Source organism: Rhizobium sullae, from assembly GCF_900169785.1.
In the GTDB taxonomy this organism is placed as follows: domain Bacteria; phylum Pseudomonadota; class Alphaproteobacteria; order Rhizobiales; family Rhizobiaceae; genus Rhizobium; species Rhizobium sullae.
In genome coordinates this window covers 1-111,742 of the sequence record NZ_FWER01000016.1, presented here as the reverse complement: position 1 = coordinate 111,742, position 111,742 = coordinate 1, and the positions used below count along the sequence as shown (strand labels likewise).

The following is a 111,742-nucleotide window of genomic DNA, read 5'->3' as shown; positions in this document are numbered from 1 at the left end:
CGAGGTGCTGAATGTCGACAAGCTGACCTATGCCGGCAATCTGGCGTCACTGACATCCGTCGAATCGGCGCCGAACTATCAGTTTCTGCGGGCCGACATCTGCGACCGCGCAAAAATGCAGGAGGCATTCGCCGCCTTCCGCCCGGATATCGTCATGCATCTTGCCGCCGAAAGCCATGTCGACCGTTCGATCTCCGGTGCTGCCGATTTCATCCAGACCAACATCGTCGGTACATTCAGCCTGCTGGACGTTGCGCGGCATTATTGGGACGGCCTCGACGTTGCCGGAAAGAACGCCTTTCGCTTCCTGCATGTCTCGACGGACGAGGTGTACGGTTCGCTTGGCGACAAGGGCCTCTTCGAGGAGGCGACACCCTACGATCCGTCCTCGCCCTACTCCGCCTCCAAGGCCGCCAGCGACCATCTGGCGATCGCCTGGCACCGCACCTACGGCCTGCCCGTCGTCGTCTCCAATTGCTCCAATAATTACGGGCCCTTCCATTTCCCGGAAAAGCTCATCCCGTTGATAATCCTGAATGCGCTGGAGGGCAAACCTCTGCCGGTTTACGGCAATGGTGCCAATGTCCGCGATTGGCTCTATGTCGAAGACCATGCCCGCGCGCTCTTCACCATCGCCTCCCGCGGCCGCCCCGGCGAAAAATACAATGTCGGCGGCCGCAACGAACGCCGGAACATCGATGTCGTGCACCGCATCTGCGTCATTCTCGACGGGGTCTACAACGACAACGGCCCGCATGCGCGCCTGATCACCAACGTCACCGACCGGCCTGGACATGACGCACGCTACGCGATCGATGCCTCGAAACTCGAAGGCGAGCTCGGCTGGAAGGCTGGGGAAACTTTCGAAACCGGCATCGAGAAGACCGTGCACTGGTATCTCGAAAACGAATGGTGGTGGCGGCCGCTGCGCGAGAATGTCTATTCCGGCGAACGCCTCGGCGTTTTCAAAGGGCAGTGACGATGCGCATCGCCGTCACCGGCAAACAGGGCCAGATCGTCCAGTCGCTGCTCAGGCGCGGCGCCGAAAGGGGTGTCGAAATCATCGCGATCGGGCGCCCGGAGATGGATCTTGCGGACCCTGCAAGCATCGCGGCCGTATTCTCAGCCCTGCACCCGGACCTCATCGTCTCGGCCGCAGCCTATACGGCTGTCGACAAGGCCGAGAGCGAACCCGAACTCGCCTTCGCCGTCAATGCGGCAGGTGCTGCGGCGGTTGCCGAAGCTGCCGCGCGGCTCGGCATCCCGGTCGTCCACCTTTCAACCGACTACGTCTTCAGCGGCGACAAGCCGTCGGCCTATGCCGAAGACGATGACACTGGGCCGGTCTCCGTCTACGGGCGTTCGAAGCTTGCGGGCGAAAAGGCGGTGGCGGCGGCGAACCCCAACCACGTCATCCTGCGCACCGCCTGGGTCTATTCGCCTTTCGGCGCCAATTTCCTGAAAACGATGCTTCGGCTTGCCGAGACCCGCGATCATCTCAGAGTCGTCGCCGATCAGACGGGATGCCCGACGTCTGCGCTCGATATTGCTGACGCGATCCTTGCGATCGCAGCCCGTCTCGTTACAGACCCGGCACCATCGCAGCGCGGGATCTTTCACCTCACCGGCAGTGGCGAGGCAAGCTGGGCGGATTTCGCCGGAGAAATATTCGCAGAGCTTCACCGGTCCGGCGGCAAGAACGTCCGAATTGAACGCATCACGACGGCGGACTATCCGACGCCGGCGAAACGCCCCGCCAATTCACGGCTCGTTGGCGACAGGCTCGCCGAAACATATGGCATCCGCCTGCCGGAGTGGAAGCAATCCATGAAGATCGTCATGCAAGAGCTTTTGAACAAAGGCCTTTAGGGGAGAAGGACATGAAGGGGATTATTCTCGCTGGGGGAACGGGCACGCGATTGCACCCGATCACGCAGGCCGTCTCGAAACAGCTGATGCCGGTCTATGACAAGCCGATGATCTACTATCCGCTGACGACGCTCATGCTCGCCGGTATTCGGGACCTCATGATCATCACAACGCCGCACGACGTCGAAGCCTTCAAGCGCCTCCTCGGCGACGGCTCGCAATGGGGCATTTCGCTAACCTATGCCGTACAGCCGAGCCCGGACGGCCTCGCCCAGGCCTTCACCATCGGCGCCGACTTCATCCATGGCGACAGCTCTGCGCTCGTCCTCGGCGACAACATCTTCTACGGCCACGGCCTGCCGGAAATCATGAAATCCGGCACGAGCCGCCGGGAAGGCGCGACGGTCTTCGCCTACCACGTCACCGATCCGGAGCGCTACGGCGTCGTCGGCTTCGATGCGAAGATGAATGCGCTGTCGATCGAGGAGAAACCCCAAGAGCCGAAATCCAACTGGGCGGTGACGGGCCTCTATTTCTACGACCAACAGGTGGTCGACATCGCCGCCAACCTGAAGCCGTCACCGCGCGGTGAACTGGAAATCACCGACGTCAACCGCATCTATCTGGAGCGCGGTCAGCTCTTCGTGGAACTGATGGGCCGGGGCTATGCCTGGCTCGACACCGGCACGCCCGACAGCCTGCTCGATGCCGCCGGTTTCGTCAGCACGCTGGAAAAGCGCCAGGGCTTCAAGATCGCCTGCCCCGAGGAAGTCGCCTGGCGCATGGGCTACATCTCGCAGGACGAACTTGCCGAACTTGCCAAAAGACTCGGCAAGAGCGCCTACGGGCAGTACCTGACGAAGCTCTCATCCGACTGGTGACTTACCGCGCCGGCGCCGCGTCGCAGACACGCAGCTGAATGCGCCGCGCGCCCTGATAGTGATCGGCGCCGAGCATACCCGCGACATGCAGGTTCGCGCCGCGGGAATTGAGCAGAAGATTTCCGAGCGAGGTGTCTGCGGCCCGGAAGGCGATGCCGTCGAGGCGGGAGCCGTCCATCGCCTCCAACGTCACTTTCACATGTTTCTCGCCGACCATCCGCGCGTCGCGCAGCCTGTGGGCCGGCACGGCGAAGATCGGCTGCGAATGCCCCGACCCATAGGGTCCGGCCGTTTCCAGACGGTCGATCAGTTCGATTGTGGCGCCGCTGGCGCCGATCGCCCCGTCGATCTTCAATGTCTCGCCTGCGACCAGCGCCGCCACGGTTTTCTCGGCCCGTTCGGTGAAGAAGCTGCGCAGCGCTCCAAGCTTTTCGCGCTCGACTGTCAGCCCCGCGGCCATTGCATGCCCGCCGCCCTTGAGAAGCAGCCCCTCGTCGACCGCCGCACGCACCATCCTGCCCATGTCGAAGCCGTTGATCGAGCGGCCGGACCCCGTTCCGCGGCCCGACGGGTCGAAGGCGATGGCGAATGCCGGACGCTTGAATTTCTCCTTCAGCCGCGCCGCCAGCAGCCCGACGATGCCCGGATGCCACTTTTCCCGCGCGGTGACGATCACCGAAGCGCCCTCACCGTCGCCATATTCGGCAAGCGCCTCCGCCTCGGCCTCCTGCAGCATGGCCGCTTCCATCGCCTGGCGTTCACGGTTGAGTTCGTCCAGCCGCAGCGCGATCATCTCCGCCTCGCCGGCATCGTCCAGCGTCAGCAGCCGGCTCCCGAGTGCCGCATCGCCGATGCGGCCGCCGGCGTTGATGCGCGGGCCGATGAGGAAGCCGAAATGATAGGGCGTCACTGGCCCGGAAAGGCCCGCCTTGCGAAAGAGCGCCGCAAGCCCGGCATTGCTCTGGTGGCGCGCGGCAACCAGACCCTTGACGACATAAGCCCGGTTCAGCCCCTTGAGCGGTACGACATCGCACACCGTCGCCAGCGCCACGATGTCCAGCCACTGCAGCAGGTCGATCGCCAGGATCCGCTTGTCGCCCGCCTCGCGCAGCAACCTCAGCGTCGCGACCAGTACGAGGAAGACGACGCCCGCGGCGCAGAGATGCCCCTGCCCCGAAAGGTCGTCCTCGCGGTTCGGGTTCACCAGCGCGTGGCAGTGCGGCAGATCGTGTGTCACCTGGTGGTGATCGATGACGACGACGTCGATGTTCCGCTTTTCGGCAGCCCCCAGGGCCTCATGGCTCGTGGAGCCGCAATCGACGGTCACGATCAGTTGCGCGCCGTTATCGATCAGCTGGTTGATCGCCGCCGGGTTGGGTCCGTAGCCTTCGAAGATGCGATCGGGAATGTAGATATTGGCCCTCACGCCGAAATGCTTGAGGAAGCGGTACACAAGCGCCGAGGAGGCCGCGCCATCGACGTCGTAATCGCCAAAGATCGCAACGTTCTCGCCACGCCGGATCGCCTCGACCAGACGTTTGGCCGCCTTCTCGCAGTCCGTCAGCATATAAGGATCGGGCATCAGGCTGCGGATCGTCGGATCGAGGAATTCGACGGCCTCGTCGACCCCGACACCCCGCCCGGCAAGCACGCGCGCAATAAGATCCGGCAGGCCGTGCGCCTGAGACATGGCGAGCGCGCGGTTCTGGCCGGCCTGGTCCAGGCGCGATACCCAGCGGTTATCGAGGACGGATTTCTCCACGCCCAGGAACGCCCGCTGTACCGGATCGGCGGCTATATCCACAATGCCCCTCTGATCGCCCATCGCTTGTCACCACCCCGAGACCGGAGCGCATCGGCAGATTTATTTGGCTTTGGCGGAGCACACAACGATTTTGGGCGCAAAGGCTCATGTTAGCTGTGGACACGCACGAATGCCCGCCCGTTCGGTCACAGTCCTCTACGGATGGCGAGATGTCTCAATCTTCCTTGGGACGCTCGATGCGGATCACCTGCGGTTCGCCGACGAGATAGCCCTCTCTCTTGATGGCGGCGACGGCCTTGCGCACGGAATCCTCCATCGTCGCGTGGGTGACGAGGATGATCGTCTGGTGGTGCGAGGGCGCCAGATGCTGCTGCGACCGCTGCACGATCGATTCCAGCGAGATGTGGTTTTCCGCCATGCGCGTCGCGACGCTTGCGAAGACGCCGGTGCGGTCGAGCACCGTCAGGCGGATGAAGTAGCCGCCCTCATGGCTCTGCATCCGGGCCTTGCGGTAGGGCTCAAGCGCCTTTGCCGGATGGCCGAGAACCGGCACGCGCTGAGCGCCCGGCTGGCTCTTTGCGATGTCGGCGATATCGCCGAGCACCGAGGATGCCGTCGCATTGCCGCCGGCGCCGGGCCCGACCATCAAAAGCTCGCCGAGGATATCCGACTCGATCGCCACGGCGTTGGTGACGCCGTCCACCTGGGCGATAACGGAATCGACGGGCACCATGGTTGGGTGCACGCGCTGTTCGATGCCGCTATCGGTGCGCTGCGCGACACCCAGCAGCTTGATGCGATAGCCGAGTTCGGCCGCCGCATGGATATCCTCGATAGAGATGTTCGTGATCCCCTCGAGATAGATGTCGTCAGCCGCGATCCGGTTGCCGAAGGCCAGCGTCGTCAGGATCGAGAGCTTGTGCGCCGTATCGTTGCCCTCGATGTCGAAGGCCGGATCGGCTTCGGCGTAGCCCAGGCGCTGGGCTTCCTTCAGGCAGTCGGCAAAGGAAAGGCCCTCCTTCTCCATCTTGGTGAGGATGTAGTTGCAGGTGCCGTTCATGATGCCGTAGATGCGCGAAATCGTGTTGCCAGTCAGCGATTCACGAAGCGCCTTGATGACCGGAATCCCGCCGGCAACGGCCGCTTCGAAGTTCAGCAGGGCGCCCTTTTCCTCCGCGATCGTCGCCAGTTCCACACCATGGTAGGCAAGCAACGCCTTGTTGGCTGTCACCACATGGAGACCACGTTCGAGGGCCACGCGCACCGAGCTGTTGGCCGGGCCGTTGACGCCGCCGATGAGCTCGACGAAAACGTCGATATCGCCCTTTTCAGCCAAATCTTCCGGCCGGTCGAACCACTCGACGCCGGCGAGATGAAGGCCGCGGTCCTTGGTCTTGTCGCGAGCCGAAACGCCCGTAATCAGAATCGGCCGCCCGCACGTGGCAGCAAGCTCATTGCTGCGGCTCTGTATGATACGGACGAGCGAAGCACCAACGGTGCCAAGGCCCGCAATGCCGATTTTGAGGGCGTCTGTCATGGAACGATCCTGCGTGTTTATGAGAGGCAGCCGCCCGAAAGCGGCTGCCGTTGGACTGTGATGATATCAGCGATGCGCGTTGAGCGAGATGACGTTATGCATCGTCTCGTCGGCCGTCGACAGGAATTTCTTGATGTTGCGGGCTGCTTGGCGGATGCGATGCTCGTTCTCCACGAGCGCCAGACGCACGTAGTCATCGCCCTGCTCGCCGAATCCAACGCCCGGTGCTACCGCAACATCCGCCTTCTCGACAAGCAGCTTGGAGAATTCCAGCGAGCCGAGATGACGGAACTTCTCCGGGATCTTCGCCCAGGCGAACATCGTCGCTGCCGGCGGCGGCACGTCGAAACCGGCCTTGCCGAAGCTCTCCACCATCACGTCGCGGCGGCGCTTGTAGACGTTGCGCACTTCCGCGATGTCCGAGCCGTCGCCGTTCAGCGCATGCGTCGCCGCCACCTGGATGGGCGTGAAGGCGCCATAGTCGAGGTAGGACTTGACGCGCGTCAGGGCTGCGATCAGCCGCTCGTTGCCGACCGCAAAGCCCATGCGCCAACCGGGCATCGAGAAGGTCTTCGACATCGAGGTGAACTCGACGGTGACGTCCATCGCACCCGGAACCTGAAGCACCGACGGAGGCGGCTCGCCATTGAAATAGATTTCCGAATAGGCGAGGTCCGAGAGCACGATGATGTCATGCTTCTTCGCGAAAGCGACGACATCCTTGTAGAAGTCGAGCGTTGCGACGAAGGCCGTCGGATTGGACGGATAGTTGAGAACCAGCGCCAAGGGCTTCGGGATCGAATGGCGCACGGCCCGCTCCAGCGGCTGGAAGAAGTTCTCGTCCGGCTCGACCGGGATCGAACGGATCACGCCGCCCGCCATCAGGAAGCCGAAGGCATGGATCGGATAGGTCGGATTCGGGCAGAGAATGACGTCGCCCGGCGCGGTGATCGCCTGCGCCATGTTGGCAAAGCCTTCCTTCGAACCAAGGGTCGCAACGACCTGCGTATCCGGATTGAGCTTTACGCCGAAGCGGCGGGCGTAATAGGCGGCCTGCGCGCGGCGAAGGCCCGGAATGCCCTTGGAGGAGGAGTAACGGTGCGTGCGCGGATCCTGGACGACCTCGCACAGCTTGTCGACGATCGCCTTTGGAGTGGGGAGATCAGGGTTTCCCATGCCGAGATCGATGATGTCGGCGCCGCCCGCTCGCGCGCTCGCTTTCAAACGGTTGACCTGTTCGAAAACGTAAGGCGGCAAACGCCGGACTTTGTGAAACTCTTCCATCTCTTTCCCCATGGAAATGCGGCCACTGTGACCGCGCTCGAAGTTCGTTTGTTCACGGCTGCCTGCGACACGAACTTCAGAATCGCGAGCGCCGTATTCATCAGACTTTCGTCCCGCGGCGAATCTTTGACGAAAGGCCGCGACAGACGCATATTATCGGGAAAATTGCGTCTCCCGCCAGCTGCGGAAGGCTTTGCGTCCAAATCGCCTGAAAGGCAAGGCTTAATTGCCGATTGCAGAGAGCGCGTCTGTGCCGTGCTCGGCGGCAAGCTTGCGGTATTCAGCGACCCGCCGCTGATACTCGGCTTCCGAAATCGCGCCGGCGTCGCGCTGGACGCGGAGTGCCGAAAGCTTCTGCCCCAGGCTTGCGGCTTCCTCGTTACTCATCTGGACGTTTGCCGCCGTCAGCGGCGCGCCGAAGCTCGGATAGCCGTCCGGATAATGAGCAAGGCCGCTTTGTGCCGGCTCCTCGCCCTTGGTCGGGGTCATGACGACTGCCGTCGGAGGCGCGCGCCGCGCCGCGGCGGCCGCCTTCTGCTCCGGCGTCAATGTGCATCCGGCAAGCGTCATCGCTGCGGCCGCGGCAACGAGGGCCATGCGGGTTGCGAGTACGATGCCAAAGATGCCGTTCGTCGTCATGCCAGACCTTCCAAAACGCTGAAGCCTCACCGACTGTTAAATTTGTCGCACCGACAAAGCAATAGCACGAGTGCCGTTGCGTTGAACTTGTTTTATCGATCCGGCACGATGTACAACTGAATTTGCACGAGGATTGCTGCCGCCGGAGGAGATACGTGACCGACAGCAAGCAGAAAGATACCGGAAAGACGAAAACCCCGGGCTTCGAACCGAATCTTGATCCCTACCTGTTGAAGGATCCGGAGGCGATGGCGGTGAACATTGCCCGCGCGCTGGAAAACCTCGGCAAGGCGGCCTCCGCCTGGCTTGCGCCGCGTGAGAGCGGGGAAATCAACGACCGGCTCGCCGCGCCAATGACCGACATGGTCAAGACGCTCTCCAAGGTCACCGAATACTGGATGTCCGACCCGCGCCGGACGTTCGAGGCGCAAACCCAGCTGATGAGCAGCTATTTCGGCGTCTGGATGCGCTCGATGCAACGCTTGCAGGGCGAGGACCCGGAACCCGAGCCGGAGCGCAAGGACAAGCGCTTTTCCGATGCCGACTGGCAGAAGAACCCCTTCTTCGATTTCCTGCGCCAGGTCTATTTCACCACCGCCGACTGGGCAGAGAAAATCGTCGCCCAGACCGAAGGGCTCGACGAGCACACGAAACACAAGGCGAGCTTCTACGTGAAGCAGATCACCGCCGCCCTTTCACCGGCTAACTTCGTCGTAACCAACCCGCAGCTCTACCGCGAAACAATTGCGACGAGCGGCGAAAACCTGGTGCGCGGCATGAAGATGCTGGCCGAGGACATCGCGGCGGGCGGCGGAGACCTGAAAATGCGTCAGACCGACATGACCAAATTCGCGGTCGGCCGGGACATGGCGCTGACCCCCGGCAAGGTGATCGCCCAGAACGACATCTGCCAGATCATCCAGTACGAAGCGTCCACGGATACGGTGCTGAAGCGCCCCCTCCTCATCTGCCCGCCGTGGATCAACAAATTCTACATTCTCGATCTCAACCCGCAGAAATCCTTCATCAAATGGTGCGTCGACCAGGGCCATACGGTCTTCGTCATCTCCTGGGTGAACCCCGATGCCCGCCATGCCGGGAAGGACTGGACGGCCTATGCCCGCGAGGGCATCGATTTCGCGCTGGAAACGATCGAGAAGGCGACGGACGAAAAGGACGTGAATAGCGTCGGCTACTGCGTCGGCGGCACGCTGCTTGCGGCAACATTGGCGCTGCACGCCAAGGAGAAAAACAAGCGCATCAAGACCGCGACGCTATTCACCACACAGGTCGATTTCGCCCATGCGGGAGACCTCAAGGTCTTCGTCGACGAGGAACAGCTGGAAGCGCTCGAGGCGCATATGCAGGCAACCGGCTATCTCGACGGCTCGAAGATGGCGACGGCTTTCAACATGCTGCGCGCCTCCGAACTGATCTGGCCCTATTTCGTCAACAACTATCTGAAGGGCGAAATGCCGATGCCCTTCGACCTGCTTTTCTGGAATGCCGATTCCACCCGCATGGCGGCCGCCAACCACGCCTTCTACCTGCGTAACTGCTATCTCAGGAACGCGCTCACCGCTGGCGAGATGATGCTCGACGGCAAGACCGTGTCGCTGAAGGACGTGAAGATCCCGGTCTACAATCTCGCGACCCGCGAAGACCATATCGCTCCTGCGAATTCCGTCTTCCTCGGCAGCCGGTTCTTCGGCGGAAAAGTCGATTTCGTGCTGGCTGGCTCCGGCCACATCGCCGGCGTCGTCAACCCGCCCGACAAGAAGAAGTACCAGTTCTGGACCGGCGGCCCGACCAGGGGCGATTACGACACCTGGCTTGCCAAGGCCGAGGAAAATCCGGGCTCTTGGTGGCCGCACTGGCAGGCCTGGATCGAAGCCAAGGATGCCAAACGCGTGCCCGCGCGCAAACCCGGCGGCACGGCGCTCAACGCCATCGAGGAAGCACCGGGCAGCTATGTCATGGCGCGGGCCTGAACCCGATATCGCGCGCGGCCCGGTAAAATATCACTTAAAGAACATCAGGCTTGCCGGCGTCGGCGGCAGCGGCTTGCTCGCGGCGGTGCTGAAACCGGCAAGCCTTGCCATATCGGCAAGCTCCCGCTCCGTATAGGCGTCGCCCGTTGGCGTCGTGGCCAGCATCACCCAGGCAAAAGCGGCGGGGAATTCGGGAGACACCCGGTCCTCGTTCGGGACGAACTCGACGACAGCAACCCGGCCCTCCGGCACCAGGCTCGCCCGTGCCTTCTTCAAAAGCGTGACGCAGCCGTCCTTGTCGAAGTGATGAAGAAAGTTCGGCAGCAGCACCAGGTCGTAACCCGTGCCCCAGTCCACATCGAAAGCGCTGCCCGGCAAGAAACTGAAACGGTCAGCCACATCTGCATTCCTTGCATTCTCCTCGGTCACGGCAAGGACCGGTTTCCAATCCAGAGCGACGATCCTGGCCGATGACGCCACCTTCGCGATCTCGATCCCGAAGCGCCCAGGGCCTGCGGCAACGTCCAGCACCTTGGCCGGCGGCTTCGGCCATCCGGCGACTTCCGATGCCAATCCTTGAGCGCTGGCGCCGGTGAACATACCCATGGCCCGCGCAAATCTCACCCAAACGGGATTGTCCGGCGCCACGTTCGCCAGACCGACCGCACCTCCGTTGCGCACGCAAGCAGCCGGGTCGTCCAGGAACAGAGTCAGCATCTCCGGCGAGGCCAGAAACTCGATCGCAGTGCCCATGAAAGCCGGCGAACGCCGATCAAGGAACACTTGGCTTGAGGGTGTCAGTGCATAGCTTTCGCCGCTCTTCATCAGGAAACCGGCAATAACCAGAAAGTCGCAGAGAATGCGCAATCCGCGTTCGGCACTCCCTGCTTCAGCGGCGAGCGATCCGGCGGTGCGGGCTTCGCTGCCGATCATCGTGAACAGATCGAGTTCTATTGCCGCTTTGATCGCAGCCGTCTTTTGGAATGCGAACATGGCATCAACCAGCAGCGCCGGAGAGACTTCGCTCTTGGCCATATCATCTAATGAAGACATTGGTTCCCCCCAAATTGAGCCATCAGTCACGGCCGAACCATAGCAGAAGATGGAACGAATTACACGTATTGCTAATATTCTAAATCGAAGGCACCTAGCCGACAGCGAGTGATCGCCCGTGCCATTTCGGCGAGCGCCGATCATCCCGTAAAGGAATTAGTTACCATAGTGCGTCATGCTTCCGGACAGTCGGCAAGTCGCAGCGAGCCTCAATTTGGCCCTCTTGCTTCATTACCGGCTCCGGCAAGGGGCGTTCCGCGTAAGCCGCCGGTAATGTGACGCGTTGGGAAACCGAGTAGTATGGCGTTTGCTGTTGAGGCGCGTGAAAGCGTCAACCCTTTCGGCTGGGCTTTTTTTCGCTCGGCCAGACCCTACCGGCTCATCTCCGGAGCCGCCGCAATTGGTATCGCAGTCGCTGCGTCGGCCTGGATCATCGCGTCGATCGCGGCAATGCACACCTCCGCCACGCCGCAGCCACCGGCCGCCGCCATGATCGCCGATGTCGCAATCGCTCAAAAGCCAGTTTCGCCTGCAGCCACTCGCTCGCATCCCCTGATCCGTGTCAGCAAGTTCTCGCGCCTGCCCGGCCAGACGACGGTTTCGGACCGCATGGTCGCCGAGGCTACGCCGAAATCCCCCAAGGCTATGGTCACTCTCATGCAGCGCCGCGGCCTGTCGCTGCTCGCAAAGCGCAACAACGGCGCCGAGATGGCTTCCGCCCTGAAACAGCAGGCGCTGGTGCTTGCAAGCGCCGCACCCGTTCCGGCGGTCACAGCACCTGCTGCCCTTCCGGCACCCGACTATTCGATCCAGACCGCCTCCGCCAAGCCCGTTGAACCGGCGTCAAGCCTCGCGCTTGCGACAACGCTCCCTTCCGCCCAGCCGATACCCGCCGCCGCTCCCTTCGAAACCGCTTCCGCCAAAACGGCAACGCCTGACGAACCTTTCGGCCTCGTTCTGGCACCTGGCACGGACATTCCGCTGCCGATGGCACGCCCCGGCAAGCCGAAGATCGACGCGCGCGACGCCGAACCGGCCCTTGCCTATGCGAAAACGGAGGATGACGACGAGGAGATGCCGGCATTCGCCAAGCCGGCGTTGATGCCGAGCGCCCGCAATGGCGTGGCGATCTACGATATCGAGGCCAGCGTCGTCTATCTGCCGAACGGCGAAAAGCTCGAAGCCCATTCCGGCCTCGGCGCCATGCGCGACAAGCCGCGCTATGCCGACAAGAAAATGCGCGGGCCAACACCACCGCACACCTATGACCTTGCCATGCGCGAAGCCCTGTTCCACGGCGTCGAGGCGATCCGCCTCCATCCCGTCGGCGGCCCGCAGAAGATCCACGGACGCGTCGGCCTGCTCGCCCACACCTATCTGCTCGGCAAGCGCGGCGATTCCAACGGCTGCATCTCGTTCAAGGACTACCGCCGCTTCCTCGCCGCCTTCAAGCGCGGCGAAGTCAAGCGCCTCGTCGTCGTACCGCGCCTGAAAAATCCGCCCTCTCCGCGCCCAAGCCTCGCGTCGCTGTTTTCGAAACAAAGCTGAGCCATATCGCTTCCTGAATTTGGAGCAATCATATGCCGGTCGGCTTCGCGGAAGGCCTCTGCTTTGATGAGAACAGGACGAATTGGGCCGGTACCGGCCCCCGGCCACTTTCCTGGGTGGCTTGGTATCCTGCAGATGATGCCGCAATCGAGTTGCCCGTATCTGACCCATCCTGGTTTCAGATGGAGCCCGTTGCGCCTGATGCGGCTCTTAAGCCGGCAACGACGCCTCGTCCCCTCGTGCTCCTCTCTCATGGTAGCGGGGGAGTTGCCGCCGGTCTTGAATGGCTGGCCCATCGCCTAGCACAGCGGGGCTTCGTTGCCCTTGCGGTCAATCACCACGGCCACACCGGTGCCGAACCCTATAGGCCGGAAGGCTTCCTCTGCCTTTGGGAACGGGCAAGCGACCTACGTGCAATGCTCGACGATCACGGCTGGCGAAGGCAACTGGGCGGAACGGTCAGCGCTCGTGCATTCGTTGCCGGTTTTTCCGCCGGTGCCTACACGGCGATGTTGTTGATGGGCGCACGCGTGGCTTACTCCCAGTTTGAATCTGCAAACCCGATCAAAGGCCCGCGTCGCGGACCGAGGGAGTTTCCCGATCTGGCGGACCACATAGCTCCCTTGCTGGAGCGCAGCGAGGTCTTTCGCGCGTCGTGGGATCGTAGATCGAAGGACTACAGCGACCCTCGATTTGATGCTGCCCTTGTCCTTGCGCCGGGCCGCTCGGTGTTGGGCTTTTTGGCCGAGAGCCTGAAGCGGGTCACAAAGCCGGTTCGAATTATCGGCGGCGATGCGGACACCATTGCACCTGCGGAGGAGTGCTGCGGCTGGCTGCACAGCCATCTACCGGGCGCTTGGCTGGATATTCTGAAAGGCGGAATCGACCATTACGTCTTTGTGCCGGAACCGACGCCGCAAGGGAGGAAACTCGCACCGGACATTTTTACGGATGCCGACGGCGTCGACCGGCGGTCCATTCACGACGAAGTCGCCAGCATCGCGGCCCGGTTCTTTGGGTCCGTTGACTGACATCGTCGCCGCCGCCTCTCCCGCACACTAGCTCGCAGTGAACCCGCTGCCTGACACGTCCTCGAGCCATGCCACGGCATGGTAGGTCATGGCCGGCGTGTGCCGGCAATCCTCCGGAAGCTCCGCCAGTTCCGACAACCGGTGAAAGCCGGTGAGGATTTCGATGCGGCGCAGGTCGAGCGTCAGGCCCGATGTTCTCTCATAAGCAGCCACGATCCGCTCTGTGAGATCCGGCGATATGAGGTTCGAATAGATGAACTCCTGGTGGACCGGACCGAAGCCGGAATCGGCGAAATCGTAGATGCCGTTGAGGCGGCTGCGCGCATGGTCGAATGCCATGTTCCATCCATGGCCGTCGAAAAAGCCGTAGGTCTGTCCGTGCGGATCGGGCGGAAGTCGCTCGAAACCCGCGATGATATCCTCCGCCACGGAACGAAGCTCGGAGGGAAGCGCCGGCACGGCTTTCTCGCGAACTGTTGCGGGGCTTTGCCATGCGCCGACTGGCGCGGCGCCGGCGTCCGCCATCCGCTCGCTGTCGAGCCGGTGAAGCTCGGCGTAAAACTGGCCCAGATCATCGCCAAGGCGCTGCCGCGCATCCTTCGGCAGCTTGTCATATTCGGCCGTGAGCAAATGTTCGCCCTTCAGCTTCTCGTGCAGGGAAAACAGCGACCCACTTTTCTCGAAAATGCGCAGGTCGGGGACGGCCATTGAGACCCTGGGCCGGACAACGGCAAGCAGCGCGGCTTCCCTCACAAGCGCCTTTTGCGCGACCTCATGGCGGGGAAACTTGAAGATCAGCCGGTCATCCACATCGACGGCAATCGAATCCCAGCCTACCGGCGCGAGTTCGAACGTCGATGCAGCCAAGTCCGGATACTCGCTGAGAATGATGTTCCGGAGCTGATCTAGTTTTTCTGTCATCATGCCTTTTCGTCGATCAACTGAATACCGCGCAAGATACGCAATTCGGGAACACGGCAACGCTCCGCAGGCACGGCCAATACACTCTTGGGTCAGCTGCGCATCACCCATCGAATGGCGGCAGCGGCGGCCAGCCCCAGAAGCGGCCATATCGCCCAGAATATCCCGTGCCACGACAGAAGGTTGATAGCAATCATGCCAAGCCCGGCGACGCCGAGGGCGGCAATGCCCCGGTCGACATGGTTCTGGCGCCGCACCCATATCATGGCCGAGAGAACAGCAAAGGCGAGAAGCGGCCATGCCGCCCAGAAGACGCCCCGCCAGGAGAGAAGATTGATGACGACCAGAACAGCGCTCAACAAGGCGAGCAGACCGAACATCCTGCGAGCCTTCGTGCCGAGCGGCCGATCGGTCGCTGCCGGGGCCTCTGGACGGTTCGCTGCAGCCGCCGGCTGCGGCGTGCTCTCCATGCCTTCGCCGATGCGCACGGCATAGCTTGGCACGGGTTCCGTGACATTCTTCACCACCAAAGGCCCGAGAAAATCGAACCCGACGGCCACCTTGTTGCGGACCTGGTCGTAGACGGTGTTCGAGATCACGATCCCGCCGGCAGGGGCAGACGCCTGGAGCCGCGCGGCGATATTGACGCCGTCGCCATAGAGATCGTCGCCTTCGACGATCACGTCGCCGAGATTGATGCCGATCCGGAATAGCATGCGCCCGTCCGCCGGCCGCGCAGCGTTCAGGCCGGCGAGCTCGTTCTGAACGTCGACGGCCGCGCGCACGGCCTCGACGACGCTCGGGAATTCGGCGATCAATCCGTCGCCCCAGGTATTGATCACCCGCCCGCCATGCGAGCCGATGAGCCGCGACATCGCATCGCGATGCCGCTTCAGCATCGCCAGCGTGCCCTCCTCGTCCGCCCCCATCAGGCGCGTATAGTCCTGCACGTCGGCGCAGAAGATGGTCGTCAGCTTGCGTCGCGTTTCGCTCATGACGGCTTGTCCGCCAGCGCCGCGACTGCAACAATCTCAACAAGGACGTCGGGTTGCGCAAGCGCCGCAACGCCGATCACCTCCGAGGGTGGCGGGTTGTTATAGCTGCAGTGCTTTGGGCAGTGCCCGGCGAAAAAGTCGTCCATCACGTCCAGGCGAAAATTCGGAGAGCTCAGAACGCCGCCATCGGGAAATGGCCCCTTAACGAAGAAGGTCAGCCGAATGAGATATTCGAGCGCGCTGCCGAGTTCCTCCAAGTCCGCTTTGATGTTCGTGAGGATTGCGCGCCACTGCGCCGCTGCATCGCCAACGAAGCCCCCTCCCTTCCTGCCGGCCGGATCATAATCCTCGGCGGTCGCCGTGTTTCCGGAAAGGTAGACGAATCCCCTGGCTCCGCTCACGACCGTCCCCTTTCCCCACGGCATCAACAAGCCGCTTTTGAATTTCCTGTGGGTCACGAGTTCCATTCTCTTCTCCCATTTCTCAATGGTATCTGCTTGCCACCGATGAAAATAGTCCCTCGGGATAGCCGATCCAGTTCGGTCCGCAGCCGGGCGCCACGCCACCACACCTGCCCTCGCCCTTCGAGGCTACGCCCCACGAAATCGCAACCTCAGGGTGAAGCTGATCGTCAACTCCCAGGGTTTGCGCCCCAAGGTGCCGGTATCCGAGCAGAGGCGCCTAAGATGGGGATAAAAACCGTCGAACGGGGCGCTGGGAAGCGCCATATAGTTTCATCTCAACGCGGCAATTTCCCGCGCCTCGTCCGAGTTGAAATACAAAGGCAAAACACGGGTCGATTCCACAGCGTGAACGGAAAGGCGTGCCGGTGCACCGTATCAAAGTGAGACAAATCTCGTGGCCGCAGTTGAACACGATGGACGAACGCGGCATAGCTGCATTATGAACGATGAAGACAATTTCTGCTAAGGCCCTCCAATGGTGAATTATATCGAAGCTTCCTCCGCGCCGTCGAAGAATACCGGTGCCATAAGGCTCTACGGCCCCGAGGCGTTCGAGGGCATGCGCAAGGCATGCCAGCTGACCGCCCGCTGCCTCGATGAGCTTGCCGCGATCGTCAGGCCGGGGCTGCCCACCGATGCGATCGACCGGTTCGTCTTCGAATTCGGGATGGACAACGGCGCCTATCCGGCGACGCTCAATTATCGCGGCTATACCAAATCGACCTGCACTTCGATCAACCATGTCGTCTGCCACGGCATTCCGGATGCAAAGCCGCTGCGCGAAGGCGATATCGTCAATATCGACGTCACCTTCGTGCTCGACGGCTGGCACGGCGATTCCAGCCGCATGTATCCGGTCGGGCAGATCAAGCGTGCCGCCGAACGACTTCTCGAAGTCACGCATGAAGCGCTGATGCGCGGCATTGCCGCCGTCCGCGCCGGCGCACGCACTGGCGCGATCGGCGAAGCGATCCAGACCCATGCGGAAAGCGAGCGCTGCTCGGTCGTCCGCGATTTCTGTGGCCATGGCGTCGGCCGCCTGTTCCACGATTCGCCGAATATCCTGCATTACGGCCGCGCAAACGAGGGTCCGGAACTGCGCGAAGGCATGATCTTTACGATCGAGCCGATGATCAATCTCGGCCGTCCGCATGTGAAGGTGTTGGCCGACGGCTGGACGGCGGTGACCCGCGACCGGTCGCTATCGGCGCAATACGAACACACCGTCGGTGTTACGGCCAGCGGCTGCGAGATCTTCACGCTTTCGCCCGGCGGCCTCGACCGGCCAGGCCTGCCGCTCAACGGGTGAACGCAATGGCAAAGGTCCTCTCTTCCTCCCGAACGGTGAACTGCCTTTCGACGTAGACCACCATTCGCCCGCTGACGAGCGCCGATTCGCAAAACCCGCACTCGGCAAACAGACCGTCCTGCCCCCCGGCTCTTCGAAGGAAGAGCACTATCACGGTCACCGCGGTGATCGAGTATTGCCACGCCGCCATGGCGCATGAGGCGCGAACATCCTGTTCCTCGATAAACGGAATGCGCTGATCGCCGAGGAGGACCAGAGCCGCGGAACGGTAGACTATACGCCGGTCTATCCGCGCGAGCTCGTCAAACGCGCTCATGAACTCTCGGCGACGGCCATCATTCTCGTCCACAACCATCCATCCGGCGATCCGACGCCGTCGCGCGCCGATATCGATATGACGAAGACGATCATCGAAACGGCGAAGCCGCTCGGCGTCACCGTCCACGACCACATCATCATCGGCAAGGACAGCCATGCGAGCTCAAGGGCATCCGGCTGATCTGACATTTGCGATTTTCCAAAGATGGAGGCATGAAAAAGCCATCATAGCATTCTCTAGCAGGCTTTCACGCCAACTGGACCCCAACTATGGCCCTACTGACCGATCGTTTCCATGTTCCCCTGACATACAAATCGATCGCGCGGCTCGCCCTGATAACACCGGCCGTCATCGGACTCTATCTCGGCTACCTGCAGCTTTCCAACAATGTTCACGCGGTCGTGGCGGGCGAAGTCTATCGCGCTTCCCAGCCATCTCCGGACGAACTCAAGGAATTGGCGAAGGACTATGGCATCAAGACGGTGCTGAACCTGCGCGGTAACGAGAACGGCAAGGCCTGGTATGACGATGAAGTGGCGACAGCGAAGAGCCTCAACCTCAACCACATCGATTTCCGCATGTCGGCCTCCAAGGAGTTGACGATCGAGGAAGGAAGCCGGCTCATGGCGATCATGGCGTCCGCCCCGAAGCCGCTGCTCATCCATTGTCGGGCCGGCGCCGACCGTACTGGGCTTGCCTCGGCCATCTATGTAGCCGGCGTCGCAAAGCTCGGCGAGATCGCGGCCGAATCGCAGATCTCGCTGACCTACGGGCACCTTTCCTTGTTCTTCATCGGCGCCTATGCGATGGACCGGACTTTCGAAAAGCTGGAGCCGATGTTTGGCTTTTTGAACTCGTGACGTCGCCGGAATAGAAACTGTAACATTGACCAGCTACCGGTGAATGAGCGACATTTTGCGCTGCAAAATATGATTCCAATTTCCTATTTCCGGGGCCAAGCCATGTTTCAGTACGATCTTGTTGTTGTGGGCAGCGGTCCGGCAGGGCGGCGCGGCGCCATCCAGGCTGCGAAGCTCGGCAAGAAGGTCCTGGTCATCGAACAGGGCAAGCGCGTCGGCGGCGTCTCGGTGCATACCGGCACCATCCCATCCAAGACAATCCGCGAGACGGCACTCAACCTCTCCGGCTGGCGCGAGCGCGGCTTCTATGGTCGCGCCTATCGGGTCAAGGAAGAGATCAGTGCCGAGGATCTGCGCCGCCGCCTGCTGATCACGCTCGACCATGAAGTCGAGGTGCTCGAGCACCAGTTCGCGCGCAACCGCGTCCAGCATATCCGCGGCAGGGCGAGCTTCATCGATCCCTCAACGCTGCAGGTGATCAAGGACGACGGCGAGACCATGCAGGTCAGCTGCGCCAGCATCCTGCTTGCCGTCGGCACCAAGCCCTTCCGCCCGGAATACATGCCCTTCGACGGCAAGACGGTGATCGACAGCGACGAACTGCTCGATATCGAGGAATTGCCGCGTTCGATGGTCGTTATCGGCGCAGGCGTCATCGGCATCGAATATGCGACGATCTTCAGCGCCCTCGATACGGCTGTGACCGTCCTCGATCCCAAGTCGACCATGCTCGATTTCATCGACAAGGAGATCATCGAGGATTTCACCTACCAGCTCCGTGACCGCAACATGAAATTGCTGCTCGGCCAGAAGGCGGACAAGGTGGAGACGCTCGACAACGGCAGAGTCGCGCTGACGCTCGACAATGGCCGCCACCTGACGACGGACATGGTGCTCTTCGCCGCCGGGCGCATGGGGGCGACGGACGCGCTCAACCTTGCCGCCGCCGGCCTCGAGGCCGACAGCCGCGGCCGCCTGAAGGTCAATCCGGAAACCTTCCAGACCTCGGTGCCGAACATCTATGCCGCCGGCGACGTGGTCGGCTTTCCGAGCCTCGCCTCGACGTCGATGGAGCAGGGCCGCATCGCCGCCCGCGTCGCCGTCGGCGCGATCGCCAAGGAGCCTCCGAAATACTTCCCTTACGGCATCTACGCCGTACCGGAAATTTCGACCTGCGGCCTTTCGGAAGAAGAGGTCAATGAACGCGGCATTCCCTATGAATGCGGCATCGCCCGCTTCCGCGAGACTTCGCGCGGCCACATCATGGGCCTCGACACCGGTCTCCTGAAGATGATCTTCTCGCTGAAGACCCGCCGTCTGCTGGGCGTCCACATCGTCGGCGAAGGGGCCACCGAACTGGTGCATATCGGCCAGGCAGTACTCAATCTCAAAGGCACCGTCGAATACTTCGTCGAGAATACCTTCAACTATCCGACGCTTGCCGAAGCCTACAAGATCGCCGGCCTCGACGCCTGGAACCGCATGGGCGACATCAAGTCGGAACTCTAGACTAATCCGCCTCATTTTGGCGAGTGCCGCAGCATAGCACCCGCATTGCGCCAAAGAAAAAGGCCCCGCCGAACCGGCAGGGCCTTGAAGTATTGAACCGGAAAAGCCGATTACTCGGCGTCGCCTTCGGAGGCCTTCTTCTTCGGAGCGGCCTTCTTCTTCGGAGCATCTGCCTCCTCGCCTTCAGAAGCTTCGGCCTTGGCGGCTGCCTTCTTCTTCGGCGCGGCCTTCTTGGTCTTCTCGGAGCCTTCGCCCTCTTCGTCGGCGAGCAGCTCTTCCTTGGTGACCTTCTTGTCCGTGACGTCGATCTCGGTCAGCAGATGGTCGATGACCTTTTCTTCGAAGATCGGTGCACGGATCGAAGCGGCGGCACCCGGCTGGCTGCGGAAGAACTCGAGGATCTGCTTTTCCTGGCCCGGATACTGGCGCAGCTGCTCGTAGATTGCGCGCTGCATTTCGTCTTCGCTCACTTCGACGCCGGCCTTTTCGCCGATTTCCGAGAGGACGAGGCCGAGGCGGACGCGGCGCTCTGCGAGCGTCTTGTATTCTTCCTTGGCCTTCTCTTCCGTCGTGTCTTCGTCCTCGAAAGTCTTGCCGGACTGAGCGAGGTCGTTGTTCACCTGGCTCCAGATACCGTTGTATTCGGCTTCAACAAGCGACTTCGGGGTCTCGAACTTGTACATCTCATCGAGCTGGTCGAGGATCTGGCGCTTAACCTTCTGGCGGGTCAGCGAGCCGTACTGCGATTCGATCTGGCCGCGGACGATTTCCTTCAGGCGATCGGCGGATTCGAGGCCGAGTTTCTTTGCCAGTTCGTCGTTGATTTCCACGTCGGCCGGAGCAGCAACCTCCTTGACGGTGACGTCGAAAGTGGCTTCCTTGCCGGCGAGGTTCTTGGCCGGATAGTCGGCCGGGAAGGTCACGGTGATGGTCTTCTCGTCGCCAGCCTTGACGCCGGCGAGCTGATCTTCAAAGCCCGGAATGAAGCGGCCGGAGCCGAGGACGAGTTCAGCGCCCTGATCGGTGCCGCCTTCGAAGGCTTCGCCGTCGACCTTGCCGACGTAATCCATCGTGACGCGGTCGCCATCAGCGGCCTTGCCCTTCTTGGTTTCGTAGGAACGGGCGCTTTCAGCGACTTTAAGAACCTGCTCGTTGACCTCTTCGTCAGAAATATCAACGACTTCGCGGGTGATCTTGATTCCCTTGACGGACTTCAGCTCGATCGGCGGCAGAACTTCATAGGAGAGCGTGAATTCGAAATCCTGCTCAGCGGCGAGGATCTTGTCAGCCTCGTCCTTGTCTTCCGTCATCGCGACTTCCGGCTGCGTGGCGGACTTTTCGCCACGGCCGGAAAGGATCTGGGTCGGCTGTTCGCGAACGATCTCATTGACGAGATCGGCCATGATCGACTTGCCGTAGACCTTCTTGAGGTGGGCGACCGGAACCTTGCCGGGACGGAAACCATTGATGCGCACCTTGTCCTTTACGTCGGCAAGGCGCTCGTTCATCTTGCTTTCCATGTCCTTGGCCGGGATAACGACCTTGATTTCGCGCTTCAGCCCTTCAGCGAGCGTTTCGATAACCTGCATGTCTTCCTACCTTCATTTCGTGGCGGCCGTGCCCAGACGCCGTTTCGTTTCGATGAGCACGACGCCGGAAAAATTTGCCGCGCGTGGCTTTTCTCAGATTCCATTGCATCCCGCCCGAAGGGGGACGGCGCCATCCTGCCGGGTAATTGGGGGCGACCTATCCGGTCTCCCCGCCTGCAAGCCAGCTTTGGTGCGGGTAGAGAGACTTGAACTCCCACGCCTTGCGGCACCAGAACCTAAATCTGGCGTGTCTACCAATTTCACCATACCCGCGTTCGCAAAACCGCATGCATATGCCTGGACATGAGGCCTTCCGGAGCGCGCGTCTCTATAACACCCGATTTGGTGGAGGCAAAGGAAAAATGAAGGCCAAATGACAGGGATTTTATGGCCTCCAAGACCCTCTCCCGTCATTTCGCCAAAGTCAGTAAAGCGGCTCCTCGTATGCGGGCTTGCCGTCCACGAGCAGGTTGCGGATCTGCGCCGACCCATCGTTCGATACGCGGGCTGCGATCGAAACGCTGCCGTCCTGGCGGGCCTCCTCCAGCGGTTTGCCCTGGCCTTCCGGCACATAGTAGCGCTCGATGCCGTATTCGGCGCGGATCGTATCAGTCGCGCGCACACCGTAGCTGTAAAAAGGACGGCTCTTGAGCACGACGCTTTCAGGCTGCTCGGGAAGCGGCATGAACGACGATTCGGCGATTGCCCAGAACCCGTCCGGCTGCTTTTTCAAGCGGACCCAGAGCGCCTGCTCGCCCGGTACGGTGGGGAGTTCGCCGATCACCGTTTGTGCCGGCACCGACGAAATCTCGTAATTCAGCACGACGTAGTCGCCACGCAGAAAATCACGCGGATCAACAGGTGTCGTCTTCAGCAGGACTGCGGCGCCACTGCGCAGGATCGCCGCGCGGCTTTCGATGATATAGCCCAGAATGATGGTCTGAAGGGCGGCGGCAATGACGGCCGCGATCAGGTAACCCCTCACCGATCGACGCTTCGAAGACAGCGCGTTCATTCCGTCACCTCCGTTCTTGCACCGAAACGTCTCTCGAGGCGGATCACCACCCAGGCGACGATCGCCACCAGCAGACCGGACAGAAGAAAGAGGCTTGAGGTTCCGAGGATGGACCCGACTGTGACGGAAGCAAGATAGAAAACCTCGGCGGCAAAGGTGGCGTAGGCAAGATAGCGCACGGCGCCGTTGTCTCGACCCTGCAATGCGATCGCAAGCACGGCCATTGCGAGCGTCGCGATACCAACCAGAACGAGCGGCCAGCCTTCATCGAGCTCTATGTTGAGCAACAGCAATCCGACCGCCGCCACCAGGAATGCATAAAATGCCGGCGCAGCACCCGCACTCCTTATAAACGCAGAGCCACGCAGCGGCGGCAGGCTGACGGCTACGAACGCCGCCATGCCGCAGAGCACGAAGGCAATCGCCACCCGGATATCTTCGTGCAACGCATAGAGCCATGTGAGCCAGCCCACGACGAGCAGATAGGCAAGATGCCGTGCGCGATGAGCGCCCGTGAAGCGCACCAATGCCACAACGATCAATGCCATGATCGGCGGCGCCCAGGGATCGAAGCCGACCCACCGCGAGTCGTAATTCGAAAGATAGACCGCGAATGAAGCCCAGGACAGGAAGCCTGATATAGCGGTCGCGGCGCCTGAGCGGAAAAGGGCTGCAGACACAGCCGCAACCGCGAACCAGAGATACATGACCGTCTGCTCGTCGCCCGACAGATGATACATCTGGCCGACGAGGGAAATCGCACCGCCGAAGCTCAGGGCGCCGATGACGAGCAGGCCGCTGGCAGCCGCCGAAGCCCCGCGGGCAAACAGCAGCGCCGCGCCGATATAAACAGCCCAGATCAGGGCGAGGATCGCGCCGACGCGGACCAGCCGCGGGATCGCCTCCCAGTTGGAGGCGACGAGCAACAGAACTGCAGCCGCGAGCAGGATCGCGGCGAGCACCATCAGCACGTTGCCGAGGCTGAAGCTCGCCGGCCGGCTGTCATATTCGACAAGCAGCGATTCCGCCGTCGCCTCGGGCAGCAGACCCTTTTCCACCCAGAGCGACAGATCCCGCTCCAACCGTCCCCGATACATTGCTGCCTCCGTGCCGTCTCCAGCGGCTTTCCCGATCAATCTTATAGATGGCGCAGCGTCTTTCGCAATCTCCCGGACCCTAAGCCGTTCAAGATACTTCACTGTGCGAACTTGGCACGGACTTAACCGGCTATTAACAGCAATAGGCTAATATTGATTCTTTCAGATAAGCCATGCGTGAAGCGCATGGCCACCATGATAATATTGCACTGCAAAATAATCATTAGTCATACTATATTGATTATCAAGAAGCGCGGGCGTGGCAGCCCGTCCCGGTTTACCGGAACGCCTGTGGATATGATGTCCGCAACGGAATTCGGAGCAGCGCACTCCTCCTCCCAGCGCCCTCCGATAGACTGACAACACTCCTCCTCCCAGTTGTCAGTCACCAACATGACGCCCACCGGATCCTCCCCCGGTGGGCGTTTTGGTATTCGCGACATAAAACGATTAGCCTGCTGGTTTTCAGGGACTTCGCCAACGGCTCGACCAAGCTGCAGGAGCGCCTGGATCCGGCCATTTGGGAAGCCGCCAGCTCTTTGCCGGAACCAAGCTGTCTCGAAGGGCGAGATCGGCGCCGATTTCATTTTGAAAGCGACCACATCGGCAGCTAGGCCCGGACGCCGGCAATTTGAGCAGCCAACCCAAAGCCCATGCCCGCGAAAAGTCATTCTGCCTATTCATTGACCAAAGAACGGCGAAATCACATGTTTTTCAGCTAGAGACTTGCATCGAATGCATAGGTGGAATGAAATCTTGTCTCTGTTAGTTCTTCGCGGCGCAACATATATTCTGGTCATCAAACGGAAGCCAGCGCTGATGGGCAGCAGCTGGCAGATGGCGAACCCTAGGAAAGGGGATTAAAATGAACTTCTCACGCTCTTTCAACAACTGGCGCAAGTACCGTCAGACGGTTACCGAACTCGGCCGCATGACCAACCGCGAATTGCACGACCTCGGCATCGACCGCTCGGACATCCATCGCGTCGCTCGCGAGGCTTCTGCCCGCTAATTCAGGCGATCAGCGTCCTCCCAAGCTGATCTCCTTTCAAAAACGCCCGGTGCTTCGGCAACGGGCGTTTTCTTTTGTTCAAATTTACACTTTCGTAGTAGTTGCGATGAAAATCGCCCTCCCTTTTGCCGCTTAAAAAATAACTCCTGCGCATTTATCGTGCATCACAGTGCACAAACGCATAGCAGATGCCGTTTCTTTGCACTGCACAATACGACCGGGAACCACTATATCAATGTCATCCGCAAAGACGGCGATGGCGCCGCCCGCGAAGCAACCTTCCGAGGAAGACGACAATGAACCCGATCCGCATTGCCAAGAGCTGGATTAGCTACCGCCGCACGCTCAACGAGCTGGGCAGCCTTTCGAACCAGACGCTCTCCGACATCGGCATCAGCCGCTACGAGATCCGCAACATCGCATCCCGCTCGTTCCGCTAATCGCGGCAAGCGTGATCCATCAAAAACGGCGCCGCTTTGGCGCCGTTTTCGTTTTTTGGCCCTTCTGCCCTAGGCGCTGTGCTCCAGCGAAACGGGCAACCTCACTCTCTCACCCTTGGTGGAACCTTCGTAGGCCTGGTGGGGATTTCCCGATCGGCTAACTCTCCCACCATCTAAGCACTCGCATCGCCCGGAGGGTCACCCATCGCGAGGGCTGGCCCTGCCCGTCATCGACCTCGAACCATACCCGCCCCGTCAGGCTCCAGTCGAGGGGCCAGGTGCCGTTCTCCAGGCGTCTGGAACGAACGTGGCCGATAGCCTCGCCAAGTCGCGGATCGGGATCAGCGCCGGTCAACATCGCAGAGAAGCGGAAATAGTCGAGCGCACGCAAGACGTCGTAGCGCCAACGGTTCGGATGCAGGAAGCGCAGAAACCGCTCGTCTGCCGGCTCACCCGTGCCGAGACGACGGAAGAGGTTGCGCTCTAGGAGATACTCCTCGCCCGACCTACGCGCCTTTTGAGATTCAGGCGTACCGGCGACTTTCTCGTACTCCAGGAGCCCTTCCAGCACGTTGATCGTGCTGGCAAACGACGAGCGGACTGAGCCCTTGAGCCTCTCGCAGTTCCAGCCGCCGTCAGCGAGACGCTCGCCTACCAGCCTGTCGACAATGGACGAGACGTCAGCCCCAAAATAGGCGCCATCGGCAACGGTCCGGCCGTTGATGCACTCCTCGACCTCGCCCTCCCAGTAGGGCTGGCCGCCCTCATCCCAACGCGAATTGGCGCCGATCAATTCGACAGTTCGTTTGGCCCGGTCCGAGGCGGGATCGAGACCAAACTCCCGGAGTTGCGACAACGAAAATGTCGTGGCTGTCCACGGCTGACCACGCTCCTGCCACTCGCAAGGATCAAAATCGGCTGGGACGAAGGAGCCGCCCGCCCATTGCCCATCCTCGTCCTGGTAAGAGAGAAGCCTGGCTCCCCAGCCCTCGGTCTCCACCTTGGCCCGCTCCGCCGCCCACTCCGGCTCCGGGGCGTCAATCAGGTCGCGCATCACCTGCCATCGGATCGATGGGTCGGAGTCGAGAAGCCAGTCGATCACCGAGCCAGAGTCAGTCATGTCGCGTGGGCCTATCAGGAGATCGGGGTCGAGAGCTCGCTTATAATCCACTACTCCTGGCCTTTGCTAGCCCGATGCAATCGTGAGAAATCCGGGCTAGCCATCCACTGCTCGTGCTCGACGACGCTTAATTCGTCTCGTCGCCCTTGATGACCCTCCAGTTCGGACGGCCGAGATTGAAAGGCCAGGCATGGACGTCGCGGTCGTTGAAATAGACGACTTCTTCCAATTTTGGAAAATCGCTGTGCTTCAAGGTCACGGTGTCGATCCACGGCCGCATGTAGGCGTCCTTCCCTTCATAGCCGAGTTCGGCCACCCAGATGGGCTTCCCGTATCCCAAGACGCGCCGGTAGCCGTCCGTCAGTGCCTGACGGAAATCACGGGGACCACCATAGGCGAGCGCGTCGTAGGGTTCCAGGCCGAAGACGGAGAGGCCAACGAGGTCGACATAGTCGTCACCAGGATAGTAGGGATCGAGCCCGTCGAGCCCCTTTGGGGACCACATCATTTCCGCCGCCGGTGCCTCGGCGCGCACGATATCCATCATCCGCCGGTATGCGGTGACATAATCGCGCGGGTTCCAGCCCGCCCAGGAAAACCGGCTGTCCCTGTCCTCCATTTCCTGTCCCCAGCGGACGATGACCGGGCTCTTGAGCTCGGTAATCATCCGAGCGATGGCACGCATGTTGGCGTCGTAATCGCCGCGCAGGACCTTCTGCCGCAGTTCAGCGGAGGTCAAACGCCAGTCGACATCCCATGACCAGGGTTCGATCGTGATCAGCAGATTGCGTCGCCTCGCCTGCGCATAGGCGTCCGCAACTTTCAGCGTTTCAAGATCGACGTCTTCCCACGGCAGGAACAGGTGTTCGGTCGCAACACCTTGCTGCGACGTGAAATCGCCGTGCGGGTCATAGGCACCGAACTTGATGCCAGTGGCATGCAGGACGGGGCGCTTGTCGACGATCGTCTGGCCGGGCGATGCGGGAACGCCCGCCACCTCCTGCGCCAGGCTCGGCCTTGCCGGATCGGCGGCGATAGACAGCAGCAACGCGATCGCGGTGGCCGAGACTATTCGTTCTCTCAGCTTCTTCATGGCTTGTCCTCTTACCTCCGAGCCATCAGCTTCTGCCTGTAGGCATCCGCACTGGCGCTGACGGTGTCCGCCCGCACGAGCTTCAGATATTCATCGCCCGCGCGCGCCGAGGCGTGGCGGAAGATGTACCAATTGCCGTCCGGCTGACGCTTCTGATAAATCACCTTGCCGATCTTGCGATGACCGAAACAGGTGCTGGCGCGGGCCGGGCCTTCTTCGTTCGTCCAGGTAGCGCGCATGCACATCTGCCCGAGATCGTCGACGGCCCACCGGCCCTCGGCCACCCATTGCTTGCCGCCGTCATTCGTCCAGGCGACGAAGCGACGGCCCTCGTCCATGAAGCGGCCGCCACCGGCGCCCCAGGTCCAGGTCTTGTTGCGATAGAGCTGGTAAAGTTCGTAGGCGCTGAGCGGCACAGGCCCCGTCTTCGCTTCGGCCCCCGCTGCCGCGCCCGGCAAACAAAGGGCCAGGCTGAGGACGGCAGCCGCCGCGCCATTTGTTCTTGTTCCTATTCTCATTGCACCCTCCTTCAACCGAATCGCACCCGCCGACATGGCTTTGACTCTACGCGCTCGGCTTCACTCTCTCTGATCCTGCGACAGCAGCCTGCTGCCGGAACCCATTCCACTTGAACCGGAATTTGACGATCCTCGTCTTGCCGCCACCGAGACCGGCGCCTGCGACTGCGAACTTAGCTTCCGTGAAACTGACGATGCCCTGGCCATGCGATAGCGCTTCGAGACCACTCAGGCCGTGCAGGCGGATTTCGCCGCTGCCCGCGACAAGAAGCGCCAGCGCGCTGGCCGCCACGATCCTCAGACCGCGCGAGCGCGTCAGAAGCGGCAAGCCGTTCTCGCCTGCGTGACGTGCGACGATCAGGATAGTCAGCGCGGCATAGATGACGGCGTTGATACCGGCGAAGATATAGAAGCCGCGGGCAGTGCTTTCGGAAGGCGCGAGAACCATCGCTGCAAGGGAAATACCCGCCAGCAGCACGTAGGGAAGCAGAACAACCGGCGGCAGCGTCCTCTGCGCTTGCGCTCCCTTCGGCGTGATGCGGAAATCGACAAAGGAGCCGGAGATGTGATCGCGCAGCGCAGCAAGGCTTCCTGCAAGCGACCACGGCCAGCGCAGGAGAACGAAGGCGATGCCTTCCCAGCCGAAAAGCTTCGCGTCGCTTGGCCGGAAGGTTCCGCTGCGCCTCCAGAAGAGGGCAAGCCCGATCAGCACCAGCGACAGCGGCGCAAAATGCAGCAGAAATTCCGGATAGGTGACGCCGACGAAAACATGGCCTGTCAGCAACGCCACGACCGGCAGGGCGAACATCAGCGCCATGAAGGCCGAAAACAGCGGATACCAGGCCTGCGAGAACAGGAACTGGAACTTCAGCTTCAGCGGCAGCTTCGGCACATAGGTGCGCGAATATTGAAGCAGGATCGTCACCAGGCTCCGCGACCACTGGAATTCCTGGACGACGAGATCGGCAAACGTCGCCGGGCCATCGCCATGGGCGATCGCATCGAGCGCATGCACACCGCGCCAACCGCCGGCATTCATCATCAGCGTCGTCGAGTGATCTTCCGCAAGTTCCGGCCCGAGACCGCCGATCTGACGCAGAGCTGCGGTGCGCACGGCATAATGCGAGCCGATGCACAGCGGCGCCCAGCCGCCGTTATAGCCCGCCTGAAGCGAACCGTGCAGGCTTGCCTCGGCATAGAGCCGGCCTCTTGCGGCCCAGCTGCCGGCGCCATTCGCATCGCAGATGCTGGGAGCCGAGACATAGCCGACACGCGGATCGGCAAAGGGCTTCATGACCTCCTGCAGATAGGTCGGCTCAGGCACGTGGTCGGCATCGAACTGCGCCACGAAATCATAGCGATCATAGCCGTAGCGATCGTAAAAATAGGCAAGGTTGCCTTCCTTGCAGCGCGTCCGGCGCGGCCATACTGTCCGGTGATAGGCGGCGACGCCCTTGCGTGTCGAAATGAAGATGCCATGCCGGGCGCACCAGAGCTTCGTCTCTTCCGCCGGATCCTCATCGGCAAGCCAGATGTCGAACTCGACGCCTTTCTGATTGAGCATCGCGAGCAATGTCTTCCGCACCACGTCGAAAGGCTCGGACGGTGCCTTGGTGACCACCATCGCGATGCGACCCGCGGGAACGGCTGCCGAAGGTTTCATCCGCTTTGCGTTGACGAAGATGAAGATGAAATAGGCCGGGATCAGCGTGACCCAGCCAACGGTCGCCGTGATACCGATGAATGCGGACTTTGAGATCACGTGGGCGGGCTGCAGCCACCACGTCCAGAAATAGGCGAGCGCGGCGAGCCAGCAGGCAACGCCGAACCAGTAGACGGCACGGCTCCAGCCTGCAAAGACGGGCTCGAGCGCATCCGGCCTGGCAGCACGAACCGCCACCGTCGCCCTTGGCTGTCTGGTCACGAATGGCGCCACGTTCATGCCCGTACCTCCAGACCGAAGCTCGGGCTCGCCGTACGAATGATCGTATCGATGTCGGAGAACTGCGGCGTAAAGCCAAGAACCGCCCGCGCCCGTGCCGTATCGGCAAACAGCACCGGTGGGTCGCCTGCACGACGGCAGTCGTAGCGAACAGGAACCTCCTGCCCGGTGATGCGCTGGATTGCGCTCAAGATCTCGCCGACGGAGGTGCCATGGCCGGAGCCGAGGTTGACGCGCAAGGTCTCGCCGCCGCTTGCGAGGTAATCGACAGCGGCAAGATGGGCCTGCGCAAGATCGCTGACATGGATGTAATCGCGAACACAGGTGCCGTCCTCGGTCTCATAGTCCGAGCCAAAAACCTCCAGGCACGGAAGACGGTGCGCAGCCGCAAGCAAGGCCCGCGGAATGAGATGGGTTTCCGGTTCGTGACGCTCGGCGAGATCGCCCTGCGGATCGGCTCCGGCGGCGTTGAAATAGCGCAGCGACACGAAACGAAGGCCATAGGCGGCGGCATAATCCTCCAGGGCCATTTCGAAGATCAGTTTTGTTCGCCCGTAGGGATTGACCGGCAGCTGAACCATCTCCTCGCGGATCGGCAATGCCGCCGGAATGCCATAGGTCGCGCAGCTGCTCGAGAAGACAATGCGATCGAGGTTCTGGTCCAAGCATGCTTCCAAGAGCGCAAGGCTGCCGGAAACATTGTTGCGATAGTATTTGCGTGGATCTGCGACGGACTCGCCGACATAGGCATTTGCCGCGCAATGGATGAGGCACGTGGGCTCGAAGCGGGCGAGCGCCTTTTTCAGGGAACCGGCATCGGCGATATCGGCATCGATCAGCGGTCCCCAGCGAACCGCGTCCTGATGGCCGGTCGAGAGGTTGTCATATGCGACCGGCGTGATTCCCGCGCCGGCGAGCGCCTTGCAGATATGGCTGCCGATGAAGCCGGCGCCACCCGTGACGATGATGTAGGGAGACATCTCATACAGCCTCCACTACCCTTGCCTCGGAAAGACGCGCCTCGAAATAATCGATCGTCCTTCCAAGACCCATTTCCAGCGGAATACGCGGCTGCCAGCCAAGTTTCGCCTGCGCCTTCGTAATGTCCGGCCGCCGCTGCTTGGGGTCGTCGGTGACACGCGGTAAATGAACGATGCGCGAGCGCGAATTCGTCATCTCGCGGATCATTTCGGCGAGCTGACGCACCGGGATCTCGGCGGGATTGCCGAGATTGATCGGTCCGGTGCATTTTTTCCCGGCCGCCGCGAAACGAAGAAAACCTTCGATCAGATCGTCGACGTAGCAGAAGGAACGGGTCTGCGAGCCATCGCCGTAAATAGTGATGTTCTTGTTCTGCAGGGCCTGGACGATGAAGTTCGACACCACGCGGCCATCATCCGGTCGCATGCGCGGCCCATAGGTGTTGAATATCCGGCCGACCCGGATATCGACGCCGTAGGTTCGATGATAGTCGAAGAACAGCGTCTCGGCGCTGCGCTTTCCCTCATCATAGCAGGCACGCGGACCTACCGGATTGACGTTGCCGCAGTAGCTCTCGCGCTGCGGGCTATGCTCCGGATCGCCATAGACCTCGGAAGTTGAGGACTGCACGATCGTCGCTCCGTTGCGCCGTGCCAGGTCAAGCGCATTGACGGCGCCAAGCACGTTGGTGAGCAGGGTTCCGACCGGATCGCGTTGATAATCCGGCGGAGAAGCCGGGGACGCGAAATTGAAAATCAGCGCCGCGTCCACGTCAAACGGACTGCGAACATCGTGCTCGATGATGCGGAACCGCGAAAATGGCCGGAGATGGTGGACGTTGGATCGGCGGCCGGTGGAGAAATTATCCAGACAGATAACCTCGTGGCCGCCCTTGAGAAGCCGCTCGCACAGGTGGGAACCGAGGAACCCCGCACCTCCATTGACGAGCACTTTCTTGGGTGTCCGGCCAGATAGACGATCATAACCGGAACAGATTTCGTTGGGAACGAAACTACGCATTACAAACTCCTTCCCAGTAGGATCACAAACGCTGATCCCTATATTCTAGTAACTCTCCTTCAGTCTCCAGAATTACTCCGAAGCGGAATAGATAAATACTTGCCTTACCAAAGTCGATTTACTCTTCACTTGCCAATTCAAGTCTATCTGTGGTTGATGATATGGCGGTTTGCTGTCCCGTCAACATGAAAAGCATTGACTATTTCGAATTGATTACTCTTATAATACAGTTGAGATAAGCGTGTTTAATCCTGCTTAACTATATTGGATTTGATTATAAAATCGCAACGCAAGCTTCGCTCAACCGATACGGGCTAGACATTGGAGCTGAAGGCAGGCAAAAGGACTGCCGTGTTCGGGGATTGCGCAATGCGGAACTTTGATGTCACCGGAATACGGACTTCGGATGCTGCCCGCAGGACTGCGCTGGCTTTCGGGCTGATGCTGATGGCGGCAGGGCCGATTTCCTGCGCGGCCGTCGATGACCTGGCTCTCGCATCCAACGCGAAGCCGGCAAAGACGGTGGTTGCCAAGGTGCCGCACACCAGCAAGGTCTATAGCTATTCGGCGGCGAACGGCAAAGCGCCGGTGAGCGCGGGTGCCAAGGTTTATCACGGATCCGCACCGTGGATCTGTACGCCAAGCGGCTTCGGCCAGAAGTCGCGTTGTTTCGCGCGACCGGCTATCTAACGGCCAGACAGAATTAGTTGCGCCATCTACCGGATGCGTTGGCAGCTTCATTATTGAAGAAGCGCGATGCGGCCTCGGTGCGGTTGCGGACGTTCATCTTCTTATAGATGTTCCGTACATGAACCTTCACCGTGTTTTCAGAAAGATGCAGCTCATCGGCGATGATCTTGTTCTGCGTGCCCTTGCAGATCAGATCAAGGATCTGAACTTCGCGGGTGGTGAGCGCGGAAAGGTCGCCTTGGCGAAGCCTTAGAGCACCGGCACCAGCTGCCGAGACCGACTTCGTCTCGTAAAGCGATTTCTCCGGCTGCGCGGCTGTGAGCCGGTTAAGCAACGCCGAAGGGAAATGCTCGCCGCCTTTCATCAAAAGATCGACGGCCGCCATGAACACGTCCAGGCGAAGATTGAGCGGCAGCACGCCGTCGATGACCCGTGCTTCGACCAGCCGGTTTATGTAGGGTTCCAGCATGTCGATCGCCTCGACGACGAGACCGATCGACGTCGAGGGGTGATTTTCCCGCACGACCTGAAGCGCCTCGTTCAATTCGACGCCTGCTATATGATAGAAGAGCACGAGCTTGGCATCGTTTGCGTCGTTCTCCAGCATGGCCTTTGAATAGCCTTTGCTGACCACTTCGCAGCCGGCAAATTTCTTCGCCAAAGCCTCTGCCAGGCATTCGGAGAACAAATCCGCATTTGCAATGACCAGTATTGTGTCGCCGGCCGGGCCGAACTTTCGGCTTTGGTCGGCATCCCCCGTCTTTGACGCCGTCATGAACATTTACGCCTCCCCATAGCGCTACACGTTACAGATGCTTTGGGCGATACTGTGAAAACACCCAAAGAGGTGTACCTAAAAATTCTCTGCCTTAGTTATTAGCCATTTCTTAATTATGGTAATATGAACAGATACGAAAATAAATGGCCCAAATGGGTTAGTTTTTGCCAATTTAAAGTGATATTTTCTATTGTTACGGTTGCATAGACGTAAGATAGCTAACTTCTGGGCTATATGTTCCAATATTTTTGGCTCAAAATGGTATTCATGTGCCAATAATAAAAGACAGACTATTTTCGGTATTTTACCATTGGGGCAATGAACTAAAAAGTTACTTATGAAAACCTTCCTGCCCTAAATCCGGCAAGCTGAACCTTCAGAACGCCGGGTCGGCGCCCCCGCGGCATCAGTTTGCGAGGGCGCGGCTGGATATCCGGGTGCCCCACCGATCTGTTCTTCCATGATTACCTTTGGCCATTACTAGTAACTCCTGATTCGCTAGCCCGAATTGGTATCTATCAACAAACTATTTTCTCGGACACAGTCGCATCGTTGCCAAATGGCGACATGGGAGGCGTCGAATATCACCTAGTGCCTGCGGTATCGCGGCGTCTCAGCTGGGGTAATTCAAGGAAATAAGTGCATGAAATCTGCAATATTACTATTGCGGAGCCGGATGCCTGCGCCTTTGTACTGAGTAACGCGCAGTTAAACAAGGGTTTGGTCTACAAACCAAAACGTCAAATGCAGATGAAAAGGTAGTGCTTACATCTGCCGATCTGTAACAGTATCGGAGCAAGCGCGAGCAAAATCCCGTTGAGATGAAAGGGATTTCGAAGGCTGCTCCGAATTTTTTTTGGAGATTAAGCGAAATGACTAACTACAACTATCCGAGTGGCGGCGATGAGACCGAGACGAATGTCGGCGCACTTGCCGATGGTTTCGCCAATACCGCCATCAATGATACTGACGTCGATGACGGCTCCACCGGCTATGTCGGCGGCATCGCCAATGGTGACAATCGCAACAACACAGACAACAGCCTCGATGTCGACGTGGACTCCAAGATCGATGTCGATGCCAATAACGGCGACAACCGCGACAATGAATATGACTGGAGCTACGACAACAAGGAGGTGACCGTCACTGATATCGATACGGATATCAAGACGACCACTATCACCGATACCGACGTCAAAACCGACTATGACTGGAGCTACGACAGCAAGTCGTACAGTGACAACGACGTCATCACCAGTACAAAGACGGAAACGGATATCAAGACGATTACCGACACCGATATCAAGACGATAACCGATACGAACAGCCACAATACGACGACAACCGACAGCTTCAACAAGACGGATACAGACTTCGCCGTTCTGGAAGACGTCAAGGATTTCGACAACCTCGGGATCGCCGGCGGCAACCTCAACATCGGTGACAACTTCTCGTTCACGCTTGATGTCGACAACATCCTCAACAGCTCGCTCGGTGCCGGCGGCAACGGCTTCAGCGCCGTCCAGGCAAACCATCTTGCCGACCAGGACAGCGCCTGGAACATCAGGATGGATAACTCAGGGGCCCAAAACCATCTCAACGCAGACGGCGGCAAGGCCTTCGGCTCGGAAGGAATCGATATCAACGATTGCGGCTGGGAAGGCGGCGCGGGCGATGACGTCACAGGCGCCAGCACGACAGACGCGTCTGCGATCATTGCCAACTCCGGCTTCCATCTGGAAGTCGTCCAGGGCGCCAACCTGCTCAGCAATGCCTTCGAAAGCAACGTGGGCAGCAACGTGGCCGGCGACGACACCGACGCTGGAACCTGACCTCCAACCAGTCCAGAAACAAGCTGCACCGGCATTCCGCCGGTGCAGCTTGGCGGCTTGAGGCGCGGCTGGGAAGGACTCGTCATCGATGAGTTTGCCGCCTTTCGGGCCGGACACCGTGCTGAACGGGAGGGGTCGTCATGCATGCAGAGAAGATTTCCGAAATCGTTGCCCATTTCATCGGCTTATTCGGCGCTGCCACCGATGAAGCGCGGATGCGAAGCAATTACCTGGACGGCGCCCGTCCGCGCGAAGCAGATCCTTCGCTGTCAGAGGACGAGCCTTTCAGCCCGGCCTTCGCTTCGCACCTTCAACTGAAAGATTACGATCCGGGCGTCGATTACCGCTCCGTCAGCTATGATGTGAACTACGAGCATCCCCGCCAACTCGGCGGCATATTCGAAGAGACCTTGAAGAAGCTTGCCGAGATTGCATCGCGCGATCTCAGCGCTCCGCACTTCGGCGCCAATGTCTATCTTCCGGGCGAGGAAGAAGAACTTGAGGTCTTCCAGGGACCAGGGTCGGTCATCAGTCATGTCGCCCAGGCGAATATGCTGATCGACGACGACAATCTGAATATGACCGGCGAGCAGCCGGAACTGCGCGACACGAGCTTCGTCACGCACCGCCTCATGGAATTCAGCGAGAAGGCGGAAGTCTTTACGCCCTTCTCTTCTTATGATCGCGTCGATACGCAGGAGGGCCTGCGGGCGATCGCGGACGATATTCACGAGTACATCCAGGCGGCACGCGCGAGCGGCCCTCCGGTCATGGAAGGTGGCCCACCGCAGATTTTCGTGCTCGCCGACGACCAAATCGACGGCCCTTATGTGAACGGTCAACTTGTTGCAGAAGCGCCTTCAATCGATGACTTCATGCCCGACCGCGGCATCGCAACGCCGCCGACGGAACCGGAAAAGAGCGACGTACCGCTGGAACCGGACGGCAACAGCCTCGATGTGGCGGCAGGCGCGAATGTGCTTGCAAACGTAGTGGAGGTCACCGCGACGGCGATCATGTCGCCGGTTACCGCCGTCATGGGGGACTACCATCAGATTGACGCAATCTCGCAGGTTTACGTCTACAGCGATCGCGACGAGATCGCTTCCGTCTTCAACCAGGACGACAGCGCGGCGACCGTTGCGAAGAACATCGCGATTTTCGAGCGCAGCACTTACGACAATGGAGAGCCCGAAGCCGCAGCATCGTCGGAGGAGCCGATCTTCCCGACGGCCTGGCGCGTCAGCGTGGTCGAGGGCGATGTCTCGTTTGTGAACTGGATCGAGCAGTACCACTTCATCAGCGACAACGACACGATGACCGTGACGACCAGCGGTTCGGAGGCAACGGTGCTGACCGGCGGTAATTCCACCGTCAACCTTGCCTCCTTCCTCGGGATCGGCATTCAATATGACCTGATCATCGTCGGCGGCGACATTCTCGACATGAATGTCATTTCACAGATCGCCATACTCTACGACAATGACTGGGTACGCGCCGAAGACGGTGCTCCGGGAGCAACCGTTCAAGCCGGCAACAATCTGATTTGGAACCTCGCTTCCATCCACAACGTCGGCGGGAACGACCGTTTCGAGGCGATGCCGGACTATGTGGTACAGGCGCAGAAGGCAATTGAAGACCGCGAAGCGGCGATGCCGGCCGGACTGGCGCATGACGTCAATTTCGAAGGCTATGCCGGACTCAACGTTCTCTACATCACCGGCAATCTCTACGATGTAAACATCGTCAAGCAGGTGAGCATCCTTGGTGATTCCGACGACGTGACGCTGGCGGTCTCGGACATTCTCGAGCACAACGCGGGCGTCCACATCCAGATCGATACCGGCAGCAATGCGGTCGTCAACATCGCGCAGATCACCGACTACGACAGCTTCGGCCAGACGACCTACTTGGCCGGCCAACTCTATTCTGATGCCATCCTGATCCAGGGCGGTCTGGTGGAGCACGGCGCATCACAGCCCAACAGCGATCATCTCGCCAATGAAGTTATCGCATTCCTCGGGGAGGACGAGCCGCTAAGCGGATCCGAGGACGGCGTCATCAACCCAGATCATGACCTTTCATGGACGCTGGCGCAACCGGCCGACGTAATGCAAACCGTCGTCGCATAACCGGAGCCAGTGGGAGACGTTACATGAATCATATCTCAAAACATACACTTGCCGCCAACCGCTCGCTCCGACTGGGCCCCACAGACCGTATTGACGACACGCTGACAGGCGCCTGCATATCGGCGATCGACGACGCGGTGGCGAGCCTGCGAAAGCTCACGGAGAACCGCACGGCGCCGGCACAGTCCGTTTCGCCCACCAAGCCGGAGGCCGCAAAAGCTCCGAAACCGAGTGAGAATCCAGCGGAAGAACCGCTCCCGCTGGTTCCCCTGCGCTCCCGAGCCGCCGTTCACCCCGCGCCATCGCCACGGCAGGCGGATGCAGAGGAATTCGTTGCCCGGCAGACACCCGACACGCCGGTCCTGCCGCTCAAGCCACCGGCCGATCAGAGCGAAGCAAAGGCTAACCCCGCAGTTCCCTTCGGCAAAACCATCGATGGCAACCGCGGCCCGATCAAGGAAAACGAGCGCCGCCAGCGCAGCGATGGTGGCAGCAACGGCAAGACTCCGGATTTCGGCGGTGGCAGCGGTGGCGGTGGCGGCGGCGCCAGCTTCCACAAGCGAAGCGAACCGGTGAATTTTGCCGTCAGCCTTGCCAGGGGCATCGCTGCCGTCCGGCGCAACATGGTCATCGTGATGGCCTTCACGATCGCGATCAACGTGCTGCTGCTGGCGATCCCTCTCTACCTCTTCCAGATATCGGACCGCGTGCTGACAAGCCGCTCTGTGGATACGCTGGTCATGCTCACGGTTGCCGTTCTCGGCGCCGTCATCCTGCAGGCCTTCATGGATTCGATCCGGCGCTTCATTCTGATGCGCACGGCGGTCGAACTCGAGGTGCAGCTTGGCGCGCCAATCCTGAGTGCCGCCGCCCGCGCCTCGCTGCACGGCAACGGGAAGGACTACCAGACGCTGCAGGATCTGCAGCAACTACGCTCCTTCCTGACCTCGGGGACACTCATCGCTTTTCTCGATGCGCCGCTGATGCCGTTCTTCGTCGTCGTGGTCTATCTCGTGCATCCGCATCTCGGCTTGATCATCATGATCTGCTGCGCGGTGCTCTTCGTCATCGCCTATCTGAACCAGAAGTTCACAGCCCGCCAGTTTGCAGAGGCGAACGGCTATCTCAGCCGCGCGAACTTCCACCTCGATTCCATGTCGCGCAACTCACAGATCATCAACGCGCTCGCCATGATCCCCGAAGCGGTGAAGATGTGGGGTCGCGAGACGGCCGGCTCGCTGAAATCCCACGTCTCGGCGCAGGACCGGAATATTGTCTTCTCCGGCGTCTCGAAGGCCTGCCGTATGATCACGCAGGTCGCATTGCTCGGCTGGGGCGCCCATCTGTCGCTTTCGGGCGAAATGACGGGTGGCATGGTGATTGCGGCGTCGATCGTTTCTGGACGCGCGCTGGCGCCGATCGAAGGTGCAATCGAAGGCTGGCAGCAATTCAACAAGTCGGCGTCTGCCTTCGGCAGGATCAAGCAGTTGCTTGTCACCTCGCCACTGAACTTCCCGCGGCTGCGCCTTCCCAATCCGGAAGGCCGGCTGGATGTCGAGCGCATCCTCTTCGTTCCGCCGCCACAGAAGAAGGTTATCCTGAACGGCATCTCCTTTTCCCTGAAGAAAGGCGAGTCGCTGGCGATCATTGGCAATTCCGGCTCCGGCAAGACGACGCTCGGCAAGATGCTCGTCGGCTCGATCCTGCCGACCTCCGGCAACGTGCGCCTGGACCTTATGGATCTGCGCAACTGGGACCAGCGGCAGTTCGGCGAAAGCATCGGCTATCTGCCGCAGGACGTTCAGCTCTTCCCCGGCACGATCAAGGCCAACATATCGCGCATGCGCGATGACGTCGAAGATCAGCAGATCTTCGAGGCGGCCGTGCTTGCCGACGTGCATGAGCTGATCGCGAGCTTTCCGCAGGGCTACGAGACAATGGTTGCCGCCGACGGTGCTCCGCTTTCCGGTGGCCAAAAGCAGCGCATCGCGCTTGCCCGCGCGTTTTTCGGCGATCCGAAGTTCGTCGTTTTGGACGAGCCGAACTCAAATCTCGATTCGCAGGGCGAGGCAGCACTTGCGCGTGCCCTCATCCACGCGAAGAAAAAGGGCATCACGACGGTAACGATCACGCAGCGCCCCGCCCTGCTTCAGTGCGTCGACAAGATCCTGCTTCTGAAGGAGGGCTCCGTCGCCATGTTCGGCGAGCGCATCGAAGTCCTGGAGGCGCTTTCCAAGAATAACGGCCGGCCGCAACCGCGTATTGAAGGTAACGACAATGGTGAGTAAGAAACTGCAACCGGCCGGCAACGCGATCGAATGGTACAGCGAAGTGCCGCGCTCCATCCGCTATCACAGCATAATCGGGCTCGGCGTCCTTTTCGCCTCTTTCGGCGGCTTCGGCTTCTGGGCGGCAACCGCACCGCTTGCCTCCGCAATCATTGCGCAGGGCAGCTTCGTTGCGACCGGCAACAACAAGATAGTGCAGCATCTCGAAGGCGGCATCATCAAGGACATGAGCGTCAACGAGGGCGATGTCGTCAAGGAAGGTGATGTCCTCGTGACGCTCGACCCGACGGCGGCGGTCTCCAACGAGCGGATGCTGAAACTGCGGCGCTTGCGCCTGGAAGCGGTGGTGGCGCGGTTGCGCGCCGAAGCCCAAGGCGTCCAGCAATTCAAGATACCCGAAATCGTCATGGCCGAAGTGAGCGATCCGGATGTCAACGCGATCATCCAGAGCCAGAACGTCATCTTCCACAGCAAGCAGATCAAGCTGGAAGAACAACTCAATCTCATCGAGAAGAACATCAAATCTTTGGAATACCGTTTCAAAGGCTACAACGGCCAGAGGGAGTCCTTCGAGCGCCAGCTGGCGCTTCTGACCGAAGAGCGCGATTCCAAGGCCCGCCTCGTCAAGGTAGGCTACATGCGCAAGACCGATCTCCTGGCAATCGAACGCGCCATGGCCGATGTGTTAGGCGATATTTCGCGATTGACCGGCGAACTCAATGAAAGCGAGGCGGAAATCGCCAAGTTCCGCCAAGAAGCGGTCATCGCCGTAAACTCCAACAAGCAGGCCGCACTCGACGCGCTGGAAACCGCCGAATCCGAACTCGACAGCGTGCGCGAGCAGGTTCGCGAAGCAGCAGGCATTCTCGAGCGCACGATCATCCGATCGCCGGTCAACGGCACCGTGGTGCGCACCTATTATCATACGGCCGGCGGTGTCATCACCACCGGCAAGCCGATCATGGAAATTCTGCCTGCACATGTGCCGCTTATCATTGAAGCGCAGGTGCTGCGCACGTCGATCGATCAATTGCATGAGGGACAGACGGCCTCCATCCGCCTTTCCGCGCTCAACCGGCGCACGACGCCGGTGTTGGACGGCAGGGTCTTCTACGTCTCCGCGGACTCGATCGAGGAGAATGCCGGACAGCAAGTGAAGGATGTCTATATCGTGCGTGTTCAGATACCCGACGACGAGATCCGCCGCGTTCATGGCTTCCGTCCGGTACCCGGCATGCCGGCCGATGTGCTGATCCAAACATCCGAACGCACGTTCTTCGAATATCTGACGAAACCGATCACCGACAGCATGTCGCGTGCATTCAAGGAACACTGATGGCAGCAGGCAGGAAAAGAAAACAAAAGCCACCCGCTGCGATCTGAAGTATCGTTTCAGTAAAGGATCGACGGAGGGAGGCTTTCATGGCGGCGATGTCTGACGTGCTGCTGCGGGTCGGCCGCCTGAACTATGTCTGGACCAATACGGAAAGCCTGCTGATTTACATCATTGCCCATCTTCTCAAAATCGACAAGGACGCGGCGATCGTCGTGTTCCTGACGCTCAACACGACGCGGGCGAGGATCGACCTGGTCGAGCGCCTCGCCAAGCTGCATTCAACGCCCGCGGCGGACCGCAAGGCCGTTCTTCACGCGATGGCGCGCATGAAGAAGGAATCCAAGATGCGCAACAAGTATAACCACTGCATCTATTCCTTCGACGACAAGGGCCAGATCTCCAGTACACAGATGATGCGCTTCGTCGAGGATGACAAGGAAATTAGCTACGGCAAGGTCGAGCAGCTCGACGAAAAAGAGATTGCGGCACTGGAGAAATCGATCGCCGAGATCGTCTCGATTAGCCAATCGCTCTGGAACTTCATCAACGCAAGCCCGCATGTTTCCGGCGAGCTTTAGCCCCTGGCCCTACCCCCGGCGGCTAATCATATTTAGTGCAAACGTTTCATCCGAACGGCATATTTGAAGCCCCGCATTTGCCCTTAAAATGAAGCCTCCCGAATATGTATTGGGTATTGGGAGGGGACCATGCGCATTGACGTGATCGACACCGAAGCCGGCTTCGAGGCTGTCCGCGAAGAGTGGGATCGGGTCTATATGGCCGATCCTCATGCGCAACACTTCCTGTCCTGGACATGGCTGAAGTCCTATCTTTTTCATCGCAAACGTTGGTTTATTCTAGCGCTGCGCGAACGCGAAGAGCACTCGCCTTACGTCGCGTTCTTTCCGCTGCGTATCACGACCCAGCATGATCAGAAGAACGGCGTCTTTTTCGACGAGATCATCATGGCCGGCAATTTCTCGGCCGACTATACCGGCTTCCTCGCGCAGCCGGACTATGAGCGGCACGCGATCGCCGGATTTGCCGCCTATCTGAAGCGACAGAACTGGACGCATCTGAAGCTGGAATACTTCGGCGGCCCTCCGGAGCGGCGTGAAGGACTGGTCCGCGCGCTGCAGGGTCCGGAGGTGATGTTCCGCGACAGTTCTGTGCGCAATCCCGAGAACATAGACAACTGCGTCTGCCCGGTCGTCACCCTGCCATCGAGCTTCGACGACTATCTGGAACAGAAGATGAGCAGCCAGACGCGTCAGAAACTGCGGCGCTTCCTGCGCAAGGTCGAGGGCGACGATGACTATCGCATCACCATGGCGACGCCGGAAACCATCGACCGCGACCTCGATATTCTCTTCGACCTGTGGCGGACGAAATGGGTCGGACGCAAGGGCAAGGAACGCACCGAACGGCTGATCGGGGCGACGCGCCAATTGCTGATGGACAGCTTCAAGGACGGCAACCTCGATGTTCCGGTGGTGTGGTACGGCGACCGGCCGCTCGGCGCACTGGCCAACATCATCGACCGGCAGAAGAAGTCGATCCTCTTTTACATCACCGGCCGCGACGAGACCTGGAAGACGCCCTCGCCCGGCCTCATCCTGCATGGCTACTGCATTCGCCGAGCGATAGCAGACGGCTTCAAGACATATGACTTCCTGCGCGGCAACGAGCCCTACAAGTACGTGTTCGGCGCCGAAGAGCGCCGAGTCAGCTGCACATTGTTTCGCACGCGCAGCGGCCGCAATCTCGGCGACGTGATCCATCCCCGCAGCATCCGCTTCGTCTACGAGCAAGCACTGCAGATGTACCGCGACGGCGCCAAGGCCTATGCCGAAGCGGCGTTCCGGCAGCTTCTCGAAACCGTCCCCGGCCATATGGGTGCCGAATTCGGGTTGGCGAGCCTGCTGTTCGAGAAGGGCAAGCTGCACGAGGCCGAAGCCGGCTTCACGGCGCTTATCGGCCGTGTGGACGATCCGAATCCGGTCTATCTGCGTCTTGGAGACACACACCTCGCGCTTGGCAGCTACGAGGAAGCTGCAAGGACATTCAGCCGCATCATCGAGCGCTCGCCCTACGACGCGCAGGCGCACTACAAGCAAGGCGTGGCACTAGCGGCGGCCGGCCGTCAGCCGGAAGCTGCACGCGTCTTCGCCATGGTCGAGCGCTATAACTACGACAATCCAGTGCAGCGGAAATTCGCCGAGAAGGCGCGCGAGGCTCTGCGGCGGATCGTCAGCGAAACCGAACAAGCCGCAGCGGCGCCGGTTGCGGCCGCCAAACGGCAGAAGGCATCGCGACGGAACCAGACGGGCAGGGTTTCGGCAAAATTCGAGCGCGGAGCGACGGAACTGGTGCCGGCATGAGGCCTGCGCTTTTTCATGCCGGGAGTTCCCTGTTCGTGTCAGGCGTGATATCAGCCGCGCATGAACAAGACCTCCTCCTATTCCCCTATCCACGTCGTTGGCGGCGGGCTCGCCGGCTCTGAGGCCGCATGGCAGATTGCCAGCGCCGGCGTGCCGGTCATCCTGCACGAAATGCGCGGCCTGCGCGGCACGGATGCGCACAAGACCGACGGCCTTGCGGAGCTCGTCTGCTCCAATTCCTTCCGCTCCGACGATGCGACGAGCAATGCCGTCGGCGTGATCCATGCGGAAATGCGCATGGCAGGCTCGCTGATCATGGCGTGCGCGGACAAGCATCAGGTTCCGGCGGGCGGCGCGCTCGCCGTCGATCGCGACGGCTTTTCCGACGCGGTGACGAAGGCAATCCACGAGCATCCCCTCGTTACCGTCGTTCGTGAGGAAGTGACCGGGCTGCCGCCGAAGGAGTGGGATCTGGCGATCGTGGCCACCGGACCACTGACGGCGCCGTCGCTGGCTGCCGCAATCCAGGAGGAAACAGGTGCGGACGCGCTTGCCTTCTTCGATGCGATTGCGCCAATCGTCTATCGCGACAGCATCGACATGGATATCTGCTGGTATCAATCGCGCTACGATAAGGTCGGCCCGGGCGGCACCGGCAAGGACTATATCAACTGCCCGATGGACGAAGACCAGTACAGCGCCTTCGTCGACGCGCTGATTGCCGGCGATACGGTCGGTTTCAAGGAATGGGAAGGCACGCCCTATTTCGACGGCTGCCTACCGATCGAGGTAATGGCCGAACGCGGCCGCGAGACGCTGCGCCACGGCCCGATGAAGCCGATGGGACTGACCAATGCGCATAATCCATCGGTGAAGGCCTATGCTGTTGTTCAGCTGCGTCAGGACAATGCGCTCGGCACGCTCTACAACATGGTCGGTTTCCAGACGAAGCTGAAATACGGCACACAGTCGGAAATCTTCCGGATGATCCCCGGTTTGCAGAACGCCGAATTCGCCCGCCTCGGCGGCCTGCACCGCAACACCTATATCAACTCGCCAACGCTGCTCGATCCGTCGCTGACGCTGAAATCGCGACCAGGACTGCGCTTTGCCGGCCAGATCACCGGTTGCGAGGGTTATGTCGAAAGCGCCAGCGTCGGGCTGTTAGCGGGGCGTTTCGCCGCTGCCGAGCGCAAAGACGAAACGGTCTCGCTGCCACCTGCAACGACCGCCCTCGGTTCGTTGCTTGGCCATATCACCGGCGGGCATCTCGTCACCGACGAGGAACCGGGAAAGCGCTCCTTCCAGCCGATGAACATCAATTTCGGCCTGTTTCCGGAGCTGCAGCCGGGTTCGATCGTCAAGCCAGAAGGCGTTAAGCGCTTCCGCGGCAAGGACAAGACCATCCTGAAACGCCAGTTGATCGCCAAGCGCGCGCTTGGCGATTGCGCCGCATGGCTCGGCCAGAGCGCGCCTCTTGCAGAAAGCGCCTGATTTTTATTGCTTGTTGGCTGCCGGCTTTTCAGCCGGCGGCAGCGCAAGGTCTGCGTCGGCGACGTAATTGCCGAGCAGCCAGAGCGAGACTTCGGCCGCCTCCTTGGCGGAGGCGAATTCGAAGACACCGTTATGGTGCGGGTGATCGAGGAAATCGATGACCAGACCCTTGCCCGTTTCCGAACTGACGACGCGCACCCTGCCCGGCTCCAGCACATGGCAGGAGAAGTGGCGGTGCATGTTGCGCATGAAGCCCGCCTTGTTGTCATGCAGACGCACGAACACCACCTGGCCGTCGGCCGTCGCCTGAAGCTGGCGGATCGCCTCGTGCGGGAAGGCGCGGTTGAACTCTAGGATCGCGAGACCGGTGTCGTGAAAGCCTTCCTCGTCTTTGTTCCTGGCGGCCATGCGGGTCGCGACGAAGGCTAGGAGGACCACGAGGGCAAAGATGACGGACCAGACGATAAAGCTCAACGCCGTTTCTCCGATTCAGGCATAACTGTTATCCACTTATAGTGCCCGAGCCTTGCGCGAATTTGAACAGATTCAGATTTTCTTGCGCATCAGCGCCAACATCATGCCGAGCTGGCGGCGCCATTGCGGCGGTTGCAGCGATTGGTCGAAAAGCGCGGCACCGGCCTTCTGCGCCTTCACGAGCACCGGCTCAGCAAGCGTCACAGGCAGGAAGGCCGGGAAAACGGTCGGCGGGAGCGGCGCGGCACGGGCCTTTGCCAGGTGATCGCGGCCGAGGCCGGCGAAGGCCTCGATAGCGGCAGAAATGCGCGCCTTGTCCTTGCCCGCCAGAAAGCTTTCGCGGTCGAGGCCGGTGGCGCTCAGAATTTCAAGTGGAATATAGAGCTGGCCCCGGTGGCGGTGCAGCGGCATCAGAAGCAACGCGCCGGCGACGGCCTGCGCGACGCCGGCATGGCCTGCGGCTTCGGTAGATTTCGCCGCCTCCTCCGCCGACAGGACGAGGCTTGCCAGCTGGATCAGAGCGGACGCCGTTTCACCGGCATAGCCTTCGAGCGAGGTGCGGGTTTCCATCGGATCGTCGTAGAGATCGAAGATGCGCGCATCGATCATGTTGACGAGTGTCTGACGCGGCAGGCGGTGGGCTTCGATCGCGCTCAGCAAGGATGCGGCAACAGGATTAGCCTCGGTCGAGCCGTGGGCGCTGCCCTCCAACAGATCGCGCCAGTATTGCATGCGGACCTCGCCGGGCAGCGGCTCGTGCACGAGATCGCGGATGCGGGCGAGTTCGGCATTGAAGGTGTAAAGGGCGGCGAGCGCGCCGCGCTTGTCCTCCGAGGACAGTAGGCAGGCGAGATAGCGGTCGCGATCACTGTCGCGCAGCATCGCCAGGCAAATCTCCTGGTTGCTCATCGGCTGTTCCGTCATCGTCAGACCGCAATCAGGGCGGCCGCAACGGCGCGGGATTCCGCGAGCATGATGTTGAAGGTGCGGACGGCAGCACCCGTGCTCATCGGGTCAGAGGAGATGCCGCGGACCTTCAGTGCATGCTTCAGCTCCGACGGCAGGCGGCGAAGTTCGGTGCCGGTCCCGACCAGCAGAACCTCGATATCGCCCGCCTCGTCCAGCACCCTCTGAAAATTATCGACGGAGAGCGGCTTCGACGTATCCATCTCCCAGCCGTAGATACCGGATGGAAGGCAGAGGATGGAGCCGCGATGCGACATATCGGCAAAGCGGAAGCCGCCATTGCCGTACGTGTCGACCGGAGCGCGGCCGGGGAAATGGGCCTCGCGGATTTCAATTCCTTTCGCCATGGCTTACACTGTGGCCTTTCCGGATTTTTCATCGGTGGCGCCATCCTCGTTGTCGTCGAAGGCCTTCGGGCGAAGGCGGAAGAGGATCAGTACCGGTGCAGCTATATAGATGGAGGAGAAGGTGCCGACGGCAACGCCGAAAAGCATGACGAGCGCGAAGGAGCGGATGACCTCGCCCCCGAAAAGATAGAGAGCGAGCAGCGCAAGAAGTGTCGTGGCCGCGGTCAGGATCGTGCGCGACAGCGTCTGGTTGATCGAGGCGTCGATCAGGATTGGCAGCGGCATGCGCGCATAGCGCCTCAGGTTTTCGCGCATGCGGTCGTAAACGACCACCGTATCGTTCAGCGAATAGCCGACGATCACGAGCAATGCGGCGACGCTCGTCAAATTGAACTCGATGCCGGTGACAACGAAGAAACCGAGCGTCAGAATGACGTCGTGCAACGTCGCGATGATGGCGCCGATGGCGAACTGCCATTCGAAGCGGAACCAGATGTAGATGAGGATCGCGGCGAGCGAGGCAAGGATGCCGAGCGTCGCCGTCTTCGTCAGCTCGCCAGAAACCGCGGGGCCGACAGTTTCGACGCGTCGGAAATCATACTGGTCCGCAAGCTCGCTCCGCACAAGCGTGATTGCCGACTGTTCGGCATTTTCGCCGCCGCCTTGGGCTTCAATGCGGATGATGGCGTTTGAGGCATCGCGGAGGCGCCTGGTCTGGACGTCGCCGATATTGAGTTCGCCCAGCCGCACGCGGATGTCATCGAGATCGGCCGGCCCCTGCTTCGACCTCACTTCGATGACGGAGCCGCCGGTGAAATCGATGCCGAGTTTCATGCCGATCGCCGTTACCGCCAGCATAGAGACGAGCGAAAGGGCCGCAAGCGCGGTGAAGCTGTAGCGGCGGATGCCCATGAAGCGGATGTTCGTGCCGTCGAAGAGATCGGTATGGACGCTCTTCGGCAGATGCTTGAGGCGACGGTGGCGCACCCAGGCAACGACCAGCGGGCGCGTGAAGACGAAAGCAGTGAAAGCCGTCGTTAGAATGCCGATCGCAAGCGTGACCGCAAAACCGCGGATGGCATCGCTTCCGAGATAGAAGAGGATCGCGGCGGCAATCAAGGTCGTGATATTGGCATCGACGACGGTCATAAAGGCTCTCGAATAGCCCACACCGATCGCCTGATCGAGATGCATGCCGCCTTTTACCTCTTCGCGCATGCGCTCGTAGATCAGAACGGTGGCATCGACCGCAATGCCGATCGTCAGCACGATGCCGGCAACACCCGGCAAGGTCAGCGGCGCTCCGAACAGGCTGAGAACGGCAAGGATCATCATGATGTTGACGACAAGCGCGGCGCCGGCAATCACACCGAGCACGCCGTAGAGCGCCACCATCAGGCCGATCACCAGAACGGCGCCGACGCCCCCTGCGACGAGACCGGAGCGGATCGAGCCGGCGCCGAGGCCGGGATCGATCGTCCGTTCCTCGACGATCGTCAGCGTGACGGGAAGCGCGCCGGAGCGCAGTATCGCGGCAAGATCTTCAGTCTCCTCCGGAGAATAGTTAAGCGCTATCTGTCCTCTATCGCCCGTGACCGGTTCGCGGATATCAGACGTGGCAATGACCTGATCGTCCAACAGGACTGCGAACGACCGCCCCACATTCTTTCGCGTCAGCTCGCCAAACCGCCTGGCACTCTCGGGATTGAAGCGAAAGGTCAGGATGGAGCTGTCTTCGTCGTTGCCAGGCTTGACCTGGAAATCGCCGAGATCAGCCGACGACAGCACTTCAGCGCGCTCGACAAGGTAGACGTCCGGCGGATCGTCCGGCGAATAGACGATCCGCGAGCGCGACGGTACCGTGCCGCGCATCGCATCCTGCGGCGACACACTGCTATCAATCAAGTGGAAGGAGAGCCGGCCATCCTGGCTCAAGAGATCCTTGAACCGCTGCGAGTCGGCGAGACCCGGCACCTGGACGGATAATCGATCAGCGCCGCGGGTTTCGATGACGGGATCGATCCCGCCCGCTTCGACGGCGCGGCGGCCGACGATCTCGACGGATTGCGTGAGGGTCGCCGACAGGCTGCGGTCGATCGCTTTGCCGGTGATCTGCAGCGTCAGCTGGCCGTCATTGCCTTTCGAGAGCGTGACTTCGGGATCCGGGGCGCCGGCGGCCGGTGCCGTCACCGGGGTCAGAATGGTGACGGCGCGATCGACCTCACTCGGATCGGTGATGCGGACCTGAATGGTCTGCCCGGTGCCGGCCAGCCCGGTATAGCGAATTCCGGCTTCGCGCAGCCTGCCGCGCACGCTCGCAACCGTGCTTTCGAGCCGCTCCCTAACGATATCGGAGCGCTCCGCCTTCAGCACGATATGCGAGCCGCCCTGAAGATCGAGGCCGAGGGCCACCCGCTTGTGCGGCAGCCAGCTTGGCAGCGAGGCGTCCGTGAAAAGATTTGGGGCGGCGCAGAGCGCCGCCACAAAGACAATGAGCCAGATCAGAACTGTTTTCCAACTCGAAAAATGGAGCATTTCAGTCTCGACACCTCTGATCCGGCTGCTCTGCCTGCCGGAATTACGCGGCGTCTGCTTTTACGGGCTCGCCCTTCACGCGAACGTCTGCGATACCGCTACGGACCACGCGGACGCGCACGCCTTCAGCGATTTCGACTTCCAATTCCTTGTCGTCGACGACCTTGGTCACCTTGCCGACGAGGCCGCCGGCCGTGACCACCTGGTCACCGCGGCGGATCGCGCTCAGCGCTTCTGCACGCTTCTTGGCCTGGGCGCGCTGCGGACGGATCAGCAGGAAGTACCAGACGACCATCAGTGGCACGAACAGGATGATCATTTCGAAGCCGGAGCCGAATGGCGACGCAGCGGCATCCGGTGCGGCCTGGGCAAATGCCGGGGTGATGAACATTGATAGGCTCCTCAACTACGGGCGGCGTATATCCGCCTCTCTTTTTCGGGTGGCCGGACTATAGTTGCGGCAAGGATGAATGCAACAAAAACAGCCTGCGGGCGTACCGATTCCCCTGTCTCATAACCTTTCCGCTTTGGAAAGGCCATGCTACTCCGCATCGAAAATTTTGGCGCGGACGCCGCGGCAGGAAATTCAGGAGGACATGCGATGGCCGAAGAATTGAACAGCGTCATTTTGCAGGAGCTGCGGCGGCTTGCCGACGCGGTCGAGCGGTTGGCGGGTCCGGCACCCGGCCCCAACGACTGGAATGCCGCCGACTGTTTCGTTTGGTCGCCCGCCCGCACGCACCTGCAGCCCGTCGCACGGCCGAACCGTGTGGCCTTGAAACTCATCCGTGGCGTCGACCATGTGCGCGACATCCTGCACGAGAATACAGTGCGTTTTGCCGACGGGTTTGCTGCCAACAACGTGCTGCTCTGGGGTGCGCGCGGCATGGGCAAGTCGTCGTTGGTCAAGGCGGTCCATGAAGACGTTCGCCAGGAAAGCGGCGTTTCGCTGAAGCTCGTGGAGGTGCATCGCGAAGACATTGCGAGCCTGCCGACGCTGCTCGATATCCTGAAGGAGGCGCCGCATCGCGTCATCGTTTTCTGCGACGACCTTTCCTTCGACCATGACGATACCGCCTACAAGTCACTGAAGGCAGCGCTCGACGGCGGCATCGAAGGCCGGCCGGACAACGTGCTTTTCTACGCCACCTCCAACCGCCGCCACTTGCTGCCGCGCCACATGATGGAGAACGAGCAGTCGACCGCCATCAATCCATCCGAGGCCGTCGAAGAGAAGGTATCGCTTTCCGACCGTTTCGGTCTCTGGCTCGGCTTCCACAAATGTAGCCAGGAAGACTACCTCACAATGATCGACGGCTATGCCGAGCATTTCAAGCTGACACTCGACCGCGAGAAGATGCATGCTGAAGCGCTGGAATGGGCGACCACGCGCGGTGCGCGCTCCGGCCGCGTCGCATGGCAGTATATCCAGGATCTTGCAGGGCGCATGCGGATCGCTCTCGCCCGCAGCTAAACAGGCTATAGCCAGTGCAAAACGACAAAAGCCCGGCGGTCGGCCGGGCTTTTGCACTTCCCCGAGACGCTTTACCTATTCGAGGAAGGTGATCGGATTGACCGGCGAGGCGTCCTTGCGGACTTCGAAGTGGACCTGCGGCTGCTTGACGCTGCCGCTCATGCCGGAGACGGCGACGGTTTGTCCGCGCTGGATCTTCTGGCCGCGGGCGACGCTCAGCGTGTCGGCATTGCCGTAGACGGTCACGGTGCCGTCGTCGTGGCGGATGAGAACGGTGTTGCCGAGTTCCTTCAGGCCGTTGCCCGCATAGATGACCACACCGTTTTCGGCGGCCTTGATCGGCGTGCCCTGCGGCACCGAGATGTCGATACCATCGTTGCGGCTGCCGTTGACGTTTGCGCCATAGGCCGCGATGACGGCCCCGCGGACCGGCCAACGATATTTGCCGATGCCGGTCGATTCCGGGGCGGCTGAGGCGACGTCGGACTTCTTCTGGACTTCATCGACGGTCTGCGTTGCAACCGGCGGCTGGTAGGAGGCCGGCTGAGCGGAGGCCGTTTCAACTGCGGCAGGGGACGCAGGCTTCGGTTCGGCCTTGGCCGGAATGGACGCAGTCTTCGTCTGATCGGCGGAAGCGGAGCCGTTCGGGATCGTCAGCGTCTGGCCGATGCGGATGGAGGTTGCCGAGAGATTATTCGCAGCCTTGATGTCGTCGATTTTCGTGCCAGTCGCCCTGGCAATCTTGGCGAGAGAATCGCCCGGCTTGACCGTGTAAGTGCCGCCGCCTGCTTTCGGATCCTTTCCGGCACCGGCCGCAATCTTGCCCGCGGCAGCATCTGTGCTTGCCTGCGACTTGTCGCGAGCAGCGTTCGCAGCCGGCAGTACCGCGAGGTTCTGGTCCGGCGTCTTCGACGGCTGCGGAAGCTTGCCACTCTTGGAAATGTCGGCGGCCTGCGCCGAAGCCTTGGCCGCATTCCTGCCGCCGTTGAAGGTCGGGATGAGGATCGTTTCGCCCGGCTTGATGGCAGCGGCCGACTTCATGTTGTTGACGCGAAGGATTTCCTTTTCGGGAACGCCGTAGCGGTTGGCGAGGGTCGTCAGATTTTCGCCCGGACGAACCAGGACGGAAGGCGCATTAGCGGCGGACCAGCCAGAAACCTTCGGCGTCGTGCCTGTCGTCATCTGATCGGGTGCAGCCAGCTTCGGAGCGGCCTGCATCTGGCGCGGAGCCTGCGATCCCGAGGACGACGCAGGGAACGCCTGCGCCATCGCGACCTGCTTTTCACGCGACGGCATCGAGGATGCGCCCGCCGGCGCCGCAAGTTCGGTGCGCTGGACGGAAACCGGAGCGGAGGCAAGGCGCGCGCTGGAGCGGGTCGTTGCGGTTGTCGCCGGATAAGGCTGATTCAATGCATTATTGCTGGCATTGTATGAGGGTTGCGCCATTCCGGACTGAAGATCGGCGCTCGGGACAGGATCGCCCTGTGAGCCACTCATGTTCCGCCTCGGCACAGAACCGGTCGTCATCTGATCTTGACCCGACCCGGCAAAGAGGCCGCCGAAGCGGGTCACATCCGAACTGCAGCCCGTAGCGGCGCTTGCCAACAAGGCAACAAACAAGATATTGCCGGCCGGCTTTCCGAACTTTGGCGAAACGCTAAAACGCATGACTCGACCCACTCATAACTCAACCATTCGTGGGCATATTAAAGCGCGTTAGTGTTACCACCCGGTTAAAGCGCTGGAATCAGTGCGATTTTTTTGAGGAATTGATAACCATAGTTTTGCGGGTGAGAAATCGCAGACGCCCGACACCCGGAAAATGCCGAGGGAATGCCCGTCAGAGCTGGGAAGCCAGTCTCGGCACGATCGACAGATAGGGCACGTCGAAAAGCTCTTCGCGCTCGAAACGGCTGCCGGTCTTCGTCAGCCGCACCATGCGGCACTGGTCCTCGGACATCATCAGCGGTGCGATCATCGAACCGCCGGAGACGAGCTGGTCCGCATAAAAGCGCGGCATGGAATTGAAAGCGGCTGTAACAAGGATGCGGTCGAAAGTCCCCTCGCCCTGCAGGCCATTGCTGCCGTCGGCCTGGCGGACGATGACGCTGCGAAGGCCGAGCTGATCCATGCGGCGCTGCGCATTGGCCGTCAGCGTCTTGTAGCGGTCGATCGTCAAAACGCGCTCGGCAATGCGGCCGATGACAGCTGCGGTGAAACCACTGCCGGTACCCACTTCCAGCACACGCTGGCCGGGCTTCACCTTCAAAAGATAAAGGATACGGACAGCGAGATCGACGCCCTCCAGGAACGAGCCGCACTCGATCGGGATCGTCCGGGTGGAATAGGCATCGTCGGCAAATTGCGGCGGCACGAAGAGCGTGCGCGGCGTCTGCTCGACGGCGGTCAGGAGGTCGATGTCCGATATCCCCTCCGCCCGCAGCCTCAGGACAAGTGCTGCAAAACCTTCCTTCTCGACCAGCCGTGCCGTCAAAATGTCCTACTCCGTACCAGAAAGCGCCCGCACCACGCGGTCCTTCACGGAATAATCGGTCAGATCCAGTTTCAAAGGTGTTACCGAAATCTTATTATGCTTCAGCGCGTGAATATCGGTGCCCTCGGTAAAGGCGCCGGCACGCTCGCCGAACTTCAGCCAGTAATAGGGCAAGCCGCGGCCGTCGGAGCGCGCGTCGACCTGCAGGTTGAAGGCAAGCTTGCCCTGGGCGGTGACTTCGGCGCCCTGCACCTCATCCGGACGGCAGTTCGGGAAATTGAGGTTGAGGAAGGTGCCTTCAGGCAAGTCAACCTTCATCAGCCTGTCAAGCAGCGCCGGCGCGTGAACCTCGGCGACTTCCCACGGCACGATGCGCGCGCCGTCTGAATAAGTGTAGGCCTGGCTCAGCGCGAAGGAACGCACGCCCTGCATCGTGCCTTCGATGGCGCCGGCGATGGTGCCGGAATAGGTGACGTCGTCGGCGACGTTCGAGCCGGAATTGACGCCAGAAAGCACGAGGTCAGGCTTGATGTCCATCACCTGCTTGATGCCCATGATGACGCAATCGGTCGGCGTACCGCGCAGCGCAAAATGCTTGTCGGCCACCTGACGCAGGCGAAGCGGCTCGGAAAGGCTCAGCGAATGCGCCAGGCCGCTCTGATCCGTTTCCGGCGCGACGATCCAGACGTCGTCGGAAAGGGTACGCGCAATCCGCTCAAGTGCCGCGAGACCTTCGGCGTGGATGCCGTCGTCATTGGTGAGCAGAATGCGCATCGCCTCAGGCCGCCCGTTCGATCTTCGTCAATCCGCCCATATAGGGCAGCAGCGCGTCGGGGATAGTGACCGACCCATCCTCATTCAGGTAGTTTTCGAGAACTGCGATCAGGCAGCGGCCGACAGCAGTGCCGGAGCCGTTCAGCGTGTGAACGAACTTCGTGCTCCTATCGTCCTTGCCGCGATAGCGCGCATTCATGCGCCGCGCCTGGAAATCGCCGCAGACCGAACAGGACGAGATTTCGCGGTAGGCGTTCTGTCCCGGCAGCCAAACTTCGATATCGTAGGTCTTGCGCGAACCGAAGCCCATGTCGCCGGTGCAGAGCGTCATCGTGCGGAAATGCAGGCCGAGGCGCTTGAGAACTTCCTCGGCGCAGGCTGTCATGCGTTCGTGCTCGGCGAGCGAGCTCTCGGCATCGGTGATCGACACGAGTTCGCATTTCCAGAACTGGTGCTGGCGCAGCATGCCGCGCGTATCGCGCCCAGCCGAACCGGCTTCCGAGCGGAAGGACGGGGTCAGCGCGGTGAAACGGAGCGGTAGCTTTTCCTGCTCGAGAATCTCACCCGAGACAAGATTGGTTAGCGTTACTTCAGCCGTCGGGATCAGCCAGCGGCCGTCCGTCGTCCTGAAGAGGTCTTCCGCGAATTTCGGCAGTTGTGCCGTGCCGAACACCGCCTCGTCACGCACCATCAGCGGCGAACTGACTTCGGTATAGCCGTGCTCGCTCGTATGGAGGTCGATCATGAACTGGCCGAGCGCCCGTTCGAGGCGGGCCAGCGCGCCGGTCAGCACCGTGAAGCGTGAACCGGAAAGCTTGGCGGCGCGCTCGAAATCCATGTAGCCAAGCGCCTCGCCGATTTCGAAGTGTTCCTTCGGCGTGTGGTTCCAGCGCGGCTTTTCGCCGATCGTGCGAGCGATGACGTTGTCGTGCTCGTCCTCGCCGACTGGGACGTCGTCGAGCGGAATGTTGGGAATACGCGCCAGGGCGTCGTTGAGCTCGGCCGTCAGCTGGCGGTCGTCCTCTTCGGCGGCCGGCAGCGAAACCTTCATTTCGGCGACTTCGGCCTTCAGCTTTTCGGAAAGCTCGCCGTTCTTCTGCGCCATCGCCGCGCCGATCTCCTTGGAGGCGGCGTTGCGGCGGGATTGCAGGTCCTGCACCTTCTGCACGGCGGAGCGGCGCTTCTCGTCGAGAGCTATGAGGCTTTGGGCCAGGGGCTCCGCACCGCGCTTGGCAAGTGCTTCATCGAGCGCCTCGGGATTCTCACGGATCCATTTGATATCGAGCATTGTCGTTCCGGGTCGTTACGAAGGACATGACCCGGCCAAAGCCTGACCGGGCCTCGACCGGATATTCTGCATGCGTTCAGGAGAGAATTTCGGAGAACCGTTCAGACGCTGTCCGTCTTGGCAACGTCCGCAGACCCGTCCGCCTCTTCGACCGCCTGCCGGGAACGCTGGCGCTCCACGAGTCGCGCAGCGTAGATGGCAATCTCGTAGAGAAGGATCGTCGGCAGTGCAAGGCCGATCTGGGACAACGGATCGGGCGGCGTCAGCACGGCGGCCACGACGAAAGCGAGCACGATCGCAAACTTGCGCTTCTCGGCGAGCCACTGCGACGTGAGCAGGCCGACGCGGGCAAGCAGCGTCGTGACGACCGGAAGCTGGAAGACGAGGCCGAAGGAGAAGACGAGCGTCATGATGAGGCTCAGATATTCCGAGACCTTCGGCAGCAGCGAGATTGCGACATCGCCCTCTCCCGGCGCCTGCTGCATAGTCAGGAAGAACCACATGACCATCGGCGTGAAGAAGAAATAAACAAGCGATGCACCCAGCAGAAACAGGACCGGCGAAGCGATCAGGAACGGCAGGAAGGCCGCACGCTCGTTCTTGTAGAGGCCGGGGGCGACGAACTTGTAGACCTGCGCGGCAATGATCGGGAAGGCGATCACAAGGCCGCCGAACATCGCGACCTTTACCTGAGTGAAGAAGAATTCCTGCGGCGCGGTATAGATGAGCTGCGCCTTCGTCACATCGAGACCGGCCCAGATGACTGCCCATTTGTAAGGGTAGACCAAGGCGTTGAAGAGATGTTTGGCGAAGATGAAGCAGGCGATGAAGGCGACAAAGAACGCGCCGATTGCCCAGATCAGCCGCGTGCGCAGCTCCATCAGGTGCTCGATCAACGGCTGCGGCTTGTCTTCAATGTCACCGCTCATGCCTCGTCCTTCTTCTTGGTCGCCGTCTTCTTCGAAGCGGCCGCAGTCTTCTCTGCCGGAGCAGGTTTGGCCGGCCCAGCCTTTGTTGCTGCGGCCGCGACGGTCTTTGCAGCAGCCGCGCGCTTCGGCTTTGCAGCGGGAGCGGCGGCAATTGCAGCCGCAGGCGGCGCCTTCCCGGCGGCAGCGCGCGGCTTGCGCGCGGCCTTCGGCTTTTCGACAACAGTGGGTTCCGGCGCCGGCGCGACGACAGGCGGCGTTTCCGGCAGGCTCATCGACGGCTCCGGCACGCTGACCGGCGGCGCTTCGGTCTTGTTTTCGACTGCCGTTGCCTTCTGCAGGTCAGCCTTGATGTCGTTGCCCATCTGGCGAAGCGGGTTCATCGCCTCGCGCAGGCTGTTTGCCGGATTAAGGCGCTGCGCATCGCTGATCGTCTGGCGTACATCGTCAAGGTCCGCTTCGCGCAGCGCCTCGTCGAACTGGGCGCGGAATTCGCCCGCGACCTTCCGGGCACGCTGCGTCATCTTGCCGAAAGCGCGCAGCATCGGCGGCAGATCCTTCGGACCGACAACGACGATCAACACGACCGCGATGACAAGCAGCTCGGTCCAGCCAATATCGAACATTCAAGGCTCCTGGGGGAAGCGGGGCAAAAGCCGCCCGTTCCCGGGCGTGTTACTTCGTTTCGTCGGCCTTGTGATCGACGGTCTTTGCTGTGTCCGGCGTTTCGTCTTCGTTGATGCCTTTCTTGAAGCTCTTGATGCCCTTGGCAACGTCGCTCATAAGCTCCGGAATCTTACCGCGGCCGAACAGCAACAGCACGATGACCAGAACGATCAACCAGTGCCACATACTAAAAGAACCCATTTACGCATACTCCCTGTTGCGATCTTCCTTCGATGTAAGAGCTTCCGACATCGTTTCCAACATCAAAACTCCCCTCGGATTGACGCTTAATGTCACGGGTTCGCCCATAATGACAAGCCGTCCGGGTATCGAATTATAGTGATCTCTATTGTTTTCGCCGTCGGTGTCAAAACAAAGACCGGATCACACTAATCTTCGGAGGCGCCGCGCGGGGCGAGAAGGCCCAATTCCTCAAGGTCCATCTGCGTGATCGGATCCTCGTCCTCGGTCAGTTCGTCGCTCATCAAGGGCGATGGGATATTGAAATTTGCAGGGATGCGGCCGGAAAGAAGGCCGGCACCCTTCAGCTCCTCGATTCCGGGCAGGTCGCGAAGTTCCTCGAGGCCGAAATGATCGAGGAAATCGCGGGTCGTGCCGAGCGTCACGGGCCGGCCGGGCGTGCGGCGGCGGCCGCGGAAACGCACCCAGCCTGCTTCCATCAGCACGTCCAGCGTGCCGCGTGAGGTCTGCACGCCGCGGATATCTTCGATTTCGGCACGGGTCACCGGCTGGTGATAGGCGATGATCGCCAGCACCTCGAGGGCCGCGCGCGATAGCTTCTTGACCTCGTTCTCGTCGCGGCGGATGACGAAGGAGAGATCGGCTGCGGTGCGGAATGCCCAGGCGTCATCGACCTGGACGAGGTTGACGCCGCGCGGCGCATATTGCTCCTTGATCCGGAGCATGACGGCGCGGACGTTGAAATTCCCCGGCAGACGATCGGCGATGAAAGCTTCGGAAACCGGTTGCGCGGAGGCGAAGACCAGAGCCTCCGCGATGCGCTCGGCCTCCATTTCCGCCTGGAAATTTTGCCGGGAAGCGCCCTCGCCTTCGTCGCGGCCAATATAGTCTCTGGAATCCATCAAGCGGACCCCTCCTGCTCGACGACCTGCAGGGTCGCATGTTTCGGTCCCCGGCGCAGATAGAGCGGCTCGAAGGCAGCGTCCTGGCGGATCTCCAGCTTGCCCTCGCGCACGAGTTCAAGCGAGGCGGCAAAGGCACTGGCGATTGCCGTGACGCGCTCGTCCGGCGATGCCATATACCGTAGCAGATAATGTTCCAGCGCCGTCCAGCCGCTGACCTCCCCAATCATGCGCGTCAGCAGGTCGCGGGCATCGGTCAGGGACCAGACGGTGCGGCGCGCAATCGTGACCTGGGTCACGGCCTGGCGCTGGCGCAGCGACGCGTAGGCGGTCAAAAGGTCGTAAAGGCTTGCCTCGTAAGCGGATTTTTGTCTGTCTGGAATATGCTCCGGCGCGCCGCGGGCAAAGATATCGCGGCCGAGACGATTGCGGTTGACGAGCCCGCTTGCAGCCTCGCGCATCGCTTCGAGGCGCTTCAGGCGGAAGGCAAGCGTTGCGGCCATCTCCTCGCCGGTGGGACCATCGTCCTTAACCTGCTGCGGGATCAGCAGCCGGGACTTGAGATAGGCGAGCCACGCCGCCATCACGAGATAGTCAGCGGCAAGCTCGATGCGGATTCGGCGGGCAGTTTCGATGAACTGGAGATACTGCTCGGCAAGCGCCAGCACAGAGATGCGCGAAAGATCGACCTTCTGATTGCGGGCGAGGTAAAGGAGGAGGTCGAGCGGACCTTCGAAGCCGGCGACGTCGATCACCAGCGCCGGCTCATGGCTGGCGCGTTCGGCGCCGTTGTCCTGCCAAAGCTTCTCCATCGGCGTTGCCGCCTGTGTCCGCTCTGTGCCCTTGACCGTGTTCACCGCTGCCTCTCTTCCATCGCTCAGACGGCTGCGAACATGCCGTCGAATTCGGCGCGGATCGCCGCCTCGTCTGCCTGATCAGCGTCGGGGAAGCCCGCCAGCACGGCATTCGCGCGCTCCAGCGAGGCGCCCGCCAATACCGGCGTATTTGCCACGACCTGCTGCATCTCGTCCATATGCCCGTTGCAATGCAGCACGATATCGCATCCGCCTGCAATGATATTCGCAGCACGCTCACCGATTGTCCCGGCCAATGCGTTCATCGACGTATCGTCGGAAAGCAACAGCCCCCCGAAGCCGATGCGCTCGCGGATCACGCCGTCGATCACGTTGCGCGAGGTCGTCGCCGGATTGTCCGGATCGATCGCAGTAAAGACGACATGACAGGTCATGGCCGCAAGCTCGTCCTTCATGGCGATGAAGGGTGGGAAGTCGTGCGCTTCCAGTTCATCGCGCGAGGCGGTGACGACCGGCAGTTCGTGGTGGGAATCGGCGCGGCCGCGGCCGTGGCCCGGCATATGCTTCATCACCGGCAGCACCCCGCCCGCCTTCAGCCCCTCGGCCGCCGCGCGTCCCATATCGGCAACCGTTTTCGGATCGCCGCCATAGGCGCGGTTGCCGATGACGCTGCTGCTGCCCTCCACCGGGACGTCGAGAACAGGCAGGCAGTCGACATTGATTCCGAACTTCAAAAGATCGAACGCGTGCAGCCGCGACATCAGCCAGGTGGCGCGCAGCCCCTGCTCCCGGTCTCGCCGGTAGATATCCCCGAGCGTCTGCCCGGAGGGATAATGCGGCAGGATCGGCGGGCGGATGCGCTGCACACGGCCGCCTTCCTGATCGATCAGAACCGGCGCGTGCCAGCCGACGCTTTCACGCATTTCGGCAACCAGGTCGGCAATCTGCTGCCGCTCGGAGATATTACGCCCGAAGAGGATGAAGCCCCAAGGTCGTTCAGCCTTGTAGAAGGCCGTTTCTTCCGAGGTGAGTGACAGGCCGCTACAGCCCAGGATCATCGCTTTTGATTCGGTCATATCCGAATCATAGAGGCCTGCCGGGGAATTGCGAGTAAGGTCAAGCGCCATTCACAGGAAAGCAGCGCATAAAAAACGGCGGGACGTGCCCGCCGCTCTGGATCGAACGGTCAACCGCTTACTTCGAAATCAGGCAGCTTCCGCCGGCTGAGCGATATTGCTCGCAAAGGGCTGCGGCCTCGTCCTTGGAGCCCGCCGGGATACGGACGCGGTAGAACGTGCCCTTGCCGGCGATCTCGGCCTTGCGGATTTCAAAGCTGCGGCCGCCGAGAACGCTTGCAAACTTCTTCGACAGGTTCGCATAGGATTTGTTCGCCTCCGCTTCGGATGGCAGCGACGCGATCTGCATGCCGTACCCGCCAGCCGGTGCAGCCGGCTGCGGCTTGGCGGCGGCAGGCTCGACCGATGCGACTTCAGCCGGCTTCGGCTGCTGTTCCGCCGGGCGGACGTTGCCTTTCTCGGTCACCGTGCTGACGACATTCACCGGCTGCTCGGCAGGACGGGCCGTCGGTACCGGCGCCGTATCGGCCGGCTTTTCAGCTACCGGCGGCGTCTGGATCGGGCGGACCGGTTGATCGATTTTCGCATTTTCCGGGTTTGCAGCGGCAACCTTTTCCAAGGGAGACGTGTCCAGGCTAGTCGTAGATGGCTGCTGCGCGGCGGGCAGCGGCGCGACCGTCGTCGTTTCAACGGGCGTCGCGCGGATATCGGCGGAGGCAACCTCCCTGCTCGCCGGGAAGCTTGCGGCGGAACCGCTAGAGGCCGTCGCAGCCGCAGGCGGCTGAATGGCGGGCTCTTCAACCGGTGCGGCAGGCTCTTCGCGGGCGACCAGCGTTCCGTCCGGCTTGACGACCATCGTGCGGACCTTGCGCGGCGCAACGGCCGGCGGACGATCGCCATCCGGGCCATCATCGGCCGCAGCACCGTTCTCCGCCGTATCCTCGCTCGGCAGCAGACGCGGATCCTGCGTGTCACCGACCGGCGTGCTTGCCGGATTGTCGATGATGGGTCCGTCGTTGTCTTCCGGCAGAACTTCGGGCGTCAGCGTGCGCTGAACGACATCGACCGGCGCTTCATCGGATGAAACGAGCGCCTTCTGCTTCGGCGCCTCTGTGGCACCGGCAACGCGGTCATAGACCGCCTTGTCCTGATTCGGCACGGTCTTGCCGCCCGGATTTTCCGGAACGACCTTGACCGGCTCCTTGTCTGCCACGATCACCCGCGGTTCTCCGCCGGCGATGCCGAGGCCGCCGTCGGTCACAACCGAATAGACGCCATAGGCGCCACCGGCGAAGACAACGATCAGAGCCGCAGCCGCAAGCAGCCGCTTCATGGAACGGGCACGGCCCATGTCCTCGGCCTCAGCCGCGGATTGGATACGGACCTCGGTAGGCGCATCGGCCCGGCGAACGGGTTCGCGAACACTGCGGCGGAAATCCTCCTCAAGCGCACGCTCGAATTCGTCAGAACCACTGGCCGCCTGCGGCCGAACGGCCGCCGGCGCTGCCGCAACAACCGCTGCCGCTGCTGCAGGAGCCCAAGCGGGCGCGGCTGCAGGAGCCCAGGCAGGTGCAGCCGCAGCCGGCGCTTTTTGGGTCGACGTCTCAAAAAGGCTCGCGATTTCCGCGTCGACGTCGAAATCGAAGTCGTTCACCGGCGCAACCGGCGTCGGCTGCTCGACGGGCGGCAGCGAGGGCACATGCATCTCTTCGACGGTCTCTGGATGATGGTCGGCCTCGGTAATCATCGAGGCATCGAAGGGCAGCTCTTCCTCGGCATCGACTGCGGCCGCTTTGCTCTCCACAGCTACGGGATGCGGCGCTTCGTAAACTGAAACGGCGGCAGCATGCCCAACCGGCCGGGCGACAGCCACGGCAGAAGGCTCCATCGCAACGACAGGAGCAAGCTCCTGCGCTGTTGCAGGCTCGGCAAAATCAAGATCGGCGAGTTCGAGTTCGATGCCTTCGAGATCGAGTTCGAAATCGTGGCCGGCAAACGGATCTTCGCTATCAGCGTCCTGCCTAGCAGGTGCAGCCACATCGGGAACTTCAGCAGCAGCGGCAGGAGCAACAGCCACTGGAGCGGCGACAGACGCAGCAACAGCGGGTGTGAGGACCAGTGGCTCCCACTGTTCGAAAGGTGCCGCCTTCGGCTCCACAGGCGCAGATGCCGCCCGCTGAGGAACCGGATAACGGGAGACGTCCGCCAGCAAGTCATCGAAATCAAAGGCGATCGGCTGATCTTCGGGAGGCGCTTCAGTCAGCGCGGCATCCGCCTGTACGACGCCTTCCGTTGCGGCAGCAACCAGATCGAAGGGTTCAGCCTCAACGGAGGGCTCCATCGCAACTGGCGTCTCGACCGGCGCGAGCATTTCCTGCACTGGCGCTTCTTCCACGACCATGTCGTCATGGCGATCGAGTTCGGCGGGGAAGCCCTGCGGAGCTGCCGCTTCAAATTCCTCGGCAGGGTCAAAGGCGACCGGCTCCGCGACAGGTTCGGGCTGGACAATGGGCTGAACCTGCGCAACAGGCTCGGGAGCAGCGACCGCTTCGATAGGCGCAACCGCTTCGACGGGCGCTTCAACCGGCTCGTCACGGCGAGCTGCATGGAAGTTTGCGAGGGGCAGCTTGATGCTGGCAGCCGACCACTGCGGCGCCTTGGCAGGGGTTGCCTGCGGAATTTGAACGGTGGGGCCGCCGATCGAAAGCTCAAGCTCCTCGATCAGATCGCGGGCACCACCAAAAACGGGTTCGGACCCCTGGGGCGCGGCCCAATCGACGGCGGAAAGAACCTCGACCCCCTCCGAGGCGAGCGATGCGGCGACTGGCGGATCGACAGGCTCGGGTTCGACAATGGCGTCGGCGGCGGGATAGTCATATTCCGCGGTGGCAGGTTCGGCCGGACGATCGAGGGCCGCAAGTGGACGGGGAGCGTCGAAACGCTCGAATTCGCGAAGAAGCTCGTCCTCGAGATTGAATGCCGGTTCCTGCCGGGGCACATCCGGAACCGTATTAGCGGCTACGCGCGGCTCGAAGCCGACGATACGCGCAAGCTCAGCCAGCGGATCGCCTTCATCGAAAAGCTCCGTCTTCTTTCGCGTATCATACGCCAGTTGTTTGTCAGCCATACTCATCCCACCCGTAAACCCACGCGGTCAAATGCCAGCGCAATGTGGGGAAATGGTGACGTTATCGCATTTCATCCGGAGCGGCAGTGCCTGTAACGGCAAGTCCTGCCTTCAAAACCGAAGCGACAGCATACACCAGCCCAAGTCTGGCAATACTCGATTCTCGGTTCTTATCGTTAACAAATCGTAATTCCGTTTGATCTTTACCTTTATTCCAGTGCGCATGGAAGAAACTCGCGAGATCATAGAGGTAAAACGCGATGCGGTGAGGCTCGTGGGACTGGGCCGCAGATTCGATGATACGTGGGAATTCCGCAGCTTTCGCAACCAGCTGCAATTCCGTGGGATCCGAGATGCCGACGACCGCTTCGGCAAGGTCTGCGGGCGACAGGTCGAGATCGGGAAACGCCTCCTTCGCCTGGCGGAAAACCGACATGCAACGGGCATGCGCATACTGCACGTAAAAGACCGGATTGTCTTTGGAGTGCTCCGTTACTTTTGCGAAATCGAAGTCGAGCGGCTCGGAATTCTTGCGGTAGAGCATCATGAAGCGTACAGAATCGCGGCCGACTTCTTCGACGACCTCGCGCAGCGTCACGAAGTCGCCGGAGCGCTTCGACATCTTCACCGGCTCGCCGTTGCGGTAGAGCTTGACGAGCTGGCAAAGCAGCACGGTAAGCTCCGACTTGCCTTCGGAAACGGCGCGCGCAACGGCCTCCAGGCGCTTCACGTAACCGCCGTGGTCGGCGCCCAGCACATAGATCATTTCGTCGAAGCCGCGATCGAACTTGTTCTTGAAATAGGCGACGTCCGCGGCGAAATAGGTATAGGAGCCGTCCGACTTGATCAGCGGGCGGTCCATGTCGTCGCCCACTTCGGTCGAGCGGAAGAGCGTCTGCTCGCGGTCTTCCCAGTCTTCCGGCACCTGACCCTTCGGCGGCGGCAGCGCCCCCTTGTAAACATAGCCCTTGAAAGTCAGGTCGTTGATCGCCGTGCGGATGGCCGCACCCCCGGCCCCATGCAGCATCCGCTCGGAAAAGAAGATGTCGTGATGCACGTTGAGGGCTGCGAGATCTTCGCGGATCATCACCATCATCGCGTCGATCGCGCGATCCTTGACGATCGGCATCCACTGCTCTTCCGGCATGTTGTGCAGCCGCACGCCGTAGTCGATGGCAAGCGATTGGCCGACCGGGATCAGGTAATCGCCCGGATAAAAGCCGGGCGGAATATCGCCGATGCTCTCGCCCAGCGCTTCGCGATAGCGCAGGAAGACCGAGCGCGCCAGCACGTCGATCTGCGAGCCGGCATCGTTGATGTAGTATTCCTTCTCGACGGCGTAGCCTGCGAAGGCGAGAAGGTTCGCAAGCGCGTCTCCGACGACGGCGCCGCGGCAATGGCCGACATGCATCGGACCCGTCGGGTTTGCCGAGACATATTCGACGTTGATCTTCTTGCCGGCGCCAAGCGTCGAGCGGCCGTAATCGGTTCCCGCCTTGATGATCGCGGTAAGCAAGCGCTGCCAGTAACCGACGGAAAGCCTGATGTTGATGAAGCCGGGGCCGGCGGCGGAGACGTCGGCGACGTCGGCATCTTCCTTCAACTTGGCGATGATGATTTCGGCGAGCGCGCGCGGATTGGTGCCTAGCGGCTTTGCGAGCACCATCGCGGCATTGGTCGCGACATCGCCATGGCTTGCGTCGCGCGGCGGCTCAACGGCGATGCGGCCGAAATCGAGCTCGGATCGCTTTTCCTTGACGATATCAATCTGTTCAAGGGCGTTCTTAATCCTGGCTTCGAAGTCGGTAAAAAGGTTCATCGCACTCTTCCATGCATAGGCTCTGCCGCAACTCCTGCCGCGGCGACCGCTGCCTATCGCAAATCCGGAGTGTGGTCAAACAATCGCCTGTGGGCGCTGATCGCATAGGTGTCCGTCATGCCCGCCAGATAATCGCCGACATGGCGGGCCTTCGGCGCATCGGCAAGACCTGCGATATGGTCGACCCAGTAGTGGCTCTGCATCTCCTTCGGATTGGCCATGTAGGCGGCGAAGAGATCGGTGACGATCTGCGCAGCACCTGCCCGGATCCGCATGATATCGGGATGGCGGTAGATTCGCTTGAAGAGCATCTGCTTGATCTGCCTGTCGGTCTCCGACATCTCCTTCGAGAAGGTCGCGATCACCCTGCCCGCCTCGCGTATATCCTTGACGCTTTTTGGCTTCACCTCGGACAGGCGCTCCTGGGAAACGGCAATGACGTCCTCGACCATGCGCGTGACCTGCCGGCGCATGATCTCATGCGTGAACCGGCTCTTCTCAAGATGAGGGTAAAGCCCCCGGACCTCGGCCATCAATCCAGCAAGGAACGGAATTTCCTCCAGCATCTCGAACGTCAGGTAGCCCGAACGCAGACCATCGTCGATGTCATGCGTGTTGTAGGCTATGTCGTCGGCGATCGCCGCCACCTGTGCTTCGAGGCTGGCGAAAGTCGCAAGCTCGAGGTCGTGGATTTCGCAGTAATCGAGGATCGGCTGTGGCACCGGTCCGCGCTTGCCCTGCCCGTCCTTCGTCAGCAGCGGCCCATTGTGCTTCACGAGGCCTTCCAGGCTCTCCCAGGTCAGGTTGATGCCGTCGAATTCGGCATAGCGCCGCTCCAGCTTGGTGACGATGCGAAGCGACTGGGCATTATGGTCGAAACCGCCATAGGGCAAGAGAACGTCGTGCAGCGCGTCCTCGCCAGTGTGGCCGAAGGGTGTGTGGCCGAAGTCGTGGACGAGCGCAACGCCCTCCGCCAGATCCTCGTCGAGCTTCAGGGCCCGCGCCAGCGCGCGGGCGATCTGGGCAACTTCGATCGTATGCGTGAGACGCGTGCGGTAATGATCGCCGTCCTGCGCGATGAAAACCTGCGTCTTATGCTTCAGACGGCGAAAGGCCGTCGTATGGACAATGCGGTCGCGGTCACGCTGGAATTCGGAGCGCGTCGGGCTGGAACTTTCGGCGTAAAGCCTTCCGCGTGTCGTCCAGGGGTCTGACGCATAGGTCGCCCGCTCCCCATTTCCGAAACCCAATGCCTGCCTGTCGATCTTCATTTTTCACCGTCATTCAACATCGCGCGGCACCTCGCCCATTGACGCCGCATTCCGCTCTTCATACCTATAGCCGGTATAAACGGCAAAGAGGCGCTTTCTTAAAAGCTTCGCCGAAGAGTGCGTTTTAGCAACGCATGTGATAAATTCTTTTGATATCAGCCGTTTGACGTTCATCGGCCGGTATCAATTCTCTCCGGATCTTGACCCCGGCAGGAGGAAACATGACGGATACGAGTGTAACCCTTTCCGACGCGGCGGCAAAACGAATCGCGGCGATCGTCGGTGCCGAGACCGGCAAGAGCGCGCTGCGCGTTTCCGTCGAAGGCGGCGGCTGCTCGGGCTTTTCCTACAAGTTCGATCTTACCGGCGATGCCCGGGACGATGACATCGTCATCGAGAAGAACAACGCCAGGGTGCTGATCGACAGCCTGTCGCTGGTCTATATGGCCGGCTCGGAAATCGACTTTGTCGACAACCTTCTCGGCCAATCCTTCCAGATCAAGAACCCGAACGCGGTTGCAAGTTGCGGCTGCGGCACCAGCTTCTCGATTTAAGCTTCCCTGTCTATCCACACCGAACCGGCCGAAGAATGCCTTCCGGCCGGTTTATCGTCTTGTCCGCACGTGGGACCGCACGATAAAAGGTCGGGCACGAAGCGGCAAAGGAACAGCCCATGAAGATCGCGACCTGGAACATCAACGGCGTCAAGGCGCGCATCGACAACCTCACGCAATGGCTGAAGGACTCCGATCCGGATATCGTCTGCCTGCAGGAGATCAAGACTATCGACGAGGCTTTCCCGCGGCTCGAGATCGAAGCGATGGGCTATCACGTCGAAACGCATGGCCAGAAGGGTTTCAACGGCGTCGCGATCCTTTCCAAGACCACGCCGGACGAAGTCACCCGCGGGCTGCCGGGCGATGCTCTCGATGAGCAGGCGCGTTTTCTCGAAGCGGTGTTCTCGATCCCTGGCAATCGCGCACTGCGCATCTGCTGCCTCTATCTGCCGAACGGCAATCCGGTCGACAGCGAAAAATACCCTTACAAGCTCGCCTGGATGGAGCGGCTGCACCAGTTTGCGGTCTCGCGCCTCGCCTATGAGGACATCCTCATCCTCGCCGGCGACTACAACGTGATCCCCGAGCCGCATGATTGCTTCGATCCGAAGATCTGGGAAAGCGATGCGCTCTTCCTGCCGCAAACGCGCGAGGCCTTCCGCAGGCTCGAAAATCTCGGGCTTACCGATGCCGTCCGCGCCTCGACCGACGCCGTTCAGCTCTACTCCTTTTGGGATTACCAGGCAGGAGCCTGGCAGAAGAACAACGGCCTCCGGATCGATCACGTGATGCTTTCGCCGGAGGCCGCCGATTACATGACGTCGGTTGCGATCGAAAAGCACGTGCGCGCCTGGGAAAAGCCGTCCGACCATGTTCCGGTCGTCGCCTATTTCGATTTCACAGCGTAAGGAGAGCTCTAGGACTAATTCAGTCGCTGCCGGTCGCGATTTTGTGGGAGAGCGAAACAGCCGTGCGGCGATCGCCTTCGGTCGCGACCGAGAAGGCCTGTTCCTGCAGCGATTGCATCCAGCTGCAATCCTTCGGCTTGCAGCGGTCGAGCGCCGCCGTCATCAGCGCCAGGCCGCGTGCCGACTGGCCTTCCTGGAAAAGGATGTTGCCGAAGACCGACATGGCGCCGGGGTGGCCGCTCTTGCGGGCCTGGTTCAGCCACTTCTTCGCCTGCTGCGGACTGCGCGTGCCGCCCTCGCCCGACAGCATCATCTGCGCGAGCTGGAACTGCGCTTCGGCAACGCCGAAGGTCGATGCGACCTGGAAATAGAGCTGACGGGCCTGATTGAGATCGGTCCGCACGGGGCTGCGCGGAATGCCGTGTTTGTAATAATTGGCGAGCGACAAAAGCGCATTGATGAAGAAGCCGGTATCTTCGGAGCCGGGCTCCACACCCTGCTGCGCGATTTCGCTGTAGATCTTGAAGGCTTCGAAATCGTCCTGAGCAACGCCGTCGCCATCGGCATACATGTTGGCGAGCGCCCAGCGCGAACCGGTATGGCCCTTTTCGGCGGCGTATTTATAGGCTTCGACAGCCTCTTCCTTCTGGCCGCTCTTATAGGCCTTGAAACCGAATTTGAAGAGATCGAAAGGACCGGATTCCTTGGTGACGCCGGCATTGATATCGAATGCCTTGGCCGGGGAGGACATCGCCGCGGAAAGCACGATAGACAGCCCCATAAGCGTAAATCTGAAAAGTCTGAACTCGGATGTCAGCATTTCACTCGGTTTCTTTCGCTTCCATCGCAGACCGCCACGGCAGCACATACTCCGCTGCCCGGCTTCCCGGCGTATTCCTCCAGGCGAGCGATCCCGCGGCGGGCTCAATGACCCCTTTGCCCGCGTCGCATCTAGCCTTCGGCCCTTCTTCGAGAGCCTGAATTTCCTGCGCATCGCGATAGACCACCCGGGTTCCGGGCTGGTCCGCCTGCAATGCCTGCGGCGTCATTCCTGCGGAGCGAACAAGCGTCCTTCCGCCTTTCGAATATTCGTAAACACCAAATGTGACCAAACCGGTATCGGCGTGATCGCAGTGCCTGCGTGCGGCGGCAACGGACGCCATATCATTGGGGAAAAGACAGTTTAGGGACGCGACTTCTGAGTGAATTTTTTCGGCGGAATCGCCTTGCGGGAAAAGCTGAATCGCACATGAAGCGGCATCAAAGCCGACGCTCATACGCTCACCGCACGTCCCGGAAAAAAATCGACCCATCTTGCTTCTTAAACGTACCCTACGCCTGCCATTCCCTCGCCCGCAAATATCGCTGCGCCCTGTTTGTGGCGGGAAATGGACAAATTCGCCCCGCCGCCAACATATGCGAACTGTCGTAAAAATGTGTTGCTGAATCGTCACAAAATGGGATGACTTGGAGCAAGGTTAATACGGCCGGGGCAAAGAAAAGCCCGGCGTTTTTGCCGGGCTCTTCTACTTCGTTGATGCAAGATCAGAATTTGACTTTGAGCGATGTCGAGAGCGCCGTCACCAAATCATTGTCGAACTCGTAGGTCGCCTCGTCGCCCACAGCAACGCCATCAATCGTCATCGGAGAGGAATCCCCGCCCGTGAGGATGCCGAGCACGCCACCAAAGCGGAACTCGACGTTCTCGTTAGGCGTATAGGAGGCACCGGCGCTGAGCAGCCAGCTGTCCGTCTGCGTACCGTATTCCTGAGATGTGCCGCGATCCCAAGTAACACCGACGGCGCCGTTCCACTGCTCATTGAACTTGTGGCCAATACCGCCGGTGATTGTCCAACCGTCCCTGTATCCGAGATCGAGTGAGGTGACTTCCGCACCGCTGCTACTATAGAAAGGGATACGCTGCAACTGGCTCCAGTCCGTCCATTTGACCGAGCCGAATGCAAGCCAATCAGGCGCAATACCCGACTGGACCTTCAATTCCAGAGCGTCAGGCATCGCCGTGGAGCCCGAAACAGGAATCACGGTTCCTGCACCAGGAATTACACCGCCTAGAACTGCAGGAATGTTCCTAAGATCCACCGTACCGCTTACACTGTCCAACTTGACTTCACTGTAGTACATCAAGCTCGCACGGAACGCATATTCAGGGATCTCGTAGGCCACGCCGCCGCGCCATCCCCAGCCGTCACCCTCCAGATCCAGACGTCCGACACCGCTGCCACTGGCAAGACCGCCGGTCAAAGCGGTGATGACTTCGGGGGCGACGACGAGACGCTCCTTGAAGCCATCCATCTCGAGATAATTGGTGCCCCCGATAACGCGGAATTGCCCCGGTCCTACGTCAAACTTATAAGAGCAGGTTAGCGCATAATTATCGCTGTTGACCTTCGTTTCGATGTTGTCGTTCGCACCCGCCCAGCTAACACCCGGATTCGTGTGAGCACCATAGGGCTGCGAATAATCGAACATGCAGTCCGCATCGCCGATCGCAGCCTTGGCACCGATACGGGGAGACCAATAGTCTTCACTGTCGTCCGCCGAAGTGGAATATCCCGGGATAGCGTTCAGATCACCGTTCAAGGGATTGATATCGTCCACATTCTTCAGTTTGCGCTGCGGCATCACGTAAGTGGCTGTGGATTCGACTGCAAAGCGCGAGGGATCAAACAGAAGATCAATATTANGTTTGCGCTGCGGCATCACGTAAGTGGCTGTGGATTCGACTGCAAAGCGCGAGGGATCAAACAGAAGATCAATATTATACCCGCCGCGCTCCAAGCCGCCTGCAAACGATGGCGAAGCGATGGACGAAAGAATGGCGAGCGATACTACGCCTCTGAAAAACATACGAGATGCCAATTGTGTCTCCCCCACTCAAGCAATCTGATGGCGGCACAGTGCAAGCGATCACCACAAATGGCAACTCGTGCCTTCTTGCCGCCATAATGGAGGGGAGGTGTTAAATTGACGTAAGAAATTGACGGACACGTCAATCTTTTTTGTTCATAAAATTTTATCCTAATACCCTAATCATTTATGGGTATTTTTGGATTGCCATTCCACACCACGGACAAACTGTATCAATCTGACAACAGTCGCGTTTTTCGCCTGAGAGGGCAATTCATTTCATAAACTCGCAAAACTGCGTCTGCGAAATAGCGAATATTCAGCCGGGACGATCGAATCATTCCAACCACCATGAAAAAAACGCCCGGCTAGGCCGGACGCCTCAAGTATCATATCCTCAGTAGTTAGCTTAGGCCTCGACGACGCGCGACAGCGCCACCTTGAGGCTTGCGATCTGGCTCTGGAATTCGGCCAGCCGCTCGCGCTCCGCTTCCACCACGTCCGGATTGGCATTTGCAACGAACTTATCGTTGGAAAGCTTGCCGTTGATGCGCGCGATCTCTCCTTCCGTCTTGGCGATCGCCTTTTCCAGGCGGGCCTTCTCAACGGAAAGATCGATCAGGCTGCCGAGCGGCAGGCAGGCGGTCGCTTCGGCGATAACGATCTGCGCCGCACCCCTCGGCGCGCTGTCGGCAAGCGAAACCGCGTCGACCCGCGCAAGGCGCTTGATCGCCGCCTCATGGCGGGCAAGCCGCTCGCGAGTCAGATTGTTGGCCTTGACGACCACCAGTGGCGCCGTCGCCGCCGGCGGTACGTTCATTTCGGCGCGAACCGAGCGGATGCCGGAGACGAGGTCGATCAGCCAGTTGATCTCGTCGGCCGCAGCATTGTCGGCATAGAACGGCGCCGGCCATTCGGCATGGCAGATCAGCGTGTCGCGCTCGACGCCTTCGCCCGCCGTATGCGCCCAAAGCTCCTCGGTCATGAACGGCATGAAGGGATGCAGCAGCTTGTAGATCTCTTCGAGAACATAGGCGCTGCAGGCCTGAGCCTCCTTCGTCGCGCCCTCGTCTTCACCGCTGAAGACCGGCTTCAGCAGTTCCAGATACCAATCGCAGACCTGGTTCCAGACGAAGCGGTAAAGTGCCGCGGCCGCGTCGTTGAAGCGGTAGGATTCGATCGCTTCCGTAACGTCACGTTCCGTCCGGGCAAGCTCCGTCAGAATCCAGCGGTTGATCGTCAGCCCCGTCGCCTCCGGAACGAAGTTCGGATCGCTTTTGGCACCGTTCATTTCGGCAAAGCGCGTGGCGTTCCAAAGCTTGGTACCGAAGTTGCGATAGCCGGCGATGCGGGCCGGATCGAGCTTAACGTCGCGGCCCTGGGCGGCCATGATCGCCAGCGTGAAGCGCAATGCGTCGGCACCGTATTCGTCCATCAGTTCGAGCGGATCGATGACGTTGCCCTTCGACTTCGACATCTTCTGACCGTTCTTGTCGCGGACGAGCGCGTGGATATAGACGGTATGGAAGGGCTCGATCGCATTGCCGTCCTCGTCCTTCATGAAATGCAGGCCCATCTGCATCATACGAACGACCCAGAACGGTATGATGTCGAAGCCTGTGACGAGGACATTCGTCGGGTAGTATCGCGCCAGTTCCGGCGTTTTCTCCGGCCAGCCGAGAGTGGAGAAAGGCCAAAGCGCCGAGGAGAACCAGGTGTCCAGTACGTCCTCGTCGCGCGTCAGGATTTCGCCCGGCTTGAAGTTTTCCAGGAGGTCCTCGACATAGGCCTTCATCGGGCCCTCGTGCGAGAGGTAGTGCTGTATTGCCGCCTGCAGCGCCTCTTCCTCGGTCTTTTCGACGAAGACCTGGCCATCCGGACCGTACCAGGCCGGGATCTGATGGCCCCACCAGAGCTGGCGCGAAATGCACCACGGCTGGATGTTCTCCATCCACTGGAAGTAGGTGTTCTCCCAGTTCTTCGGAACAAACTTGGTGCGGCCTTCACGGACCGATGCGATGGCAGGCTTCGCAAGCGTTTTGTTATCCACCCACCATTGTTCGGTCAAACGCGGCTCGATCGGCACGCCGCCGCGGTCGCCGTGCGGGACCGTATGTAGGTGCGGCTCGATCTTGTCGAGCAGGCCCGCTTCCTCGAAGATCTCGACAATGATCTTCCGCGCCGTGAAGCGATCCTGGCCTTCCAGCCGGTCCCAGGCACCATGCAAGGCGGCTGGATGGTCGAGGCCTTCCAGAAAATCCTCGTTGTCCTTGATCGTAACCGAAGCATCGGTATTGAGCACGTTGATGGCGCGCAGGCCCGTCCGCTTCGCAACGTCGAAGTCGTTGAAGTCGTGTGCAGGGGTGACCTTGACGGCGCCGGTGCCGGCCGTCGGATCAGCGTAGTTGTCGGCAACGATCGGAATCTTGCGGCCGACGATCGGCAGAATGACGTGCTTTCCGATGATCGGCTTGTAGCGCTCGTCTTCGGGATTCACCGCGACGCCAGTATCGCCGAGCATGGTCTCGGGCCGCGTCGTTGCAACAACCAGGTAGTCACGCGTTTCGAATTCGGTGGGCTTACCCTCCTCGTCGAATGCAACGGGATGCTGATAGGTGACGCCCTCTTCAAGCGGATAGCGCAAATGCCAGAGATTGCCTTTGACCTCCACCTGCTCGACTTCCATGTCGGAGATCGCCGTCAGAAGCCTCGGGTCCCAGTTGACGAGGCGCTTGTCCTTGTAGATCAGCCCCTCTTTGTAGAGCGTGACGAAAACCTCGAGAACCGCCTCCGAGAGCCCGTCGTCCATCGTGAACCGCTCGCGCGACCAGTCGCAGGAGGCGCCGAGGCGCTTCAGCTGGTTGAAGATCAGGCCGCCCGATTCCGCCTTCCACTCCCAGACCTTTTCCACAAAGGCGTCACGGCCCATCTCGCGGCGGCCAGGGAGCTGCCGCTCCATCAACTGGCGCTCGACGACCATCTGTGTGGCAATGCCCGCATGGTCCATGCCCGGCTGCCACAGCACATCCTTGCCGCGCATGCGCTCGAAGCGGATCATGATGTCCTGCAGCGTGTTGTTCAGCGCATGCCCCATATGCAGCGAACCGGTCACATTCGGCGGCGGGATGACGATCGTGAAGGTCTCGGCGCCAGGCTTCTTGTTGGCGCCCGCGCGGAACGCATCGGCTTCATCCCATTTCGCGGCGATTTTCGGTTCGACTGCGGTGGAATCATAGGTCTTGTCGAGCATTTTATGACCAAACTTCGGGGTTTTAGGATGGGGGTTGTAAATAGGATGGCTGACGGCAAGTCAATAAAAAAGCCGCCCCGGAGACCGGAGCGGCTTGTTCGATAAAAAGCGGTTCCAGTCAGCGGCGCGGACCGCGCGCCACGCGTTCGATCTCTTCGCGCACCAGCCGCTCGACGAGCGTCGGCAGGTTGTCGTCCAGCCACTCGCGTAGCATCGGACGCAGCATGTCCTCGGCAATCTCGTCCAGCGACCGGCGCTCGGCGCCATCGATCGCCAGCGCCAGCTCCTCAAACGAGCGCGCGATCTGCTGGCCCGCACTCTGCGAAATCAGGCCCTGGGCCTCTCCGCCAACGCCCGGCAGACGGCTTTCTGCAGATGCGATTGCCGGCGGGACAACCGCCTGCGGCTGCGGCGCCGGTTCTGCGACGGTCGGCTGCGGCATTTCAACTCGTTCTGCCTGCGCAACGGCCGGTGCCGGCATTACTGCCAGCGGCGGAGCAACGGCAGGAGTCGAGTGAGCTTCCACCGGACGGTGGGTTTCCTGCTCCAGGCGTCCGACCGGCTCCGGCTGACGGAAGACCGGCGGCGCTTCGCGCTGCGGCTGCGGTGTGGTACGCTCCGAGGCGGCGCGAACACGGGCTGCGACATCGGCAAGCGACATCGCGCGCGCCGGCGCTTCCGCTTCGCGGCTGCCTGCCGAATTCGCCGCAACGAAACGCGGATCGGACGGCATCATAGGCTCGGGGAACTCGACGTCAGCGTAAGTCTCGTCAACCGTCAGATGGATGTTGGAGTCGCTCTCCTCGTCGTCGGCACCGTAGACGGGCGGCAGGGACGGCGAAATCGCCCTGCCCGCACCCGGCTCATTGCTTTCGATGATCTGGCGGATCGACGCCAGAATCTCTTCCATGGACGGTTCACGCACTACGCTTGGCTGAGCCATATCTATCCCCGTTATCCCTGCAACAACGATCGGATTGCGTGGAGTGGGCATCCGAATCACCCCGACCTTAGAATACCCCAGACATGAAAAAAATCAGCGCGAATCAAATGAATGCGCCCGTGCACAGCTTTGTTGCGGCAGTCTACGCCGGCGCCGCCAAGCTTTTGCGACACGCGGAAAACAAAACGGGCGCCTTAGGCGCCCGTTGCATAAAAGCCAAAAAATACGCTCAGAAGACGAACTCTCGAACCTTGGCAAAGCCCGGCAGTGGCTTGACCGAAGCGTTGAAGAACACATTTTCCGAAACAGCGCCGTTCTCGCTGAAGAACACCTTGGCGCGGGCCGCGTGGCCGTAGCCCTGGACGGTAACGAGGCGGCCGCCTTCGGCGAGCTGGCCGAGAAGCGCTGCCGGAACCTCCTCCACGGAGCCGTTGATGAAGATCAGGTCGTAGGGTGCGCCGGCACTGTTGCCCTGCTCCAGGGCGCCGATGACGACGGAGACGTTCGTGTAACCGGCAAGATTATTCTTCGCTTCGGCTGCGAGCGTCTCGTCGCATTCAAGGGCGACGACCGAACCGGCAATCATCGACAGCAGGGCCGAGGTATAACCCGTGCCGCAGCCGACTTCGAGAACCGCATCATCCTTGGTGATGGCAGCGAGTTGCAGCAGCTTTGCCAGCGGCGAAGCCTCCATGAGGAAGCGCGCCGGCTTGCCGTCCGCTGCCGACGAGATTTCGACATCGTTGTCGACATAGGCGAGAGCCTTGGACTTCTCCGGCACGAACACCTCGCGCGGCACCGTCAGGAAGGCCGTCAGCACCGAATGCGACGTGACGTCCGTCGTACGGATCTGGTTGTCGACCATCTTTGCGCGTGCTGCTTCGAAATCCATCATATCCTCTCGCCCCTTGAACGCGGCATTGTCACCCGTCCTCTTAATCTCCGCGGCGTGCGCTTTCAAGGCACAGTAAGCAACGGCGGCAAGAATCCTCCCGCTTGAACCGGCTGCCCTCCGGCGCGGCCACGGCTGCAACTCTTGTTTGGAACAAAGAGGTGGTTTGTGGTATTCTTGCAACCGGAGGAAATGGAGGAGGTGCAGGCCATGTCTGCCTTTTTCGAGTATCTTACGCTGTTCGACTTCTTCATCATCGCAGCGCTCATCGCCATATTCTGCTGCGGGCTGTTGGACAGCGAAACGACACGATAGCGTTCAGTGCGCAGAGAGTTGCGAAGTGCAGCGGCACCTGAACGCCGCCCTATGCGTATAGCCGCACGCAAGCGCCGTGTATCGACCTCGACAGCGCTTCGAACTTGACGGCCTGCCACCGCCGGTAACCTTCGATCAGGCGAGCGGAAATCCAAAAATTGTCGCCATATTGCGATCCGTCCCAGCCGATGTCGCCCAGGGCTTTCGCACGGTTCAGCACGCGCACGATGTGCGTACGCGAGACATGGTAACGGCTTGCAAGCGTCCCCGGCTTCAGTTCACCGACGTAGCATCGTTCCGACAGCGTGCTGCCGGATGGAAAGCGAGCAACCAGATCATGAATCACATTGCTGCCGAGATTGGTAAACGTGAAGGTCTTTAGGCTTTCCGGCGGATCGTCCCAGCGCGGATCGGCGATGAGCGCCCGGGCAGCGGGCGGATGAGCGTAATAGAGCAGCCGCGGGTCGGCCTGAGAAACAGCAAGCCGCTCGCCTCCATCCAACAGGTCAAGCGATGCCATGTGGCTGTCGAACCAGTTGCGGATAAGATGCTCCGCTGCCTCGGAAAGCACCAGCGGCCGCAATCGCTTGTCGCGGCTTTCCCGTTCGGTGAAGAGCTTGTACTGGCGCATTTGCGCCATGTAGGAAGCGATCGTATTCCTGCTGGCGAATTCGTGCAGCGGCCCGAACTCGGTAAGGCGCGTTACCGTCAAATCCTCACGGCTCACACCCGTTCTGTTTTCGAAATAAAAGGCCAGTGCCGCCTGAGCGACAAGCCAGCGGCGCAGGTCGGAGGTATAGCGCACCGAGCGCGGCGCCTCATGATAGATGCCGATAAGACGGCTTGCCGCTTCCGTCAGCGACGTTGCAAACAGCGGCGACGCCAGAAGTTCCTGAACGCTGTAGCCGGACGGAATGCGCGCGTCTTGTCGAATTTCCTGTTCAATGGCCGGCATGTCGGATCACAGCGGACTGATTTCGGCAAAGCAGCCAAGCCGCAGAGGCCGGCTTTTGCCTTGGAGGTTTGCTCCTGGATGGCCCCCCTCATTTTCAAATATATGGTTGTTTGTCAAATAATTACTTGGCGCGCGCTGGATGCATCCGCGTAGAAAACGTCCGGACTGTTACGGTGACGGGCTAATCCGATTGCGAAGGTTCCTTGCATGTCCACTTTCGCTATATATTAACATTCATGAATATATGGAGGGGACAATGAAACGCATGATAATCATTTTTTTCGCATGGGCAGTTCTGTTCCTGGCTGACTTCGTGCCAGCAGAGGCTGCGACGAAGGTCGTAACGCAAAAGCCGACCGTTTCGTCATTAGCTCCGGGCGAGAACGTTCTGTACGACGACAAGCGGTGCCCGGCCGGTATGATCGCGAGGTATTCCAAACCTAAAAATCGAAATGAAATTAGACGCGGCCAATGCGTCCACCAGTGAGCCCTACCGTCACTCGCGGCAAAAGCTTGCCAACCGGCTTAGACACCTTCCGAAATTGTGTCTAACGCCGAAATGCTAAAGCATTGAGAAATTTGGAGGCCTCGCCCGGAATTGAACCGGGGTACAAGGATTTGCAGTCCTCTGCGTCACCACTCCGCCACGAGGCCATCCGATTTGCTATATGCAAGGCGAGTGATGGCGGGCGTTTAGAACGAATCCACGAAGCGCGCAAGAGGCCAATCCGGAAAAACGCGCATTGCGAATGCTTGCAGTAAGTGCAGCCGAAAATCGCACTCCGGCAACCTCGCATCCGTGCCTTCGCCCGCCACTTCGCACGATCAACCGGCAGGCTTCCGCCGCCGGTGCCACCAGATGGAGAATCGGCGGCGGCATCTGCGAGCGATCGGTAGGTCGTGCGAAAGAACGATGAAACCGAGTGGCAGCATCCAGAAGCCGAGAACCGGCAGAAAACCCAGGATGCCGCACACGATCAGCAGTACGCCAATGAATACGCGGGCAATGCGCGAGCGCGGCAACGGTATGTGAAGGGAACCGAGAACGAGCTTTCCCGTCGTATGATCGATGCCGAAGTGCTTTTCGCGCCGGTTTCTGCTATTGTCTTTCCCGTCAGTCATGCACAGGAGATGGGGACAAACGCCGCGAATACAAGCGGATGTCATTTTTTTGAAAAAACCGCTTGGCAAATCGAGCAAGCATTTGTATTAGCCCACTCACGCCGCCGCAAGCGGTGATCCCTGGTAGCTCAGCGGTAGAGCATTCGACTGTTAATCGACAGGTCGCCGGTTCGAATCCGGCCCGGGGAGCCAGTTTTTCGCTAGAGCGCGCCATTGGTGCGCTCTAGCTGCTTTAAACCCTCCAAACTACGATATCGTTCCCCCACAGCGGCTGATCGGGCGTTGCCGTAGGTTCGGCGGCTCCAGCGTGAAATCAGCATCCCGTCACGATGCTGAAGCGACCATAGCGCTTCGCCAGCACCCATGAACGCGAAATCAGTATCCTTCAGCATATCTCCAAACGCTGCTCGGTATGCACGTCCAGAAGTCCGGATATGGCCGTGTAGCCTGTGATGCAATCCGCCCAGTGTGCGCTGGATTCTGCGCCCTGCCCGTCCCCGCCCGAACTGCCAAGCGACGTTCAAAACTGAATGTCTGCGCCTGAGGCTGTCACAACGGCACTGGATCACGCCTTGTCGCGACGCCGCACCGTGGTTTACGTGACTGTGAAAGGCCCTAGATGACAATCGAAGCCGGCGGTGATTCCTGCCGCCGGACCTCCACGGAGAGGCCGAGCATGGATGCCGATACAGTTTGCCTGACCTTCAATGCCGGATCGTCGACGCTGAAGATCGGCATCTTCGATGCCGGCACAGGCGCCGCCCGGCCGATCGGCAAGGGAAAGATCGACTTCGACGACGGCAAGCTTGTCCTGCGCTATTCGCTGGGAGACGACCGCTTCGAGCGCCCGCTTCCGGGCGGCAATGGCGAGCGGTTCACCGAGGTCATCGAAGGAACGCTGCATCACTTGCTGGCTCATCTGCCGCCCGGCTCCCTAAGGCTCGCGTCACACCGCGTCGTCCATGGCGGCCTTCGGTTCCATGAGGCCGCAGCGCTCGACGCACGGACGATTGGTGAGATCGATGCGATGGTTCCGCTTGCCCCGCTGCACCAGCCGCAGGCGCTGCGGGTGATCCGCGCGCTAAAGGAGCTGCGACCCCAGATACTGCAGACGGCGTCCTTTGATACGGCCTTCCACACGACGCAGGACGACCTCGTCCGACGCCTGGCGATCCCGCGCTCGCTGCATGACGAAGGCGTGCGGCGCTACGGCTTTCATGGCTTGTCCTACAAGTTCATCGCCAGCGCGCTGAACCGGCAGGCGCCGGAGGTGGCCGGCGGAAGGGTCGTGGCCGCCCATCTCGGCAGCGGAGCGAGCCTCTGCGCCCTTGAGGGCGGCATCAGCCGTGATTGCAGTATGGGGTTCTCGGCGCTTGACGGCATCCCGATGGCGACGCGGCCGGGATGGCTCGATCCCGGCGCCCTCCTCTATCTCATGCGGAAGGGAAAGCGTGATCCCGGGGAACTGGAAGACTTCCTCTATCATGCCTGCGGCCTGCTGGGCGTCTCCGATATCAGCGGCGACACCCGGGTTCTTCTGAAGGACAAGCGGCCGGAAGCCGCCCAGGCCATCGACCTCTACTGCTTCCGCATCGCCGGCGAGATCGGCCGTATGGCAGTGACGCTCGGCGGCCTGGACGCGGTCGTCTTCACCGCCGGTGTCGGCGAAAATCAACCGGAGATCAGGCGCCGCGTCGCCGCCCATCTCCGCTGGATGGGCCTTCATCTCAACGATAGCCGGAACGAGGCTAACGCGGCGGTCATCAGCGCGGGCGACAGCAGGATCGCCGCGCTCGTCATCCCCACCGACGAGGAGCAGGTTATCGCCGACGAGGCGCTCGCTATTCTCGGTGCAGGGTGATCCAGATCAAGAAACGGCCCGGCGCAGGCCGCTAGAGTTGAACCTGAACACGTTTCGAACAGGGGAAATCCATGGAACAGCACGCCTCGAACACCGCTCCTTCCACGCTTTCTGACGCCGACCTCAAGCTGCTCGACCGCTACTGGCGGGCCGCCAACTACCTCTCCGTCGGCCAGATCTACCTTTTGGACAATCCGCTGTTGCGCGAACCGCTGGAGCCCGAGCATATCAAGCCGCGCCTGCTCGGCCACTGGGGCACGACGCCGGGACTGAACTTCATCTATGCGCACCTCAACCGAATGATCCGCGCCCGCGACCTCGACGTCATCTACATGTGCGGACCTGGCCATGGCGGGCCGGGCATGGTCGCCAACACCTATCTCGAAGGCACCTACAGCGAGATCTATCCGGATATTTCCGAGGATGCGGAAGGCATGCGCAAGCTCTTCCGCCAGTTTTCCTTTCCTGGCGGCATTCCGAGCCATGCAGCACCCGAAACGCCCGGCTCGATCCATGAGGGCGGCGAGCTCGGCTATGCCCTCGTCCACGCCTATGGCGCCGCCTTCGACAATCCGGAGCTGATCGTCGCCTGCGTCGTCGGCGACGGCGAGGCCGAAACCGGCCCGCTTGCCGCCAGCTGGCATTCGAACAAGTTCCTGAACCCCGCCCGCGACGGCGCGGTGCTGCCGATCCTCCACCTCAACGGCTACAAGATCGCCAACCCCACGATTCTCGCCCGCGCCAGCAAAGATGATCTCCGCGATCTTTTCCAGGGGCATGGCTATGAGCCCTTCTTCGTCGAGGGACACGAGCCGGCCGACATGCACAGGAAGATGGCGGCAGTCTTCGACGCGGTGTTCGACCGGATCACGGACATACAGGCGAAAACGCGCTCAGGTGGCTCCGGCATGCCGCGCTGGCCGATGATCGTGCTGCGAAGCCCGAAAGGCTGGACAGGGCCGAAGGAAGTCGACGGCAAGAAGGTCGAGGGATTCTGGCGCGCCCATCAGGTGCCGGTCTCCAACTGCCGCGGCGACGACGGCCACAGGAAAATCCTCGAAGACTGGATGCGCAGCTATGATCCGCAAGACCTCTTCGATGCGGACGGGCGCCTGAAGGATGATCTGCGCGCGCTGGCGCCCAAGGGCCGCCGCCGGATGGGAGCCAACCCGCATGCCAATGGCGGTCTGCTGCGCAAGGAACTCTCCGTTCCCGATATCCGCAATTACGAGATCAGGATTGGAGACCGCGGCAGCCAGGCCGTGCAGTCGACCGAAATTCTCGGCCACTATCTGCGCGATGTGCTGAAGCTCAACGCCGCGAACGCGAATTTCCGCATCTTCGGCCCCGACGAGACGGAATCGAACCGCCTCGGCAGCGTCTTCGAAGTGACTGATCGCGTCTGGATGGAAGGCATCGAGCCCTATGACGTGCACCTCTCCCCCGACGGCCGCGTGATGGAGGTCTTGAGCGAGCATCTTTGCCAGGGCTGGCTGGAAGGCTATCTGCTGACCGGCCGGCACGGCCTCTTCTCGTGCTACGAAGCCTTCATCCACATCATCGATTCCATGTTCAACCAGCATGCCAAATGGCTGAAGGTCACCCGCGAGCTGGAATGGCGAAAGCCGATATCCTCGCTCAACTACCTGCTGACTTCGCATGTCTGGCGGCAGGATCACAACGGCTTTTCCCACCAGGATCCGGGCTTCGTCGATCTCGTCGCCAACAAGAAGGCCGATACCGTGCGCATCTACCTGCCGCCGGATGCCAATACGCTGCTCTGGGTGGGCGACCATTGCCTGAAGACCTACGACCGCATCAACGTCATCGTCGCCGGCAAGCAGACGGAGCCGCAATATCTGACGATGGATGAGGCGATCGAGCACTGCAAGGCCGGCATCGGCATCTGGGAATGGGCGAGCAACGAGGACAACACGATCGCGCCCGACGTGATCATGGCCTGCGCCGGCGACGTGCCGACGATGGAAACACTGGCGGCCGTCAGCCTCCTTCGCGAGATGATCCCCGATCTGAAGATGCGCGTCGTCAACGTCGTCGACCTGCTCGCGCTGCAGTCCAAGGAGCAGCATCCACACGGGCTGGAGCACGATGAATTCGACCGGATCTTCACGAAGGACAAGCCGGTGATCTTCGCCTATCACGGCTATCCCTACCTCATCCACCGGCTGACTTACAAACGCACCAACCACGAAAACATCCACGTGCGCGGCTTCATCGAGGAAGGGACGACGACGACGCCGTTCGACATGACGGTGCTGAACGAGCTCGACCGCTTCCACCTCGCCATTGAAGCCATCCAGCGCGTCCCCGAGCTGAAGGAGAAGGTGCCGGAGATTCTCGACCGGCTGCATGCGAAACTCGCCGAACACCAGGCCTATGTCCGGGAATACGGCGAGGACATGCCGGAGGTCCGGAACTGGAAATGGCCGGTCAGGAGCAAGCCATGAGCACCAACGAACGCAATCACCGCTTCAGCCGATCGCGACGCGAGTTCGTGGGTGTCCGGGGGCGGATTCGATCTTAGCTTCCTCGAACAGATTGCCGTCCGCATTTTTCAGTCTATCCTTCTTACATAAACAGAGGAGGACCACGCATGCCCTTCATCCACACCCCCGATGCATCCGCCAGCGAGAAGACCGCGTCCATGTACGCGTCCGCCGAGTCGAATTACGGCTATCTGCCAAACATGTACCGCACCTTCGGGCACCGGCCCGAGGTTATGGAGCACTGGGGCACGCTGCTTTCGAGCATCCGCAGCCATATGAGCCCCAGGCGCTACGAGCTCGTGACGCTGGCGGCGGCAAAGGAGCTCAAGTCCTCGTATTGCATGCTGGCGCACGGCTCCGTGCTGTTGCGTGAAGGCTTCACCAATGACGGACTGGCAGCGGTCGCGAAAGAGACGGAAAAGGCGCCGATCGATGCCGTCGAGCGCGCCGTCATGGCATTTGCCGCCAAGGTGGTGCGCGACGCGACCTCGGTGACGCAGCAGGATGTCGACGGGTTAAAAAAGCACGGGCTCACCGATGCCGAGATCTTCGACATCACCGCGGCAGCGGCAGCCCGCTGCTTCTTCTCGAAGATGCTGGATGCGCTGGGCGCGGCACCGGACCATGTCTACGCCGAACGGCTCGACCCCAACCTGCGCAAGGCCCTCACCGTCGGTCGCCCAGTCATGGGACTTGCCTGACGCAGCCCTGCAATCGCCCCGGCGCTTTCCATCACCTGCCGGCTGCAGCCGGTTCGTGGAGCGGCCGGGGAATATCGCCTGACTTCCTGCCTGCGCGTCGAGGAGGAAACGGTTGCGCTCGAGCGGCAGCTTGCTGGCAACGTCCTCGAACTGGAAGGCATGCTGCGTATTTCTTGCTCCGAATGGTTCGGCCTGCACGTTCTCTCGCCAATCCTTGCGGAGTTCTCGCTTGCCCATCCGAAGATCGTTGTCGAACTGCTCACCGCCCGCAACCTTTTCCGCCGCGAGGCTGAGCTCGTCGCCCTTATCCGCCCGTTCACCGAACCAGACATCATATCGCGAAAGCTGATGCACATCGAATATGGGCCCTATGCCGCGAAGGACAGCCGGCCACCCGTTATGGGCGACGGCCGCGGCTTCAATATAGTGGCGATGGACCAAGCTTCTCCGCCACGCCGGACGTTGATTGGCTCAAGCACCAATTTCCCAACGCCAATATCGTGATGCGAAGCAACAGTCGCCACGTCCAGGCCGTACTCTGTGCCCGCGGTGCAGGCGTGGCGTCGCTGCCCGTCCCCTCGGCGACGGTTTCCCCGGCCTGAAAAGACTGGAGCTTAACGACTCGCCGCCGGGCCGGGATACCTGGCTCGGCTATCATCGCGCCGCGTCTGAGGGCGCTGCTCGATCTGGTGCTCCACCGTCCTGCGGCAACGAGTTGAAGGCCTTTGCCGACCGCACTTTAGGAGATCGACCTCCGATTGATGGTCGCAACCGAAATGGCCATGCTGCAAAGCCAGGCGAAGCGCCCAATCGCCTATTGAAGCGTGCGCGTATGGACCTGCTGAGCGACGGCGTCCGGTGCCGATGCGGAGAGCTCAGCGTCGAGACCCGTTGCGACGACGGAGACGCGGAACTTGCCGTCGAGATTACGGTCGAAGATCGCGCCGACGACGATGTCGGCGTCGTCCTGCACCTCGTCACGGATGCGGCTTGCGGCCTCGTCCACCTCGAAGAGCGTCATGTCCGAACCGCCGGAGATCGAGATCAGCACTCCCCTGGCGCCCTTCATCGAGATGTCGTCGAGCAGCGGATTGGCGATCGCCGCTTCGGCGGCCTTCAGCGCGCGCTCGTCGCCGGATGACTCACCGGTTCCCATCATCGCCCGACCCATGCCGCGCATCACCGACTTGACGTCGGCGAAGTCGAGATTGATCAGGCCTTCCTTGACGATCAGGTCGGTGATGCAGCCGACACCGGCGAAGAGCACACGGTCGGCGGTCATGAAGGCGTCGGCGAAGGTGGTCTTCGCATCGGCGATGCGGAAGAGGTTCTGGTTCGGAATGACGATCACCGTGTCGGCTGCCTGCCTGAGCGCTTCGATGCCGATATCCGCCGTTCTCAGGCGCCGGTTCCCTTCGAAGGTGAAGGGCTTGGTGACGACGCCGACCGTCAGGATGCCGGCGGAGCGCGCCGCATGCGCGATCACCGGCGCTGCGCCCGTGCCCGTGCCGCCGCCCATGCCGGCGGTGACGAAGCACATGTGCGAGCCCGCCAGATGATCCATGATCTCGTCGATCGATTCTTCGGCCGCCGCACGACCGACTTCCGGCAGCGATCCGGCACCCAGTCCCTCGGTCACATGCGCGCCAAGCTGGATGCGGCGCGACGCCTTGGACGTCGCAAGCACCTGCGCATCCGTGTTGGCGGCGATGAAATCGACGCCCTCCAGATTTTCGGAGATCATGTTGTTGATCGCATTGCCGCCGCCGCCGCCGACGCCGATCACCGTTATCCGCGGCCGCAATCCCGAAATCCCGCTCTTGGCGTCCGTCATCATATTCTCCTTTGTGCCAGCTCTCGTCCCCGCCCTCGTTGCGGCAAACCGAATCGCGTGTCAGGCTAAGCACGCAACAAGGCAGAGGCAGGGCGAAAGCACAAGATGTGCGCTTTCTGAAATGTCGTGTGGAACTTTTTTGCCGTTCGCGCATTTACAATGATTCTTGGGGGGGAAAACTCTGATGCCCTTATCGACAGCACGCCAGACCGTGGCCTCGCCGCGCGAGCATATCCTCACCGTCCAGGAAGCGCTGGAGCCGCTCTTTCTGGCGCTGGAGCAGGAGGTCGAGGTCAAGATGATCGCCGCCGCGCTCCGCGCCGGATGGCCGGCAGAAGATGCCGTCGCCGCGATCGACGAGCTCCGCCGCAATGAACTTGTAGCGGACGCTACGGCGCATTGACGCGGGTGTTGAAAATCGACTCGCCATCCGGCGAACGCGACCTAGGTCTAGCGCGACAGCAATGATCGCGGAGCGTTCTTTCATGACTTTCAGAACCATCTGCATCTATGGCGCCGGCGCGCTGGGCGGTGCCATGGCAGTAAAGCTCGCTGCCGGGCTCGGCGCTGAGGCAACGGTTTCCGTGGTGGCGCGCGGCGCCCATCTCGATGCGATCAGAAAGAATGGCCTTGACCTCTTCGAGGCCGGCTCCGAGACGCCGATCAACGGCCGCCTCACCGCGACGGACGACCCGTCTGCGCTTCCGCCGCAGGATCTGATCGTCACGGGCCTCAAGGGCCACCAGCTTGGCCCGGCCGCCGAAGGCATCACGAAACTGCTGAAGGACGGCACGCGCGTCGTCATGATCCTGAATGGCATTCCGTGGTGGTATTTTCACCGCGACAGGCAAAGCCCGCATGCCGAACTGCAGTTGCAGGAACTCGATCCTGGCGGCCGTCTCTGGCGCCTGATCGGCCCGGAGCGCGTCATCGGCTGCGTTGCCTATCAGGGTGCGGAAGTGATCAATCCTGGCCAGGTGAAGCTCTCGAACAATGGCCGCTTCATCCTGGGTGAACCATCAGGAGAAACATCCGCCGACCTCGAAACCATCGCTGCGCTCTTCACCCGTGCTGACCTCAACATTACAGCGACGGACTGCATCCGCGACGAAATCTGGAACAAGCTTACTGGCAATGCCGCCTTCAACCCGATCAGCGCCCTGACGCGCGCGTTGATGAGCGACATCATGGCCAACCCGGCGCTTTGCGATATCGCCGGCAAGGTGATGAACGAAGTGCGTGCCGTCGGCACCGCGCTCGGCGCCCGTTTCGATGTCACCGTCGAGGAGCGCCTCGAGCAGTCCCGGAATTTCGGCCCGGTGCGCACATCGATGCTGCAGGATCTGCTGGCCGGAAAGCCGCTGGAAATCGTGCCGCTCACGGGAATGGTCGTTTCGCTGGGGCGGCTTGTTGCCGTGCAGACACCGGTATCCGAGGCGGTATTTGCACTGGTCTCACAGCTCGATCGCGAAAACCGGCAATAGCCTTTCCGTCTCCGGAAATATCACCATCGCCGCCGCCGCAAACTCATCAGACGATGGCCGTGAGCCATTCGCTGTTTGTAAAGTACGCTTTTAGCGGCGCTCGAGGCCCTTTGCCGCCAAGATGTCATCAGCGGCTGTTGACATCAGAAATTCCGACAGCTGCTTGGCAGCTTCTGCGTCCCTTGAATCGGCGCTGATGCCAATGGCGAAGTCAATGTAACTTTGGAGTTCTGCCGGAAACTGACCGACAAGCATGACCTCGGGAGCGGCGGCGAGAATCGAAGTCACGGGAACAACCCCCAGCTCGGCTTCCCCACGGCCTACGGCCGGCGCTGTCTGCCCTCCTGGTACGGCCACCAGCTTGGGCTTCACCTCGTCTGCTATTCCCAAGCGTTCTAGCAAACTGGAGAAGTAGCCGCCGCTGGTTCCTTCACTGGCGTAGGCGATTGATCTGGCGCTCTTCAACGCATGTTCGAATGCTTCCACGGACCCGATGTAGAGCGGCCGACCGCCTGCCTTGGCCGCCACCGCCATTGCTATCCGGCCGAACGCTACCTGGCTCGCCGCCTTGATTTTTCCCAAGGCGGTCAGATCCTCAATCAGGTCCGGATTGATGATGACGAGGTCAAAAGGTTCCCCAGCTTCAATCTGCTTCTTTACCGTCGGATTGAGCTCCCACTTGACCGCAACTGTGAATCCTGTAGCCGCTTCGAACTGGGATATGAGAGCAAGGACGGCGGGTCGGACCGCAATAGCGCCAAAAAGCCGGATTTCCTGGTTCATGGCCTCACCTGAATTCGGTCGAAACGACCTTTCTTATAATACGCATCTAGCCTGCATTCCACGGCTGCCCGGCCATTCTATGCCCAGCGTCCCATCGTGTCGGCCCCCGATCAATCCGATACCCGATGAATCACACCAGAGTCATGCTGGGAATGCACTTCTCAAACACGCTCTCAGACATCGGCTATCTTTATGAGATTCCTATATCTTCAGCCTTTAGCGCGAATGGATTTCCTATCCGCACCGGCAGTAATCTTTGACATCCATGTGAATGCCATGCGTCTGATGTTTCCGCCCTTTTCGTTTCCTCCGCCGCGTCACAAGACCGGAACGAGCCAGACGCGCGAACGCCGTACGGCGCAGATCCTGATGATCTTCGGCGTCGTGCTTGCCTGCGTCGAACTCTACGTCATCGTCGGCAATCTCTGGCAGCTACCGTAAGGTAAGATGCCCTGACCGCGCTGCTCTCGCTGTCCCAGAGCGGGAGCGCCCGATGCGCTGCGACCTCATGCAGCCAAACTCTTCCTTAACCGGCATCCCCTAAAATTAGCGGCTATAGAGATTCTATCCGCAAAGACCGATGCCGAAACCGACCTTCCGCTTTACCCATTACGATCTTCACGAGCAGCGCGCCGGAACCGTTATCGAGGTGACGCTGAACGCGGTGAACAATGTGCGGTTGATGACAGCGCCGAACTATCAGCGCTTTACCGAAGTTCTCGACTTCAAATATGTCGGCGGCGTCGCCAAGAAATCCCCCGTCAGGCTCGCCGTTCCGGAGAGTGGCCACTGGCATCTGGTCGTGGATATGGAAGGCCATCATGGGCTTGCCGAATCTTCGGTGAAGCTGATCACGGCGCCGGCGGGCCAGAAGCGTGCCTCATAGCACGTCACCGAACGGCGACTAGCGCGGATTGCGCTCTTTTCTGAGCTTCGCCCAATATTCCAGCCGCTTGCGGATATCCCGCTCGAAGCCGCGCTCCGGCGGATCGTAGAAGGTCTGGCGGCCCATCTTCTCCGGGAAATAATCTTGGCCCGAAAAGGCGTCGGGCTCGTCGTGGTCGTAGCGATAGCCCTCGCCGTAACCCTCGCCCTTCATTAACTTGGTCGGCGCGTTCAGGATATGCTTCGGGGGAAGCAGCGAGCCGTTCTCTTTTGCCGCCTGCGTGGCCGCCTTGAAGGCCGTGTAGACGGCATTGGATTTCGGAGCGGTCGCCAGATAGACGCAGGCCTGCGCCAGTGCCAATTCACCTTCCGGAGACCCAAGGTAATCGTAGGCGTCCTTGGCCGCATTGCAGATCGCCAGCGCCTGCGGGTCCGCAAGGCCGATATCCTCCACCGCCATGCGCACCAGCCGCCGCCCGAGATAGAGCGGGTCTTCGCCGGCATCGAACATCCGGGCGAGGTAATAGAGCGCCGCATCCGGATCGGAACCGCGCACCGACTTATGCAGCGCGGAGATCAGGTTGTAGTGGCCGTCCTGCGCCTTGTCGTAGACCGGGGCGCGGCGCTGCACGATGCGGGTGAGAGCCTCGGTATCGAAGCTCTCGCCATCGCGGGCAGCACGCCAAACCTCCTCGGCAAGCGTCAGCACGGCACGACCGTCGCCGTCCGCCATGCGCAGGAGGCTGGCGCGTGCATCTTCCGTCAGCCGCAGCGCCTTGCCTTCGGCCGTCTCGGCGCGCTTCAGCAGCACTTCCAGGCTTTCTTCATCGAGCGACCTGAAGGTCAGCACGCGGGCGCGAGACAAAAGCGCGGCGTTGAGTTCGAAGGACGGATTTTCGGTGGTGGCGCCGACAAGGATGACGGTGCCGTCTTCCATGACCGGCAGGAAGCTGTCCTGCTGGGCGCGGTTGAAACGATGAATCTCGTCGACGAAAAGCAAGGTCTGGCGACCGTCCATGCGGCGCAGGCGCGCCGCCTCGAAAACCTTCTTGAGGTCAGCGACGCCGGAGAAGATCGCCGAGATCTGTTCGAAGGCGAGACCCGCTTCACCGGAAAGCAGCCTGGCAACGGTCGTCTTGCCGGTGCCGGGCGGACCCCAGAAGATCATGGAACCGAGCGAGCCGCTCGCGATCATCCGGCGCAGAACGCCGTCTTCGCCCGTCAGATGTTCCTGGCCGGTGACGTCGGCAAGCGTCTGCGGCCGAAGCCGATCGGCCAGGGGCCGCCTGTTGGCGACATCCTCAGGAATGCGCGGTGCGAAGAGATCGTCGCTCATCGGAAGAACTGCCGTATCCGCTCGCCGTCGCGCTCGATCTCGACGCGCCAGAAGCCGGGATCCGTGTCGGCCATCTGCACCAATTCCTCCGTTGTCTTCACCGGCGCGCCGTTGATCGAAACGATGATGTCTTTGGGCTCGAAGCCGAGACGCGCCGCGGGCGAGCCGTCCTTCACGTCGGCGACGACGACGCCGGTCGATTCGGTCGGCATGCGCAGTTCGTCGGCCACGCGCGGCGAGAGGTTCTCGACGACGGTGCCGGTGAATGGTGTGCGCCCGCCGATCGTGCGCTGGTCACGTGGCGAGGTTTCCGGAGCGCGGTCGAGCTTCAGCGCCACCTGCTGCTCGCCGCCGTTTTCGACCACAGTCAGGTTGACGGAATTGCCGAGGCCTGCCGTCGTCAGTCGATAGAGGAGCGCATCGGGATGCTCGACCGGAACGCCGTTTACGGCTGTCACGATCTCACCGGTCCTCAGCCCGGCCTTGGCCGCGGGACCGTCATCCGTCACCTTCACGATCAGCGCGCCACGCGCCTTGTCGAGGCCGAGCGCCTCGGCCACCTCGGAGGTCACCGCATCGAAAGTGGCGCCGACATAGGGGCGCTCGAACGACTTCAAGCCGGCATCAGCCGATGCCAGGAACACCTTCACCAGGTTGGCAGGGATTGCAAAGCCAATGCCGTTCGAGCCGCCGCCACGCGAGAAGATCGCCGTGTTGATGCCGATCAGTTCGCCCTTCATGTTCATCAGCGCGCCGCCCGAGTTGCCCGGATTGATCGAGGCGTCGGTCTGGATGAAGAAGCCGAACTCGTTCTTGACCACCTGGTTGCGCGCCAGCGCCGAAACGATGCCGCTCGTCACCGTCTGGCCGACGCCAAAGGGATTGCCGATCGCAAGCACCAGATCACCGACTTCCACTGCATCCGAATTGCCGATCGCAAGCGCCGGGAAGTTCGCCTTTGTTTCGATCTTCAGCACTGCGAGATCGAATCGGTCATCGCGGAGCACGACCTTGCAGGGAAACTCGCGGCCGTCCGACAGAGCCACCTTGATGTCGTCCGCGCCTTCGATGACGTGGTTGTTGGTCACCACCGTGCCGTCGGCCTCGACGATGACGCCGGAGCCGAGCGAGGATTGCTTCTCGGTACGATTCGGCATCTGCTGGCCGAAGAACTGCTCGAAGAAGGGGTCGCCTGCGAAGGGAGATCGGCGCTGGATGATCTTCTCTGCGTAGACATTTACCACAGCGCCTGACGTCTCCTTGACGAGCGGCGCGAAGGAAAGCTGCATTTCCGTCCGGCTCTGCGGTACGGTCTTCGCATCCTGCGCATATGCGCCAAGCGGCACAGCGACGACCAGCGCAAAGAGCGAGATGGAAGCGCGTTTCAACAGGCCTTGCATTGGGATCCCTTTTGAACTTCGTATTGAGAAAGTGTTGTAGCGCTGGACGCTAGAAAGGAAAGAGGGCGGAAGCATGGAGGAATAAGACGGGTTTGAAAGCACATGAGGAACTTGCGGCATGGAACTGATATCAAAAGCGAAAACATGGGCGAAGTCACTGAAGCGTGACATCGCCGCATTATGGCTTGCCGCTCGTGACCCACGCGTTCCATGGCTTGCCAAGGCGGCGGCTGCAGCAGTGGCCGCCTATGCGCTTTCACCTGTCGACCTGATCCCGGATTTCATCCCGGTCCTCGGCTATCTCGACGACCTCGTCATCCTGCCGCTCGGCATTCTGCTCGCCGTCAAGCTCGTCCCGCCGCAGATCATGGCCGACCTCAGGAAGGAGGCCGCATTGCGCGCCAGCCGTCCGGGCCGTAGCAGAGCGGGGCTTCTTTTCGTCCTTGCCGTCTGGGCCTGCTGCTTCATCTTTCTGGTGTTGGCCTTCCTTTGAGGCGCCCCGCATCCCCGAGAACAGGAAGAGTTGCATGAGATGTTCCCTCACCCTCGCCATCCTTGCCATTTCCGCAACTGGCTTGGGCTCTGGGGCGACCTGGGCCGCGAGCTTCGACTGCGATGCGAAGGAACTGAAGCCGGATGAGAAAGTGATCTGCGACAACCGCGCGCTCAACGACGCCGACGTGCGAATGACGACGACGTTCAATCTTCTTTCGGGCCTCCTCGCGATGGGCTCACGCGGCACGCTGCAGGACGAGCAGACGGCCTGGCTGAAAAAGCGCCAAGAATGCAAGGCTGATGCTGCCTGCATCAAGGCCGCCTATGACGAGCGGATGAAGCAGTTCGAAGAGACCTACAAGAACATCAACCGGCCGCTGTAGCTGTATCTGGTCAGCCCTCGATCAGAGCCCGCACGTGGGTCAGGACTACCCCCACCGTCGAGTCCGACAATTTGCCGATCGTTTCGACATGGCGGCTTTCCACCGTGGCGATTTTCACCGGACGGACGACCGAGGGAGCGGGCAAACCAGAAGCGACGTAATCGGGAATCGCGACATCGCCATTCCAAGGGCCGGTTCTCCGCTGAAGTGATCATCACGACCCAGAGCAGCGCAGCGTTTTCACCGATCTGACCAGCCGATACGACGAGCGCCGGCCTGCGCTGGCGGGTGTCGCGATCAGTGGAGGGAAAAGGCACGCGAACGATGTCGCCCTGCTTAAAGATCGGCATAGGCTCTGCGATCCGCCTCGCTGTCCCATTCGGAGAAAGTGCCGAATGGATCTTCCAATGGCGTCTCATGTGGAGCGCGCGATATCGTCACCCGGCCGTTGGCCTCCAAAGTATAGATGATCGAGTCCCCTTCCGTCAGATGAAGGGCCGTGCGGACAGCTTGCGGTATCGTCGTCTGTGCCTTGCTCGTCAATTTGCTGGCAATCATAGGGTCTCACCTCCATGCGGAAGGTAAGGAATTTCCTTACGGAATGCAAGGTGCTCCATATTTGTCCGAGCATACAAACAAAAACGGCGCCCGCATTCCAGCGGCGCCGTCGTTCGATTAAATCTTGCAGCCTTTTCAGCGGCCGCCGAGGTCCCGCACCGCACCGCGGTCCGCGCTCGTCGCGAAGGCCGCGTAGGCCTTCAGTGCCGTCGTGACGTTACGCCTGCGGTGTTCGGCCGGGTGCCAACCCTTCTCTTCCTGCTCGGAACGGCGGGTCGCAAGCTCGGCGTCGCTGACACGCAGGCTGATTGTTCGGTTCGGAATGTCGATATCGATCATGTCGCCGGGACGCACGAGCCCGATCGTGCCGCCGTTTGCCGCTTCAGGCGAAGCGTGGCCGATCGAGAGGCCGGAAGTGCCGCCGGAGAAGCGGCCATCGGTGATCAGCGCGCAGGCCTTGCCGAGACCTTTCGACTTCAGGTAGCTGGTCGGATAGAGCATTTCCTGCATGCCGGGGCCACCCTTCGGGCCCTCGTAGCGGATCACGACCACATCGCCCGCCACGACTTCGTTGCTGAGAATGCCCTTCACGGCCGCATCCTGGCTTTCGAAGACCTTGGCCGGACCGGAGAATTTCAGGATCGATTCATCGACGCCCGCGGTCTTGACGATGCAGCCGTCGAGCGCGAGGTTGCCCTTGAGGACCGCCAAGCCGCCATCCTTCGAGAACGGATGTTCGACCGAGCGGATGACGCCATTTTCGCGGTCGGTATCCAGCTCGTCCCAGCGGGCACTCTGGCTGAAGGCGACCTGGGTCGGGATGCCGCCGGGGGCCGCGCGATAAAAATCGCGAACCGTCTCGCTGCTGGTGCGGGTGATGTCCCAGTGGTCGATGGCATCGCCCAGCGTCTCGGCATGAACGGTCGGGCAATCGCGGTTCAGCAGGCCGCCCTTGTCGAGTTCGCCGAGGATCGACATGATGCCGCCGGCGCGGTGGACGTCTTCCATGTGCACGTCGGCCTTGGCGGGCGCGACCTTGGAGAGGCAGGGCACGCGGCGCGACAACGCGTCGATGTCCGCCAGCGTAAAATCGACCTCGCCTTCATGGGCGGCAGCCAGAATGTGCAGAACGGTGTTTGTCGAGCCGCCCATGGCGATATCGAGCGTCATGGCGTTTTCGAATGCCTGCTTCGAGGCGATCCTGCGCGGCAGGGCCATTTCGTCGTCCTGTTCGTAGTAACGGCGGGCGAGATCGACGATCAGGTGGCCGGCCTCTACGAAGAGGCGCTTGCGGTCCGCATGGGTTGCAAGCGTCGAGCCGTTGCCGGGCAGCGACAGGCCGAGCGCTTCTGTCAGGCAGTTCATGGAATTGGCCGTGAACATGCCGGAGCACGAGCCGCAGGTCGGACAGGCCGAGCGCTCGATCGTCTGAACATCCTCGTCACTCATCTTGTCGTCGGCTGCGGCAACCATGGCATCGACCAGATCGAGCGCATGCGTCTTGCCCTGCAGAATCACCTTGCCGGCTTCCATCGGGCCGCCGGAAACGAAGACAGTCGGGATGTTGAGGCGCAGCGACGCCATCAGCATGCCGGGGGTGATCTTGTCGCAGTTCGAGATGCAGACCATGGCGTCGGCGCAATGGGCGTTGACCATGTACTCGACACTGTCGGCGATCAGTTCGCGCGACGGCAGCGAATAGAGCATGCCATCATGGCCCATGGCGATGCCGTCGTCGACGGCGATCGTGTTGAACTCCTTGGCAACACCGCCGGCCGCTTCGATCTCGCGGGCGACGAGCTGGCCGAGGTCCTTGAGGTGCACGTGGCCGGGCACGAACTGGGTGAAGGAATTCACCACCGCGATGATCGGCTTGCCGAAGTCCGAATCCTTCATGCCCGTCGCGCGCCAAAGGCCGCGCGCGCCCGCCATATTGCGGCCGTGGGTCGTGGTTCTGGAACGGTAAGCTGGCATCGGTTTCTTCCTCGATCTGCGGAAATTGCGCGGACGATGCGGGACGGCAAGAAAGCTTGCAGGCCGGCAGTCGCTGCACTTTGGAATTGTCCTAATCCAATCGGCGAGGGCTGTCACTACCGGCAAGGGCAAATCCGGTACGCCGCCGGTTTGCGCCCATCGGACATATACGGCGGGTCGCAGCCTTTTGTTACAAGCTATTCCATCACACCCGAACACAAAAAATTGGCTTCCCGAATGCAATCTTCAAGGCCTACACAGTCATCCAAAGACGCTGCTGATGCGTTTATTAAGATATCGGGCCGTTCCTGCCCAGGAGGATTTCGAAATGCCGGCTTATCATCCGCCAAAGATCCCGTCTTCGGAGATCACGCCGCGCCAGGTCTATCTCCGCCGCCGCGAGTTTCTCGGGGCTGCAACACTCGGCGCCGTGGCGCTCTATGGGGCCGGCAAGGCAAGCGCCGCGGCACTTTCCGTCATCGAGAGCAAGTACAAGGTCGACGAGAAGACGACGCCGCTGAAGGATGTGACGACCTATAACAACTTCTACGAATTCGGCCTCGACAAGGGAGACCCCGCAGCGCTTTCCGGCGACTTCAAGCCCCTGCCCTGGACCGTCGAGATCGACGGAATGGTCGCCAAGCCAGGGTCCTTCGACATCGAAGCGCTCATCAAGGAATTCCCGATCGAGGAGCGCATCTATCGCATGCGCTGCGTCGAGGCCTGGTCGATGGTAATCCCGTGGGACGGCTTCCCGCTCGCAGCCCTGCTCGACAAGGTGGAGCCGCTGGGCAGCGCCAAATACGTCGCCTTCGAAACCGTCGTCCGTCCGGACGAGATGCCGGGCCAGAAGGGCATCTTCCAGTCGCTCGAATGGCCCTATGTCGAGGGCCTGCGCCTCGACGAAGCCCGTCATCCGCTGACGCTGCTTGCCGTGGGGCTCTACGGCCAGACGCTGCCGAACCAGAACGGCGCGCCGATCCGCCTAGTCGTGCCGTGGAAATACGGCTTCAAGGGCATCAAGTCGATCGTGAAGATCACGCTCACCGACCAGCAGCCGAAGAACACCTGGCAGGTTACCAACCCGCAGGAATACGGCTTCTATGCCAACGTCAACCCGGCGGTCGACCATCCGCGCTGGAGCCAGGCGAGCGAACGCCGCATCGGCGAAAGCGGCTTCTTCGGTGCCAGCCGCCATCCGACGCTGCCCTTCAACGGCTACGCCGATGAGGTCGCGAGCCTCTATGCCGGCATGGACCTGAAGGCGAATTTCTGATGGCTGAATTTCCGCTCGCGCTACCGAAACGCTGGCAGCCTGCCTCCGTCTGGGCGCTCTATGTCGTGGGTCTCCTGCCTGCCGCCTGGTATTTCTACCTCGGCGCCACAGGCGGGCTCGGCGCCGATCCGGTGAAGATCTTCGAGCTTTTCCTCGGCCTCTGGGCAATCCGCTTCCTGATCTTGACGCTTGCCGTCAGCCCTGCCCGCGAGCTCTTCGGTTGGAACTATTTGCGCTACCGCCGCGCCCTCGGTCTGCTCTGTTTCTACTATGTCGCGATGCACTTCACCGTCTACATGGTGCTCGACCAAGCCTTCATCATTCAAGCTGTCATCGACGATGTCGTGAAACGCCCCTTCATCATGTTCGGCATGGCGGGCATGACGCTGCTCATTCCGCTTGCGTTGACATCCAACAATTTCTCGATCCGCCGTCTCGGCCCGAACTGGGTCCGCCTCCACCGCCTCGTCTATATCGTGGCCGCCTGTGGCGCGCTGCATTTCGCACTGTCGACCAAGGTCCTCAGCCTCGAGCAATATATCTATGTCAGCCTGCTGATCTTCTTGATCCTCTACCGCTCCTGGCGGCCGATCGCGCGCAGCAGGAAGCACGGGCAACAGAAGGCACGAACCGGAGTCCCCGCAGCGGTTTCCTGACCTTGGAGCGACATCTTTGCAGCCGACCTCAACAAGGCTTGACGCTACGGTGCCCCCGTGTGACCGAGCAGTCAGTTCCGAAAATAGCCGTGCATGGGCCGAGCATCGCGCTTGGACTTGATCTTCCTTGTACTCGTCGTCGTCCCATTTCCGTTCGATCGCAGTTGCGCTTCTCTTCGCTCGCTATGACCAGCTTACGGTGGGACTTGCACCCGCAAGAATGCGCCCACGCTGGGCGCACAACAAAAACAGCCGGGCTTCTCAGCCCGGCTGTTTTGCTTCCGGCGAACCGGGCAATATTAAGCGGCGACGGCCTGCTCTTCGCCGGCGGTGCGGGCCTTGTCGGCTGCGCCCTTGGCGAAGGTGTCGCGGTCAACGAATTCGATGACGGCGAGAGCGGCGTTGTCGCCCTGGCGGAAGCCGGCCTTCATGATACGCAGGTAGCCGCCGTGGCGGGTTGCGTAGCGCGAAGCGATCGTGTCGAAGAGCTTCGCAACGACAGCGGCGTCCTTGATCTGCGAGATCGCCTGACGGCGGGCGTGCAGGTCGCCGCGCTTGCCGAGCGTGACGAGCTTTTCAACGATCGGACGGATTTCCTTTGCCTTCGGCAGGGTCGTCACAATCTGCTCATGCGTGATGAGCGAAGCCGCCATGTTGGCGAACATCGCCTTGCGGTGGCTTGCGGTTCTGTTCAGCTTGCGGCCGGCTTTACCGTGGCGCATGGCTATTCTCCTTCACATGCAGGCATCTCGCCCGCCGTTTGATGGTGTTAGTACTGGTCTTCATACCGCTTGGCGAGATCTTCGATGTTCTCGGGCGGCCATGCCGGCACTTCCATGCCGAGGTGCAGCCCCATGGAAGCGAGAACTTCCTTGATTTCGTTCAGCGACTTGCGACCAAAATTCGGCGTGCGGAGCATTTCTGCTTCGGTCTTCTGAATGAGGTCGCCGATGTAGACGATGTTGTCGTTCTTTAGGCAGTTTGCCGAGCGGACCGACAGTTCGAGTTCGTCTACCTTCTTGAGGAGCGCCGGGTTGAAAGCGAGTTCGGTGACTGCTTCTTCTTCGGTTTCCTTCTGCGGCTCGTCGAAGTTGACGAACACGCCAAGCTGGTCCTGGAGGATGCGAGCCGCAAAAGCGACCGCATCTTCGCCGGTAATCGAGCCATCGGTTTCGATGGTCATCGACAGCTTGTCGTAGTCGAGAACCTGTCCTTCGCGGGTATTTTCAACCTTGTAGGACACCTTCTTGACCGGCGAATAGAGGCTGTCGACGGGGATGAGACCGATCGGAGCATCTTCCGCACGGTTGCGTTCGGCCGGAACGTAGCCCTTGCCGTTGTTGACGGTGAATTCCATGCGGATTTCGGCGCCCTCATCGAGCGTGCAAATCACATGCTCGGGGTTGAGGATTTCAATATCGCCGACCGTCTGGATGTCGCCAGCCGTCACAACGCCCGGGCCCTGCTTGCGGACGACCATGCGCTTTGCGTCATCGCCATCCATCTTGATGGCGATTTCCTTGATGTTGAGCACGATATCCGTCACGTCTTCGCGGACGCCCGGAATCGAGGAGAATTCGTGCAGCACGCCGTCGATCTGCACGGCCGTCACAGCGGCACCACGCAGCGACGAGAGCAGAACGCGGCGAAGCGCGTTGCCGAGAGTCAGGCCGAAACCGCGCTCCAGCGGCTCTGCAACGAGCGTCGCCTTGATGCGCGAGCTCGAAGCGAACTCGACCTTGTTCGGCTTGATCAATTCCTGCCAGTTCTTCTGAATCATTGTTTTGCCTTCCGTTCGTTGCCACCATCCAATCGTGGCAACCGAGCTTGAGAAGCACCGGGAGCGTCAACAAAACGCTCACCGGTGTTGTGAGTGGCGATGATCAGACGCGGCGCTTCTTGCGCGGGCGGCAGCCATTGTGCGGGATCGGCGTCACGTCGCGGATGGACGTGATCATGAAACCGGCAGCCTGGAGCGCGCGCAGAGCCGATTCACGGCCAGAACCCGGACCGCAAACTTCGACTTCCAGCGACTTCATGCCATGTTCCTGCGCCTTCTTGGCAGCATCTTCAGCAGCGATCTGGGCCGCGAACGGGGTCGACTTGCGTGAACCCTTGAAGCCCTTGGCACCAGCGGAGGACCAGGCGATCGCGTTGCCCTGCGCGTCAGTGATGGTGATCATCGTGTTGTTGAAGGTCGAGTTGACGTGAGCCACACCCGACGAGATGTTTTTACGTTCGCGACGGCGAACGCGGACGGCTTCCTTGGCCATTGTATCCCTTTCCTGGATATCTTCACCGCCGTAATGCCAGCGGCTACACCTTCGAGCCAATAGGATTTAGGCAGTAGGCAATAGGGACTCCCCTCATGCCTGCTGCCTATTGCCTACTGCCTCAAAATTACTTCTTCTTACCAGCGATCGCCTTTGCCGGGCCCTTGCGGGTGCGGGCATTGGTGTGCGTGCGCTGACCGCGAACCGGCAGGCCGCGGCGATGACGCAGGCCGCGGTAGCAGCCGAGGTCCATCAGGCGCTTGATGTTCATCGAGGTTTCGCGACGAAGATCACCTTCGACCTGATAGTCGCGGTCGATCGTTTCGCGGATCTGAAGAACTTCAGCGTCCGTGAGCTGGTGCACGCGGCGATCAGCCGGGATGCCGACCTTCTCGACGATTTCCTGTGCGAATTTCGAACCGATCCCGTGAATGTAGGTCAGCGCGATAACGACGCGCTTCGCAGTCGGGATGTTGACGCCAGCGATACGTGCCACGCCTATTCTCCTTGAGTTCCAGTTGCCATCCGGCAAGAGGGCTTCGATTATGCCGCCCTCCGAAGGGCCGCTCGTGCAAATTTGGGTTCGTAACATGTCAAAACGACCGAACCCGGACTTCCTTGGGAAATCCGCGCCGATCGCATTGAATGTCGCGAGTTGGCGCGGTGTTTAGCGGAATCAGCGCCGAATGGCAACTGGTCCCGCCAAGTTTATTTTCAAAGCTTTACAGCTTCGAAAGAATGGCTTCGATCTCGCGCGTGACGTGATCCATATCGGCCATACCATCCACGCTCTTGAGCTTCCCCTTGGCGTGGTAATAGCCGATCAACGGCGAGGTTTCCTTGTAGTAGACCTGAAGCCGCGCCGTCATCGTCTCCGGATTATCGTCCGGCCGGCGCTTGAAATGCGTCGAACCGCACTTGTCGCAGACGCCTTCGCTGGCCGGAGCCTTGTCGTTGTCGTGGTACACGCTGCCGCACTGCGCGCATGAATAGCGCCCTGCAACACGGCGAATGAGCTCGTCATCGTCGACCTTCAACTCGATGACGACGGACAGGTCGAGACCCTTTGCGCGAAGCATCGCTTCAGTGGCGTCCGCCTGGACCAGCGTCCGGGGAAAGCCGTCGAGGATGAAGCCTTTCGCACAGTCCGGCTGGTCGATGCGTTCGGAGACGATGGCATTGACGACTTCGTCAGGAACCAGTTTGCCCGCCTTCATCAAGGCATCTGCGCGTTTGCCGACCTCGGTTCCGGCGTGAACGGCTGCACGAAGCATATCACCCGTGGAAAGTTGCGGAATGCCGTACTTTTCCACGATCCGCTGGGCCTGGGTTCCCTTGCCCGCACCCGGCGGCCCCAAAAGTATGAGTCTCATCGCCCCCTCTTTCCTCCACGCAACTTCGATTTCTTGATCAGGCCTTCGTACTGCTGTGCGATCAGATGACCCTGGATCTGAGCCACCGTATCAAGAGTTACGCTAACCACGATCAAAAGCGAAGTACCACCAAGGGCTAATGGGATGCCAGTTTGCGACACCAGGATCTCAGGCAGGATGCAGACGAAGACGAGATAGATCGCGCCGATGACCGTGATGCGGGTCAGGACGAAATCGATATACTCGGCGGTGCGCTCGCCCGGACGAATGCCGGGGATGAAGCCGCCGTGCTTCTTCAGGTTATCGGCCGTGTCCTTCGGATTGAAGACGATGGCCGTGTAGAAGAACGCGAAGAAGGCGATCAATGCCGCATAGAGCAGCATGTAGAGCGGCTGGCCATGGCCGAGCGCTGCAACGATCGTGGTTGCCCAGGACGGGAGGGACGTCGTATTGGCAAAGCCCGCCACGGTTGCCGGCAGAAGCAGCAGCGACGAAGCGAAGATTGCCGGAATGACGCCGGAGGTGTTGAGCTTCAGCGGCAGGTGCGACGTATCGCCCTGGAACATGCGGTTGCCCACCTGACGCTTCGGATACTGGATCAGCAGCCGGCGCTGGGCACGTTCAACGAAGACGATGACGGCGATAACGGCGATTGCGATCAGGATGACCGCGAGAATCAGCGACGTCGAAAGCGCGCCGGTGCGGCCGAGCTCGAGGGTACCGGCAAGCGCGCTCGGAAGGCCGGCGGCGATGCCCGCGAAGATGATCAGCGAAATGCCGTTGCCGATGCCGCGCGAGGTGATCTGCTCGCCGAGCCACATCAGGAACATCGTGCCGCCGAGCAGCGTGATGACGGTGGAAACGCGGAAGAACCAGCCCGGATCGACCACGAGGCCGCTGCCGCTTTCAAGGCCGACCGCGATGCCGTAGGCCTGCAGCGCGCCGAGCAGCACCGTTCCGTAGCGGGTGTACTGGTTGATGATCTTGCGGCCCTGTTCGCCTTCCTTCTTCAGGTTTTCGAGCGCCGGCACGACCGAGGTCATCAGCTGCACGATAATGGAGGCGGAGATATAGGGCATGATGCCGAGCGCGAAGATCGCCATGCGCTCGACGGCGCCGCCCGAAAACATGTTGAAGAGGCCGAGAATGCCGCCTGCCTGGCCGCGGAAGGCCTGGGCATAGGCTTCGGGATTCAGGCCCGGAAGCGGAATGTGCGTACCAAGGCGATAGACGAGGAGAGCTGCCAGCGTGAACCACAGGCGCTTCTTGAGATCCTCGGCTTTGGCGAAGGTCGAGAAATTAAGGTTGGAAGCCAACTGTTCCGCTGCAGACGCCATGCGATTCTCCGCGCTACCAATTCGGGCGCTTCGAGCGAGTGCCGGACCCGGAATCGGTATTCAAATTATTCACAACCGGGCTTCGGACGGATTGCTGGCGCAACCTATGCCTCACCCTTGATTTCGTCGAAACCGGCACGCTGCTGTGTGCAACGATGCTGATTCTTGTGAGGCCCACATATGGGAGCAAAATCGCCCGGTGTGAAGCCACCCCGGGCGACATATCATAAGATTATTATTCTGCCGCTGCGGCAGAAAGAAGCGTGATCGAACCGCCGGCCTTTTCGATCTTCTCGACGGCAGGCTTGGAAGCGCCTGCGACTTCGAGCTTGATCTTTGCCTTCAGCTCACCGTCGCCGAGAACGCGAACACCGTCCTTGGCGCGGCGGATCACACCGGCCGCCTTGAGGGCAGCGGCGTCGACAGTCGCCTTGGCGTCTAGCTTGCCGGCGTCGATCGCAGCCTGGATGCGTGCAAGCGAGACGACGGCGAAGTCGTCCTTGAAGATGTTCGTGAAGCCGCGCTTCGGCAGACGGCGGTAGATTGGCATCTGGCCGCCTTCGAAACCGTTGATGGCGACGCCGGAACGGGACTTCTGACCCTTCACACCGCGACCACCGGTCTTGCCGGAGCCCGAACCGATACCGCGGCCGAGGCGCTTACGGCTATGGGTCGAACCTTCGTTATCTTTGATTTCATTGAGTTTCATGATGATAACCTCCGTCTCACTTCTCGTCGACGACGCGAACGAGATGCTGGACAGCACGGATCATGCCGCGAACGGAAGGCGTATCTTCCAGGGTGCGGGTCCGGTGCATCTTGTTGAGGCCGAGGCCGATCAGCGTCTGACGCTGTACAGCCGGCCGGCGAATCGGGCTGCCGATCTGCTCGACGGTAACCGTCTTCGCTTCGGTCTTCTTGGTAGCCTTAGCCATGGGTCAGACTCCTCTTATTCTTCAGAGGCGTTGCCGGAGGCGGCACGGCGAGCCTGAAGCGTAGCATACTTGATGCCGCGCTGAGCTGCGATGTCCTTCGGGTGAACCTGGTGCTTCAGGGCGTCGAAGGTTGCGCGAACCATGTTGTACGGGTTCGAGGAACCGGTCGACTTGGCGACAACGTCGTGAACGCCGAGCGTTTCGAAAACGGCGCGCATCGGACCGCCGGCGATGATACCGGTACCGACCTTGGCCGAGCGCAGCAGAACCTTGCCGGCGCCATGGCGGCCATGGACGTCGTGATGCAGCGTGCGGCCTTCACGCAGGGGAACGAAGATCAGCTCGCGCTTGGCGGCTTCTGTTGCCTTGCGGATGGCTTCCGGCACTTCGCGTGCCTTGCCGTGACCGAAGCCTACGCGGCCCTTCTGGTCACCGACGACGACGAGAGCGGCAAAACCGAAACGGCGGCCGCCCTTGACGACTTTGGCGACGCGATTGATCGCGACAAGCTTGTCGACGAATTCGCTGTCGCGCTCTTCGCGGCTCTGGCGATCGTCGCGAGAGCCCCTTCTTTCCTGTGCCATTGTCCTCTTCCTTTTTCTTTTCCGGGTGCAATCGGCAAACAAAACGAGGACCGCATCGGCCTCCCCTGCGGGAGCGTTTGCGGTCCGGTGAAAATCCGGCCGCCGTCAAAGACGTGCGGCCGGAAATCTCTTTAGAAGGTCAGACCGCCTTCGCGGGCTGCATCTGCCAGAGCCTTGATGCGGCCGTGATAGATGAAGGCGCCACGATCGAATACGACTTCGTTGACGCCGGCCTTGGAGGCGCGCTCTGCAACGAGCTTGCCGACGAGGGCAGCTGCTGCGGTGTCGGCACCGGTCTTCAGAGAACCGCGCAGATCCTTGTCGAGCGTGGAGGCAGACGCGAGCGTCTTGCCGGCCACATCATCGATGACCTGAGCGTAGATGTTCTTCGAGGAGCGATGAACCGACAGGCGCGGACGGCCATTGGCCACCGACTTGATTTGACGGCGCACGCGGTTGGCACGACGTGCAAGTGCTTCTTTCCTGCTAGCCATTTCGCGTGATCCTTACTTCTTCTTGCCTTCTTTGCGGACGATACGCTCGTCAGCATACTTCACGCCCTTGCCCTTGTAGGGCTCGGGGCCGCGGTATTCGCGGATTTCCGCTGCAACCTGGCCGACCTGCTGCTTGTTGATGCCCGTGACGACGATTTCCGTCGGCTTCGGAACAGCGATCGAGATACCGACCGGCGGCTCATAGACCACGTCGTGGCTGAAGCCGAGAGCCAGCTGCAGGTTCTTGCCCTGCAAGGATGCACGGTAACCGACGCCGTTGATTTCGAGCTTGCGCTCGTAACCGTCCTTGACGCCCTTGAAGATGTTCTCGATCATCGTGCGGGACATACCCCACTTTGCGCGAGCATCCTTGGTCTGGTTGAGCGGCGTGACCACGACCGCATTATCTTCGAGCTTTACGCCGACTTCGTCGTTTGCGACGAAGAACAGCTCGCCCTTCGGGCCCTTTGCAGTAACCTTCTGGCCATCGACCGTAGCCGTGATCCCAGCAGGTACCTGAACGGGCTTCTTACCGATACGAGACATGTTTCAATCCTGTCTGTTCGCTATGGAGATCCCTGCCCTGTCTTAGAAGACAGAGCAAAGAACCTCGCCACCAACGTTCTGTTCGCGAGCCTGGTGATCGGCCATCACACCCTTCGGGGTCGAAAGGATGGTGATGCCGAGGCCGTTCGCAACCTGCGGAATGGACTTGACCGAGACATAAACCCGGCGGCCCGGCTTGGACACACGGCCGATCTCACGGATCACCGATGTGCCTTCGTAGTACTTCAGCTCGATGCTGAGTTCCGACTTGCCATTGCCGAAATCGACAACGGAATAGCCACGGATGTAGCCTTCGGACTGCAGAACATCAAGAACGCGTGCACGGAGCTTGGACGCAGGCGTCGAAACCGACGACTTGCGGCGGGAAGCGCCGTTGCGGATGCGAGTGAGCATATCGCCCAACGGATCAGTCATTGTCATCTAACCTGCTCCTTACCAGCTCGACTTGACGATGCCCGGCACCTTGCCGAGATTGCCCAGTTCACGCAGCGCGATACGCGACATGCGCAGTTTGCGGTAGTACGCGCGCGGGCGGCCCGATACTTCGCAACGGTTGCGAATTCGGGTCTTTGATCCATCGCGCGGCAGGGATGCCAGCTTGATCGAGGCCTTGAACCGCTCGTCGATCGGAAGAGACTGGTTCATGATGATCGCCTTCAGGGCTGCGCGCTTGGCAGCCTGATTTGCGACCGTAGTACGGCGGCGCTTGTTCTTTTCAACTGCGCTTGTCTTCGCCATGTCAGGTTCCTTTTCTACGCTCGTCGTTACGGTTACTGACGGAACGGGAAGTTGAACTCTGTCAGCAGAGCCCGCGCTTCGTCGTCCTTCGTTGCCGTCGTGCAAACGATGATGTCCATGCCCCACATCTGATCAACCTTGTCGTAGTTGATCTCAGGGAACACAATGTGTTCCTTGATGCCCATGGCGAAGTTGCCACGGCCGTCAAAGCTCTTCGGGTTCAGGCCGCGGAAGTCGCGAACGCGCGGAAGCGCGATGTTCACGAGACGGTCCAGGAACTCGTACATGCGGGCGCCGCGCAGGGTAACCTTGGCGCCGATCGGCATCTGCTCGCGGACCTTGAAGCCAGCGATGGAGTTGCGTGCACGGGTGATGACCGCCTTCTGGCCAGCGATCGCTGCCAGGTCGGCTGCGGCAACCGTCGGCTTCTTCGAATCAGCCGTGGCTTCGCCAATACCCATGTTGATTACGATCTTGTCGAGCTTCGGGATCTGCATCTCATTGGCGTAGGAGAACTTCTCCTGCATCGCCTTGCGAATGCGCTCGATATATTCCTTCTTGAGCCGCGGCTCGTATTTTGCCTCAGCCATCGATCACATCTCCAGAACGCTTGGCCACACGGACCTTCTTGCCGTCAACGACCTTGAAACCGACGCGAGTCGGCTTGCCGTCCTTGTCGACGATTGCAACGTTTGACAGGTGAACCGAGGCTTCCTTGCTGATGATGCCGGCTTCCTGCGACTGCGTCTGGCGCTGATGGCGCTTGACGACGTTGACGCCACGGACGACCGCGCGATCTTCCTTCGGAAGAACCTGAAGGACTTCGCCGGTACGGCCCTTGTCCTTGCCTGCGAGCATGACGACCTTGTCGCCTTTACGAATCTTCTGCATCGTTCCCGCTCCTTACAGTACTTCGGGAGCCAGCGAGATGATCTTCATGTGGTTCTTGGCGCGAAGTTCGCGCGGAACCGGTCCGAAGATACGGGTGCCGATCGGCTCTTTCTTGTTGTCGATGAGGACTGCTGCATTCGTGTCGAAGCGGATGACACTGCCATCTACGCGACGGATTTCCTTGGCGGTACGAACAACCACCGCCTTCATCACGTCACCCTTCTTCACGCGGCCGCGCGGGATCGCTTCCTTGATCGAAACGACGATGACGTCGCCGATCGAGGCATACTTGCGCTTTGAGCCGCCCAGCACCTTGATGCACATGACACGACGCGCGCCGGAATTATCCGCGACGTCGAGGTTTGTTTGCATCTGAATCATATCAGGTCGCCTTCTTGTTTTACCGGAATGGTTGGGCTTTCGCCCCCTACCCCGGCTCATGAAAATTGTCAGCCCACCGAACCCGCCTCAAGGACGGGTACAGACACGGCAATAGCTTGAATAGCGCGGGAAAGATCGTGCCAAGGTGGTTTCCCGACGGGACCTTCCATGCGCTCAAAGCAAAAGAACGCCCGGCATTCGAGCGTTCTGACGCTGCTTCATACAGAAATTTCAGCGAGACGCAAGGCCTCGCACAAAATTCTGTTACTTGCCCTGGGCGGAAATGACCGTCCAGCGCTTGTCCTTGGAGATCGGTGCGCATTCCTCGATGGATACGGTATCGCCGATCTTGTACTGGTTGTTTTCGTCGTGGGCCTTGTACTTCTTGGAACGACGAACGGTCTTCTGAAGCAGCGGGTGAGCGAAACGGCGCTCAACACGAACTACGACAGTCTTCTCGTTCTTGTCGCCAACGACAACGCCCTGCAGAATGCGCTTCGGCATGTTCTTTTTCCTTTACGCCTTTGCTTCTGCCGCCTTCTGGCGGGCAATGGTTTTCACGCGGGCGATGTCCTTGCGGACTTCGTTGATGCGCGAGGACTTTTCGAGCTGACCGGTTGCCTTCTGGAAGCGCAGGTTGAACTGCTCCTTCTTGAGGTTGGCGAGCTTGTCCTTGAGCTGATCGGCCGTGAGGCCGCGGACTTCTTCGGCTTTCATCTGCCTCTCCTTACTCTGCAATGCGCTGAACGAAACGCGTCTTGACCGAGAGTTTGGCCGAGCCGAGACGAAGCGCCTCGCGGGCGATTTCTTCGGTGACGCCGTCGATCTCGAACATCATTCGGCCAGGCTTGACCTTGCATGCCCAATATTCGACGGAGCCCTTACCCTTACCCATGCGGACTTCGGTCGGCTTTGCGGTTACCGGAACGTCCGGGAACACGCGGATCCATACACGGCCGGCGCGCTTCATGTAGCGCGTGATCGCGCGGCGGGCCGCTTCGATTTCACGTGCGTTGACGCGGTTGGGCTCCTGAGCCTTCAGGCCGAATTCACCGAAGGCGAGGTCGGAACCACCCTTGGCGACGCCCTTGATGCGGCCCTTGAATTGCTTGCGGTACTTGGTACGCTTTGGCTGCAACATTTTCTTATTCTCCGAACTTATCTGCCACCAACGCTATTAAGCGTTGTCGCGGCGACGATCGCGGTCACGGCTTGCCGGACCCTGAGCGTCACCCTCGAGTGCGCGGCGCTCGGAGGCCATCGGATCGTGCTCAAGGATTTCGCCCTTGAAGATCCAGACCTTGATGCCGCAGATGCCGAATGCGGTTTCGGCTTCAGCCGTACCGTAGTCGATGTCCGCACGCAGGGTGTGCAGCGGAACGCGGCCTTCGCGGTACCATTCGGTACGAGCGATTTCCGCACCGCCGAGACGGCCTGCGCAGGTGATCCTGATGCCTTCGGCGCCAAGACGCATTGCAGACTGAACAGCACGCTTCATGGCGCGGCGGAAGGCCACGCGGCGTTCCAGCTGCTGGGCGATCGACTGGGCGACGAGCGTCGCGTCGACTTCCGGCTTGCGCACTTCGACGATGTTGAGGTGCGTTTCCGAGTTCGTCATGTCCGACAGCTTCTTGCGGAGCTTGTCGATGTCTGCACCCTTCTTGCCGATGATCAGACCCGGACGAGCCGAGTGGATCGTGACGCGGCACTTCTTGTGCGGACGCTCGATGACGACCTTTGCAATACCAGCCTGCTTCAGTTCGCTCATGACGAACTTACGCATCTTCAGGTCTTCGTGCAGCAGCTGACCGTATTCGGCATTGTCCGCGAACCAGCGGCTATCCCAGGTACGGTTGATGCCAAGACGGAAACCGATTGGATTGATTTTCTGACCCATTATGCGGCCTCCTCTTGTGCCTGCACTTCGCGGACGACTATCGTCAGGTGCGCGAACGGCTTCTCGATGCGAGATGCACGGCCGCGGCCACGAGCGTGGAAGCGCTTCATGACGATCGACTTGCCGACATAGGCTTCCGCCACGACCAGCGAGTCAACGTCGAGATCATGGTTGTTCTCGGCGTTGGCGATCGCAGATTCGAGCGTCTTCCTGACGGCGCCTGCGATGCGCTTGCGGGAGAATTCCAGCTCAGCGAGTGCACGGTCAACCTTCTTGCCGCGGATGGTCGCAGCAACCAGGTTGAGCTTCTGTGGGCTGACGCGGAGCGTGCGGGCGACTGCTTGCGCCTCGTTGTCCTTCAGCCGGCGTTCGGCTTTTGCCTTGCCCATTGTTACTTCCTCTTTGCCTTCTTGTCCGCACCGTGACCGTAATAGGTCCGGGTCGGAGAGAATTCACCGAATTTGTGGCCGACCATGTCTTCATTGACGCTGACCGGAACATGCTTGCTGCCGTTGTAGACGCCGAAGGTGAGACCGACGAACTGCGGCAGGATCGTGGAGCGACGGCTCCAGATCTTGATTACTTCTGCACGTCCGCCTTCACGAACCTTCTCAGCCTTCTTGAGAAGATAGCCGTCAACGAACGGACCTTTCCATACTGAACGAGCCATTGGAGACTTCCTCTCTTACTTCTTACGCTGATGACGCGAGCGCATGATCATCTTGTCGGTCGACTTGTTCGACCGGGTACGCTTGCCCTTGGTCGGCTTGCCCCACGGGCTAACCGGATGACGACCACCCGACGTGCGGCCTTCACCACCGCCGTGCGGATGGTCGACAGGGTTCATCACGACACCGCGGTTATGCGGACGCTTGCCGCGCCAGACAGTACGACCGGCCTTGCCATCATTGATGTTGCCGTGGTCCGGGTTCGAAACCGCACCAATCGACGCCAGGCAGCTGCCGTGCACGAGGCGCTGTTCGCCGGAGTTGAGGCGAAGGATAGCCATGCCAGCGTCGCGGCCGACGAGCTGTGCGTAACCGCCAGCCGAACGTGCGATCTGACCGCCCTTGCCCGGCTTCATTTCCACGTTGTGGATGATGGAGCCGACCGGGATGAACTGCAGCGGCATGGTGTTGCCGGGCTTCACGTCGACAGCCTTCTCCGAAGCGATAACCTTGTCGCCGGCAGCAAGGCGCTGCGGAGCGAGGATATAGGCCTTTTCGCCGTCGGCGTAGGTGACGAGCGCGATGAACGCGGTGCGGTTCGGGTCGTATTCGATACGCTCGACGGTGCCTTCGACGTCGAACTTGCGACGCTTGAAGTCGACAAGACGATACGTACGCTTGTGACCGCCGCCGATGAAGCGGGCCGTGATGCGGCCGAGGTTGTTACGACCGCCGCTTTTCGTCAGGCCTTCCGTCAGCGCCTTGACCGGCTTGCCCTTGTAGAGCGAGGAGCGATCGACGATGACCAGCTGGCGCTGGCTCGGGGTTGTAGGATTGAATGTTTTCAATGCCATTTTCTTATTCCTCAGAGACCGGTGGAGACGTCGATCGTCTGGCCTTCAGCCAGAGTGACGACAGCCTTCTTCACGTCCTTCTGCTTGCCGACAAAACCTTTGAAACGCTTGGTCTTGCCCTTGCGGAGCAGAGTGTTGACGGCCGTGACTTTGACGCCGAAGAGCGCCTCGACTGCAGCCTTGATTTCCGGCTTCGTGGCCGCCTTGGCGACATTGAAAACAACCTGGTTGTTTTCCGATACCAGCGTGGACTTTTCGGTGATCGCCGGCGAGACGATCACATCATAGTGGCGAAGATCGGTCACTTGAATCGCTCCTCTAGCGCTTCAACGGCTGCCTTGGAAAGCACGAGCTTGCCGCGGCGCACGATGTCGTAAACGTTGATGCCCTGGATCGGCAGAACATCGATGTTCGGGATGTTCTTTGCTGCAAGCTTGAAGTTGCCATCAAGTTCAGCGCCGCCGATGAAGAGCGCATTGGTCAGGCCCAGCGTCTCGAAAACGGAGGCGAGAGCCTTGGTCTTTGCTTCAGCAGCGACTAGGTTGTCGATGACGATGACATCATCGGACTTCAGTTTTGCCGACAGAGCGAGACGCAGGCCGAGAGCGCGAACCTTCTTCGGAAGGTCGTGTTCGTGGCTGCGAACAACCGGGCCGTGAGCCTTGCCACCGCCGCGGAACTGCGGAGCGCGAGCTGAATGGTGACGAGCGCGGCCCGTACCCTTCTGCTTGTACATCTTGGCGCCGGTGCGCCAGACTTCGGCGCGGCCCTTGGTCTTGTGCGTGCCCTGCTGCTTCTTGGCAAGCTGCCAGCGGATAACGCGGGCGAGAATGTCTTCGCGGGGCTCGAGGCCGAAAATCGCATCAGAAAGAGAAACCTTCCCTGCGTCTTTTCCCTCGAGGGTCTTGACGTTGAATTCCATTGGTCCGGCTCCCTTACTTCGCTGCCGACTTGACGGCATCGCGCACGATGATCCAGGCACCCTTGGAACCGGGTACTGCACCCTTGATCAGGATCAGACCGCGATCTTCATCGGTCGAAACCACTTCCAGGTTCTGAGTCGTTACGCGCGTCTGGCCCATGTGACCAGCCATCTTCTTGTTCTTGAAAACCTTGCCCGGATCCTGGCGCGAACCCGTCGAACCATGCGAGCGGTGCGAAACGGACACACCGTGCGTGGCGCGCAGACCGCCGAAGCCGTGGCGCTTCATGGCGCCGGCAAAACCCTTACCGATGGTCGTACCCGTCACGTCGACGAGCTGACCTGCAGCGAAGTGACCAGCCTTGATCTCCGTGCCGACTTCCAGCAGGTTGTCTTCCGTCACGCGGAATTCAGCAAGCTTGGCCTTCGGCTCGACGTTGGCAACGGCAAAGTTGCCGCGCATCGCCTTGGACGTGTTTTTAACCTTCGCCTGGCCAGCACCGAGCTGAACTGCGGTATAGCCATTCTTTTCGACGGTGCGCGTAGAAACGACCTGGCAGCCTTCCATACGCAATACCGTTACCGGGACATGCTCGCCGGCGTCGTTGTAGACGCGGGTCATTCCCACCTTCTGTGCAATCACACCTGAACGCATCGGTTCAATCCTTCCAAATCCGCTCGAGCCAGGCTCAGAGCTTGATCTCAACATCGACACCGGCGGCGAGATCGAGCTTCATCAGCGCGTCTACCGTCTGCGGGGTCGGGTCTACGATGTCGAGGAGGCGCTTATGCGTGCGCATCTCGAACTGCTCGCGGCTCTTCTTGTCGATGTGCGGGGACCGGTTGACCGTAAACTTCTCGATGCGGGTCGGAAGCGGAACGGGGCCCCGGACACTTGCGCCGGTGCGCTTCGCCGTCGACACAATCTCGCGCGTGGAGGCATCGAGAATTCGGTGATCGAACGCCTTCAGGCGAATGCGGATATTTTGGCCGTTCATTCGACGTTATCCTTGTCTTTGTTACTCCGCGTGCCAGCAAAACGGCACGGGCTGTTCTTCTTTTGCTAAGGCGGACCACCGGTTTCAAAGATCGAAGGGGACACCGAAACGACGTCCCTTTCCAGTCTCCGGGCCTTTTGGCCCACCTTATCTGTTCATTGCCTGCCTCGAAGCCGAAGCAGAAGCAAATCGCGCTCGCGCGCCATTTGCTACATTTTTATGTCATAAGCAAGCGGCCCTGAGGCCGCTTGCTTAAAAGATTACTCGACGATGCTGGCGACGATGCCGGCGCCGACGGTGCGGCCGCCTTCGCGGATGGCAAAGCGCAGCTTTTCTTCCATGGCGATCGGCACGATCAGCTCGACGTCAACCGTGACGTTGTCGCCCGGCATCACCATTTCCGTGCCTTCCGGCAGCGTCACGATGCCCGTCACGTCCGTCGTGCGGAAGTAGAACTGCGGGCGGTAGTTCGTGAAGAACGGCGTATGACGGCCGCCTTCTTCCTTCGTCAGGATGTAGGCTTCGGCCTTGAACTTCTTGTGCGGCTTCACCGAACCCGGCTTGCACAGAATCTGGCCGCGCTCGACGCCGTCACGGTTCACGCCGCGGATCAGCGCGCCGATGTTGTCGCCGGCCTGGCCCTGGTCGAGCAGCTTGCGGAACATTTCAACGCCGGTCACCGTCGTCTTCGAGGTCGGGCGGATGCCGACGATTTCGACTTCCTCGCCAACCTTGACGATGCCGCGCTCGACGCGACCGGTGACGACCGTGCCGCGGCCCGAGATCGAGAACACGTCTTCGATCGGCATCAGGAACGGCTGGTCGATCGGACGCTCCGGCGTCNTGCCGCGGCCCGAGATCGAGAACACGTCTTCGATCGGCATCAGGAACGGCTGGTCGATCGGACGCTCCGGCGTCGGGATGTAGGCGTCGACCTGGGCCATCAGCTCGCGGATCGCGTCTTCGCCGATCGTCTTGTCGGAATCTTCAAGTGCGGCC

The 111,742-nt window shown here is 60.8% G+C and carries 114 protein-coding genes, 3 tRNA genes and 1 pseudogene (1 of these 118 cut by a window edge); 37 read left to right on the top strand and 81 right to left on the bottom strand.

Annotated features, from left to right (window positions below; genetic code table 11):
* The 3 genes in view from rfbB to rfbA are tightly spaced (at most 11 nt apart) and all read left to right on the top strand, a layout consistent with a single transcriptional unit that may run on beyond the window.
* Positions 1-979, top strand: partial view of a dTDP-glucose 4,6-dehydratase gene (gene rfbB / locus BN1800_RS16540; RefSeq protein ID WP_086999466.1) — the 3' portion only. It extends 77 nt beyond the left edge of the window; the window shows 979 of its 1,056 coding nt (coding positions 78-1,056); the start codon falls outside the window, past its left edge; its stop codon occupies positions 977-979.
* 2 nt (positions 980-981) lie between these two features.
* Positions 982-1,869: a dTDP-4-dehydrorhamnose reductase gene (rfbD, locus tag BN1800_RS16535; protein ID WP_086999464.1), complete on the top strand. Its 888-nt coding sequence runs from the start codon at positions 982-984 to the stop codon at positions 1,867-1,869.
* Positions 1,870-1,880: 11 nt separating this feature from the next.
* Positions 1,881-2,750, top strand: a complete 870-nt coding sequence (rfbA, locus tag BN1800_RS16530) for a glucose-1-phosphate thymidylyltransferase RfbA (protein WP_027509349.1) — start codon at positions 1,881-1,883, stop codon at positions 2,748-2,750.
* A gap of 1 nt (position 2,751) precedes the next feature.
* Here the strand turns inward: rfbA and recJ are convergent, their stop codons facing one another.
* From recJ to BN1800_RS16510, 4 genes are all read right to left on the bottom strand, one after another.
* Entirely contained in the window at positions 2,752-4,575 is a 1,824-nt protein-coding gene (recJ, locus tag BN1800_RS16525) for a single-stranded-DNA-specific exonuclease RecJ (protein WP_425299023.1), read from the bottom strand.
* Between the two features lie 154 nt (positions 4,576-4,729).
* Positions 4,730-6,052, bottom strand: coding sequence for a homoserine dehydrogenase (locus tag BN1800_RS16520; RefSeq protein ID WP_086999462.1), 1,323 nt, complete (start codon positions 6,050-6,052; stop codon positions 4,730-4,732).
* 66 nt (positions 6,053-6,118) lie between these two features.
* Positions 6,119-7,336 carry an LL-diaminopimelate aminotransferase gene (locus tag BN1800_RS16515; RefSeq protein WP_027509346.1) on the bottom strand — a complete coding sequence of 406 codons (1,218 nt, stop codon included), beginning with the start codon at positions 7,334-7,336 and terminating at the stop codon, positions 6,119-6,121.
* A 222-nt stretch (positions 7,337-7,558) separates the two neighbouring features.
* Positions 7,559-7,975 carry an SHOCT domain-containing protein gene (locus tag BN1800_RS16510; RefSeq protein ID WP_027509345.1) on the bottom strand — a complete coding sequence of 139 codons (417 nt, stop codon included), beginning with the start codon at positions 7,973-7,975 and terminating at the stop codon, positions 7,559-7,561.
* 155 nt (positions 7,976-8,130) lie between these two features.
* Here BN1800_RS16510 and phaC point away from each other — a divergent pair, with 155 nt between their 5' ends.
* On the top strand, positions 8,131-9,966 hold the full coding sequence (gene phaC, locus BN1800_RS16505) for a class I poly(R)-hydroxyalkanoic acid synthase (RefSeq protein ID WP_037141562.1): 1,836 nt from the start codon (positions 8,131-8,133) through the stop codon (positions 9,964-9,966).
* Between the two features lie 30 nt (positions 9,967-9,996).
* Here phaC and BN1800_RS16500 read toward each other — a convergent pair whose 3' ends face one another.
* On the bottom strand, positions 9,997-11,019 hold the full coding sequence (locus BN1800_RS16500; RefSeq protein WP_086999461.1) for an SAM-dependent methyltransferase: 1,023 nt from the start codon (positions 11,017-11,019) through the stop codon (positions 9,997-9,999).
* Positions 11,020-11,319: 300 nt separating this feature from the next.
* Between BN1800_RS16500 and BN1800_RS16495 the strand changes: the two genes are divergently transcribed.
* Together BN1800_RS16495 and BN1800_RS16490 are read left to right on the top strand one after the other, a co-directional pair.
* Positions 11,320-12,567: a DUF2778 domain-containing protein gene (locus tag BN1800_RS16495; protein WP_086999459.1), complete on the top strand. Its 1,248-nt coding sequence runs from the start codon at positions 11,320-11,322 to the stop codon at positions 12,565-12,567.
* A 32-nt stretch (positions 12,568-12,599) separates the two neighbouring features.
* Entirely contained in the window at positions 12,600-13,598 is a 999-nt protein-coding gene (locus tag BN1800_RS16490; RefSeq protein WP_086999457.1) for an alpha/beta hydrolase family protein, read from the top strand.
* Positions 13,599-13,625: 27 nt separating this feature from the next.
* Here BN1800_RS16490 and BN1800_RS16485 read toward each other — a convergent pair whose 3' ends face one another.
* From BN1800_RS16485 to BN1800_RS16475, 3 genes are all read right to left on the bottom strand, one after another.
* Positions 13,626-14,519: a phosphotransferase family protein gene (locus BN1800_RS16485; protein ID WP_086999519.1), complete on the bottom strand. Its 894-nt coding sequence runs from the start codon at positions 14,517-14,519 to the stop codon at positions 13,626-13,628.
* 92 nt (positions 14,520-14,611) lie between these two features.
* On the bottom strand, positions 14,612-15,514 hold the full coding sequence (locus BN1800_RS16480; protein WP_027509340.1) for an adenylate/guanylate cyclase domain-containing protein: 903 nt from the start codon (positions 15,512-15,514) through the stop codon (positions 14,612-14,614).
* On the bottom strand, positions 15,511-15,981 hold the full coding sequence (locus BN1800_RS16475; RefSeq protein ID WP_086999455.1) for a RidA family protein: 471 nt from the start codon (positions 15,979-15,981) through the stop codon (positions 15,511-15,513). The genes BN1800_RS16480 and BN1800_RS16475 overlap by 4 nt, the downstream gene beginning before the upstream one ends.
* Before the next feature lie 472 nt (positions 15,982-16,453).
* On the opposite strand from BN1800_RS16475, the gene map reads away from it, so the two are divergent.
* The 4 genes and pseudogenes from map (at position 16,454) to sthA (ending at position 19,975) form a co-directional block, all read left to right on the top strand.
* A complete protein-coding gene (gene map / locus BN1800_RS16470; protein ID WP_027509338.1) occupies positions 16,454-17,287 on the top strand; it encodes a type I methionyl aminopeptidase in 834 nt (277 codons plus the stop codon).
* Positions 17,288-17,445: 158 nt separating this feature from the next.
* Positions 17,446-17,791 (top strand): annotated as a pseudogene (locus BN1800_RS16460) (JAB domain-containing protein); the annotation flags it as partial.
* 84 nt (positions 17,792-17,875) lie between these two features.
* Complete coding sequence (locus BN1800_RS16455; RefSeq protein ID WP_086999452.1) at positions 17,876-18,466, top strand: tyrosine-protein phosphatase; 591 nt, start codon at positions 17,876-17,878, stop codon at positions 18,464-18,466.
* A gap of 102 nt (positions 18,467-18,568) precedes the next feature.
* Positions 18,569-19,975, top strand: a complete 1,407-nt coding sequence (gene sthA, locus BN1800_RS16450) for a Si-specific NAD(P)(+) transhydrogenase (protein WP_027509334.1) — start codon at positions 18,569-18,571, stop codon at positions 19,973-19,975.
* Between the two features lie 110 nt (positions 19,976-20,085).
* Here sthA and tig read toward each other — a convergent pair whose 3' ends face one another.
* The 4 genes from tig to BN1800_RS16430 all read right to left on the bottom strand — a co-directional run bounded on the left by tig (position 20,086) and on the right by BN1800_RS16430 (position 23,676).
* Positions 20,086-21,564 (bottom strand): trigger factor, encoded by a 1,479-nt coding sequence (gene tig, locus BN1800_RS16445; protein WP_086999450.1) that lies wholly within the window; start codon positions 21,562-21,564, stop codon positions 20,086-20,088.
* Between the two features lie 188 nt (positions 21,565-21,752).
* Positions 21,753-21,837, bottom strand: a tRNA-Leu gene (locus BN1800_RS16440).
* A gap of 151 nt (positions 21,838-21,988) precedes the next feature.
* Positions 21,989-22,579: a GDYXXLXY domain-containing protein gene (locus BN1800_RS16435; RefSeq protein WP_027509332.1), complete on the bottom strand. Its 591-nt coding sequence runs from the start codon at positions 22,577-22,579 to the stop codon at positions 21,989-21,991.
* A complete protein-coding gene (locus tag BN1800_RS16430; RefSeq protein WP_086999447.1) occupies positions 22,576-23,676 on the bottom strand; it encodes a DUF2157 domain-containing protein in 1,101 nt (366 codons plus the stop codon). Before BN1800_RS16430 ends, BN1800_RS16435 begins: the two co-directional genes overlap by 4 nt.
* 865 nt (positions 23,677-24,541) lie before the next feature.
* Between BN1800_RS16430 and BN1800_RS16420 the strand changes: the two genes are divergently transcribed.
* Positions 24,542-24,688 (top strand): DUF1127 domain-containing protein, encoded by a 147-nt coding sequence (locus tag BN1800_RS16420; RefSeq protein ID WP_003558908.1) that lies wholly within the window; start codon positions 24,542-24,544, stop codon positions 24,686-24,688.
* 296 nt (positions 24,689-24,984) lie between these two features.
* On the top strand, positions 24,985-25,128 hold the full coding sequence (locus tag BN1800_RS43915; RefSeq protein ID WP_084606424.1) for a DUF1127 domain-containing protein: 144 nt from the start codon (positions 24,985-24,987) through the stop codon (positions 25,126-25,128).
* 157 nt (positions 25,129-25,285) lie between these two features.
* Here BN1800_RS43915 and BN1800_RS16410 read toward each other — a convergent pair whose 3' ends face one another.
* From BN1800_RS16410 to BN1800_RS16385, 6 genes are all read right to left on the bottom strand, one after another.
* Positions 25,286-26,248 carry a hypothetical protein gene (locus tag BN1800_RS16410; protein WP_027509330.1) on the bottom strand — a complete coding sequence of 321 codons (963 nt, stop codon included), beginning with the start codon at positions 26,246-26,248 and terminating at the stop codon, positions 25,286-25,288.
* Positions 26,249-26,375: 127 nt separating this feature from the next.
* Positions 26,376-27,341, bottom strand: coding sequence for a glycoside hydrolase family 26 protein (locus tag BN1800_RS16405; protein WP_086999443.1), 966 nt, complete (start codon positions 27,339-27,341; stop codon positions 26,376-26,378).
* An 11-nt stretch (positions 27,342-27,352) separates the two neighbouring features.
* On the bottom strand, positions 27,353-27,859 hold the full coding sequence (locus tag BN1800_RS16400) for a DUF995 domain-containing protein (RefSeq protein ID WP_086999440.1): 507 nt from the start codon (positions 27,857-27,859) through the stop codon (positions 27,353-27,355).
* Positions 27,860-27,905: 46 nt separating this feature from the next.
* Complete coding sequence (locus tag BN1800_RS16395; RefSeq protein ID WP_086999438.1) at positions 27,906-29,801, bottom strand: glycosyltransferase family 2 protein; 1,896 nt, start codon at positions 29,799-29,801, stop codon at positions 27,906-27,908.
* Positions 29,798-30,781: a UDP-glucose 4-epimerase GalE gene (gene galE, locus BN1800_RS16390; RefSeq protein ID WP_086999436.1), complete on the bottom strand. Its 984-nt coding sequence runs from the start codon at positions 30,779-30,781 to the stop codon at positions 29,798-29,800. Before galE ends, BN1800_RS16395 begins: the two co-directional genes overlap by 4 nt.
* A 1-nt stretch (position 30,782) precedes the next feature.
* The gene (locus BN1800_RS16385; RefSeq protein ID WP_027509327.1) at positions 30,783-31,802 is read right to left on the bottom strand and encodes a UDP-glucuronic acid decarboxylase family protein; all 1,020 of its coding nucleotides are present in this window, start codon (positions 31,800-31,802) and stop codon (positions 30,783-30,785) included.
* A gap of 369 nt (positions 31,803-32,171) precedes the next feature.
* On the opposite strand from BN1800_RS16385, the gene BN1800_RS16380 reads away from it, so the two are divergent.
* A complete protein-coding gene (locus tag BN1800_RS16380) occupies positions 32,172-32,492 on the top strand; it encodes a hypothetical protein (protein ID WP_086999434.1) in 321 nt (106 codons plus the stop codon).
* Positions 32,493-32,505: 13 nt separating this feature from the next.
* Here the strand turns inward: BN1800_RS16380 and BN1800_RS16375 are convergent, their stop codons facing one another.
* Positions 32,506-33,273, bottom strand: a complete 768-nt coding sequence (locus tag BN1800_RS16375; protein WP_086999432.1) for a helix-turn-helix transcriptional regulator — start codon at positions 33,271-33,273, stop codon at positions 32,506-32,508.
* Between the two features lie 869 nt (positions 33,274-34,142).
* On the opposite strand from BN1800_RS16375, the gene BN1800_RS16370 reads away from it, so the two are divergent.
* The 7 genes from BN1800_RS16370 (at position 34,143) to trmFO (ending at position 44,733) form a co-directional block, all read left to right on the top strand.
* Positions 34,143-35,102 carry a fibrinogen-binding protein gene (locus BN1800_RS16370; RefSeq protein ID WP_086999430.1) on the top strand — a complete coding sequence of 320 codons (960 nt, stop codon included), beginning with the start codon at positions 34,143-34,145 and terminating at the stop codon, positions 35,100-35,102.
* Positions 35,103-35,242: 140 nt separating this feature from the next.
* On the top strand, positions 35,243-37,234 hold the full coding sequence (locus BN1800_RS16365) for a hypothetical protein (protein ID WP_086999428.1): 1,992 nt from the start codon (positions 35,243-35,245) through the stop codon (positions 37,232-37,234).
* 23 nt (positions 37,235-37,257) lie between these two features.
* The gene (locus BN1800_RS16360; protein WP_086999426.1) at positions 37,258-39,522 is read left to right on the top strand and encodes a type I secretion system permease/ATPase; all 2,265 of its coding nucleotides are present in this window, start codon (positions 37,258-37,260) and stop codon (positions 39,520-39,522) included.
* On the top strand, positions 39,512-40,858 hold the full coding sequence (locus tag BN1800_RS16355; RefSeq protein WP_086999423.1) for an HlyD family type I secretion periplasmic adaptor subunit: 1,347 nt from the start codon (positions 39,512-39,514) through the stop codon (positions 40,856-40,858). Before BN1800_RS16360 ends, BN1800_RS16355 begins: the two co-directional genes overlap by 11 nt.
* 86 nt (positions 40,859-40,944) lie before the next feature.
* The gene (locus BN1800_RS16350) at positions 40,945-41,436 is read left to right on the top strand and encodes a hypothetical protein (RefSeq protein WP_027509321.1); all 492 of its coding nucleotides are present in this window, start codon (positions 40,945-40,947) and stop codon (positions 41,434-41,436) included.
* A 129-nt stretch (positions 41,437-41,565) separates the two neighbouring features.
* Positions 41,566-43,239, top strand: coding sequence for a GNAT family N-acetyltransferase (locus tag BN1800_RS16345; RefSeq protein WP_086999421.1), 1,674 nt, complete (start codon positions 41,566-41,568; stop codon positions 43,237-43,239).
* Positions 43,240-43,299: 60 nt separating this feature from the next.
* Positions 43,300-44,733: a methylenetetrahydrofolate--tRNA-(uracil(54)-C(5))-methyltransferase (FADH(2)-oxidizing) TrmFO gene (gene trmFO / locus BN1800_RS16340; protein ID WP_027509320.1), complete on the top strand. Its 1,434-nt coding sequence runs from the start codon at positions 43,300-43,302 to the stop codon at positions 44,731-44,733.
* 3 nt (positions 44,734-44,736) lie between these two features.
* On the opposite strand, the gene BN1800_RS16335 is transcribed toward trmFO, so the two are convergent.
* The 5 genes from BN1800_RS16335 to yajC all read right to left on the bottom strand — a co-directional run bounded on the left by BN1800_RS16335 (position 44,737) and on the right by yajC (position 49,446).
* On the bottom strand, positions 44,737-45,207 hold the full coding sequence (locus tag BN1800_RS16335; protein WP_086999419.1) for a hypothetical protein: 471 nt from the start codon (positions 45,205-45,207) through the stop codon (positions 44,737-44,739).
* A gap of 72 nt (positions 45,208-45,279) precedes the next feature.
* Positions 45,280-46,131, bottom strand: coding sequence for a phytoene/squalene synthase family protein (locus tag BN1800_RS16330; RefSeq protein WP_027509318.1), 852 nt, complete (start codon positions 46,129-46,131; stop codon positions 45,280-45,282).
* A 2-nt stretch (positions 46,132-46,133) separates the two neighbouring features.
* The gene (locus BN1800_RS16325; RefSeq protein WP_086999417.1) at positions 46,134-46,520 is read right to left on the bottom strand and encodes an Mth938-like domain-containing protein; all 387 of its coding nucleotides are present in this window, start codon (positions 46,518-46,520) and stop codon (positions 46,134-46,136) included.
* Between the two features lie 3 nt (positions 46,521-46,523).
* Positions 46,524-49,055, bottom strand: coding sequence for a protein translocase subunit SecDF (gene secDF, locus BN1800_RS16320; protein WP_086999415.1), 2,532 nt, complete (start codon positions 49,053-49,055; stop codon positions 46,524-46,526).
* A 43-nt stretch (positions 49,056-49,098) separates the two neighbouring features.
* Positions 49,099-49,446, bottom strand: a complete 348-nt coding sequence (gene yajC, locus BN1800_RS16315) for a preprotein translocase subunit YajC (protein ID WP_086999413.1) — start codon at positions 49,444-49,446, stop codon at positions 49,099-49,101.
* A 210-nt stretch (positions 49,447-49,656) separates the two neighbouring features.
* Between yajC and BN1800_RS16310 the strand changes: the two genes are divergently transcribed.
* Complete coding sequence (locus BN1800_RS16310) at positions 49,657-50,529, top strand: ATP-binding protein (RefSeq protein WP_027509315.1); 873 nt, start codon at positions 49,657-49,659, stop codon at positions 50,527-50,529.
* A gap of 75 nt (positions 50,530-50,604) precedes the next feature.
* Here BN1800_RS16310 and BN1800_RS16305 read toward each other — a convergent pair whose 3' ends face one another.
* The 13 genes from BN1800_RS16305 to BN1800_RS16245 all read right to left on the bottom strand — a co-directional run bounded on the left by BN1800_RS16305 (position 50,605) and on the right by BN1800_RS16245 (position 65,888).
* Positions 50,605-52,197, bottom strand: coding sequence for a peptidoglycan DD-metalloendopeptidase family protein (locus tag BN1800_RS16305; protein ID WP_027509314.1), 1,593 nt, complete (start codon positions 52,195-52,197; stop codon positions 50,605-50,607).
* Positions 52,198-52,369: 172 nt separating this feature from the next.
* Positions 52,370-53,023, bottom strand: coding sequence for a protein-L-isoaspartate(D-aspartate) O-methyltransferase (locus BN1800_RS16300; RefSeq protein ID WP_086999411.1), 654 nt, complete (start codon positions 53,021-53,023; stop codon positions 52,370-52,372).
* Positions 53,024-53,029: 6 nt separating this feature from the next.
* A complete protein-coding gene (gene surE, locus BN1800_RS16295) occupies positions 53,030-53,797 on the bottom strand; it encodes a 5'/3'-nucleotidase SurE (protein WP_027509312.1) in 768 nt (255 codons plus the stop codon).
* 4 nt (positions 53,798-53,801) lie between these two features.
* Positions 53,802-55,085, bottom strand: a complete 1,284-nt coding sequence (gene serS / locus BN1800_RS16290) for a serine--tRNA ligase (protein ID WP_086999409.1) — start codon at positions 55,083-55,085, stop codon at positions 53,802-53,804.
* A 101-nt stretch (positions 55,086-55,186) separates the two neighbouring features.
* Positions 55,187-56,014, bottom strand: coding sequence for a twin-arginine translocase subunit TatC (gene tatC / locus BN1800_RS16285; RefSeq protein ID WP_027509310.1), 828 nt, complete (start codon positions 56,012-56,014; stop codon positions 55,187-55,189).
* A complete protein-coding gene (gene tatB, locus BN1800_RS16280; RefSeq protein WP_086999407.1) occupies positions 56,011-56,637 on the bottom strand; it encodes a Sec-independent protein translocase protein TatB in 627 nt (208 codons plus the stop codon). The genes tatC and tatB overlap by 4 nt, the downstream gene beginning before the upstream one ends.
* A 49-nt stretch (positions 56,638-56,686) precedes the next feature.
* Positions 56,687-56,878, bottom strand: a complete 192-nt coding sequence (locus BN1800_RS16275; protein WP_027509308.1) for a twin-arginine translocase TatA/TatE family subunit — start codon at positions 56,876-56,878, stop codon at positions 56,687-56,689.
* A gap of 188 nt (positions 56,879-57,066) precedes the next feature.
* On the bottom strand, positions 57,067-57,780 hold the full coding sequence (gene scpB, locus BN1800_RS16270) for an SMC-Scp complex subunit ScpB (RefSeq protein ID WP_051336513.1): 714 nt from the start codon (positions 57,778-57,780) through the stop codon (positions 57,067-57,069).
* Positions 57,780-58,637: a segregation and condensation protein A gene (locus tag BN1800_RS16265; RefSeq protein ID WP_027509306.1), complete on the bottom strand. Its 858-nt coding sequence runs from the start codon at positions 58,635-58,637 to the stop codon at positions 57,780-57,782. Before BN1800_RS16265 ends, scpB begins: the two co-directional genes overlap by 1 nt.
* 20 nt (positions 58,638-58,657) lie before the next feature.
* Complete coding sequence (gene nagZ / locus BN1800_RS16260) at positions 58,658-59,671, bottom strand: beta-N-acetylhexosaminidase (protein ID WP_086999517.1); 1,014 nt, start codon at positions 59,669-59,671, stop codon at positions 58,658-58,660.
* Positions 59,672-59,789: 118 nt separating this feature from the next.
* Positions 59,790-62,798 carry an SPOR domain-containing protein gene (locus tag BN1800_RS16255; protein WP_086999405.1) on the bottom strand — a complete coding sequence of 1,003 codons (3,009 nt, stop codon included), beginning with the start codon at positions 62,796-62,798 and terminating at the stop codon, positions 59,790-59,792.
* 61 nt (positions 62,799-62,859) lie between these two features.
* Positions 62,860-64,617 carry an arginine--tRNA ligase gene (gene argS / locus BN1800_RS16250; RefSeq protein ID WP_086999403.1) on the bottom strand — a complete coding sequence of 586 codons (1,758 nt, stop codon included), beginning with the start codon at positions 64,615-64,617 and terminating at the stop codon, positions 62,860-62,862.
* 53 nt (positions 64,618-64,670) lie between these two features.
* A complete protein-coding gene (locus BN1800_RS16245) occupies positions 64,671-65,888 on the bottom strand; it encodes a deoxyguanosinetriphosphate triphosphohydrolase (RefSeq protein ID WP_086999401.1) in 1,218 nt (405 codons plus the stop codon).
* A 221-nt stretch (positions 65,889-66,109) separates the two neighbouring features.
* Here BN1800_RS16245 and erpA point away from each other — a divergent pair, with 221 nt between their 5' ends.
* Together erpA and xth are read left to right on the top strand one after the other, a co-directional pair.
* The gene (gene erpA, locus BN1800_RS16240; protein WP_027509301.1) at positions 66,110-66,442 is read left to right on the top strand and encodes an iron-sulfur cluster insertion protein ErpA; all 333 of its coding nucleotides are present in this window, start codon (positions 66,110-66,112) and stop codon (positions 66,440-66,442) included.
* A 119-nt stretch (positions 66,443-66,561) separates the two neighbouring features.
* A complete protein-coding gene (gene xth / locus BN1800_RS16235) occupies positions 66,562-67,353 on the top strand; it encodes an exodeoxyribonuclease III (RefSeq protein ID WP_086999399.1) in 792 nt (263 codons plus the stop codon).
* 19 nt (positions 67,354-67,372) lie between these two features.
* Here the strand turns inward: xth and exoR are convergent, their stop codons facing one another.
* The 7 genes from exoR to BN1800_RS16200 form a co-directional block, all read right to left on the bottom strand.
* Positions 67,373-68,173 (bottom strand): exopolysaccharide production regulator ExoR, encoded by an 801-nt coding sequence (gene exoR, locus BN1800_RS16230; RefSeq protein WP_027509299.1) that lies wholly within the window; start codon positions 68,171-68,173, stop codon positions 67,373-67,375.
* A gap of 1 nt (position 68,174) precedes the next feature.
* Entirely contained in the window at positions 68,175-68,630 is a 456-nt protein-coding gene (locus tag BN1800_RS16225; protein ID WP_086999396.1) for a hypothetical protein, read from the bottom strand.
* Positions 68,631-68,898: 268 nt separating this feature from the next.
* A complete protein-coding gene (locus BN1800_RS16220) occupies positions 68,899-70,233 on the bottom strand; it encodes an outer membrane protein transport protein (RefSeq protein WP_244564526.1) in 1,335 nt (444 codons plus the stop codon).
* Between the two features lie 397 nt (positions 70,234-70,630).
* Positions 70,631-73,471, bottom strand: coding sequence for a valine--tRNA ligase (locus tag BN1800_RS16215; RefSeq protein ID WP_086999392.1), 2,841 nt, complete (start codon positions 73,469-73,471; stop codon positions 70,631-70,633).
* A 118-nt stretch (positions 73,472-73,589) separates the two neighbouring features.
* The gene (locus BN1800_RS16210) at positions 73,590-74,414 is read right to left on the bottom strand and encodes a DUF2497 domain-containing protein (protein ID WP_086999390.1); all 825 of its coding nucleotides are present in this window, start codon (positions 74,412-74,414) and stop codon (positions 73,590-73,592) included.
* Between the two features lie 229 nt (positions 74,415-74,643).
* The gene (locus tag BN1800_RS16205; RefSeq protein ID WP_179213805.1) at positions 74,644-75,309 is read right to left on the bottom strand and encodes a protein-L-isoaspartate O-methyltransferase family protein; all 666 of its coding nucleotides are present in this window, start codon (positions 75,307-75,309) and stop codon (positions 74,644-74,646) included.
* Positions 75,310-75,670: 361 nt separating this feature from the next.
* Positions 75,671-76,576, bottom strand: a complete 906-nt coding sequence (locus tag BN1800_RS16200; RefSeq protein WP_086999388.1) for a hypothetical protein — start codon at positions 76,574-76,576, stop codon at positions 75,671-75,673.
* A 139-nt stretch (positions 76,577-76,715) separates the two neighbouring features.
* Here BN1800_RS16200 and BN1800_RS43630 point away from each other — a divergent pair, with 139 nt between their 5' ends.
* Positions 76,716-77,063, top strand: coding sequence for a DUF6719 family protein (locus BN1800_RS43630; protein WP_342210305.1), 348 nt, complete (start codon positions 76,716-76,718; stop codon positions 77,061-77,063).
* Positions 77,064-77,156: 93 nt separating this feature from the next.
* Here BN1800_RS43630 and BN1800_RS16190 read toward each other — a convergent pair.
* Both BN1800_RS16190 and BN1800_RS42420 read right to left on the bottom strand, forming a co-directional pair.
* Positions 77,157-77,230 (bottom strand) — tRNA-Cys (locus BN1800_RS16190).
* A 171-nt stretch (positions 77,231-77,401) separates the two neighbouring features.
* Positions 77,402-77,698, bottom strand: a complete 297-nt coding sequence (locus BN1800_RS42420; protein ID WP_027509293.1) for a membrane protein — start codon at positions 77,696-77,698, stop codon at positions 77,402-77,404.
* Positions 77,699-77,815: 117 nt separating this feature from the next.
* Here BN1800_RS42420 and BN1800_RS16180 point away from each other — a divergent pair.
* From BN1800_RS16180 to BN1800_RS42415, 5 genes are all read left to right on the top strand, one after another.
* Positions 77,816-77,890, top strand: a tRNA-Asn gene (locus BN1800_RS16180).
* 484 nt (positions 77,891-78,374) lie between these two features.
* A complete protein-coding gene (locus BN1800_RS16170; protein WP_086999513.1) occupies positions 78,375-79,559 on the top strand; it encodes an acetate/propionate family kinase in 1,185 nt (394 codons plus the stop codon).
* Positions 79,560-79,630: 71 nt separating this feature from the next.
* Entirely contained in the window at positions 79,631-82,027 is a 2,397-nt protein-coding gene (locus tag BN1800_RS16165) for a phosphoketolase family protein (protein WP_086999383.1), read from the top strand.
* Positions 82,028-82,173: 146 nt separating this feature from the next.
* Positions 82,174-82,767, top strand: a complete 594-nt coding sequence (locus BN1800_RS16160; RefSeq protein WP_086999380.1) for a carboxymuconolactone decarboxylase family protein — start codon at positions 82,174-82,176, stop codon at positions 82,765-82,767.
* A gap of 159 nt (positions 82,768-82,926) precedes the next feature.
* Entirely contained in the window at positions 82,927-83,271 is a 345-nt protein-coding gene (locus tag BN1800_RS42415; protein WP_027509289.1) for a LysR substrate-binding domain-containing protein, read from the top strand.
* A 310-nt stretch (positions 83,272-83,581) separates the two neighbouring features.
* On the opposite strand, the gene ftsZ is transcribed toward BN1800_RS42415, so the two are convergent.
* Positions 83,582-84,601, bottom strand: coding sequence for a cell division protein FtsZ (gene ftsZ, locus BN1800_RS16150; RefSeq protein ID WP_027509288.1), 1,020 nt, complete (start codon positions 84,599-84,601; stop codon positions 83,582-83,584).
* Between the two features lie 184 nt (positions 84,602-84,785).
* On the opposite strand from ftsZ, the gene BN1800_RS16145 reads away from it, so the two are divergent.
* Both BN1800_RS16145 and BN1800_RS16140 read left to right on the top strand, forming a co-directional pair.
* On the top strand, positions 84,786-85,004 hold the full coding sequence (locus BN1800_RS16145) for a hypothetical protein (protein ID WP_027509287.1): 219 nt from the start codon (positions 84,786-84,788) through the stop codon (positions 85,002-85,004).
* Between the two features lie 82 nt (positions 85,005-85,086).
* Positions 85,087-86,085 carry a ketopantoate reductase family protein gene (locus BN1800_RS16140; protein ID WP_086999511.1) on the top strand — a complete coding sequence of 333 codons (999 nt, stop codon included), beginning with the start codon at positions 85,087-85,089 and terminating at the stop codon, positions 86,083-86,085.
* A 90-nt stretch (positions 86,086-86,175) separates the two neighbouring features.
* Here the strand turns inward: BN1800_RS16140 and modA are convergent, their stop codons facing one another.
* On the bottom strand, positions 86,176-86,868 hold the full coding sequence (modA, locus tag BN1800_RS16135; protein ID WP_086999377.1) for a molybdate ABC transporter substrate-binding protein: 693 nt from the start codon (positions 86,866-86,868) through the stop codon (positions 86,176-86,178).
* Positions 86,869-87,144: 276 nt separating this feature from the next.
* Between modA and BN1800_RS41410 the strand changes: the two genes are divergently transcribed.
* Together BN1800_RS41410 and BN1800_RS16125 are read left to right on the top strand one after the other, a co-directional pair.
* Entirely contained in the window at positions 87,145-87,309 is a 165-nt protein-coding gene (locus BN1800_RS41410) for a hypothetical protein (RefSeq protein ID WP_179213803.1), read from the top strand.
* Positions 87,310-87,448: 139 nt separating this feature from the next.
* Positions 87,449-87,754, top strand: coding sequence for a DUF1883 domain-containing protein (locus BN1800_RS16125; protein ID WP_086999373.1), 306 nt, complete (start codon positions 87,449-87,451; stop codon positions 87,752-87,754).
* Positions 87,755-87,772: 18 nt separating this feature from the next.
* Here the strand turns inward: BN1800_RS16125 and BN1800_RS16120 are convergent, their stop codons facing one another.
* Positions 87,773-89,089, bottom strand: coding sequence for a replication-associated recombination protein A (locus BN1800_RS16120; RefSeq protein WP_086999370.1), 1,317 nt, complete (start codon positions 89,087-89,089; stop codon positions 87,773-87,775).
* A complete protein-coding gene (locus tag BN1800_RS16115) occupies positions 89,086-90,489 on the bottom strand; it encodes a DegQ family serine endoprotease (RefSeq protein WP_086999368.1) in 1,404 nt (467 codons plus the stop codon). Before BN1800_RS16115 ends, BN1800_RS16120 begins: the two co-directional genes overlap by 4 nt.
* Positions 90,490-90,607: 118 nt before the next feature.
* Between BN1800_RS16115 and BN1800_RS16110 the strand changes: the two genes are divergently transcribed.
* Together BN1800_RS16110 and BN1800_RS16105 are read left to right on the top strand one after the other, a co-directional pair.
* Positions 90,608-90,982: a YkvA family protein gene (locus BN1800_RS16110; RefSeq protein WP_086999365.1), complete on the top strand. Its 375-nt coding sequence runs from the start codon at positions 90,608-90,610 to the stop codon at positions 90,980-90,982.
* 34 nt (positions 90,983-91,016) lie between these two features.
* Positions 91,017-91,367, top strand: coding sequence for a lysozyme inhibitor LprI family protein (locus BN1800_RS16105; protein WP_051336510.1), 351 nt, complete (start codon positions 91,017-91,019; stop codon positions 91,365-91,367).
* Here the strand turns inward: BN1800_RS16105 and BN1800_RS16100 are convergent.
* The 3 genes from BN1800_RS16100 to ilvD form a co-directional block, all read right to left on the bottom strand.
* Positions 91,340-91,717 carry a type II toxin-antitoxin system PemK/MazF family toxin gene (locus tag BN1800_RS16100; RefSeq protein ID WP_244564525.1) on the bottom strand — a complete coding sequence of 126 codons (378 nt, stop codon included), beginning with the start codon at positions 91,715-91,717 and terminating at the stop codon, positions 91,340-91,342. The genes BN1800_RS16105 and BN1800_RS16100 overlap by 28 nt on opposite strands.
* The gene (locus BN1800_RS16095; RefSeq protein WP_086999361.1) at positions 91,704-91,925 is read right to left on the bottom strand and encodes a type II toxin-antitoxin system PrlF family antitoxin; all 222 of its coding nucleotides are present in this window, start codon (positions 91,923-91,925) and stop codon (positions 91,704-91,706) included. Before BN1800_RS16095 ends, BN1800_RS16100 begins: the two co-directional genes overlap by 14 nt.
* Before the next feature lie 135 nt (positions 91,926-92,060).
* Positions 92,061-93,899: a dihydroxy-acid dehydratase gene (gene ilvD / locus BN1800_RS16090; protein WP_027509278.1), complete on the bottom strand. Its 1,839-nt coding sequence runs from the start codon at positions 93,897-93,899 to the stop codon at positions 92,061-92,063.
* 328 nt (positions 93,900-94,227) lie between these two features.
* Here ilvD and msrP point away from each other — a divergent pair, with 328 nt between their 5' ends.
* The gene (msrP, locus tag BN1800_RS16085) at positions 94,228-95,175 is read left to right on the top strand and encodes a protein-methionine-sulfoxide reductase catalytic subunit MsrP (protein WP_086999358.1); all 948 of its coding nucleotides are present in this window, start codon (positions 94,228-94,230) and stop codon (positions 95,173-95,175) included.
* Positions 95,175-95,831: a protein-methionine-sulfoxide reductase heme-binding subunit MsrQ gene (msrQ, locus tag BN1800_RS16080; RefSeq protein WP_086999355.1), complete on the top strand. Its 657-nt coding sequence runs from the start codon at positions 95,175-95,177 to the stop codon at positions 95,829-95,831. The genes msrP and msrQ overlap by 1 nt, the downstream gene beginning before the upstream one ends.
* Before the next feature lie 299 nt (positions 95,832-96,130).
* Here the strand turns inward: msrQ and rplQ are convergent, their stop codons facing one another.
* The 28 genes from rplQ to BN1800_RS15935 form a co-directional block, all read right to left on the bottom strand.
* A complete protein-coding gene (gene rplQ, locus BN1800_RS16070) occupies positions 96,131-96,553 on the bottom strand; it encodes a 50S ribosomal protein L17 (RefSeq protein WP_086999349.1) in 423 nt (140 codons plus the stop codon).
* A 47-nt stretch (positions 96,554-96,600) separates the two neighbouring features.
* Complete coding sequence (locus BN1800_RS16065) at positions 96,601-97,611, bottom strand: DNA-directed RNA polymerase subunit alpha (protein WP_027509274.1); 1,011 nt, start codon at positions 97,609-97,611, stop codon at positions 96,601-96,603.
* Positions 97,612-97,714: 103 nt separating this feature from the next.
* Positions 97,715-98,104 (bottom strand): 30S ribosomal protein S11, encoded by a 390-nt coding sequence (gene rpsK / locus BN1800_RS16060; protein ID WP_022718372.1) that lies wholly within the window; start codon positions 98,102-98,104, stop codon positions 97,715-97,717.
* Positions 98,105-98,231: 127 nt separating this feature from the next.
* Positions 98,232-98,600 (bottom strand): 30S ribosomal protein S13, encoded by a 369-nt coding sequence (rpsM, locus tag BN1800_RS16055; RefSeq protein WP_022718373.1) that lies wholly within the window; start codon positions 98,598-98,600, stop codon positions 98,232-98,234.
* Positions 98,601-98,826: 226 nt separating this feature from the next.
* Entirely contained in the window at positions 98,827-99,477 is a 651-nt protein-coding gene (locus BN1800_RS16050) for an adenylate kinase (protein ID WP_086999346.1), read from the bottom strand.
* Positions 99,474-100,814, bottom strand: coding sequence for a preprotein translocase subunit SecY (gene secY, locus BN1800_RS16045; RefSeq protein WP_086999344.1), 1,341 nt, complete (start codon positions 100,812-100,814; stop codon positions 99,474-99,476). The genes BN1800_RS16050 and secY overlap by 4 nt, the downstream gene beginning before the upstream one ends.
* Before the next feature lie 235 nt (positions 100,815-101,049).
* A complete protein-coding gene (gene rplO, locus BN1800_RS16040; RefSeq protein ID WP_027509271.1) occupies positions 101,050-101,523 on the bottom strand; it encodes a 50S ribosomal protein L15 in 474 nt (157 codons plus the stop codon).
* 16 nt (positions 101,524-101,539) lie between these two features.
* Positions 101,540-101,749: a 50S ribosomal protein L30 gene (gene rpmD / locus BN1800_RS16035; protein WP_022718377.1), complete on the bottom strand. Its 210-nt coding sequence runs from the start codon at positions 101,747-101,749 to the stop codon at positions 101,540-101,542.
* A 14-nt stretch (positions 101,750-101,763) separates the two neighbouring features.
* Positions 101,764-102,333 carry a 30S ribosomal protein S5 gene (rpsE, locus tag BN1800_RS16030; protein ID WP_027509270.1) on the bottom strand — a complete coding sequence of 190 codons (570 nt, stop codon included), beginning with the start codon at positions 102,331-102,333 and terminating at the stop codon, positions 101,764-101,766.
* 131 nt (positions 102,334-102,464) lie between these two features.
* Complete coding sequence (gene rplR, locus BN1800_RS16025) at positions 102,465-102,827, bottom strand: 50S ribosomal protein L18 (protein ID WP_027509269.1); 363 nt, start codon at positions 102,825-102,827, stop codon at positions 102,465-102,467.
* A 12-nt stretch (positions 102,828-102,839) separates the two neighbouring features.
* The gene (gene rplF / locus BN1800_RS16020) at positions 102,840-103,373 is read right to left on the bottom strand and encodes a 50S ribosomal protein L6 (protein ID WP_027509268.1); all 534 of its coding nucleotides are present in this window, start codon (positions 103,371-103,373) and stop codon (positions 102,840-102,842) included.
* 42 nt (positions 103,374-103,415) lie between these two features.
* Positions 103,416-103,814, bottom strand: coding sequence for a 30S ribosomal protein S8 (rpsH, locus tag BN1800_RS16015; protein ID WP_022718381.1), 399 nt, complete (start codon positions 103,812-103,814; stop codon positions 103,416-103,418).
* A gap of 12 nt (positions 103,815-103,826) precedes the next feature.
* Complete coding sequence (gene rpsN / locus BN1800_RS16010) at positions 103,827-104,132, bottom strand: 30S ribosomal protein S14 (RefSeq protein WP_027509267.1); 306 nt, start codon at positions 104,130-104,132, stop codon at positions 103,827-103,829.
* 32 nt (positions 104,133-104,164) lie between these two features.
* Positions 104,165-104,722 carry a 50S ribosomal protein L5 gene (gene rplE / locus BN1800_RS16005; RefSeq protein ID WP_086999341.1) on the bottom strand — a complete coding sequence of 186 codons (558 nt, stop codon included), beginning with the start codon at positions 104,720-104,722 and terminating at the stop codon, positions 104,165-104,167.
* The gene (gene rplX / locus BN1800_RS16000; RefSeq protein ID WP_027509265.1) at positions 104,715-105,023 is read right to left on the bottom strand and encodes a 50S ribosomal protein L24; all 309 of its coding nucleotides are present in this window, start codon (positions 105,021-105,023) and stop codon (positions 104,715-104,717) included. The genes rplE and rplX overlap by 8 nt, the downstream gene beginning before the upstream one ends.
* A gap of 12 nt (positions 105,024-105,035) precedes the next feature.
* Positions 105,036-105,404 (bottom strand): 50S ribosomal protein L14, encoded by a 369-nt coding sequence (gene rplN, locus BN1800_RS15995; RefSeq protein ID WP_027509264.1) that lies wholly within the window; start codon positions 105,402-105,404, stop codon positions 105,036-105,038.
* Between the two features lie 264 nt (positions 105,405-105,668).
* Positions 105,669-105,908 (bottom strand): 30S ribosomal protein S17, encoded by a 240-nt coding sequence (gene rpsQ, locus BN1800_RS15990; protein ID WP_003547557.1) that lies wholly within the window; start codon positions 105,906-105,908, stop codon positions 105,669-105,671.
* 12 nt (positions 105,909-105,920) lie between these two features.
* Positions 105,921-106,121 (bottom strand): 50S ribosomal protein L29, encoded by a 201-nt coding sequence (rpmC, locus tag BN1800_RS15985; RefSeq protein WP_022718385.1) that lies wholly within the window; start codon positions 106,119-106,121, stop codon positions 105,921-105,923.
* Positions 106,122-106,131: 10 nt separating this feature from the next.
* The gene (rplP, locus tag BN1800_RS15980) at positions 106,132-106,545 is read right to left on the bottom strand and encodes a 50S ribosomal protein L16 (protein ID WP_022718386.1); all 414 of its coding nucleotides are present in this window, start codon (positions 106,543-106,545) and stop codon (positions 106,132-106,134) included.
* 36 nt (positions 106,546-106,581) lie between these two features.
* Complete coding sequence (gene rpsC / locus BN1800_RS15975) at positions 106,582-107,301, bottom strand: 30S ribosomal protein S3 (RefSeq protein WP_027509263.1); 720 nt, start codon at positions 107,299-107,301, stop codon at positions 106,582-106,584.
* Positions 107,301-107,690 carry a 50S ribosomal protein L22 gene (rplV, locus tag BN1800_RS15970; protein WP_027509262.1) on the bottom strand — a complete coding sequence of 130 codons (390 nt, stop codon included), beginning with the start codon at positions 107,688-107,690 and terminating at the stop codon, positions 107,301-107,303. Before rplV ends, rpsC begins: the two co-directional genes overlap by 1 nt.
* A gap of 2 nt (positions 107,691-107,692) precedes the next feature.
* On the bottom strand, positions 107,693-107,971 hold the full coding sequence (rpsS, locus tag BN1800_RS15965) for a 30S ribosomal protein S19 (protein WP_007531666.1): 279 nt from the start codon (positions 107,969-107,971) through the stop codon (positions 107,693-107,695).
* Between the two features lie 15 nt (positions 107,972-107,986).
* Positions 107,987-108,823, bottom strand: a complete 837-nt coding sequence (gene rplB / locus BN1800_RS15960) for a 50S ribosomal protein L2 (protein ID WP_027509261.1) — start codon at positions 108,821-108,823, stop codon at positions 107,987-107,989.
* Between the two features lie 11 nt (positions 108,824-108,834).
* Positions 108,835-109,128 carry a 50S ribosomal protein L23 gene (locus BN1800_RS15955; protein ID WP_027509260.1) on the bottom strand — a complete coding sequence of 98 codons (294 nt, stop codon included), beginning with the start codon at positions 109,126-109,128 and terminating at the stop codon, positions 108,835-108,837.
* Positions 109,125-109,745 carry a 50S ribosomal protein L4 gene (gene rplD / locus BN1800_RS15950; protein WP_027509259.1) on the bottom strand — a complete coding sequence of 207 codons (621 nt, stop codon included), beginning with the start codon at positions 109,743-109,745 and terminating at the stop codon, positions 109,125-109,127. The genes BN1800_RS15955 and rplD overlap by 4 nt, the downstream gene beginning before the upstream one ends.
* A gap of 13 nt (positions 109,746-109,758) precedes the next feature.
* Positions 109,759-110,400, bottom strand: coding sequence for a 50S ribosomal protein L3 (gene rplC / locus BN1800_RS15945; protein WP_027509258.1), 642 nt, complete (start codon positions 110,398-110,400; stop codon positions 109,759-109,761).
* A 34-nt stretch (positions 110,401-110,434) separates the two neighbouring features.
* Complete coding sequence (gene rpsJ, locus BN1800_RS15940) at positions 110,435-110,743, bottom strand: 30S ribosomal protein S10 (RefSeq protein ID WP_003547547.1); 309 nt, start codon at positions 110,741-110,743, stop codon at positions 110,435-110,437.
* 260 nt (positions 110,744-111,003) lie between these two features.
* Positions 111,004-111,742, bottom strand: a 739-nt coding sequence (locus BN1800_RS15935) for an EF-Tu C-terminal domain-related protein (RefSeq protein WP_244564524.1), incomplete at its 5' end; no start/stop codon positions are given.

What these genes read in the sequence shown, in the direction of transcription:
- tatB (WP_086999407.1), bottom strand. Translation starts at nt 56,637, where the DNA reads ATGTTCGATATTGGCTGGACCGAGCTGCTTGTCATCGCGGTCGTGTTG.
- BN1800_RS16200 (WP_086999388.1), bottom strand. Translation starts at nt 76,576, where the DNA reads ATGCCGGCCATTGAACAGGAAATTCGACAAGACGCGCGCATTCCGTCC.
- BN1800_RS16420 (WP_003558908.1), top strand. Translation starts at nt 24,542, where the DNA reads ATGAACTTCTCACGCTCTTTCAACAACTGGCGCAAGTACCGTCAGACG.
- BN1800_RS42415 (WP_027509289.1), top strand. Translation starts at nt 82,927, where the DNA reads ATGCTGCGTATTTCTTGCTCCGAATGGTTCGGCCTGCACGTTCTCTCG.
- BN1800_RS16050 (WP_086999346.1), bottom strand. Translation starts at nt 99,477, where the DNA reads ATGAGACTCATACTTTTGGGGCCGCCGGGTGCGGGCAAGGGAACCCAG.
- BN1800_RS16350 (WP_027509321.1), top strand. Translation starts at nt 40,945, where the DNA reads ATGGCGGCGATGTCTGACGTGCTGCTGCGGGTCGGCCGCCTGAACTAT.
- BN1800_RS16245 (WP_086999401.1), bottom strand. Translation starts at nt 65,888, where the DNA reads ATGAAGATCGACAGGCAGGCATTGGGTTTCGGAAATGGGGAGCGGGCG.
- BN1800_RS42420 (WP_027509293.1), bottom strand. Translation starts at nt 77,698, where the DNA reads ATGACTGACGGGAAAGACAATAGCAGAAACCGGCGCGAAAAGCACTTC.
- BN1800_RS16165 (WP_086999383.1), top strand. Translation starts at nt 79,631, where the DNA reads ATGGAACAGCACGCCTCGAACACCGCTCCTTCCACGCTTTCTGACGCC.
- BN1800_RS16360 (WP_086999426.1), top strand. Translation starts at nt 37,258, where the DNA reads ATGAATCATATCTCAAAACATACACTTGCCGCCAACCGCTCGCTCCGA.
- rpsS (WP_007531666.1), bottom strand. Translation starts at nt 107,971, where the DNA reads ATGGCTCGTTCAGTATGGAAAGGTCCGTTCGTTGACGGCTATCTTCTC.
- BN1800_RS16380 (WP_086999434.1), top strand. Translation starts at nt 32,172, where the DNA reads ATGCGGAACTTTGATGTCACCGGAATACGGACTTCGGATGCTGCCCGC.
- erpA (WP_027509301.1), top strand. Translation starts at nt 66,110, where the DNA reads ATGACGGATACGAGTGTAACCCTTTCCGACGCGGCGGCAAAACGAATC.
- BN1800_RS16490 (WP_086999457.1), top strand. Translation starts at nt 12,600, where the DNA reads ATGCCGGTCGGCTTCGCGGAAGGCCTCTGCTTTGATGAGAACAGGACG.
- rpsQ (WP_003547557.1), bottom strand. Translation starts at nt 105,908, where the DNA reads ATGCCGAAGCGCATTCTGCAGGGCGTTGTCGTTGGCGACAAGAACGAG.
- BN1800_RS43630 (WP_342210305.1), top strand. Translation starts at nt 76,716, where the DNA reads ATGCATCCGCGTAGAAAACGTCCGGACTGTTACGGTGACGGGCTAATC.
- rpsK (WP_022718372.1), bottom strand. Translation starts at nt 98,104, where the DNA reads ATGGCCAAGGAAGCCGTCCGCGTTCGCCGTCGCGAACGTAAAAACATC.
- BN1800_RS16480 (WP_027509340.1), bottom strand. Translation starts at nt 15,514, where the DNA reads ATGAGCGAAACGCGACGCAAGCTGACGACCATCTTCTGCGCCGACGTG.
- rplC (WP_027509258.1), bottom strand. Translation starts at nt 110,400, where the DNA reads ATGCGTTCAGGTGTGATTGCACAGAAGGTGGGAATGACCCGCGTCTAC.
- galE (WP_086999436.1), bottom strand. Translation starts at nt 30,781, where the DNA reads ATGTCTCCCTACATCATCGTCACGGGTGGCGCCGGCTTCATCGGCAGC.
- exoR (WP_027509299.1), bottom strand. Translation starts at nt 68,173, where the DNA reads ATGCTGACATCCGAGTTCAGACTTTTCAGATTTACGCTTATGGGGCTG.
- BN1800_RS16100 (WP_244564525.1), bottom strand. Translation starts at nt 91,717, where the DNA reads ATGCCGATCTTTAAGCAGGGCGACATCGTTCGCGTGCCTTTTCCCTCC.
- BN1800_RS16370 (WP_086999430.1), top strand. Translation starts at nt 34,143, where the DNA reads ATGACTAACTACAACTATCCGAGTGGCGGCGATGAGACCGAGACGAAT.
- BN1800_RS16395 (WP_086999438.1), bottom strand. Translation starts at nt 29,801, where the DNA reads ATGAACGTGGCGCCATTCGTGACCAGACAGCCAAGGGCGACGGTGGCG.
- BN1800_RS41410 (WP_179213803.1), top strand. Translation starts at nt 87,145, where the DNA reads ATGCGTCTGATGTTTCCGCCCTTTTCGTTTCCTCCGCCGCGTCACAAG.
- BN1800_RS16375 (WP_086999432.1), bottom strand. Translation starts at nt 33,273, where the DNA reads ATGTTCATGACGGCGTCAAAGACGGGGGATGCCGACCAAAGCCGAAAG.
- BN1800_RS16170 (WP_086999513.1), top strand. Translation starts at nt 78,375, where the DNA reads ATGGATGCCGATACAGTTTGCCTGACCTTCAATGCCGGATCGTCGACG.
- rplO (WP_027509271.1), bottom strand. Translation starts at nt 101,523, where the DNA reads ATGAAACTCAATGAAATCAAAGATAACGAAGGTTCGACCCATAGCCGT.
- BN1800_RS16065 (WP_027509274.1), bottom strand. Translation starts at nt 97,611, where the DNA reads ATGATTCAGAAGAACTGGCAGGAATTGATCAAGCCGAACAAGGTCGAG.
- rpsE (WP_027509270.1), bottom strand. Translation starts at nt 102,333, where the DNA reads ATGGCACAGGAAAGAAGGGGCTCTCGCGACGATCGCCAGAGCCGCGAA.
- BN1800_RS16385 (WP_027509327.1), bottom strand. Translation starts at nt 31,802, where the DNA reads ATGCGTAGTTTCGTTCCCAACGAAATCTGTTCCGGTTATGATCGTCTA.
- BN1800_RS16275 (WP_027509308.1), bottom strand. Translation starts at nt 56,878, where the DNA reads ATGGGTTCTTTTAGTATGTGGCACTGGTTGATCGTTCTGGTCATCGTG.
- scpB (WP_051336513.1), bottom strand. Translation starts at nt 57,780, where the DNA reads ATGGATTCCAGAGACTATATTGGCCGCGACGAAGGCGAGGGCGCTTCC.
- secY (WP_086999344.1), bottom strand. Translation starts at nt 100,814, where the DNA reads ATGGCGTCTGCAGCGGAACAGTTGGCTTCCAACCTTAATTTCTCGACC.
- BN1800_RS16305 (WP_027509314.1), bottom strand. Translation starts at nt 52,197, where the DNA reads ATGCGTTTTAGCGTTTCGCCAAAGTTCGGAAAGCCGGCCGGCAATATC.
- BN1800_RS16210 (WP_086999390.1), bottom strand. Translation starts at nt 74,414, where the DNA reads ATGGCTCAGCCAAGCGTAGTGCGTGAACCGTCCATGGAAGAGATTCTG.
- BN1800_RS16330 (WP_027509318.1), bottom strand. Translation starts at nt 46,131, where the DNA reads ATGACGGAACAGCCGATGAGCAACCAGGAGATTTGCCTGGCGATGCTG.
- serS (WP_086999409.1), bottom strand. Translation starts at nt 55,085, where the DNA reads ATGCTCGATATCAAATGGATCCGTGAGAATCCCGAGGCGCTCGATGAA.
- modA (WP_086999377.1), bottom strand. Translation starts at nt 86,868, where the DNA reads ATGAACCAGGAAATCCGGCTTTTTGGCGCTATTGCGGTCCGACCCGCC.
- BN1800_RS16125 (WP_086999373.1), top strand. Translation starts at nt 87,449, where the DNA reads ATGCCGAAACCGACCTTCCGCTTTACCCATTACGATCTTCACGAGCAG.
- BN1800_RS16105 (WP_051336510.1), top strand. Translation starts at nt 91,017, where the DNA reads ATGAGATGTTCCCTCACCCTCGCCATCCTTGCCATTTCCGCAACTGGC.
- xth (WP_086999399.1), top strand. Translation starts at nt 66,562, where the DNA reads ATGAAGATCGCGACCTGGAACATCAACGGCGTCAAGGCGCGCATCGAC.
- tig (WP_086999450.1), bottom strand. Translation starts at nt 21,564, where the DNA reads ATGCAGGTTATCGAAACGCTCGCTGAAGGGCTGAAGCGCGAAATCAAG.
- yajC (WP_086999413.1), bottom strand. Translation starts at nt 49,446, where the DNA reads ATGTTCATCACCCCGGCATTTGCCCAGGCCGCACCGGATGCCGCTGCG.
- nagZ (WP_086999517.1), bottom strand. Translation starts at nt 59,671, where the DNA reads ATGACCGAATCAAAAGCGATGATCCTGGGCTGTAGCGGCCTGTCACTC.
- BN1800_RS16455 (WP_086999452.1), top strand. Translation starts at nt 17,876, where the DNA reads ATGGCCCTACTGACCGATCGTTTCCATGTTCCCCTGACATACAAATCG.
- BN1800_RS16205 (WP_179213805.1), bottom strand. Translation starts at nt 75,309, where the DNA reads ATGATGGATTTCGAAGCAGCACGCGCAAAGATGGTCGACAACCAGATC.
- surE (WP_027509312.1), bottom strand. Translation starts at nt 53,797, where the DNA reads ATGCGCATTCTGCTCACCAATGACGACGGCATCCACGCCGAAGGTCTC.
- sthA (WP_027509334.1), top strand. Translation starts at nt 18,569, where the DNA reads ATGTTTCAGTACGATCTTGTTGTTGTGGGCAGCGGTCCGGCAGGGCGG.
- BN1800_RS16160 (WP_086999380.1), top strand. Translation starts at nt 82,174, where the DNA reads ATGCCCTTCATCCACACCCCCGATGCATCCGCCAGCGAGAAGACCGCG.
- BN1800_RS16345 (WP_086999421.1), top strand. Translation starts at nt 41,566, where the DNA reads ATGCGCATTGACGTGATCGACACCGAAGCCGGCTTCGAGGCTGTCCGC.
- msrP (WP_086999358.1), top strand. Translation starts at nt 94,228, where the DNA reads ATGCCGGCTTATCATCCGCCAAAGATCCCGTCTTCGGAGATCACGCCG.
- rpsH (WP_022718381.1), bottom strand. Translation starts at nt 103,814, where the DNA reads ATGACAATGACTGATCCGTTGGGCGATATGCTCACTCGCATCCGCAAC.
- rplB (WP_027509261.1), bottom strand. Translation starts at nt 108,823, where the DNA reads ATGGCATTGAAAACATTCAATCCTACAACCCCGAGCCAGCGCCAGCTG.
- BN1800_RS16215 (WP_086999392.1), bottom strand. Translation starts at nt 73,471, where the DNA reads ATGCTCGACAAGACCTATGATTCCACCGCAGTCGAACCGAAAATCGCC.
- BN1800_RS16310 (WP_027509315.1), top strand. Translation starts at nt 49,657, where the DNA reads ATGGCCGAAGAATTGAACAGCGTCATTTTGCAGGAGCTGCGGCGGCTT.
- rplX (WP_027509265.1), bottom strand. Translation starts at nt 105,023, where the DNA reads ATGCAGAAGATTCGTAAAGGCGACAAGGTCGTCATGCTCGCAGGCAAG.
- BN1800_RS16475 (WP_086999455.1), bottom strand. Translation starts at nt 15,981, where the DNA reads ATGGAACTCGTGACCCACAGGAAATTCAAAAGCGGCTTGTTGATGCCG.
- ftsZ (WP_027509288.1), bottom strand. Translation starts at nt 84,601, where the DNA reads ATGACGGACGCCAAGAGCGGGATTTCGGGATTGCGGCCGCGGATAACG.
- BN1800_RS16500 (WP_086999461.1), bottom strand. Translation starts at nt 11,019, where the DNA reads ATGTCTTCATTAGATGATATGGCCAAGAGCGAAGTCTCTCCGGCGCTG.
- rpmD (WP_022718377.1), bottom strand. Translation starts at nt 101,749, where the DNA reads ATGGCTAAGGCTACCAAGAAGACCGAAGCGAAGACGGTTACCGTCGAG.
- secDF (WP_086999415.1), bottom strand. Translation starts at nt 49,055, where the DNA reads ATGCTCCATTTTTCGAGTTGGAAAACAGTTCTGATCTGGCTCATTGTC.
- BN1800_RS16485 (WP_086999519.1), bottom strand. Translation starts at nt 14,519, where the DNA reads ATGACAGAAAAACTAGATCAGCTCCGGAACATCATTCTCAGCGAGTAT.
- BN1800_RS16095 (WP_086999361.1), bottom strand. Translation starts at nt 91,925, where the DNA reads ATGATTGCCAGCAAATTGACGAGCAAGGCACAGACGACGATACCGCAA.
- BN1800_RS16515 (WP_027509346.1), bottom strand. Translation starts at nt 7,336, where the DNA reads ATGGAAGAGTTTCACAAAGTCCGGCGTTTGCCGCCTTACGTTTTCGAA.
- trmFO (WP_027509320.1), top strand. Translation starts at nt 43,300, where the DNA reads ATGAACAAGACCTCCTCCTATTCCCCTATCCACGTCGTTGGCGGCGGG.
- rplN (WP_027509264.1), bottom strand. Translation starts at nt 105,404, where the DNA reads ATGATTCAGATGCAAACAAACCTCGACGTCGCGGATAATTCCGGCGCG.
- BN1800_RS16225 (WP_086999396.1), bottom strand. Translation starts at nt 68,630, where the DNA reads ATGAGCGTCGGCTTTGATGCCGCTTCATGTGCGATTCAGCTTTTCCCG.
- BN1800_RS16140 (WP_086999511.1), top strand. Translation starts at nt 85,087, where the DNA reads ATGACTTTCAGAACCATCTGCATCTATGGCGCCGGCGCGCTGGGCGGT.
- rpsN (WP_027509267.1), bottom strand. Translation starts at nt 104,132, where the DNA reads ATGGCGAAGACAAGCGCAGTTGAAAAGAACAAGCGCCGCCGTACTACG.
- BN1800_RS16495 (WP_086999459.1), top strand. Translation starts at nt 11,320, where the DNA reads ATGGCGTTTGCTGTTGAGGCGCGTGAAAGCGTCAACCCTTTCGGCTGG.
- rplD (WP_027509259.1), bottom strand. Translation starts at nt 109,745, where the DNA reads ATGGAATTCAACGTCAAGACCCTCGAGGGAAAAGACGCAGGGAAGGTT.
- BN1800_RS43915 (WP_084606424.1), top strand. Translation starts at nt 24,985, where the DNA reads ATGAACCCGATCCGCATTGCCAAGAGCTGGATTAGCTACCGCCGCACG.
- rpmC (WP_022718385.1), bottom strand. Translation starts at nt 106,121, where the DNA reads ATGAAAGCCGAAGAAGTCCGCGGCCTCACGGCCGATCAGCTCAAGGAC.
- msrQ (WP_086999355.1), top strand. Translation starts at nt 95,175, where the DNA reads ATGGCTGAATTTCCGCTCGCGCTACCGAAACGCTGGCAGCCTGCCTCC.
- rpsJ (WP_003547547.1), bottom strand. Translation starts at nt 110,743, where the DNA reads ATGAACGGCCAAAATATCCGCATTCGCCTGAAGGCGTTCGATCACCGA.
- BN1800_RS16110 (WP_086999365.1), top strand. Translation starts at nt 90,608, where the DNA reads ATGGAACTGATATCAAAAGCGAAAACATGGGCGAAGTCACTGAAGCGT.
- BN1800_RS16365 (WP_086999428.1), top strand. Translation starts at nt 35,243, where the DNA reads ATGCATGCAGAGAAGATTTCCGAAATCGTTGCCCATTTCATCGGCTTA.
- BN1800_RS16510 (WP_027509345.1), bottom strand. Translation starts at nt 7,975, where the DNA reads ATGACGACGAACGGCATCTTTGGCATCGTACTCGCAACCCGCATGGCC.
- BN1800_RS16400 (WP_086999440.1), bottom strand. Translation starts at nt 27,859, where the DNA reads ATGAGAATAGGAACAAGAACAAATGGCGCGGCGGCTGCCGTCCTCAGC.
- rplV (WP_027509262.1), bottom strand. Translation starts at nt 107,690, where the DNA reads ATGGGCAAGGCAAAAGCCGAACGCCGGCTGAAGGACAACGAGGCGCAA.
- BN1800_RS16120 (WP_086999370.1), bottom strand. Translation starts at nt 89,089, where the DNA reads ATGAGCGACGATCTCTTCGCACCGCGCATTCCTGAGGATGTCGCCAAC.
- recJ (WP_425299023.1), bottom strand. Translation starts at nt 4,575, where the DNA reads ATGGGCGATCAGAGGGGCATTGTGGATATAGCCGCCGATCCGGTACAG.
- argS (WP_086999403.1), bottom strand. Translation starts at nt 64,617, where the DNA reads ATGAACCTTTTTACCGACTTCGAAGCCAGGATTAAGAACGCCCTTGAA.
- map (WP_027509338.1), top strand. Translation starts at nt 16,454, where the DNA reads ATGGTGAATTATATCGAAGCTTCCTCCGCGCCGTCGAAGAATACCGGT.
- tatC (WP_027509310.1), bottom strand. Translation starts at nt 56,014, where the DNA reads ATGAGCGGTGACATTGAAGACAAGCCGCAGCCGTTGATCGAGCACCTG.
- BN1800_RS16355 (WP_086999423.1), top strand. Translation starts at nt 39,512, where the DNA reads ATGGTGAGTAAGAAACTGCAACCGGCCGGCAACGCGATCGAATGGTAC.
- rplF (WP_027509268.1), bottom strand. Translation starts at nt 103,373, where the DNA reads ATGTCTCGTATCGGTAAGAAGCCCGTTCAGGTACCTGCTGGGATCACG.
- rplR (WP_027509269.1), bottom strand. Translation starts at nt 102,827, where the DNA reads ATGGCTAGCAGGAAAGAAGCACTTGCACGTCGTGCCAACCGCGTGCGC.
- rplE (WP_086999341.1), bottom strand. Translation starts at nt 104,722, where the DNA reads ATGGCTGAGGCAAAATACGAGCCGCGGCTCAAGAAGGAATATATCGAG.
- BN1800_RS16410 (WP_027509330.1), bottom strand. Translation starts at nt 26,248, where the DNA reads ATGACTGACTCTGGCTCGGTGATCGACTGGCTTCTCGACTCCGACCCA.
- ilvD (WP_027509278.1), bottom strand. Translation starts at nt 93,899, where the DNA reads ATGCCAGCTTACCGTTCCAGAACCACGACCCACGGCCGCAATATGGCG.
- rplP (WP_022718386.1), bottom strand. Translation starts at nt 106,545, where the DNA reads ATGTTGCAGCCAAAGCGTACCAAGTACCGCAAGCAATTCAAGGGCCGC.
- BN1800_RS16145 (WP_027509287.1), top strand. Translation starts at nt 84,786, where the DNA reads ATGCCCTTATCGACAGCACGCCAGACCGTGGCCTCGCCGCGCGAGCAT.
- BN1800_RS16325 (WP_086999417.1), bottom strand. Translation starts at nt 46,520, where the DNA reads ATGGCGAAAGGAATTGAAATCCGCGAGGCCCATTTCCCCGGCCGCGCT.
- BN1800_RS16405 (WP_086999443.1), bottom strand. Translation starts at nt 27,341, where the DNA reads ATGAAGAAGCTGAGAGAACGAATAGTCTCGGCCACCGCGATCGCGTTG.
- BN1800_RS16430 (WP_086999447.1), bottom strand. Translation starts at nt 23,676, where the DNA reads ATGTATCGGGGACGGTTGGAGCGGGATCTGTCGCTCTGGGTGGAAAAG.
- rpsC (WP_027509263.1), bottom strand. Translation starts at nt 107,301, where the DNA reads ATGGGTCAGAAAATCAATCCAATCGGTTTCCGTCTTGGCATCAACCGT.
- rfbA (WP_027509349.1), top strand. Translation starts at nt 1,881, where the DNA reads ATGAAGGGGATTATTCTCGCTGGGGGAACGGGCACGCGATTGCACCCG.
- BN1800_RS16520 (WP_086999462.1), bottom strand. Translation starts at nt 6,052, where the DNA reads ATGACAGACGCCCTCAAAATCGGCATTGCGGGCCTTGGCACCGTTGGT.
- rplQ (WP_086999349.1), bottom strand. Translation starts at nt 96,553, where the DNA reads ATGCGCCACGGTAAAGCCGGCCGCAAGCTGAACAGAACCGCAAGCCAC.
- rfbD (WP_086999464.1), top strand. Translation starts at nt 982, where the DNA reads ATGCGCATCGCCGTCACCGGCAAACAGGGCCAGATCGTCCAGTCGCTG.
- BN1800_RS16115 (WP_086999368.1), bottom strand. Translation starts at nt 90,489, where the DNA reads ATGCAAGGCCTGTTGAAACGCGCTTCCATCTCGCTCTTTGCGCTGGTC.
- BN1800_RS16255 (WP_086999405.1), bottom strand. Translation starts at nt 62,798, where the DNA reads ATGGCTGACAAACAACTGGCGTATGATACGCGAAAGAAGACGGAGCTT.
- BN1800_RS16435 (WP_027509332.1), bottom strand. Translation starts at nt 22,579, where the DNA reads ATGAACGCGCTGTCTTCGAAGCGTCGATCGGTGAGGGGTTACCTGATC.